The 113,142-nt window shown below is 67.4% G+C and carries 112 protein-coding genes and 2 pseudogenes (1 of these 114 only partly in view); 63 read left to right on the top strand and 51 right to left on the bottom strand.

Annotation, left to right across the window (positions count from 1 at the left end; translation table 11 throughout):
- The 3 genes from GOPIP_RS24340 to GOPIP_RS24330 all read left to right on the top strand — a co-directional run.
- On the top strand, positions 1-1,748 hold the 3' portion of the coding sequence (locus GOPIP_RS24340) for a hypothetical protein (RefSeq protein ID WP_006372511.1). It extends 190 nt beyond the left edge of the window; 1,748 of the gene's 1,938 nt are visible here — the last part of the coding sequence; its start codon lies beyond the left edge, outside the window; the stop codon is at positions 1,746-1,748.
- 72 nt (positions 1,749-1,820) lie between these two features.
- Complete coding sequence (locus GOPIP_RS24335; RefSeq protein WP_006372510.1) at positions 1,821-2,549, top strand: TerD family protein; 729 nt, start codon at positions 1,821-1,823, stop codon at positions 2,547-2,549.
- A 216-nt stretch (positions 2,550-2,765) separates the two neighbouring features.
- A complete protein-coding gene (locus tag GOPIP_RS24330) occupies positions 2,766-4,085 on the top strand; it encodes a lipase family protein (protein WP_006372509.1) in 1,320 nt (439 codons plus the stop codon).
- On the opposite strand, the gene GOPIP_RS24325 is transcribed toward GOPIP_RS24330, so the two are convergent.
- The 7 genes from GOPIP_RS24325 to GOPIP_RS24295 form a co-directional block, all read right to left on the bottom strand.
- Positions 4,068-4,763 carry a rhomboid-like protein gene (locus tag GOPIP_RS24325; protein ID WP_006372508.1) on the bottom strand — a complete coding sequence of 232 codons (696 nt, stop codon included), beginning with the start codon at positions 4,761-4,763 and terminating at the stop codon, positions 4,068-4,070. The genes GOPIP_RS24330 and GOPIP_RS24325 overlap by 18 nt on opposite strands.
- Before the next feature lie 74 nt (positions 4,764-4,837).
- Complete coding sequence (locus tag GOPIP_RS24320) at positions 4,838-5,644, bottom strand: hypothetical protein (protein WP_244421212.1); 807 nt, start codon at positions 5,642-5,644, stop codon at positions 4,838-4,840.
- Between the two features lie 28 nt (positions 5,645-5,672).
- On the bottom strand, positions 5,673-6,620 hold the full coding sequence (ppk2, locus tag GOPIP_RS24315; protein ID WP_006372506.1) for a polyphosphate kinase 2: 948 nt from the start codon (positions 6,618-6,620) through the stop codon (positions 5,673-5,675).
- Positions 6,621-6,727: 107 nt separating this feature from the next.
- Positions 6,728-7,240, bottom strand: coding sequence for a DUF6764 family protein (locus GOPIP_RS24310; RefSeq protein WP_006372505.1), 513 nt, complete (start codon positions 7,238-7,240; stop codon positions 6,728-6,730).
- Between the two features lie 232 nt (positions 7,241-7,472).
- On the bottom strand, positions 7,473-7,913 hold the full coding sequence (locus GOPIP_RS24305) for an SRPBCC family protein (protein ID WP_014358903.1): 441 nt from the start codon (positions 7,911-7,913) through the stop codon (positions 7,473-7,475).
- A gap of 77 nt (positions 7,914-7,990) precedes the next feature.
- A complete protein-coding gene (locus tag GOPIP_RS24300) occupies positions 7,991-8,668 on the bottom strand; it encodes a DUF4166 domain-containing protein (protein WP_006372503.1) in 678 nt (225 codons plus the stop codon).
- Between the two features lie 129 nt (positions 8,669-8,797).
- Positions 8,798-9,403, bottom strand: coding sequence for a TetR/AcrR family transcriptional regulator (locus tag GOPIP_RS24295; protein WP_006372502.1), 606 nt, complete (start codon positions 9,401-9,403; stop codon positions 8,798-8,800).
- 42 nt (positions 9,404-9,445) lie between these two features.
- On the opposite strand from GOPIP_RS24295, the gene GOPIP_RS24290 reads away from it, so the two are divergent.
- Positions 9,446-9,931 carry a PaaI family thioesterase gene (locus tag GOPIP_RS24290; RefSeq protein ID WP_014358902.1) on the top strand — a complete coding sequence of 162 codons (486 nt, stop codon included), beginning with the start codon at positions 9,446-9,448 and terminating at the stop codon, positions 9,929-9,931.
- A 28-nt stretch (positions 9,932-9,959) separates the two neighbouring features.
- Here GOPIP_RS24290 and GOPIP_RS24285 read toward each other — a convergent pair whose 3' ends face one another.
- Entirely contained in the window at positions 9,960-11,555 is a 1,596-nt protein-coding gene (locus tag GOPIP_RS24285; protein WP_081482560.1) for a serine/threonine-protein kinase, read from the bottom strand.
- 58 nt (positions 11,556-11,613) lie between these two features.
- Positions 11,614-12,420: a tyrosine-protein phosphatase gene (locus tag GOPIP_RS24280; protein WP_006372499.1), complete on the bottom strand. Its 807-nt coding sequence runs from the start codon at positions 12,418-12,420 to the stop codon at positions 11,614-11,616.
- An 82-nt stretch (positions 12,421-12,502) separates the two neighbouring features.
- Between GOPIP_RS24280 and GOPIP_RS24275 the strand changes: the two genes are divergently transcribed.
- From GOPIP_RS24275 to GOPIP_RS24245, 7 genes are all read left to right on the top strand, one after another.
- The gene (locus GOPIP_RS24275) at positions 12,503-13,372 is read left to right on the top strand and encodes a TetR-type transcription factor C-terminal domain-containing protein (RefSeq protein ID WP_006372498.1); all 870 of its coding nucleotides are present in this window, start codon (positions 12,503-12,505) and stop codon (positions 13,370-13,372) included.
- A gap of 164 nt (positions 13,373-13,536) precedes the next feature.
- The gene (locus GOPIP_RS24270) at positions 13,537-14,418 is read left to right on the top strand and encodes an SDR family oxidoreductase (RefSeq protein WP_020172367.1); all 882 of its coding nucleotides are present in this window, start codon (positions 13,537-13,539) and stop codon (positions 14,416-14,418) included.
- A gap of 91 nt (positions 14,419-14,509) precedes the next feature.
- A complete protein-coding gene (locus GOPIP_RS24265) occupies positions 14,510-15,256 on the top strand; it encodes a helix-turn-helix transcriptional regulator (RefSeq protein WP_006372496.1) in 747 nt (248 codons plus the stop codon).
- 218 nt (positions 15,257-15,474) lie between these two features.
- The gene (locus GOPIP_RS24260) at positions 15,475-16,632 is read left to right on the top strand and encodes an LLM class flavin-dependent oxidoreductase (RefSeq protein ID WP_006372495.1); all 1,158 of its coding nucleotides are present in this window, start codon (positions 15,475-15,477) and stop codon (positions 16,630-16,632) included.
- 67 nt (positions 16,633-16,699) lie between these two features.
- Complete coding sequence (locus tag GOPIP_RS24255) at positions 16,700-18,229, top strand: fatty acyl-CoA synthetase (RefSeq protein WP_006372494.1); 1,530 nt, start codon at positions 16,700-16,702, stop codon at positions 18,227-18,229.
- Entirely contained in the window at positions 18,226-18,699 is a 474-nt protein-coding gene (locus GOPIP_RS24250) for a flavin reductase family protein (protein WP_006372493.1), read from the top strand. Before GOPIP_RS24255 ends, GOPIP_RS24250 begins: the two co-directional genes overlap by 4 nt.
- Positions 18,700-18,747: 48 nt before the next feature.
- Positions 18,748-19,788 (top strand): 2,3-butanediol dehydrogenase, encoded by a 1,041-nt coding sequence (locus GOPIP_RS24245; protein WP_006372492.1) that lies wholly within the window; start codon positions 18,748-18,750, stop codon positions 19,786-19,788.
- Positions 19,789-19,791: 3 nt separating this feature from the next.
- On the opposite strand, the gene GOPIP_RS24240 is transcribed toward GOPIP_RS24245, so the two are convergent.
- The 8 genes from GOPIP_RS24240 to GOPIP_RS24205 all read right to left on the bottom strand — a co-directional run bounded on the left by GOPIP_RS24240 (position 19,792) and on the right by GOPIP_RS24205 (position 27,239).
- Positions 19,792-19,974 carry a hypothetical protein gene (locus GOPIP_RS24240; protein ID WP_035728802.1) on the bottom strand — a complete coding sequence of 61 codons (183 nt, stop codon included), beginning with the start codon at positions 19,972-19,974 and terminating at the stop codon, positions 19,792-19,794.
- Positions 19,967-20,623, bottom strand: coding sequence for a DsbA family oxidoreductase (locus tag GOPIP_RS24235; protein WP_425558242.1), 657 nt, complete (start codon positions 20,621-20,623; stop codon positions 19,967-19,969). The genes GOPIP_RS24240 and GOPIP_RS24235 overlap by 8 nt, the downstream gene beginning before the upstream one ends.
- A gap of 122 nt (positions 20,624-20,745) precedes the next feature.
- Entirely contained in the window at positions 20,746-22,371 is a 1,626-nt protein-coding gene (groL, locus tag GOPIP_RS24230) for a chaperonin GroEL (RefSeq protein WP_006372490.1), read from the bottom strand.
- Positions 22,372-22,555: 184 nt separating this feature from the next.
- Positions 22,556-23,761, bottom strand: coding sequence for an alkaline phosphatase family protein (locus GOPIP_RS24225; protein WP_006372489.1), 1,206 nt, complete (start codon positions 23,759-23,761; stop codon positions 22,556-22,558).
- A gap of 31 nt (positions 23,762-23,792) precedes the next feature.
- Positions 23,793-24,443 carry a GntR family transcriptional regulator gene (locus GOPIP_RS24220; protein ID WP_006372488.1) on the bottom strand — a complete coding sequence of 217 codons (651 nt, stop codon included), beginning with the start codon at positions 24,441-24,443 and terminating at the stop codon, positions 23,793-23,795.
- Positions 24,444-24,465: 22 nt separating this feature from the next.
- Complete coding sequence (locus GOPIP_RS24215; RefSeq protein ID WP_006372487.1) at positions 24,466-25,506, bottom strand: isopenicillin N synthase family dioxygenase; 1,041 nt, start codon at positions 25,504-25,506, stop codon at positions 24,466-24,468.
- A 39-nt stretch (positions 25,507-25,545) separates the two neighbouring features.
- Positions 25,546-26,466, bottom strand: a complete 921-nt coding sequence (locus GOPIP_RS24210) for an ABC transporter permease (protein WP_035728799.1) — start codon at positions 26,464-26,466, stop codon at positions 25,546-25,548.
- A complete protein-coding gene (locus GOPIP_RS24205; protein WP_006372485.1) occupies positions 26,463-27,239 on the bottom strand; it encodes an ABC transporter ATP-binding protein in 777 nt (258 codons plus the stop codon). The genes GOPIP_RS24210 and GOPIP_RS24205 overlap by 4 nt, the downstream gene beginning before the upstream one ends.
- 340 nt (positions 27,240-27,579) lie before the next feature.
- Here GOPIP_RS24205 and GOPIP_RS24200 point away from each other — a divergent pair, with 340 nt between their 5' ends.
- From GOPIP_RS24200 to GOPIP_RS24190, 3 genes are all read left to right on the top strand, one after another.
- Entirely contained in the window at positions 27,580-28,749 is a 1,170-nt protein-coding gene (locus tag GOPIP_RS24200) for a hypothetical protein (protein ID WP_006372484.1), read from the top strand.
- Between the two features lie 109 nt (positions 28,750-28,858).
- Positions 28,859-29,341 (top strand): Hsp20/alpha crystallin family protein, encoded by a 483-nt coding sequence (locus tag GOPIP_RS24195; RefSeq protein ID WP_006372483.1) that lies wholly within the window; start codon positions 28,859-28,861, stop codon positions 29,339-29,341.
- 213 nt (positions 29,342-29,554) lie between these two features.
- On the top strand, positions 29,555-31,267 hold the full coding sequence (locus tag GOPIP_RS24190; RefSeq protein WP_244421211.1) for a protein kinase domain-containing protein: 1,713 nt from the start codon (positions 29,555-29,557) through the stop codon (positions 31,265-31,267).
- 21 nt (positions 31,268-31,288) lie between these two features.
- Here GOPIP_RS24190 and GOPIP_RS24185 read toward each other — a convergent pair whose 3' ends face one another.
- The 6 genes from GOPIP_RS24185 to GOPIP_RS24160 are packed head-to-tail and all read right to left on the bottom strand — an operon-like array spanning position 31,289 to position 38,977.
- The gene (locus tag GOPIP_RS24185) at positions 31,289-32,797 is read right to left on the bottom strand and encodes an NCS1 family nucleobase:cation symporter-1 (RefSeq protein WP_006372481.1); all 1,509 of its coding nucleotides are present in this window, start codon (positions 32,795-32,797) and stop codon (positions 31,289-31,291) included.
- A gap of 24 nt (positions 32,798-32,821) precedes the next feature.
- The gene (locus GOPIP_RS24180; RefSeq protein WP_006372480.1) at positions 32,822-34,318 is read right to left on the bottom strand and encodes a CoA-acylating methylmalonate-semialdehyde dehydrogenase; all 1,497 of its coding nucleotides are present in this window, start codon (positions 34,316-34,318) and stop codon (positions 32,822-32,824) included.
- A complete protein-coding gene (locus GOPIP_RS24175; protein ID WP_006372478.1) occupies positions 34,315-35,646 on the bottom strand; it encodes an aspartate aminotransferase family protein in 1,332 nt (443 codons plus the stop codon). Before GOPIP_RS24175 ends, GOPIP_RS24180 begins: the two co-directional genes overlap by 4 nt.
- A gap of 1 nt (position 35,647) precedes the next feature.
- On the bottom strand, positions 35,648-36,673 hold the full coding sequence (locus GOPIP_RS24170; RefSeq protein ID WP_006372475.1) for a TIGR03842 family LLM class F420-dependent oxidoreductase: 1,026 nt from the start codon (positions 36,671-36,673) through the stop codon (positions 35,648-35,650).
- 7 nt (positions 36,674-36,680) lie between these two features.
- Positions 36,681-38,102, bottom strand: a complete 1,422-nt coding sequence (hydA, locus tag GOPIP_RS24165) for a dihydropyrimidinase (RefSeq protein ID WP_006372473.1) — start codon at positions 38,100-38,102, stop codon at positions 36,681-36,683.
- Between the two features lie 26 nt (positions 38,103-38,128).
- Positions 38,129-38,977: a nitrilase-related carbon-nitrogen hydrolase gene (locus GOPIP_RS24160; protein WP_006372472.1), complete on the bottom strand. Its 849-nt coding sequence runs from the start codon at positions 38,975-38,977 to the stop codon at positions 38,129-38,131.
- Between the two features lie 194 nt (positions 38,978-39,171).
- On the opposite strand from GOPIP_RS24160, the gene GOPIP_RS24155 reads away from it, so the two are divergent.
- Positions 39,172-40,554 carry an aminotransferase-like domain-containing protein gene (locus GOPIP_RS24155; protein WP_006372470.1) on the top strand — a complete coding sequence of 461 codons (1,383 nt, stop codon included), beginning with the start codon at positions 39,172-39,174 and terminating at the stop codon, positions 40,552-40,554.
- 33 nt (positions 40,555-40,587) lie between these two features.
- On the opposite strand, the gene GOPIP_RS24150 is transcribed toward GOPIP_RS24155, so the two are convergent.
- On the bottom strand, positions 40,588-42,342 hold the full coding sequence (locus GOPIP_RS24150) for an AMP-binding protein (protein ID WP_006372467.1): 1,755 nt from the start codon (positions 42,340-42,342) through the stop codon (positions 40,588-40,590).
- A 91-nt stretch (positions 42,343-42,433) separates the two neighbouring features.
- On the opposite strand from GOPIP_RS24150, the gene GOPIP_RS24145 reads away from it, so the two are divergent.
- The 3 genes from GOPIP_RS24145 (at position 42,434) to GOPIP_RS24135 (ending at position 46,049) form a co-directional block, all read left to right on the top strand.
- Complete coding sequence (locus tag GOPIP_RS24145) at positions 42,434-43,270, top strand: TetR-type transcription factor C-terminal domain-containing protein (protein WP_079931252.1); 837 nt, start codon at positions 42,434-42,436, stop codon at positions 43,268-43,270.
- A gap of 149 nt (positions 43,271-43,419) precedes the next feature.
- Entirely contained in the window at positions 43,420-44,385 is a 966-nt protein-coding gene (locus GOPIP_RS24140; protein WP_006372461.1) for a cyclase family protein, read from the top strand.
- Positions 44,382-46,049: a class I adenylate-forming enzyme family protein gene (locus GOPIP_RS24135; protein ID WP_006372459.1), complete on the top strand. Its 1,668-nt coding sequence runs from the start codon at positions 44,382-44,384 to the stop codon at positions 46,047-46,049. The genes GOPIP_RS24140 and GOPIP_RS24135 overlap by 4 nt, the downstream gene beginning before the upstream one ends.
- 145 nt (positions 46,050-46,194) lie before the next feature.
- Here the strand turns inward: GOPIP_RS24135 and lppU are convergent, their stop codons facing one another.
- The gene (gene lppU / locus GOPIP_RS24130) at positions 46,195-46,755 is read right to left on the bottom strand and encodes an LppU family putative lipoprotein (protein WP_006372457.1); all 561 of its coding nucleotides are present in this window, start codon (positions 46,753-46,755) and stop codon (positions 46,195-46,197) included.
- A gap of 116 nt (positions 46,756-46,871) precedes the next feature.
- Between lppU and GOPIP_RS24125 the strand changes: the two genes are divergently transcribed.
- The 4 genes from GOPIP_RS24125 to GOPIP_RS24110 are packed head-to-tail and all read left to right on the top strand — an operon-like array spanning position 46,872 to position 51,104.
- Positions 46,872-48,152, top strand: a complete 1,281-nt coding sequence (locus GOPIP_RS24125) for a sensor histidine kinase (RefSeq protein ID WP_006372456.1) — start codon at positions 46,872-46,874, stop codon at positions 48,150-48,152.
- Positions 48,149-48,934 (top strand): LytR/AlgR family response regulator transcription factor, encoded by a 786-nt coding sequence (locus GOPIP_RS24120; RefSeq protein ID WP_035728798.1) that lies wholly within the window; start codon positions 48,149-48,151, stop codon positions 48,932-48,934. The genes GOPIP_RS24125 and GOPIP_RS24120 overlap by 4 nt, the downstream gene beginning before the upstream one ends.
- Positions 48,931-49,356: a hypothetical protein gene (locus GOPIP_RS24115; RefSeq protein ID WP_006372454.1), complete on the top strand. Its 426-nt coding sequence runs from the start codon at positions 48,931-48,933 to the stop codon at positions 49,354-49,356. The genes GOPIP_RS24120 and GOPIP_RS24115 overlap by 4 nt, the downstream gene beginning before the upstream one ends.
- Positions 49,356-51,104 carry a sodium/solute symporter gene (locus GOPIP_RS24110; protein WP_006372453.1) on the top strand — a complete coding sequence of 583 codons (1,749 nt, stop codon included), beginning with the start codon at positions 49,356-49,358 and terminating at the stop codon, positions 51,102-51,104. Before GOPIP_RS24115 ends, GOPIP_RS24110 begins: the two co-directional genes overlap by 1 nt.
- 12 nt (positions 51,105-51,116) lie before the next feature.
- Here GOPIP_RS24110 and GOPIP_RS24105 read toward each other — a convergent pair whose 3' ends face one another.
- A complete protein-coding gene (locus tag GOPIP_RS24105) occupies positions 51,117-52,058 on the bottom strand; it encodes a dipeptidase (RefSeq protein WP_006372452.1) in 942 nt (313 codons plus the stop codon).
- Positions 52,059-52,261: 203 nt separating this feature from the next.
- Here GOPIP_RS24105 and GOPIP_RS24100 point away from each other — a divergent pair, with 203 nt between their 5' ends.
- From GOPIP_RS24100 to GOPIP_RS24090, 3 genes are all read left to right on the top strand, one after another.
- Entirely contained in the window at positions 52,262-52,630 is a 369-nt protein-coding gene (locus tag GOPIP_RS24100; protein WP_006372451.1) for a DUF485 domain-containing protein, read from the top strand.
- Positions 52,627-54,258 (top strand): monocarboxylic acid transporter, encoded by a 1,632-nt coding sequence (locus GOPIP_RS24095; protein ID WP_006372450.1) that lies wholly within the window; start codon positions 52,627-52,629, stop codon positions 54,256-54,258. Before GOPIP_RS24100 ends, GOPIP_RS24095 begins: the two co-directional genes overlap by 4 nt.
- Positions 54,259-54,328: 70 nt before the next feature.
- On the top strand, positions 54,329-54,754 hold the full coding sequence (locus GOPIP_RS24090) for an HIT family protein (protein ID WP_006372449.1): 426 nt from the start codon (positions 54,329-54,331) through the stop codon (positions 54,752-54,754).
- Positions 54,755-54,923: 169 nt separating this feature from the next.
- On the opposite strand, the gene GOPIP_RS24085 is transcribed toward GOPIP_RS24090, so the two are convergent.
- Positions 54,924-56,339, bottom strand: a complete 1,416-nt coding sequence (locus GOPIP_RS24085) for an amidase (RefSeq protein WP_020172405.1) — start codon at positions 56,337-56,339, stop codon at positions 54,924-54,926.
- Positions 56,340-56,413: 74 nt separating this feature from the next.
- Here GOPIP_RS24085 and GOPIP_RS24080 point away from each other — a divergent pair, with 74 nt between their 5' ends.
- Positions 56,414-57,403: an alpha/beta hydrolase gene (locus tag GOPIP_RS24080; RefSeq protein ID WP_006372447.1), complete on the top strand. Its 990-nt coding sequence runs from the start codon at positions 56,414-56,416 to the stop codon at positions 57,401-57,403.
- Here GOPIP_RS24080 and GOPIP_RS24075 read toward each other — a convergent pair whose 3' ends face one another.
- Positions 57,404-57,997: a TetR/AcrR family transcriptional regulator gene (locus GOPIP_RS24075; protein ID WP_006372446.1), complete on the bottom strand. Its 594-nt coding sequence runs from the start codon at positions 57,995-57,997 to the stop codon at positions 57,404-57,406.
- A 104-nt stretch (positions 57,998-58,101) separates the two neighbouring features.
- On the opposite strand from GOPIP_RS24075, the gene GOPIP_RS24070 reads away from it, so the two are divergent.
- The 5 genes from GOPIP_RS24070 to GOPIP_RS24050 all read left to right on the top strand — a co-directional run bounded on the left by GOPIP_RS24070 (position 58,102) and on the right by GOPIP_RS24050 (position 62,982).
- Entirely contained in the window at positions 58,102-59,367 is a 1,266-nt protein-coding gene (locus GOPIP_RS24070; protein WP_006372445.1) for an MFS transporter, read from the top strand.
- Positions 59,342-60,541, top strand: coding sequence for an acyl-CoA dehydrogenase family protein (locus GOPIP_RS24065; protein WP_006372444.1), 1,200 nt, complete (start codon positions 59,342-59,344; stop codon positions 60,539-60,541). The genes GOPIP_RS24070 and GOPIP_RS24065 overlap by 26 nt, the downstream gene beginning before the upstream one ends.
- Before the next feature lie 49 nt (positions 60,542-60,590).
- Positions 60,591-61,703, top strand: a complete 1,113-nt coding sequence (locus GOPIP_RS24060; RefSeq protein ID WP_006372443.1) for an acyl-CoA dehydrogenase family protein — start codon at positions 60,591-60,593, stop codon at positions 61,701-61,703.
- Between the two features lie 272 nt (positions 61,704-61,975).
- Entirely contained in the window at positions 61,976-62,407 is a 432-nt protein-coding gene (locus GOPIP_RS24055; protein ID WP_006372442.1) for a DUF350 domain-containing protein, read from the top strand.
- Positions 62,408-62,526: 119 nt separating this feature from the next.
- On the top strand, positions 62,527-62,982 hold the full coding sequence (locus GOPIP_RS24050; RefSeq protein WP_006372441.1) for an SRPBCC family protein: 456 nt from the start codon (positions 62,527-62,529) through the stop codon (positions 62,980-62,982).
- A 9-nt stretch (positions 62,983-62,991) separates the two neighbouring features.
- Here the strand turns inward: GOPIP_RS24050 and GOPIP_RS24045 are convergent, their stop codons facing one another.
- Positions 62,992-63,789: an HAD-IIA family hydrolase gene (locus GOPIP_RS24045; RefSeq protein ID WP_006372440.1), complete on the bottom strand. Its 798-nt coding sequence runs from the start codon at positions 63,787-63,789 to the stop codon at positions 62,992-62,994.
- Positions 63,790-63,869: 80 nt separating this feature from the next.
- On the opposite strand from GOPIP_RS24045, the gene moeA reads away from it, so the two are divergent.
- Positions 63,870-65,111: a molybdopterin molybdotransferase MoeA gene (gene moeA / locus GOPIP_RS24040; protein ID WP_006372439.1), complete on the top strand. Its 1,242-nt coding sequence runs from the start codon at positions 63,870-63,872 to the stop codon at positions 65,109-65,111.
- Here moeA and GOPIP_RS24035 read toward each other — a convergent pair.
- Positions 65,067-66,440 (bottom strand): HNH endonuclease, encoded by a 1,374-nt coding sequence (locus GOPIP_RS24035; RefSeq protein WP_035728796.1) that lies wholly within the window; start codon positions 66,438-66,440, stop codon positions 65,067-65,069. The two genes, moeA and GOPIP_RS24035, sit on opposite strands and share 45 nt — an antisense overlap.
- 206 nt (positions 66,441-66,646) lie before the next feature.
- On the opposite strand from GOPIP_RS24035, the gene GOPIP_RS24030 reads away from it, so the two are divergent.
- The 5 genes from GOPIP_RS24030 (at position 66,647) to GOPIP_RS29615 (ending at position 72,762) form a co-directional block, all read left to right on the top strand.
- Entirely contained in the window at positions 66,647-67,384 is a 738-nt protein-coding gene (locus GOPIP_RS24030) for a phosphatidylserine decarboxylase (protein ID WP_006372437.1), read from the top strand.
- Complete coding sequence (locus GOPIP_RS24025; RefSeq protein ID WP_006372436.1) at positions 67,381-68,430, top strand: CDP-alcohol phosphatidyltransferase family protein; 1,050 nt, start codon at positions 67,381-67,383, stop codon at positions 68,428-68,430. Before GOPIP_RS24030 ends, GOPIP_RS24025 begins: the two co-directional genes overlap by 4 nt.
- Entirely contained in the window at positions 68,427-70,661 is a 2,235-nt protein-coding gene (locus GOPIP_RS24020) for an AAA family ATPase (RefSeq protein ID WP_006372435.1), read from the top strand. Before GOPIP_RS24025 ends, GOPIP_RS24020 begins: the two co-directional genes overlap by 4 nt.
- A 230-nt stretch (positions 70,662-70,891) precedes the next feature.
- Positions 70,892-72,190 (top strand): aldehyde dehydrogenase (NADP(+)), encoded by a 1,299-nt coding sequence (locus GOPIP_RS24015; RefSeq protein ID WP_306304200.1) that lies wholly within the window; start codon positions 70,892-70,894, stop codon positions 72,188-72,190.
- Positions 72,187-72,762 carry an FAD-dependent oxidoreductase gene (locus GOPIP_RS29615; RefSeq protein WP_006372433.1) on the top strand — a complete coding sequence of 192 codons (576 nt, stop codon included), beginning with the start codon at positions 72,187-72,189 and terminating at the stop codon, positions 72,760-72,762. Before GOPIP_RS24015 ends, GOPIP_RS29615 begins: the two co-directional genes overlap by 4 nt.
- A 31-nt stretch (positions 72,763-72,793) precedes the next feature.
- Here GOPIP_RS29615 and GOPIP_RS24005 read toward each other — a convergent pair whose 3' ends face one another.
- Together GOPIP_RS24005 and GOPIP_RS24000 are read right to left on the bottom strand one after the other, a co-directional pair.
- Positions 72,794-73,342, bottom strand: a complete 549-nt coding sequence (locus tag GOPIP_RS24005) for a hypothetical protein (RefSeq protein WP_006372432.1) — start codon at positions 73,340-73,342, stop codon at positions 72,794-72,796.
- A gap of 146 nt (positions 73,343-73,488) precedes the next feature.
- Positions 73,489-73,905: a hypothetical protein gene (locus tag GOPIP_RS24000; protein ID WP_014358837.1), complete on the bottom strand. Its 417-nt coding sequence runs from the start codon at positions 73,903-73,905 to the stop codon at positions 73,489-73,491.
- Between the two features lie 147 nt (positions 73,906-74,052).
- Here GOPIP_RS24000 and GOPIP_RS23995 point away from each other — a divergent pair, with 147 nt between their 5' ends.
- The 6 genes from GOPIP_RS23995 to mnhG are packed head-to-tail and all read left to right on the top strand — an operon-like array spanning position 74,053 to position 80,620.
- Complete coding sequence (locus tag GOPIP_RS23995) at positions 74,053-76,971, top strand: Na+/H+ antiporter subunit A (protein ID WP_006372430.1); 2,919 nt, start codon at positions 74,053-74,055, stop codon at positions 76,969-76,971.
- Positions 76,968-77,624 carry a Na(+)/H(+) antiporter subunit C gene (locus GOPIP_RS23990; protein WP_006372429.1) on the top strand — a complete coding sequence of 219 codons (657 nt, stop codon included), beginning with the start codon at positions 76,968-76,970 and terminating at the stop codon, positions 77,622-77,624. Before GOPIP_RS23995 ends, GOPIP_RS23990 begins: the two co-directional genes overlap by 4 nt.
- Positions 77,621-79,228 carry a Na+/H+ antiporter subunit D gene (locus tag GOPIP_RS23985; protein ID WP_006372428.1) on the top strand — a complete coding sequence of 536 codons (1,608 nt, stop codon included), beginning with the start codon at positions 77,621-77,623 and terminating at the stop codon, positions 79,226-79,228. The genes GOPIP_RS23990 and GOPIP_RS23985 overlap by 4 nt, the downstream gene beginning before the upstream one ends.
- Entirely contained in the window at positions 79,225-80,028 is an 804-nt protein-coding gene (locus GOPIP_RS23980) for a Na+/H+ antiporter subunit E (protein ID WP_006372427.1), read from the top strand. Before GOPIP_RS23985 ends, GOPIP_RS23980 begins: the two co-directional genes overlap by 4 nt.
- A complete protein-coding gene (locus GOPIP_RS23975) occupies positions 80,025-80,288 on the top strand; it encodes a monovalent cation/H+ antiporter complex subunit F (protein ID WP_006372426.1) in 264 nt (87 codons plus the stop codon). The genes GOPIP_RS23980 and GOPIP_RS23975 overlap by 4 nt, the downstream gene beginning before the upstream one ends.
- Entirely contained in the window at positions 80,285-80,620 is a 336-nt protein-coding gene (gene mnhG, locus GOPIP_RS23970; protein ID WP_006372425.1) for a monovalent cation/H(+) antiporter subunit G, read from the top strand. Before GOPIP_RS23975 ends, mnhG begins: the two co-directional genes overlap by 4 nt.
- 244 nt (positions 80,621-80,864) lie before the next feature.
- On the opposite strand, the gene GOPIP_RS23965 is transcribed toward mnhG, so the two are convergent.
- A complete protein-coding gene (locus tag GOPIP_RS23965; RefSeq protein ID WP_006372424.1) occupies positions 80,865-81,476 on the bottom strand; it encodes a TetR/AcrR family transcriptional regulator in 612 nt (203 codons plus the stop codon).
- 96 nt (positions 81,477-81,572) lie between these two features.
- Here GOPIP_RS23965 and GOPIP_RS23960 point away from each other — a divergent pair, with 96 nt between their 5' ends.
- Both GOPIP_RS23960 and GOPIP_RS23955 read left to right on the top strand, forming a co-directional pair.
- Positions 81,573-82,763, top strand: a complete 1,191-nt coding sequence (locus GOPIP_RS23960; RefSeq protein ID WP_006372423.1) for an epoxide hydrolase family protein — start codon at positions 81,573-81,575, stop codon at positions 82,761-82,763.
- Between the two features lie 29 nt (positions 82,764-82,792).
- Complete coding sequence (locus tag GOPIP_RS23955; RefSeq protein ID WP_244421210.1) at positions 82,793-83,212, top strand: hypothetical protein; 420 nt, start codon at positions 82,793-82,795, stop codon at positions 83,210-83,212.
- A 4-nt stretch (positions 83,213-83,216) separates the two neighbouring features.
- Here the strand turns inward: GOPIP_RS23955 and GOPIP_RS23950 are convergent, their stop codons facing one another.
- From GOPIP_RS23950 to napA, 4 genes are all read right to left on the bottom strand, one after another.
- Positions 83,217-84,347 carry a glutamate--cysteine ligase gene (locus GOPIP_RS23950; protein ID WP_006372421.1) on the bottom strand — a complete coding sequence of 377 codons (1,131 nt, stop codon included), beginning with the start codon at positions 84,345-84,347 and terminating at the stop codon, positions 83,217-83,219.
- Between the two features lie 36 nt (positions 84,348-84,383).
- Entirely contained in the window at positions 84,384-85,067 is a 684-nt protein-coding gene (locus tag GOPIP_RS23945; RefSeq protein WP_006372420.1) for a superoxide dismutase family protein, read from the bottom strand.
- Between the two features lie 166 nt (positions 85,068-85,233).
- Positions 85,234-85,728: a LytR C-terminal domain-containing protein gene (locus GOPIP_RS23940; protein ID WP_006372419.1), complete on the bottom strand. Its 495-nt coding sequence runs from the start codon at positions 85,726-85,728 to the stop codon at positions 85,234-85,236.
- Positions 85,729-85,782: 54 nt separating this feature from the next.
- Positions 85,783-86,145: a nucleoid-associated protein NapA gene (napA, locus tag GOPIP_RS23935; protein WP_006372418.1), complete on the bottom strand. Its 363-nt coding sequence runs from the start codon at positions 86,143-86,145 to the stop codon at positions 85,783-85,785.
- Positions 86,146-86,374: 229 nt separating this feature from the next.
- On the opposite strand from napA, the gene GOPIP_RS23930 reads away from it, so the two are divergent.
- The 4 genes from GOPIP_RS23930 to GOPIP_RS23915 are packed head-to-tail and all read left to right on the top strand — an operon-like array spanning position 86,375 to position 89,025.
- Positions 86,375-86,983 carry a peptide deformylase gene (locus GOPIP_RS23930; protein WP_006372417.1) on the top strand — a complete coding sequence of 203 codons (609 nt, stop codon included), beginning with the start codon at positions 86,375-86,377 and terminating at the stop codon, positions 86,981-86,983.
- A gap of 8 nt (positions 86,984-86,991) precedes the next feature.
- Positions 86,992-88,005, top strand: a complete 1,014-nt coding sequence (locus tag GOPIP_RS23925; protein ID WP_006372416.1) for an N-acetylglutamate synthase, CG3035 family — start codon at positions 86,992-86,994, stop codon at positions 88,003-88,005.
- Complete coding sequence (locus tag GOPIP_RS23920; RefSeq protein ID WP_006372415.1) at positions 88,002-88,499, top strand: guanyl-specific ribonuclease; 498 nt, start codon at positions 88,002-88,004, stop codon at positions 88,497-88,499. Before GOPIP_RS23925 ends, GOPIP_RS23920 begins: the two co-directional genes overlap by 4 nt.
- Positions 88,500-88,512: 13 nt before the next feature.
- Positions 88,513-89,025, top strand: coding sequence for a barstar family protein (locus tag GOPIP_RS23915; RefSeq protein WP_006372414.1), 513 nt, complete (start codon positions 88,513-88,515; stop codon positions 89,023-89,025).
- Positions 89,026-89,054: 29 nt separating this feature from the next.
- Here the strand turns inward: GOPIP_RS23915 and GOPIP_RS23910 are convergent, their stop codons facing one another.
- The 4 genes from GOPIP_RS23910 to GOPIP_RS23895 form a co-directional block, all read right to left on the bottom strand.
- Positions 89,055-90,017, bottom strand: a complete 963-nt coding sequence (locus GOPIP_RS23910; RefSeq protein ID WP_006372413.1) for an ABC transporter substrate-binding protein — start codon at positions 90,015-90,017, stop codon at positions 89,055-89,057.
- Positions 90,018-90,034: 17 nt separating this feature from the next.
- Positions 90,035-90,964, bottom strand: a complete 930-nt coding sequence (locus tag GOPIP_RS23905; protein WP_006372412.1) for an MTB12 C-terminal domain-containing protein — start codon at positions 90,962-90,964, stop codon at positions 90,035-90,037.
- A 163-nt stretch (positions 90,965-91,127) separates the two neighbouring features.
- Positions 91,128-91,889: a siderophore-interacting protein gene (locus GOPIP_RS23900; RefSeq protein ID WP_006372411.1), complete on the bottom strand. Its 762-nt coding sequence runs from the start codon at positions 91,887-91,889 to the stop codon at positions 91,128-91,130.
- Between the two features lie 123 nt (positions 91,890-92,012).
- Complete coding sequence (locus GOPIP_RS23895) at positions 92,013-92,366, bottom strand: MarR family winged helix-turn-helix transcriptional regulator (RefSeq protein ID WP_006372410.1); 354 nt, start codon at positions 92,364-92,366, stop codon at positions 92,013-92,015.
- Between the two features lie 129 nt (positions 92,367-92,495).
- Between GOPIP_RS23895 and GOPIP_RS23890 the strand changes: the two genes are divergently transcribed.
- Both GOPIP_RS23890 and GOPIP_RS23885 read left to right on the top strand, forming a co-directional pair.
- Positions 92,496-92,909 carry a hypothetical protein gene (locus tag GOPIP_RS23890; protein ID WP_006372409.1) on the top strand — a complete coding sequence of 138 codons (414 nt, stop codon included), beginning with the start codon at positions 92,496-92,498 and terminating at the stop codon, positions 92,907-92,909.
- 90 nt (positions 92,910-92,999) lie between these two features.
- Positions 93,000-93,797 (top strand): annotated as a pseudogene (locus GOPIP_RS23885) (integrase core domain-containing protein).
- Between the two features lie 100 nt (positions 93,798-93,897).
- On the opposite strand, the gene GOPIP_RS23880 reads toward GOPIP_RS23885, so the two are convergent.
- Positions 93,898-94,245 carry a GNAT family N-acetyltransferase gene (locus tag GOPIP_RS23880; protein WP_026920356.1) on the bottom strand — a complete coding sequence of 116 codons (348 nt, stop codon included), beginning with the start codon at positions 94,243-94,245 and terminating at the stop codon, positions 93,898-93,900.
- Positions 94,246-94,599: 354 nt separating this feature from the next.
- On the opposite strand from GOPIP_RS23880, the pseudogene thiC reads away from it, so the two are divergent.
- Positions 94,600-96,275 (top strand): annotated as a pseudogene (gene thiC, locus GOPIP_RS23875) (phosphomethylpyrimidine synthase ThiC).
- Positions 96,272-97,144 carry a bifunctional hydroxymethylpyrimidine kinase/phosphomethylpyrimidine kinase gene (gene thiD / locus GOPIP_RS23870; RefSeq protein ID WP_006372404.1) on the top strand — a complete coding sequence of 291 codons (873 nt, stop codon included), beginning with the start codon at positions 96,272-96,274 and terminating at the stop codon, positions 97,142-97,144. The pseudogene thiC and the gene thiD overlap by 4 nt, the downstream one beginning before the upstream one ends.
- A gap of 66 nt (positions 97,145-97,210) precedes the next feature.
- Here thiD and GOPIP_RS23865 read toward each other — a convergent pair whose 3' ends face one another.
- The gene (locus GOPIP_RS23865) at positions 97,211-97,570 is read right to left on the bottom strand and encodes a VOC family protein (protein WP_006372403.1); all 360 of its coding nucleotides are present in this window, start codon (positions 97,568-97,570) and stop codon (positions 97,211-97,213) included.
- Positions 97,571-97,643: 73 nt separating this feature from the next.
- Between GOPIP_RS23865 and GOPIP_RS23860 the strand changes: the two genes are divergently transcribed.
- Positions 97,644-98,441: an HAD-IIA family hydrolase gene (locus tag GOPIP_RS23860; RefSeq protein ID WP_014358821.1), complete on the top strand. Its 798-nt coding sequence runs from the start codon at positions 97,644-97,646 to the stop codon at positions 98,439-98,441.
- Between the two features lie 88 nt (positions 98,442-98,529).
- Here GOPIP_RS23860 and GOPIP_RS23855 read toward each other — a convergent pair whose 3' ends face one another.
- Positions 98,530-98,913 carry an SHOCT domain-containing protein gene (locus tag GOPIP_RS23855; RefSeq protein WP_006372401.1) on the bottom strand — a complete coding sequence of 128 codons (384 nt, stop codon included), beginning with the start codon at positions 98,911-98,913 and terminating at the stop codon, positions 98,530-98,532.
- Between the two features lie 69 nt (positions 98,914-98,982).
- On the opposite strand from GOPIP_RS23855, the gene GOPIP_RS23850 reads away from it, so the two are divergent.
- Complete coding sequence (locus GOPIP_RS23850) at positions 98,983-100,113, top strand: LLM class flavin-dependent oxidoreductase (RefSeq protein ID WP_006372400.1); 1,131 nt, start codon at positions 98,983-98,985, stop codon at positions 100,111-100,113.
- Here GOPIP_RS23850 and egtD read toward each other — a convergent pair.
- Together egtD and egtB are read right to left on the bottom strand one after the other, a co-directional pair.
- Positions 100,094-101,062, bottom strand: coding sequence for an L-histidine N(alpha)-methyltransferase (gene egtD / locus GOPIP_RS23845; RefSeq protein ID WP_006372399.1), 969 nt, complete (start codon positions 101,060-101,062; stop codon positions 100,094-100,096). The genes GOPIP_RS23850 and egtD overlap by 20 nt on opposite strands.
- Entirely contained in the window at positions 101,059-102,330 is a 1,272-nt protein-coding gene (gene egtB, locus GOPIP_RS23840) for an ergothioneine biosynthesis protein EgtB (RefSeq protein WP_006372398.1), read from the bottom strand. Before egtB ends, egtD begins: the two co-directional genes overlap by 4 nt.
- Before the next feature lie 175 nt (positions 102,331-102,505).
- On the opposite strand from egtB, the gene GOPIP_RS23835 reads away from it, so the two are divergent.
- Positions 102,506-103,234 carry a Clp protease N-terminal domain-containing protein gene (locus tag GOPIP_RS23835; RefSeq protein ID WP_006372397.1) on the top strand — a complete coding sequence of 243 codons (729 nt, stop codon included), beginning with the start codon at positions 102,506-102,508 and terminating at the stop codon, positions 103,232-103,234.
- Between the two features lie 11 nt (positions 103,235-103,245).
- Here GOPIP_RS23835 and GOPIP_RS23830 read toward each other — a convergent pair whose 3' ends face one another.
- On the bottom strand, positions 103,246-103,779 hold the full coding sequence (locus GOPIP_RS23830; protein WP_006372396.1) for a DUF5709 domain-containing protein: 534 nt from the start codon (positions 103,777-103,779) through the stop codon (positions 103,246-103,248).
- Between the two features lie 117 nt (positions 103,780-103,896).
- Between GOPIP_RS23830 and GOPIP_RS23825 the strand changes: the two genes are divergently transcribed.
- The gene (locus tag GOPIP_RS23825) at positions 103,897-104,451 is read left to right on the top strand and encodes a hypothetical protein (RefSeq protein WP_006372395.1); all 555 of its coding nucleotides are present in this window, start codon (positions 103,897-103,899) and stop codon (positions 104,449-104,451) included.
- A gap of 77 nt (positions 104,452-104,528) precedes the next feature.
- Here GOPIP_RS23825 and GOPIP_RS23820 read toward each other — a convergent pair whose 3' ends face one another.
- On the bottom strand, positions 104,529-104,957 hold the full coding sequence (locus GOPIP_RS23820) for a DoxX family protein (protein WP_006372394.1): 429 nt from the start codon (positions 104,955-104,957) through the stop codon (positions 104,529-104,531).
- Between the two features lie 295 nt (positions 104,958-105,252).
- Here GOPIP_RS23820 and GOPIP_RS23815 point away from each other — a divergent pair, with 295 nt between their 5' ends.
- Positions 105,253-106,605, top strand: coding sequence for a M1 family metallopeptidase (locus GOPIP_RS23815; RefSeq protein ID WP_006372393.1), 1,353 nt, complete (start codon positions 105,253-105,255; stop codon positions 106,603-106,605).
- 16 nt (positions 106,606-106,621) lie between these two features.
- Here GOPIP_RS23815 and GOPIP_RS23810 read toward each other — a convergent pair whose 3' ends face one another.
- A complete protein-coding gene (locus GOPIP_RS23810) occupies positions 106,622-107,242 on the bottom strand; it encodes a dTDP-4-dehydrorhamnose 3,5-epimerase family protein (protein WP_006372392.1) in 621 nt (206 codons plus the stop codon).
- On the bottom strand, positions 107,239-108,117 hold the full coding sequence (gene rfbA, locus GOPIP_RS23805) for a glucose-1-phosphate thymidylyltransferase RfbA (RefSeq protein ID WP_006372391.1): 879 nt from the start codon (positions 108,115-108,117) through the stop codon (positions 107,239-107,241). The genes GOPIP_RS23810 and rfbA overlap by 4 nt, the downstream gene beginning before the upstream one ends.
- Before the next feature lie 104 nt (positions 108,118-108,221).
- Between rfbA and rfbB the strand changes: the two genes are divergently transcribed.
- Positions 108,222-109,226 carry a dTDP-glucose 4,6-dehydratase gene (gene rfbB, locus GOPIP_RS23800; protein ID WP_006372390.1) on the top strand — a complete coding sequence of 335 codons (1,005 nt, stop codon included), beginning with the start codon at positions 108,222-108,224 and terminating at the stop codon, positions 109,224-109,226.
- Between the two features lie 92 nt (positions 109,227-109,318).
- A complete protein-coding gene (locus GOPIP_RS23795; protein WP_006372389.1) occupies positions 109,319-109,843 on the top strand; it encodes a hypothetical protein in 525 nt (174 codons plus the stop codon).
- Positions 109,844-109,915: 72 nt separating this feature from the next.
- Here the strand turns inward: GOPIP_RS23795 and GOPIP_RS23790 are convergent, their stop codons facing one another.
- A complete protein-coding gene (locus GOPIP_RS23790; RefSeq protein WP_006372388.1) occupies positions 109,916-110,479 on the bottom strand; it encodes a CGNR zinc finger domain-containing protein in 564 nt (187 codons plus the stop codon).
- A gap of 128 nt (positions 110,480-110,607) precedes the next feature.
- Here GOPIP_RS23790 and GOPIP_RS23785 point away from each other — a divergent pair, with 128 nt between their 5' ends.
- From GOPIP_RS23785 to galE, 3 genes are all read left to right on the top strand, one after another.
- Positions 110,608-111,084, top strand: coding sequence for a VOC family protein (locus GOPIP_RS23785; protein WP_006372387.1), 477 nt, complete (start codon positions 110,608-110,610; stop codon positions 111,082-111,084).
- Complete coding sequence (locus tag GOPIP_RS23780) at positions 111,084-111,980, top strand: pyridoxamine 5'-phosphate oxidase family protein (RefSeq protein ID WP_006372386.1); 897 nt, start codon at positions 111,084-111,086, stop codon at positions 111,978-111,980. The genes GOPIP_RS23785 and GOPIP_RS23780 overlap by 1 nt, the downstream gene beginning before the upstream one ends.
- Before the next feature lie 75 nt (positions 111,981-112,055).
- The gene (gene galE / locus GOPIP_RS23775; protein WP_006372385.1) at positions 112,056-113,075 is read left to right on the top strand and encodes a UDP-glucose 4-epimerase GalE; all 1,020 of its coding nucleotides are present in this window, start codon (positions 112,056-112,058) and stop codon (positions 113,073-113,075) included.
- The last annotated feature ends 67 nt before the right edge of the window (positions 113,076-113,142 follow it).

The following is a 113,142-nucleotide window of genomic DNA, read 5'->3' as shown; positions in this document are numbered from 1 at the left end:
ACCCCAAGTACCGGATGCTCGTGGAGCATTTGGTCGCCGAACACGGCGACCGCAGTGCACCGCTACGTGAGTCGGTTCGCCGCGTGACGCTGGCCCGGTCCGTGCAGGCGCGCCGCACCGAGCTCGATGAGCAGCGATATCAGTTGTTGGACAGCGCGATCGAACGCCTCGTCGCCCGTTATGGCGGCATCCCGGAGGGAAAGCGCGCCGGTCTCGACGAGATCGGGGCGATGGGTGGACTCAGTACCGACGAGGTCGCGACCCGACTGCGCAGACACCGCGTAGTGTCCGATACCCCCTCCGGGGCAACGGCTTCCACTCCTGCCGCGCCGCAAACGCTGTCGGCCCACAAACTCTCCCAGATCACCGAGCTGCTCACCGAGTTCAGCCGCCGCCGCAGCGGACCGCCTGCCCACACACTGCTCGCGGTACTCGATCTCACCACCGACAACGCCGCCGACCGCGGCGAGATCCGGCTGCGCGTCGACGGAATGCGCCACCGCGCACGGGAACTACCCGCCGGCCGCATGCGCGCCATCGTCGACGAGCTCCTCATCGACATCGCGGAGATCCTGCTCGGACCCGTCGAGGTCACCGTCGCGTACCTCGCCTCGGTCACCGACCGGGTCACCGAACATCTGCGGCCCCGTATCCGGGCGGCGATCCTCGTCGAGGATCGCCTGCACCCCGACGATCACCAGTTCATGCTCGACGAGGCGCGTGGACTCGGTCTCGGCACCCGCGACGCGCGCCGGCTGATCGCCACGATCGCGGCCGAGTACGGCGGCGCCGTCGAGGAGCCGGCCCCCGCCCCGGCCCCCGCACCGGCCGCACCGGCTCCGACGCCGCACACCCCGGCAGCAGTCGACTGGCAGCGCGAATTGCGCTCGGCCCGACAGGCTTTACGCAAGGGCCGCCCAGAGGAGGCCCGGCGGCGATGTGCACAGGCGCGCGCAGCCGCCGGCGACGACCCCACCGCACTCCGTCAGATCGATGCGGTCGCCGACGAGGCCCAGCGAACCCTGGACGCCACCGACCCGCCACCCGAACCGGCCCCGGCACCAGGGCCGCCTCCGGCAGCGTCAGCGGAGCCGCCCCCCGCAGCGCCGTCGCAGGTTCGGGCCGAGGCGGTCGACGGCACCGTGCGGGTGAGCTGGGAACCCTCACCCACCGCGGGGGTGAGCTATCGGGTCACCCGCGTCGAGCCGAACGGCCGCAGGCAGGTGGTCGGCCGCACCTCGGAGACCGCACTCGACGACGGTGGCGTCGGCACCGCAACCCCATTGCCCACCTACGAGGTCACCGCAACCCGCGCGGGCGTGCACTCCGACGTCGCGATCTCCGGTAACCCGCCGCCCCCGCCCCGACCCCCGGCTCCTGCACCCACAACACCCACGGCTCCCACCACGCCACCGACCGATGATCTGCCCGCCGTCACCGACGTCCGCGTCGACGGGGACCGGGTGATCTTCGCGTGGCCCGACGGCGTCACCGAGGCCCTCGTCGTCATTCGGGCGGATGCACCTCCGCAGTCGCCGACCGACCCGGCGGCGTGGGCGAAGAAGATCACCAACACCCGCTACGCCATCGACGGCGGGTTCGCGATCCCCGGTTCCATCGCACGTCCCGGGCACATCGCGGTGGCGGCGTGCCGGCGCGACGGCAGCGGCGCGCTGACCGTCGCCGCCGCCTTCGGCCCCCGGGCGCGCGCGGCCCTGCCGGCGACGAACACCAACCCACGCCCGTGATTCGCTAGGCTGAATTCGCCGAATCGGACATCACCGACCTCGACCACCAGATTCAGAGGGGAATCACCTGCCATGGGAATCGACTACACCAAGCGACCGAAGACGCCGCCGGCCCCACAGCCACAGCCGACTCCACAGGCACAGCCGTATCAGCAACCGCCGCAGGGTTACCCGAACCAGGCTCCAGCTCAGCCGCCGGTGTCGTTGTCGAAGGTGACGCTCACCAAGTCCGCGCCGAGCGTGTCGCTGACCAAGCAGGGTTCGGCGACCGGTCAGGTCCGGGTGAACCTCAACTGGACCGCCGGCTCCAAGGGCGGACTGTTCAAGCGCGCCACCGGCGTCGACCTCGACCTCGCCTGCCTCTGGGAGTTCACCGACGGCAGCAAGGGCATCGTGCAGGCCCTCGGCAACTCGTTCCAGGCGCCGTACCAGGGACGGCCGATCATCTGGCTCGACGGCGACGACCGCTCCGGATCGAACACCGGCGGCGAGAACATGTACATCGACCTGTCGGCGTCCAATCAGATCCGTCGCGTGCTGATCTTCGCCTACATCTACGAGGGCACCCCCAACTGGGCGAGCGCCAACGGCGTGGTGACCCTGTTCCCGGCGAGCGGACCGCAGATCGAGGTACGCCTCGACGAAGCCGATCAGGGCGCCATCTCGTGCGCGATCGCACTACTGGAGAACCGCGGCGGCGAACTCGTCGTCAATCGCGAGGTGCGCTACATCCGCGGCTCCCAGTCCAAGGTCGACGAGGCCTACGGCTGGGGACTGAACTGGAAGGCCGGCCGCAAGTAGCGCTTGCCCTTCCCCCGCACCACCTGACGCACACCGCTCGCCGCACGCGCACATCGACCGTGCCCGGGCGGTGTGCGTTCGCTCACCACCACCGACCACGAGCCCGCCGCGTGCCGTAAGGTCTGCGCGGTCATGCCGACACCGCCCCTGCTGGTGGCGTCGGCCCGTCGGGGGCGACCGTGCCGGACGTCCCCGGGCACTCAATCGGGGGATGGTGTGCTGAAGTTCTCGACCTGGCGCGTTGCGGCGCGATGCCGCCTGCGTGCAATACTCGTCGCCGTCACGATGACCACCGTCGCGATGACCACCGTCACGATGACCACCGTCGCGCTGAACGCCGGATATGCGGCGGCACGGCCGGATTCACCGCTCGATCTGAACGCGATCGCCGATGCCGCGATGAGGTCGGTCGTCGCCGATCCCGATCCGTTCTACGCTCACACACCGCCGGGCGCCGACGCCCGTCTCGGCGAGATCCTGCGGATCGAACCGATGGCTGCGCCGGCGGTGGAACGCACAGTGCCCGGTGTGCGCGGGTTCCGGATGCTGTACGTGACGACCGGGCCACTCGGCGACCGGACCGCGGCGAGCGCGTCACTGTTCGTCCCGACGGCAACTCCACCGCACGGCATGCGCGCATTGATCGGCATGGGTGTGGCCGACGAAAGCATGGGCTCCTATTGCCGGCCCACCTCGTCGATGTCACGCAACTCGGTGATCGATCAGGTTCGCGGTATGGGCCCGGTCGACTCGGCATCGACAGCGCTGCGTGCCGGCCACACCGTCGTCGTCGCCGATCTCGCCGACGACGGTGGTCCGTCGCCCACCCCGACGCTGCTGCCCCGCTTCGACGGGCACGCGTTGCTCGACGCGAGCCGCGCGGCCCGCTCGGTGCCCGCGGCCGGGTTGACCGCGTCGTCGCCGATCGGTATCTACGGTCCGTCCGGCGGCGGGAGCGGCGCGGCCGCGGTGGCCGCCGAGCAGGCCGGAACCTATGCGCCCGAACTGCACATCCCGGCGATCATGATCGGTCAGATGGTGCCCGATCACCGTAACTTCATCCGCCGGAACAGCGGCACGGTGGGAGCCGGATTCGCGGTCGCCGATCTGCTGGGTCTGGAGACCGGGCACCCGGAGATGCGGATCGACGACAAACTCACCGCAGTCGGCAAGAGGATCGCCGACGCCTTCCGGCACGCGTGCGCGGTCCCGACCTATCTCACCCTGTCGTACGTACCGCTGCCGGCATTGTTCCGGCCGGGTCATTCCCCGTGGGCCGACCCCGACTTCCGGCGCGCCTTCGACGCGGCCGCGCTGGCCACCCCCACCTCGCCCACCCCGACCGCGCGGTTGCGGCTGACGCGGTGCGACTCGAACCTCTCGCCGGTGTCGGTGACGCCCGTCGATGACCTCGCACGCGCCGCGGCGACCTATCGTGCGAAGGGTGCCCGCGTCACGACCCGCGTCGTGAGCTGCCTCGGCGGACCCGGTGACGTCTACGCCCCGGACCTTCAGTGGCTACTCGCTGCACTGTGACCGGCGCCGGGAACCGAGATGCCGCCGAATCGCCCGGACGACGACCATCGGATCCCACTGCTGCCCGGCGAGGCCGCGTGTGAGCGGGTACCAGGCGAATCCGATCAGGGCCGAACACGCATGCCCGATGTTGGTGACGGTGATGTGCGAGAGAAGCGGGACGACGTAGATCACCACGCAACCGGCGATGTACACCCACCGCCACGGGCGGGCGATGTGATAAGCCAGCACCGCCGCGACCGCCGCCAGAAAGTAACTGACGCCGACGTCGTGGATGCGTACCAGGTCCGCACTCGCATCACCAGATGCAATGGCACGCCGCAGCAATCCCTCACTGGCATAGGTGGCGACGACATGTGCGCTGAGACCGACCACGACGAAACGTGCGGTGCCGAGCCATCGTTCGGCCGGGATCAGGAAGATGCAGAAGAGGATCAGATACGGAAACCAGTACGAACCGTCGAGCCAGAACAGGCTCGCGAGGAGAACCTGGAACGGATCCTTCTGCAGATTGACGATGTTGGTCGACTGATGACCGAGCACGTGGTTGAGATGCCTCGGCGACATCGAGTGCTGCAGGATGGTCGTCATCAGCAGGATCACGAGCCACACACAGGTCACGGGAGCGGAACGGATTCGATCCCAGATCCACGCGCCGGCGCTCGTCAGTCGGTCCACCTCGTCTCCCACTCGTCAGCCCCGGTGATCAGTGTGCCGGTCGAGCGACGCCCGCGCCGGGGACCGGGACACACTCAGCGCGCGATGAGCCGCACGACGATGCCGAGCACGATCCCGATCGCCCCGGCGATCGCACCCACCGTCGCCCACCAGGTGAGGTCGTTGGCCAGGGCGTCGGTGGCCGCTCGGGTCAGGGCGTTGCCGGTGGAGTGATTGACGAACTGGCGGTTGACCAGCGTCGTCGCATTCAGAGCCGCCAGCCAGCTCAGCAAGGCCGCCAGCAACCCACCCAGACCGAGCGCGATCAGCACCGTCCCGCGTCGTCGGGCGACGAGCAGGGCGAGCAGGCCGGCGATCACCGCGACCGCGGTCGCGACGTATCCGATCGTCGTGATCTGTTGTCCGACTTTGTGATACCGGCCGGCATCGAGCCCGCTGCCCTCGGCCATCGGCACCTCGATCTTGCCCGGCACCGAGGTCACGAACGGCAGGTTGGCGCTCTTGAGCGCCCGGTTTACCATCGCGGTGATGTCGAGTTGCATCTCCTGGGAGCCGCCCGCGGGCGCGGGATCGAAGAGCCAGGAATGCTGCTGTCGGACGAGATCGGCGAAGTCGGCGGGGAAGTCCTGTCCCTGCGTGTAGCGCTTCGCGAACGGTTCGATCAGCGTCGACGCTCCGGGCACATTGACCCGGGAGGACACCTGCTCGGTGATCTCGTCGGCGATGAACGCCTGCACCTGCGGGTCGTGCGCGAGCGGTGCGGCGACGTCGGCGAAACCGTCGGCATCGACCACCCGCTCGGCAGCCCACATCGACGGCAGGGCGACGACGATGGCCACCATCGCGATAAGGGTCAGCAGCGCACTGAGAAACGTTCGCACCGGCACGAGGGTACCTGCCGAGACTCGCTCACTCGTCGGCGATGACCCGGGCCCGGCCGACGATCAGCGGATCGGGGGTGCCGACGAGCTCGTCGTTCTTGCCCTTGTAGTCGAACAGGCTGAGCACGTGGCGCATCGCGTTGATCCGCGCGCGCTTCTTGTCGTTGCTCTTCACCACCGTCCAGGGCGCGATGTCGGTGTCGGTCTTGGCGAACATCGCCTCCTTGGCCGCACCGTAGGCATCCCACTTGTCGAGCGACGCGAGGTCCATCGGGGACAGCTTCCATTGGCGGACCGGGTCGATCTGCCGGATCGCGAAGCGGGTGCGCTGTTCGAGCGGGCTCACCGAGAACCAGAACTTCACCAGGTTGATGCCGTCGTCGACGAGCATCTTCTCGAACGCCGGGACCTGATCCATGAACTGGTCGTACTGCTCGGGGGTGCAGAAACCCATCACACGCTCGACGCCGGCACGGTTGTACCAGGAGCGGTCGAAGAAGACCATCTCGCCGCCCGCGGGCAGATGCTGCACGTACCGCTGGAAGTACCACTCGGTGGACTCGCGTTCCGAGGGCTTCTCCAGCGCGACGACCCGGGCGCCGCGGGGATTGAGATGCTCGTTGAACCGCTTGATCGTCCCGCCCTTGCCCGCGGCGTCGCGGCCCTCGAACACCAGCAGGTGACGCTGGCCGGTCTGCTTGGACCATTTCTGTAGTTTCAGCAGTTCGATCTGCAGCCTGCGCTTGGTCACCTCGTACTCGCGGCGACTCATCCGCTCCTCGTACGGGTAATCCTCACGCCAGGTGTCGACGACGTTGCGCTCGGGCAGCGTCAGCAGCACCGGATCGTCGTCATCGTCGTCATTCACCTCGAACTGGGTGGTGTCGTGTAGATCGACGAGGCTCTGCAGCGCTTCGCGCCCGTTGAGCTTGCTGAAGTCGGGGCCCAGGGTTTCCAGGTCGTGTAACTCGGTCACGGATCAACGATATGCCGCGGTCACGAACGTCGTGTGTCGAAGGGGTGAACGAGGAGACCCTCAGATCTGTGAAGTCAGACAGACCTGAGGAGTCGGACCCGTGAAAATCAGTTGTGCAGGTCGATCGAGCCGTACTTCAGGCACGCCTTGCCGCTGGTGGTGTCGGCGGCCGCGGCGAAACCGCCCGAGCAGCCGACGCCGGGCTGACCCGAGTAGGCCTGGCCCCCCCAGCCGCCGATGGCGACCGAGTACCCGCCGGCGCGGGCCTGGGCGACCGAGAGCGCCTTGGGTCCGGTGGTGATGGAGTAGGAGGTGCCGTTGGTGGTGGCCCCCGCCAGCGCCGACGAACCGGGCGCCTGGTTGATCGCATTGGCGTTGCCGCCGCGGTCGGACACGGCCACCGCCGTACCCCCACCGGTCTCCTGCGCGCTGGCACTGCTGCCCACACCGGCGCGCGCGCCGCACCCGCTGGTGCCCTGAATCTGTTGCACCTCATGGCCATTCGTCGCGTTGCAGGTGACCGCCTGGGCACCACCGCCACCGAGGCCGAGACCCCAGATCGCTCCTGCGCCGCCGACGGCGACAATCAGGGCCCGTGCCGCAAACCTGTGAGTACGCAACGTGAATCGGCCTCCTCGCCGTATTGGGACAGCCATCTGGCGATGGCGGAAGTGATGACCAGATGGTCAGACTGAGCACAGCGTACTCCCGTCACCGACACCCGCCCGACCGACTCGGTCACGGAACGGCATCTATTGCCCGCGGACGGGTCGCCCCGCACCGGACCACCCGGACGCCAATGGGGCCTGCCGATCGAAATCGGCAGGCCCCATTGGGTTTTGACGTCTGAAATCAGGCTTTTGCGCGGCGCTCCGACTCCGCGGTGAGACCTTTCTTGGCTGTCTCCACAGCCGTCTTCTGGCCACGTTTGACGAGCATGCCGGGCAGCTTCACCTTGAGGTCGATCTCGAGCTCGAACTCGACGTGCGACCCGTCGCCCGACGGCGTCACCGTGTACTTGCCCTGTTGCTCGGCCAGCATCTTGGACTCGATGAGACTCCAGGAGCAGGTGTTGTCGGTCCACGCATAGGAGACGGTCTGATCATCGTTGACGCCCGCGGCCGAGACGGTCATGGTGACCTGATCGGGCGTGCCGTCGTCGTGTTCGGAGACGATGGCGGCCGCCTTGTGCGGACCGGACCATTCGGGCAGGGATTCCACATCCATCAGCACCTCCATCACGACCGACGGGGGTGCGGCGACATCGAACTCGGTTCTCGCAGAGACAGCCATGCGCAGAATGTACCGCGCGGTGAAGTGCCGCGGCAGGAGAACCTCGTCGGAGCGGGCCGGATCCGGCTGCGGCTCCGTCAGACCTCGCGGTCGACGAGGTTCAGCGGCCACGCCTCGTCGGGGATGTCGCGCACGCTGCAGGCGATGTCGGTGGCGGTGAACCAGCCGCGGAAATGCAAGATCTCCCCGATCACCGGGTTGCGGACGGTGGCGTCGCACCGGAACCGCTGACGTTCCTCGTCCCATCCCTCGATGTACTTCATCTGGGCGCCGAACAGGCCCTTCATCCCGACCTTGGGGCCGCGGCCCAGCCAGCGCATCGGCCCGCTCTCCAGCAGCAGTTCACCGGCGGCGGTCACCGACGGCTCGATCGGGTAGAGCAGTTCGGGTCCGTCGCCGAAATAGTCGACGAGGCCGGTGCGTCCGGCCACGAGCAGCGAATTCAGTTTGCGGGTCCCCGAGGTGTAGTCGAAGCTGCGCAGCACGGCCAGATTCTCTCGACCCAATTCGTCGGTGTAGCAATAATGTCCCTGGCTGAACGGCACCATCCGGCTCGTCTTCGAGGGCAGCGCGTTGCGTTTGCCGTAGTACCAGAAGAACGGTGGCGGCAGCGCCGGGGTGATGTAGACCGACTCGAGGATGCCGGTCCCGATCTGGGCGACATTCGAGGTGGAGTCGATGCTGTAGCGCCACGCGATGTTGGGGTGCAGACGGTCGAAGTCGGAGCCGAGGACATCTCGGTACACCGGTGTCATCGCCCCACCACCTCCCGCAGATGTGTGTCCCACGACATGTTTGAACGAAAAACCTACTATGTCGTCGTTCACATCGGGAGCCCGAGGTGGTCGGGGCCCGCGCGACCCCGAGGGCCCGACGGGCGGGGATCAGTGTGCGGCGGCGTCGTCGCAGAGGCGTGCGAGCTCGCCGATGACCTGATCGAGTGGCGCCACGCTGCGCTGCGTCTGGCACAGCCCGACGGCCCCCTCGATGGCGGCGACGACCAGGTTGGCCAAGGAATCCGCACGCTCTGGGGCGACCCCCTCGGAGACCAGTCGGGCCGCGATCAGCCGAAGCCAGTTTCCGAAGATCTCGTCGGCCTCGTCGGCGACGGACGGCTCCGACCGACGGGCGAGACCCCCGGCGAGCACCGGGCAGCCGAACTGGAAGTCGGTGGCGACCAGCATCCGCCGCCACACGTCGCCGATGCCGATGATGGCCTCGGCGGGCGAACCCGGATGCTGACCTCCGATGCGGGTGGCGATGAAGTCACCTGCATAGCGCACCGCCTCGGTCATCAGCTGCGTCTTGCCACCCGGGAAGTGGTGATAGATCGAGCCGCGTGGGGCCGAACTGGCCGCGATGACGTCGCCGATCGAGGTGGCCGCCACACCGTCGCGACCGATCAGATCGGCGGCGTGCACCACCATGCGCTCACGCGGTCCGCGTGAGCGGGTCTTGGTCGTCACGATGTCGGTGGCCTCGTCACCCATCGGGCATCACTCCTATGTAGGCCTTCATAATTCGGTGCTTCTATGCAACCATACATAATCATGACGACCTCAACGAACACATCCGCCGCCACCGACCCGAGCGCGATGTCGGGGCTCGAACTCCTGCGCGCCTGGCAGTCGACCCCCGACGACGACCGGCCCAGCATCGGCCGGTTGCTCGGTATGCGGCCGGTCCGCATCGAGGAGGGCGAGGTGCACTTCGCCGTCACCCCCAAGGCAGACTTCGCCAATCCGCTCGGCACCGTGCACGGCGGCATCTGCGCCACCCTGCTCGACTCGGTGATGGGCTGCGCGGTTCACACCACCCTGCCCGCCGGCGTCGGCTACACCACCCTCGAACTGAAGGTGAACTACATCCGGTCGGTGGCCCTCGACGCCGACGAGCTGACCGGCGTCGGCACCGTCATCCACGTCGGCGGGCGCACCGCGACCGCCGAGGGCAAGGTGTTCGCCGCCGACGGAAAGCTCGTCGCACACGGCACGACGACGTGCATCGTGTTCCGGTAGCGCCGATCCCTTGGGGGCGTCGGAATGCCTACTGCTGCAGCGGTATCCGCGTCCAGGGGCTGCTCGGATCGGTGAGCAGCATGCTCAGCACCGGACGCGTGCGGGCGCAGGACTCGTCGGCCGCGGCAGCAGGGTCACGGGCATCCTCGGCCGAGGCCAGCGCCCGACCCCACTCGAATCCGAGCGCAAACGCCATCCAGTCGGCGTAGCGCTGCTGCGCGCGCCGGCCCAGGTCGACGATCGCCGCCCATGCCCAGATCTCCTCGACCAGTCCCGCGCGATGACACATCCGCACCAACTCGACGGCCTGCCCGAGTTCCCACGCCGCGGTGCTGACCGGCACCTGCTGCGGCAGGTTGTGCGACAGTGCGACGGTCTGCACGACGGTCCGGGCTCGTGCGGCATCCACACCACTCGCGGCGGTGATCGCGTCGGCAGCCCCCGGGTCGAACCTCATCGCCGACCGCGGCACTCCCGGCTGCATGCGCGTCAGTCCCGCGAGGACGGCGTCGTAGTCGGCGGTGACCAGCCCGAGGGCCAGTAGTTCGGTGGTGTCGATGGCCGACGCGGTGTCGGTGATCGCCCATGCCCGACGGACGATCTTGCGGATCGAGCGGTCGCTTTCGGCCATCGTCAGGTGGTCGACGGGATCCTGCGACGTGGTGACGGCAAAGTAGGCGCCGCACGCCACGCCGCGGAGTTGCTCGACGGTTCCGGGATAGCCGCTCCATCGGATCGGGCCACCGGTGACCGGCATCGGCGGCGCAGCGGTGTAGGGCATGGGAGCAACCGGTGGCACAGCAACCATGGTCGGCGCCGCGGCAACCATGGTCGGCGCCGCGGCAACCATGGTCGGCGGAGCAGCCACCACGGTGGGCGGCGCGGGGACAACCGTGGGCGGGGCGGTCGCCGTGACGAAGGTTGGCGAGCTCGCCACACCGTCCTCTGCGCCACACAGTGCCGCTCGCAGCGCGGCGGCGAAGTCACGACACGACGGGTAACGCCGGGCGGGGTCGGCCGCGCAGGCACGGCTGGTCACCCTTTCGATCTGCGAGTCCACCGCGCTCCCGAGCATGTCGATCGCGGTGCGGGCGAGCTGCGTCTGATCGTCGGCGAGTTCGGCGGGATCGGCGAGGACGAAGCCCGTCAGGTAGGGGCGGTGGTGCGCGTCGAGCAGTATCTCGCCGGCCCGGATGTCGGTGTGCGCGAGGCCGTGCGCGTGCGCGTGATCGAGGGCGTCGGCGACCGCCGTGACGATCTTGGTCACCGTGTCCGCCGACAGCGTCGTTCCGGATTCGGCGAGGAGGGTCCCGACATCACCGCCGTCGACGTACGCCGTCGACACCCACGGCATCCCGTCCCCATCACTGCCACAGCCACTGTCGCCACGATCGTGGACCGGGACGATATGCGGATGCAGCAGCGACGAGGCGATGTCGACCGCGCGAGTGAATCGGGCGCGGGCGTCGGCATCCTCATCCGACCCGGGATGCGGCACAGTCAGGACATCGCGTCGGGGCAGCCGCGGGTGGTCGGCCAGATAGCGATCCCCGGCAGCACTCGGCCGCAGCCTCTGCACGATTCGGTAGCCGGCGATGTCGTCGCCCACGGACGGAGTCGTCATGAGCGAGGACGCTACCGCGGTGGCGCTGCAGCCGTGCCGGCACCGCCGGCCCGCGACCTCAGTCCAGGAAGTACTCCCGGAGCCGCCGTTGGTCCTCGACACCGATCTCGAGGCCGCGGCTGAAATATCCCTCGATCCCGCCGTAGGTCGAGTCCACCTCTGCGAAGGCCGCGTCGAGGTAGGCGGCATCCACCCCGAGCACCGGAATCAGTAGGTCGGGATCGCCACCGGCGGCGGCGAAGTCGTCGAAGATCGGTCGCAGGGCCGGGACGAGGCGCTCGTTGGTCAGCAGATAGTCATGGTAGACATCGTCTTTCGCCACGCCCATCAAGGCGAGAAAGGATGCCGCCGCCCAGCCGGTCCGGTCCTTGCCGGTGGTGCAGTGAAAAAGCGCGGGCGCTCGATGCTCGCCGAGCAGCCCGCGATAGAAGGACCGGTAGGACGAGCGCGCGCTGGGCAGCGACACCAGGTCCCGGTAGGTGCCCGCGATCAGGTTCCGGGCCTTGCCGTCGGACAGTTGCTGACCGGCCATCGCCACCGTCTTCGGATCCGACAGGAAGGCCCCGATGTTGGCCGGGATCGCCATGGCCGCGTCGGCGAGCACGTCGAGGTGGATGTCGATGACATCGTCGAGTTGGGGATCGGGCAACGCTTTCCGCTCGGTGGCCGAGCGCAGATCGTAGATCGTGCGCAGGCCCAGCGCTTCGAGGTGCGGCAGGTCGGCGGTTGCCATGGCGGAGAAGTCCGTCGACCGGTACAGCTGTCCCGACCCGACCGTCCGATTGTCGGCGGTCGCCCACCCGCCGAGATCACGCAGGTTGGGCAGGGTCTGGACGGGACTGGGAGCACCCGGCGACGAGGTCATCGCACGAGTATCCCAAACCGGCACCCGCCGAAGCATCGAGCGCGTCCGGGAATTCATCTCCTGTTCGGATATCCTGAACGCCGTGGTCGAGCACTCCCCCTCCGGACGTCACCCCGGCGCCCGAATCCGCAGCGCCCGCATGACGAGCGGGGTGTCGCTGCGCGAATTCTCCCGCCGGATCGGGATCAGCCCCGCGACGCTGAGCGCCACCGAGAACGAGCGGACGGGCATCAGTGTCGAACGACTCGAGACCATTGCCGCGGCACTGGGCATCCACCCCTCGACACTGCTCGAGGACGGCCCCCCGCCCGCCTTCGACGAGCCCGCGAACACCGATGATGACGCGGGCACCTCACGGGCGTGGCGCGATTTCGGGGGTGCCGAGGTCGCCGACCCCGTTCTCGATGCGGCGCTGAGTTGCATTGTGGCCAAGGGATATCACGGGTGCTCCATCCGCGACATCGCCGACGCCGCCGGGCTGTCGGTGGCATCGTTGTACCACCATCACGAGAGCAAGCAGGCCATGCTCGTCGATCTGTTCGACCAGACGATGACCGAACTGCTCGATCGCGCGGCCGGAGCGCGAGACGACGCGGGCGGCGACCCGGTGCGCGCCTTCACCCTCATGGTGGAAAGCCTTGTCCTGTATCACAGTTACCGTCGACGGTTGTCGTTTCTCGGCGCCACCGAAATGCGCAGCCTCGTCGAACCCAACCGGCGCCGGATCGCCGATCGGCGAGTCACGCTGCAGCGCATGTTCGACACGGAGGTCGATCGCGCCGCCGCGCAGGGCCGGTTCGGCGCCCCGCGCCCCCGTGACGCCTCCCGCGCGGTCGTCGGACTGTGTATCGGCGTCGCCGACTGGTACGACCCCGACGGTCCCGACACCCCCGAGCGGATCGCCGCGCTCTACACCCGGTACGCCCTCAATCTCGTCGGTGCACGCCCGTAGTCAGCAGGCTCGACCCACATTGTTCGGATAAGCCGAACAGTTCGCGGTGAAATGTGCTCCCGGCACAGCCGTGACGGTCGCCGGTTCTGGTGTCTGATCACAGTATTGACAGGCACATGACCAACAGGCACCCTTATCGTGACCGATCGATCGCTCAGTTGTCCATGGGCGTCGAGCACCCCCACCGAGAGGACCCACCCGTGACCGCATCCGAGAAGACGTTGCAAGGACGCACCGCCATCATCTCCGGCGGCAGCCGTGGAATCGGTGAGGCCATCGCGGTCCGGCTGGCCCGCGCGGGCGCCAACATCACCCTGCTGGCCAAGACCGCCGAGCCGCATCCGAAGCTTCCCGGCACCATCTACACCGCGGCGCAGGCCATCGAAGAGGCCGGCGGACAAGCACTGCCGATCGTCGGCGACATCCGTGACGATCAGCAGGTCGCCGACGCCGTCGCCGCGACCGCCGAACGCTTCGGCGGAATCGACATCGTCATCAACAACGCGAGTGCACTGAACCTCACGGCGACCGCCGAGATCGACATGAAGCATTACGATCTCATGCAGGACATCAATGCGCGCGGCGCATTCTCCTTGTCCCGCAGCGCAATCCCCCACCTCCGCAAGTCCGACCACGCGCATGTGCTTACCCTGTCACCGCCGATCTCCCTGGAGCCGCACTGGTTCGACGAGATCGGCACCGCCTACACCGTGTCGAAATTCTCGATGACGATCGTCGCCCTGGGCCTGTCACGAGAACTGGCCGCCGACGGCGTCGCGTCGAACTGCCTGTGGCCGCGCACCACCATCAGCACCGCGGCCGTGCGGAACATCCTGAGCGAGAAACTGATCGCCCGCAGCCGCAGCACCGAGATCATGTCCGACGCCGCGTACGCGATCCTGTCGAAGGACCCGTCCGCGGCCACCGGCCAGTGCTACATCGACGACGAGGTGCTCTCCGCCAACGGCGTCACCGACTTCGCCAAGTACCGCACCGTCGACAGTGACGACGAGCTGGAGCTCGATTTCTGGACGACCCGCCGATAAGGGTTGCGGTGAGATCGGCGAATCCGGTCTCAGCAGGACGCGGCCCGGGCTAGGATCGTCGCCAGCGTCGGCGGTGTCGAGGAGGTAGGGCATGCCCGGAGCACGCTCCACAGGACGTGATCACACCCATCTCGAGGTCGAGGACTACGACCGGATCTTCGGCGTCCTCGAACGCGTCCAGGACGCCGAATCACTGACCGAATTCACCGGCGAACTTCACGAAGCCCTCGGTACCCGGTTCGATCTGCGCAACACCACCTGCTTCACCGGACCGACCTACGATGCGCTCTTCGACGATCCGCAGCCCGTACTTCAGGGCCGGATGTTGCCGCTGTTCCGGATCTATCACGCCGGTCTGCGCTACGACGACGTGTTCCGGCTCCCCGAGGCTCACGCGATCCTCGCCCGCACCGCGGCCCTGTCGGCCCATGAGCTCAAGGATCTACCCACACCCACGCGGGATTATCTGGCACGCCTGCGTGATTCCGACCTCGACGGCGTGCGGACCATCTATCTGCGCCATCCCGGTGGGCACAGTCTGATCGGCCTGTTCTCGCACGAGGCCCACCCGCCCAAGGCCGACATGGCCGTGCTGCGACTGCTGGGCAAGCAACTCGCCGCCATCGCCCGCCACCTGCCCGAGCATCGGGCACCGGCCCTGACGAAACTGACCCGTCGTCAGCAGGAGGTCGCGCAGTTGGTCGCGCAGGGCCTCACCAACGCCGAGATCGCGGCCGTCCTGGTGGTTGCCGAGGACACCGTGAAGAAACACATGAGCCAGATCCTGGCCGTCACCGGTTGCCGGTCCCGGACCGAGCTCGCCCTCTGCCTGGGCTGAGCCCGGCCCGAAAGTCGCGTGTGAGCCGGCGATTTTCGGTCAGGAATGTCCCCGTGAGGGGCGTAGATCACGCCGCAGCGCACGCCACACGTGCGCACGACTCCCCGAACAGGCCCAGAACAACTCCACCTTCGTGGAATATCGCGGCGCGCCGGCCGGTGTGAGCCTGGTTACAGCCCGGCCACCGTTCGACGCCGGCCACACTCGGAGGAAGTCTCGTGTCTCGACTCAAGTTCGGAACCTTCATCGCACCGGTCCACAAGCCGGGCAAGAACCCGACGCTCGCCCTCGCACAAGATCTCGAACTGATCGAACATCTCGATCGGCTCGGCTATGACGAGGCGTGGATCGGCGAACACCATTCCGCGGGATCGGAGATCGTCGCGTCGCCGGAGATCTTCATCGCCGCCGCGGCCGAGCGCACCAAGCACATCAAGCTCGGCACCGGTGTCACCTCGATCGCCTACCACAACCCGCTGTGGGTCGCCGATCGCATGGTGCTGCTCGACCACCTCACCCGCGGCCGGGTGATGCTCGGCGTCGGTCCCGGATCCCTGCCCACCGACTCGGCGATGATCGGCCTGAATCCCATTCAGACGCGGGAGATCCTCGAGCCCAACCTCAGCATCATCCTCCGGCTCCTCGCCGGGGAGACGGTGACGGAGAAGACGATCACCCACGAGCTGATCGACGCCCGGTTGCAGCTGCGCCCGTACTCCGACATCGAGGTCGCCGTCGCCGCGGTCGCCTCGCCGACCGGCGCCCGCCTGGCCGGCACCTACGGGCTCGGACTACTGAGCATCGGCGCGACGTTGACCCCCGACGGCTTCGACGCCCTGGCCCATCACTGGAACGTCGTCAACGAGCGCGCGGCCCACTCCGGTGCACAGGTCGATCGCTCCGGCTGGCGGCTGGTCGGTCCGTTCCACATCGCCGAAACGCAGGAGCAGGCCTACCGCGACGTCGAATACGGCATCGAGCACTGGTTCGAGTACTTCCAGCACATCGCCGCCTTCCCGCAGATGGCGGTGTCGGGCAGCAACCTTCGCGAGATGATCGACTTCATCAACAATGCCGGGATCGGCGTCATCGGCACCGCCGAACAGGCGCGCGCCCAGGTCCAGCGTCTGGTCGATCAGTCCGGCGGATTCGGCTCGATGCTGCTGATGGGCCATGACTGGGCCGACGTCGCCGCCACCAAACGCTCGTACGAGATCTTCATGCGCGATGTGGTCCCGCACTTCCAGGGCCAGTACCAGCCGACCGTCGACGCCGCCGAGCACGCCCGCACCGTGCGTGAATCCCACGCACAGGCCCAGCTCAAGGCGGTCGAGCACATGACGCAGAAGTACCAGGAGGAGACGCAGGCCCGCTGACCGGCCGACCGAGCGATCCCACGGCAACCCAGGTCTGGAAATTCTATGGAAAGAGTTGTCTCCCATCATGACTGACTTGCGATCCAGTACCGTCGACGCGATTCTGCGGCGGACCGCACGGCGCTACCCGAACGTCACGGCGATCGTCTTCGACGAGCGTTCGTGGACCTACTCCGAACTCGACGACATGGTCACCCGCGCGGCGCATGCCCTGCTGTCGCGGGGGCTCGTCCACGGCGATCGGGTGGCCACCTACGGCCGTAATTCGGATGCGTATCTGGTGGCGTTCCTGGCGTGCTCACGCGCCGGCCTCGTCCACGTCCCGGTCAACTATGCGCTGACCGGTGAGGAATTGCGGTATCTGATCGACGATTCGGGCGCCGCACTGGTACTCGTCGATCCGGATCTGACGACATATGTGAGCGCGGCGTCGTCGGTGGCACACAGCCCGCTACACGGTGGTCCGGACGCACTGCTGGAGTCCTCGACGTCCGGCACCGTCCCGGTCGTCGACGCCGAGGTCGCCGACACCGATCTGGTGCAACTGCTCTACACCTCGGGGACCACCTCGCGCCCCAAGGGCGCGATGATGTCGCATCGGGCGCTGATCCACGAGTATTTCTCGTCCATCGAGGCACTCGACTACGCCCGTGACGACAACCCGTTGCATGCCATGCCGCTGTATCACTCGGCCGGCATGCACGTCCTGATGATGCCCTACATCGCCATCGGCGCGACCAATCGCCTCATCAAGGCCCCGGATGTTCCCACGGTTCTGCGTCTGATCGAGTCCGAGCGGATCGGGTCGATCTTCCTTGCGCCGACGGTCTGGGTTCCGTTGTCGCAGCACCCGGATCTGGCGACGCGCGATCTCTCGTCGTTGCGCAAGGCGATCTACGGCGCGTCGATCATGCCGCTTCCCGTGCTGGCGCGCCTGCAGGAGCGACTGCCGGATCTCGGTTTCTACAATGCCTTCGGGCAGAGTGAAATCGGTCCGCTGGCAACCGTTCTGCGGCCCGAGGGCCATGCCGCCCGGCCCGCCTCGTGCGGCCTTCCGGTGCTCAACGTGGAGTTACGGGTGGTCGACACCGACGGCAACGACGTGGCACCGGGAGACAGCGGTGAGGTCGTCTACCGCTCGCCGCAATTGTGCGACGGTTACTGGAACAATCCCACCGCAACGGCAGAAGCCTTCCGCGACGGCTGGTTTCATTCCGGTGACCTGGTCACGATCGACGAGGAAGGCTACGTCACCGTCGTCGACCGCATCAAGGACGTCGTCAACACCGGAGGAATCCTGGTGGCCTCGCGTGAGGTGGAGGATGCCCTCTACACCCATCCGGCGGTCGCCGAGGTGGCGGTCATCGGTGTCCCCGACGAGAAGTGGATCGAGGCGATCGCGGCCTTCGTGGTGCGTTCCGGCGAGGTCGAGGAGGCCGAGCTGATCGCGCACACCCGCGAACAATTGGCAGGATACAAGGTGCCCAAGCAGATCCACTTCGTCGAGAGCCTTCCGCGCAACGCCTCCGGCAAACTCCTCAAACGCGAGATCCGTCGCGACGTCCTCGACGCACCGGTCGGCGAGGTGGCCCGATGAGCCTCGAGGATTTCCGACATGTGTTGGGGCACTTCCCCACCGGGGTGACCGTCGTGACCGCGATGACGCAGGAGGGTCCCACCGGATTCTGTTGCCAGTCGTTCTCGTCCCTGTCTCTCGACCCGCCGATGGTGCTGATCCTGCCTGCCCGGACGTCGACGACCTGGCCGCGGATCGAGGCTGCCGGACGATTCTGTGTGAACGTCCTCGGCCACGATCAGGCCGACCTCGCACTCGGCTTCGCCCGTTCCGGCGGCGACAAGTTCGCCGGTGTCATATGGGCGCCCGGCCACAACGGCGCACCGCGCGTCGAGGGCGCCTGCGCCTGGATCGAGGCCGAGGTCGCATCGATCGGCGACGGCGGCGATCACGTCGTCGTCCACGGCCGGGTGTCCGAACTCACCGCCGACAGTTCGGTGGCGCCGTTGATCTTTCATCGCGGCGAGTTCGCACAGCTCAACTGTGCGTGACCCCCACACTCCCCCATCTCCCGAGAAACCGAATCGCAGGAAAACATCATGCGCGCAGCAATGTTCTACGGACAACAACACGTCGAGATCGTCGATGCCGACGAACCGACGCCCTCGACCGGCCAGGTCAAGATCAAGGTGGGATTCAACGGGATCTGCGGGTCGGATCTCCACGAATACTATGCCGGCCCCCTCAACATCCCCACCGAACCGCACCCGCTGACCGGGCAGCAGGCACCGCTGATCCTGGGCCACGAGTTCTCTGGGACCATCACCGAAATCGGTTCGGATGTCCAGGGATTCGCAGTCGGTGACCGGGTTGCTGTGGAGCCCATCTACTCCTGCGGCACGTGCGACCGATGCACGAGCGGGCATTACAACACCTGCGCCCAGATAGGCTTCCACGGGTTGATGGCCGACGGCGGGATGGCCGAGTACACCGTCGTACCCACTCACATGCTGCACAAGCTGCCCGACGATCTGCCGCTGGAACTCGGCGCACTGGTCGAGCCGATGTCGGTGGCCTACCACGCCGCCTGCCTCGGTGAGGTCGGCCCGGGCGATCACGCCCTCGTCTTCGGGGCCGGTCCCATCGGCATCGGACTGTGGTACGCCCTTCGAGGGCTGGGGCTCACCGACGTCACCGTCGTGGAGCCATCGGCGCCGCGTCGCGAGGCCATCGCCGCTCTCGGTGCGCGCGTGCTCGATCCGACCACCGACGACGTCATCGCGGTGATCGCGAAGGACACCGACGGCCGTGGTGCCGACGCGGTGTTCGACGCCGCAGGCGTCACGGCGACCGTGGCGACCGGATTGGCATGTCTGGCAGCACGTTCGCCCTTCATCTGTGTCGCCGTCTACGAGAAGCCGATCGAGACCCCGTTGCTCAGCCTGCTGTTCGGCGAGTCCCGCATGCAGGGCTCACTGGGCTATACGTCCGCCGATTTCGACGCGGTCATCGAACTGATGGCGGCCGGGCATTACGACACCACCGGTTGGGTCACCACGGTGCCGATCGACGACGTCGTCACCGAGGGCTTCGACGCACTGCACGCCGGGAAGAAAATGAAGGTTCTCATCGAGCCGTAGGGCTCAGCGGTCGGTTCCCAGGACTGCGCGTCGGGCGCCCGACTCGTCGCCTGCTGCCGTCGGGATCTCACAGACGCCGTCCCTGCACACGGCCCCGTGCCCACCGAGCATGGCGAACCCGTGTGCAGGGGCGGCGGATTCGTTGTGCGTCTCGCCTTCTTCGTCGACGCGTGACTCCTCAGGCATCGGCGCGCTCCCGCGCCACCGTGCGCAGTGCGTCGGCGAAGGTCTCCGGCGACTGCGCGCCCGAGAGACCGTAACGTCCGTCGATCACGAAGAACGGGACGCCACTGATGCCGTACGCACGGGCCTGCGCGATGTCGGCGGCCACGGCGTCGGTGTAGGTGCCGTCGGTCAGGGCGCGAAGCGCGGCGTCGCGGTCGAGTCCGATGTCGGCCGCGAGATCGGCGAGGTCGGCGGCCCGTCCCACATGCCGGCCCTCGGTGAAGTACGCGCGGAAGAGTCGTTCGGCCATGTCGAGCTGGCGCCCTTGGGCTTTCGCGAAATGCAGCAGTTCGTGCGCCTTGAGCGTGTTGGTGTGCTGTAGCGCGTCGAAGTCGTAGGTCAGGCCCGCCTCGGCGGCGATCGCGGTGACCTGCGCCAGCATCTGCCCGACCTGATCGCGCGGCATGCCCTTGTGGCCGACGAGGAAGTCGACCTCGGTGCCGTCGAAGTCGACCGGGGTGTCGGGGGCCAGCTCGAAGCTGTGATAGGTGACGGTGACGCGATCGACGAGACCGGATTCGGCGAGACCGGCCTCGAACTTCCGCTTCCCGATGTAGCACCACGGGCAGGCGATGTCGGACCACACGTCGACGGGGATCGTTGAACTCACGAGCGGTTCAACCGTCGTCATCGGGCCGGCATTCCGGCCACGCGCGGCAGACAACGCCGAAGGCCGGCCACCCCGTGGGGTGACCGGCCTTCGTACTGTCGTGCGTCAGAGGGAGACCGGGCTCAGAAGCCCATGCCGCCCATCTCGTCGCCACCCGGCATGGCCGGGGCCGGGTTCTTCTCCGGCTTGTCGGCGACGACGGCCTCGGTGGTGAGGAACAGCGCCGCGATCGAGGCTGCGTTCTGCAGCGCCGAGCGGGTGACCTTCACCGGGTCGTTGATGCCTGCGGCGAGCAGGTCCTCGTAGGTGCCGGTGCCGGCGTTGAGGCCGGTGCCCTTCGGCGAGTTGAGGATCTTGTCGGCGACGACGCCCGGCTCGAGCCCAGCGTTGAAAGCGATCTGCTTGGCCGGAGCCGACAGCGCAACCTTGACGATGTTGGCGCCGGTGGCCTCGTCACCCTCGAGCGAGAGTGCGTCGATGGCCGGCTCGGACTGCAGCAGGGCCACGCCACCGCCGGCGACGATACCCTCTTCGACGGCAGCCTTCGCGTTGCGGACGGCGTCCTCGATGCGGTGCTTGCGCTCCTTGAGCTCGACCTCGGTGGCCGCGCCCGCCTTGATGACCGCAACACCGCCGGCCAGCTTGGCCAGGCGCTCCTGCAGCTTCTCACGGTCGTAGTCGGAGTCGCTGTTCTCGATCTCGGTGCGGATCTGCGCCACGCGACCGGCGATCGCGTCGGCATCACCGGCGCCGTCGACGATGGTGGTCTCGTCCTTGGTCACGACGACCTTGCGGGCGGTACCGAGCAGCTCGACGCCTGCACCCTCGAGCGAGAGGCCGACCTCTTCGCTGATGACCTCGCCACCGGTGAGGATGGCGATGTCGGCCAGCATGGCCTTGCGACGGTCACCGAAGCCCGGGGCCTTGACGGCGACGGACTTGAAGGTGCCACGGATCTTGTTGACGACCAGGGTCGAAAGGGCTTCGCCCTCGACGTCCTCGGCGATGATCAGCAGCGGCTTGCCGGCCTGGATGACCTTCTCCAGCAGCGGCAGCAGGTCCTTGACGGTCGAGACCTTGCCCGACACGAGCAGGATGTAGGGGTCCTCGAGGACGGCTTCCTGACGATCGGCGTCGGTCACGAAGTAGCCCGAGATGTAGCCCTTGTCGAAGCGCATGCCCTCGGTGAGCTCCAGCTGCAGCCCGAAGGTGTTGGACTCCTCGACGGTGATGACGCCCTCTTTGCCGACCTTGTCCATCGCCTCGGCGATGAGCTCACCGATCGATGCGTCGCCCGCGGAGATGCCGGCCGTCTGAGCGATCTGCTCCTTGGTCTCGACCTCCTTGGCGCTCTTGAGCAGCGACTCGGTGACGGCCTCGACGGCCTTCTCGATGCCGCGCTTGAGGCCGAGCGGGTTGGCGCCGGCGGCGACGTTGCGCAGACCCTCGCGCACGAGCGCCTGGGCGAGCACGGTGGCGGTGGTGGTGCCGTCACCCGCGACGTCGTCGGTCTTCTTGGCAACTTCCTTGACGAGCTCCGCGCCGATCTTCTCGTACGGGTCCTCGAGCTCGATTTCCTTGGCGATGGAGACACCATCGTTGGTGATGGTGGGGGCGCCCCACTTCTTCTCCAGAACGACGTTGCGACCCTTGGGGCCCAACGTCACCTTGACAGCGTCGGCGAGGCTGTTGAGGCCCCGCTCGAGGCCGCGGCGGGCCTCTTCGTCGAACGCGATTTGCTTGGCCATGGGTAAGTGATCCTCCGATAGGGGGTGACACCAGGTATCTATGGCCGGACTCGGTGCCCGCGACGGACGACCGGTGTGTCATTCGGAACCGATCTCACCGTCCCGACCTGGCACTCACGGTCCGTGAGTGCCAACGTCCGTTTTAGCACTCGACCATGGCGAGTGCAAGGTCTGGTCGGACCCGTCAACCGTGAGCCACGAGCAGCGGCACGAGTTGTTCGTCGGCGGTCCACGCGCCGTGGTGCCCGATCATCCTCGCCTCGAGCGGTTCGACGTCGCCGCGGACCAGCACGGTGCGGTCGCGGGCGACGGCCACGACGTCGCCGATCCGCTGCGCGATGTCCGGGTCGACCGCGATGCCGAACCACGCTTCGTCGACGGCCTGCTCGCGCGTGACGACGCGGGCTTCGGCGCCGAGTTCGGCCGTCCAGGTGGCGAGGACGTCGTCGCGGGCGCCGTCGGCGACATAGAGGTGGCGCACCCGCGGTTCCCCGGCGATCATCTCCACCCCGGCCGTCCAGAGCGGGTCCGCGTCGAGGTCGACGCGCCGGCCCGCGGCGAGCATGCCGTGATCACCGGTGACCGCGAGCACGGCGTCGGCCGGCAGATCGGCGACCAGGTCGGCGACGAGCGCGTCGACCGTGCACAGGGTGCGCACCCATTCCTCCGAGCCGGGGCCGTATCGGTGTCCGGCGGCGTCGAGGTCGGAGAGGTAGGCGTAGACGAAGCCCCGTCGACCCGACCGCTGCGCCAGCGCGGTGCCCACACCCTCACGAACGAGGTCGGGTGTATTGGCGGCCAGATGGCGTCCGGTGGCGCGGAAGGCCACCTGGGTCAAGCCGGTTCCGCGGAACTCCCCGGGCATCACGTAGCTGATCGACACCCCGTGCTCGGCGAGTCCGGCGAGCGCACCGGCGAGTGGGGCGACGAGATCGGGTGGATAGGTGGCCATGGCCGATGGTCCGTCGGCGGCGTCCATGGTCCAGCGCAACGCGTTGAGCATCCGGCGCGGACCCGTGGTGCGGCAATGGTCGTCGGGCCGGAACGCGTAACCGATGATGCCGTGCAGGCCGCATGCGGTACCGGTGGTCAGGCTGGTGATCGAGGTGGCGGTGGTGGCCGGGAACCCGGCCCGCAGAGTGGTGGCGTGCAGCGCCGACAGCGTCGGCGCGACATCGGCATGCCGGTGCAGCAGCCGATCACCGAGACCGTCGACGAGCAGCAGTACGACGTCGGCGGCCGCGACTTGCGGCATCGACGCAACCGGTTGCGGACCGACACCCAACACACCTGCGGCCCAACCCATTACACCGGCAAGGGTGTTGGGGTGGCCGGCCCACTGCGTCGGTGGGAGTTCGTCGAGCGACTCGCCGGGGATGTCGGTGGTCATGACCCGCCATTGTGCACGAACCGGCGCGCGGTCAGGACCGCAACAGCCGTACCAGTACGCCCGCCGCGTGCGCGCATGCGGCGCGCTGCGCGCCGTCGGCGTCACCGGCCTCCAGCGCGGCGACGATCCGGCGGTGTTCGGTGACCGCGAGCCGGCGGTTGACCTCGAGTGCCCACATGTCCGAGCGGTACAGGTGCGACTGGGTGTCGAGTTTGAGCAGGGCGTCGCACAGCGGTTTGTTGCCCGAGAGCGTACGGACCGCGGTGTGGAAGTCGAGGTCGAGTTCGGCGTCGCGCCGATGGTCGGCGGGACTGTCGAGCATCTCCTCCTGACGGCGCACGTGCTCCCACAGGATCTCGAGGTCGGCGAAGGTGACGCGGGCGGTGGCCTGCCGGGCGGCGAGGCCGTCGAGCACCTCGCGAACCTCGAACACCTGGCGCAGCATGTCCTCGTCGAGTACCGCGACCTTGGCCCCGACGCGCGGAGTGTATTCGGCGAGACCCTCGACGACGAGTTGCTGCACCGCCTCGCGCACCGGGCTGCGCGACACCTCGAGCCGGGTGGCGAGCCCGGGCACGCTCAGTGGCGTCCCCGGGGCCATCGTCCCGTCGAAGATCTCGTCGCGCAGCCGACGCAGGACGGCCTGGGTCAGCAGTGCCCCATCGCTGTTGTCGACGCTCATCGTCTAGCAGCGTAATCGGCGCTCACGCCGGGCGTGCCGCGCCGACGCGCGCCGCCTCCCGCTCGGCACCCTGCGGTGCGATCCCCGACTTCATGCCGGCCAGCTTGGCATTGATGTTGTCGGCGATGGTGATCGGCGGGTATCCGGGCTGATCGGTGCGAGCACATCCGGGCAGGGTCTCGATGACGGCGTCGTGGTTGCCGTCGAAGAAGAACGCCGCCGAACGCCGGCGCAGGATACGACCGTCGACAACCGGCGGATCGACGCGATGGATCGTCGAACGCCACCGGTCGTTGGTCCAGCGTGCCATCGCGTCGCCGAGATTCACGATGAGCGCACCGTCGGCGGGCTCGACGTCGTGCCAGACGCCATCGTGGTCGAGGACCTGCAGCCCGGGCACCTGATCGGCCCACAACACGGTGAGGATGCCGAAGTCGGTGTGCGCACCCATCCCGGTGAGCTCACCGATCAGCTCGATCTCCCCCTCTGGCAGGGTGTAGTTGTTCATCTTCAGCGCGTCGATGGAGTGGTCGACCATCGACGCGAAGTACCCGTCGGGAAGACCGAGCGCATCGGTGAACGCGCGCAACAGGATCCGGTATACGGTGCGCGCCTCGTCGAACCACCGCTCGACGGCCGGCCGGAACCCCGGTGCCGCGTCGGGCCAGGTGTTGTCGGGATAGCTCGCCACCGGCAGCCCGGACACCCCCGGATACCAGTCACGTTCGGAGCCGACGGTGAACGCCTCGTAGAAGTCGTTCATCTGATTCGCCGCGGCCACACCGAGACTCATGCTCAGCGACTCGCTCTTGGGCGGGCTGTAACCGCGATTCTCCCCCGCCCGGGTGTAGCGCTTCTTGACCTCCAGCGGCAGGGCGTAGAACTCGTCGAGTGCGTCGGCCAGGCCGGTCATCACCTCCGGTGCGACGCCGTGGCCGACGATCTGGATGAAACCGACTCCGGCGCAGGCCTCGTCGAGGGCGCGGGCGATCTCGGCACGCGCCGACGGGTCGGCGTGCGGGTCCCGGTACGCGGAGATGTCGATGACGGGGACGTGAAACATGGTGAGCCTCTTTCGGAAGTGGGATGTGAGCGGGTCTGATCAGCGGCGCCGGTGCACGAGCGCATTGAGCACGCTGAACACGGCGAACACCGCGATCCCGAACAGCGACGCGAGGATGATCGCGGCGATGAGATCCTCCGATTGCAGTCGCGAGCGGTAGATGTCGAGCAGGGTGCCGATGCCGGGCTGGCCCTTGGCGAAGAACATGTCGCCGATGATCGCGCCGACGACGACGAGACCCGACGCGGTACGGAAACCGGTCATGATCGCCGGAAGTGCCGAGGGCAGTTCGAGTTTCCACAGCCGGGCGGGCATCGATGCGCGCGACAGGGTGAACAGTTCGTGGGCTCCGCGGTCCACCGACATCAGCCCGAAGTGGGTGTTGGCGATGATCGGGAAGATCGCGATGACGACGCACACGATGGTTCGGGCGGTCATGCCGTAGCCGAACCACAATCCGATGAGCGGCACGATGGCCAGCACCGGGATCACCTGGGCCACCACCGCCCACGGGTAGATGGCGCGTTCGAGGAATGCCCCGCGACTCATCACGACGCCGATGCCCACGCCGAGCACCGCAGCCACCACGAATCCCACCAGGCTGACCCGCGCGGTGACGAGCAGCGCGTCGAGCATGGGGGCGACGTGGGCCTTGTCGAGCAGCGAGGTGGTCAGCACCTGATGCGGTGGGGGCAGCAGGAATCGTCGCTCAGGGCTCAGGATCTGGTAGCTGACGAGGTACCACAGGGCAATCCCGACACCGAACGACAGCGCCGGGGGTGCCACCATCGCCAGGACCTTGCGGGCGCGGGCCGCAGTTCCCGGCGACGCCGCGCGCGGCACCGCGGCGGAATCCGTCGCCGGGGCCGGGTTCTCCTTCGGGGCCGAGTTCTTCTTCGGGGCCGAGTTCTTCTTCGGGGGCGAGTTCTTCTTCGGGACAGCGCTTGTCAGGGTCATCATGCACCTCGCAAGGTTGTGGAGACCTCGGCCACGTGAGCGGTGAAGGCCGGGTCGAATCGCAGTTCGGGGTCGCGCGGATAGGGGAAGTCGATGCGCAGATCGGCGACGATGCGGCCGGGCCGCGCGGACATGACGATGACCCGGTTGGCCAGGAACACCGCCTCCGACATCGAGTGGGTGATGAACATCGCGGTGAATCGGTGTGCGGTGTAGAGCCGCAGCAACTCCGATTGCATGTCGAGGCGGGTCATCTCGTCGAGCGCGCCGAACGGCTCGTCGAGCAACATCACCTCGGGGTCCTTGGCGAGCATGCGCGCCAACGACACCCGCATCTTCATACCGCCGGAGAGCATGCGCGGCAGCTGTTTCTCGAACCCGGTGAGCCCAACCGCCTCGATGGCGTCGGCGGCGCGGGATCTGCGTTGCACCTTGGGCATTCCGGCGAGTTCGGCACACAGCTCGACGTTGGCCTGCACCGAACGCCACCCGAGCAGGGTGGGTTCCTGGAAGATCACGCCGACCGAGTCGGTGGCGAGGGCAACGCTGCCAGAGGTCGGCGACTCGAGACCGGCGGCCATCCGCAGCAGCGTCGACTTACCGCAGCCCGACGGACCGACCACGGCGACGAAATCGCCTGTGGCGATGTCGAGATCGACCTCGGCAAGCGCTTCGGTCCCGGACTCGAATCGTTTACTCGCCCCGGCCACCGAGATGACCACTCCCTTGCGCAGGTGCCGGGCGTCCGGCTCGTTGACGGTGTCGATGAGACTCATGGGCGCTCCTGGTGCTGGGCCGGCGAGTTGGCGGGTGGACGAGGTCGAGATGCGGTCGCGTTACATGTAGCGACCACATCGGCTGCGTGGTGATGATTCTTGATTACATGTATTGCAATCGCGTGACCCTCTGTGAATTCTGTGTGTCGCACAGCCCCATACTGGTGGGCTCCACCAGTTCGAATCCAGACTATTACCAGCTCAGTGGACGTTCTGACGGATCAGGGACGGTCAGCGGCGACTACATGTAGCCAAGTGGCCCCACACGGCGTCGTGCCCTACGTTTACATGCAATCCGTTCCACCCAGTTCATTCGGTCCAACCAGTCCAGGAGCACCCCTTGCGAATCCCGACCGTTTCCCTCCGCGCCGCCGTGGCCACCGCCGCGGTGGCCACGTGCCTCGCGGCCATCACCGGCTGCACCGACTCGTCGAGCACCTCCGGCGCCGCGTCGAGCCTTCCGCCCGCACCTCCGCAGTACAACCTCGCCGCATCGTGCCCGAAAGATGTTGTGGTGCAACTCCAGTGGCAGCCACAATCCGACATGGCCGGCGTCATCGGCCTGCTCGGCCCGGGCTACAGCGTCAACACCGATCAGAAGTCGGCCACCGGCCCGCTCGTCTTCGACGGCAAGGACACCGGCGTCGACATCACCCTGCGCGCCGGCGGGCCGGCGATCGGATTCCAATCGGTGCCCTCGGTGATGTACTCCGACGATTCGATCGATCTCGGCTTGGTGCACGGCGATCAGATGGTCTCGGCGGCGACCGCCCAGCGCGTCGTCGGCGTGACACCGCTGCTGCAGTACAACCCGTCGATCCTCATGTGGGACCCGAAGGCACATCCGACGTGGAAGACCATCGCCGACATCGGCCGCTCCGACGCAACCGTCGTGGTGTCCAAGGACCAGGTCTTCCCGCAGTGGCTGGTGGCCAAGGGCCTGCTCAAACAGAGTCAGCTCGACACCGGATACGACGGCGCCCCGGCCCGCTTCGTCGGCGACCCGACCATCTCACAGCAGGGCTTCGCCAACTCCGAGCCGTACACCTACGAGCACGAGACGCCGTCCTGGGACAAGCCCGTCGCGTACGCGATGGTCAAGGACGCGGGCTACGACGTGTACGCCTCGAACGTCACCGTGCGCGCCGACAAACTCGACTCACTGCGCGCCTGCCTGACCAAGCTGGTCCCGATGATCCAGCAGACCGGCAAAGACTATGTCTCCGCACCCGAGGCCATCAACACCACGATCACCGATTGGGTCAGCCAGGACGTCGCGTTCACCCCCTACAGCAAGGGCGAGGCCGCCTACTCGGCGCAACTGCTCAAGGACAAGGGCGTGATCGGTCCGGATTCCGCGGGCGTCTGGGGTGGCTACGACCTCACCAAGGCCCAGACCTCGATCGACGAGCTGATCCCGGTGTTGAACAAGACGGGTGCGAACCTGCCGGCCACCCTGCCCGCCTCGCAGCTGTACACCACCGAGTTCATCGACCAGAACGTCCGTTGACCAGGGGCGATGTCAGTTGGTGCCGACGGGAATAAAACTTGATAGTGGTGCGCTCAACTTGACATAAGATTGCTCCACACGGAGCACCCCCGAGTCAAAGGAGATCATCATGGCAACCAACGGCCGTCTCGTTCCCGCCCGTCGCGCCGCGACCCCGTTCTTGAGCCCGTTCCGGATGTTCGAGGACAACCGCGGACTGCTCGACTTCTTCGACACCGCCTTCGCCGGACTCGAACCCACGCGGTTCGCCGACGCGTGGACCCCGGCGGTGACCGTCGAGGAGACCGAGAGCGCCTACATCGTCGAGGCAGAGCTGCCGGGCATCAAGCGTGAGGACATCAGCGTCGAACTCGACGACAACGTCCTGCACGTGCACGGTGAGACCACCGAGGTCGAACGCACCGGCGAGGTACGCCATCAGACCCGACGCACCGGCAAGTTCGACTACCGCCTCGGGGTACCGGGCGAGGTCGACGCCGACAAGGTCGAGGCCACCCTCACCGACGGCGTCCTGCGTCTCGAGCTCACCAAGGCCGCACCCGCGGTCGCCCGGCGCATCGAGATCACCGACGGCTCGTCCGACGCGAGCTGACGTCCCTGCCCCATCAACCCTTCCCCAGCGGCGCCGCCCGGAACTCTTCCGGGCGGCGCCGCTGCATGATCGGCACAGTCGCTCACTGGAATGGTGTGCTCATTCGATCGGTGTCATCTCCCCCGCTCGAGCACGCATTCTCCGCAATACCGGTGCTAACGTCACGCACGGCGGTGCGGCGGGAAAAAGCGGCGCGCGCCGACAACAAGTGCGGTGCTCGATGCAGTGGAGGCGCGGGGAATGCAACGATCCGGTGAGCGACAGATCGCCGGATACCGCGTGGCCGACATCCTCGGACAAGGCGGCATGGGTACCGTCTACGCCGCCCATCACCCGCGGCTACCGCGCATGGTCGCGCTCAAGGTGCTCAACGCCTCGGTATCGGCCGACCCCGGATTCCGCCAACGGTTCCGACGCGAAGCGCACCTCGCCGCGACCCTCGAACATCCGCACATCGTGTCGATCTATGACTGCGGTGACGACAACGGACTGCTGTGGATGAGCATGCGTCTCGTGCGCGGCACGTCGGTCGCCCAACTCGTCGCCGACGCACCGCAGGGCATGCCGGTGCCGACCGTGCTCGCCGTGCTGCGCGACACCGCCCGCGCCCTGGACTTCGGGCATCGCCGCGGCATCGTGCACCGCGACGTCAAACCCGGCAACATCCTCATCGACACCGAGATCGACCAGACCCTGCTCGGCGACTTCGGCATCGCGCGTCAGATCGGTGCCGACGACGGGCTCACCGCGGCCGGTACGTTCATCGGCACCTTCGACTACTGCTCGCCCGAACAACTTTCGGCCCACGAGCTCGACGGCCGATCCGATCAGTACAGCCTGGCGTGTATGGCCGCCCAACTGCTGACCGGATGCAAACCGTTCCAGGGGCCCACCGTCGCGACGATCATGAAGGCACACCTCGTCGATCCGCCGCCGTCGATCTCGGCGATGCGTCCCGACCTGTCGCCGGCCATCGACCCCGTCTTCCTGCGCGCCCTCGCGAAGACCCCCGGCGAGCGGTACCCATCGTGCGCGGAGTTCGTTCACGCACTGTCGGTGGCCCTGTCGACTCCGACGCCGGCGAAACCTGCACCGGTGTCGGTCACTGCGACGCCACCTGCGCCTTCGCCCGCCGACGCCTATGCCCAGACCCAGGTCTCGTCGGGTTCGATACCGACGCTGGTGCCCTCGCACATCGAATTCGTCGGTGCGGCACAGGAATTCACCTACACACTCTCGGGCACCTCGCACACCGTGGCGCTCCGCCGGATTCGCGCGACCCGCGATCTCCCCCAACACCGGGTGAGCGCAGGTGATCTCGGCGGATGGGTCGCCTCGGCGGACAACGTCGTCGATCAGGCGTGGGTCGGCGACCAGGCGTGGGTGGTCGGCGAGGCCCGGGTCGCCGACAATGCCGCCGTCCGCGACAACGCCTTCGTCGGCGATCGTGCCGAGATCCGCGGTACCGCACGGGTTGACGGCAATGCATCGGTGTTCGCCGACGCCGTCGTCTCGGGCGGCGCCCGGATCTCAGGTGATGCCGAGATCATCGGGCACGCACGGGTATCGGGCACCGCGTGGGTGTACGAGGAGGCGGTCATCGACGGCGACGCCGGCGCCATCGGCAACGCCCGTGTCTGCGGCCACAGCCGGGTCGCCGAGAACGCACTGGTCGACGAGTACGCCATCCTGTCCGAGAACTGCCGGGTCGGCGGTCATGCGCGGGTGCGTGGGCACGTCCGGATCTCCGGAGCGGCCACCATCGGCGGCAGCACCGTGATCGACGGGCGCGCACGGGTTCACGGGAATGCCCAGGTGAGTGGGGAGGCCCACGTCGGTGGCGATGCGGTGGTGTTCGGCGACGCCGTGATCACCGGCAAGGCCCGCGTCGCCGACGACGAGGTGTCGACGGGGACGCGGGCCTGAGAACGATGGTGCCGCAGCGGCTCACGCCTGTGAGCCGGTGACCTCGCTTCCGACTTCGGACTCCACCGGGACGTCGGCGGTCGAGCGACCCGCGACCCGACCCGCACCGGTGAACCGGCTCAGGACCAGCATCAGGATCGCGCCGAGCGCCGCGCCGACCGGCCAGCTCAACGCCGTGATGTTCTGCGACTCGGGCACCAGCGCCACCAGCGCGGCCACCACACCCGAGATCACCAGTGCCGCCACCGCGGCCGGGTTGAATCCCCGGGTGAAGTGGTAGGCACCGTCGGGGTCGACCGAATACAGATCGGCGACCTTCGTCTTCTCCCTGCGCAGCAGGTAGTAGTCAACGATGAGGATGCCGAACACCGGGCCCATCAACGAACCGACACCGCCGAGAAAGTACACGATCGCGGTCTCGCTACCCCAGACCTTCCACGGCAACACCACGATCGAGAGCACCGCGGTGATGATGCCGCCGGTCCGGAACGAGATGTACTTGGGCGCGACGTTGCTGATGTCATAGGACGGCGAGACGAAGTTCAGCACGATGTTGATGCCCACGGTGGCGATCGCGAACAACACCGCGGCGATCACCACGACGACGTTCGAGTCGATCTTGGACACCAGCGCCACCGGGTCGAGCGTGCCGTCGCCGAACACCTTGAGCGAGCACAAGGAGATGATGATCGAGAGCACCACGAATGCCGTCTCGTTGAGTGGGATGCCCAGGGCGTTGCCGCGTTTGATCGCCTTCTTCGACGGCGCGAACCGTGCGAAGTCGGCGTAGTTGACCAGCGGGCCGGCCATGTAGGCGATCATCAGGAAGGCGACGGCGACGAAGGCGGCGATGGTACTCGGCAGCGACAACACGTCGCCGACGCGCGCATGCCAGTTGATGCTCCAGTCGGCCTGTTCGAGCATCCAGATGGCCAGCGCGATCATGCCGATCCACACCACCGGTCCCGCGAAATCCGAAGCCTTGCGGACGATTTCCATACCGTAGCTGAGCACCAGCAACTGCACCGCCCAGAGCACCATGAAGGTGATCCAGCCCAGCGGGCTCTGCCCGAGGAAACCACCGGTGGTCCACGATTCCATGCCCGGCCAAATGCGCACGATCAGCACGATCACCGCCAGCGATGCCAGGTAGGTCTGGATGCCGTACCAGAATACCGCGACCAGTCCGCGCAGCAGGGCGGGGATGTTGGCGCCGAAGATGCCGAAGGTGGCGCGGGCGAACACCGGGAACGGTACGCCCACCTTCTGCCCGGCGACACCGATCAGGTTGGAGCCCAACCAGAGTCCGAGCACGCCGACGAACAGCGCGAGCATCGTCTGCCACCCGGACAGGCCCAGGGCGAGCATGCCGATGGCGAAGGTGTAGCTACCCAGGCTGTGTGCCGAGGTCATCCACAGACAGAACAGATCCCACGAGCGCCAGGTGGCCTTGCCCTCCGCGGTGGGCGCGAGATCTGCATTGAGCAGCGCCGAACGCTCCGGCGTCTGCTGAATTGTTGTGTCGGTCATCAGTTCTCCGAAAAGTGAAGTGGGTCAATCATGCTGGGGGAAACCCAGGTTGATGCCGCCGTGTGACGGATCCAGCCACCGCGATGTGACCGCCTTCTCCCGTGTGAAGAAGGCGTAACCGGCACTGCCGTACGCCTTCGCGTCGCCGAACAGCGACGCCTTCCAACCCCCGAAACTGTGGTAGGCCACCGGAACCGGGATCGGCACGTTGATCCCGATCATCCCGACGGTGACCTCCCGCTGGAATCGTCGGGAGGCCCCACCGTCGTTGGTGAAGATCGCCGTGCCGTTTCCGTAGGGAGAAGCATTGATGATCTCGACGCCTTCGGCGAAGCCGGGCACCCGGACCACCGAGAGCACCGGTCCGAAGATCTCGTCGGTGTAGGCCGCCGAGTCGAGCGGCACCCCGTCGAGCAGCGTCGGGCCCAGCCAGAATCCGTCGGCGCCGCCGTCGAACTCACCGTCGCGACCGTCGACGACGACGCGGGCGCCGTCGGCCTTGGCGATGTCGATGTAGCCCGACACCTTGTCGCGGTGGGCCGCGGTGATCAGCGGACCCATGTCGCAGCCCTTGCGGCCGTCGCCGGTGCGCAGGCCGGCCATCCGGGAGGCGATGCGCTCGATCAGCTCGTCGGCGATCGAGTCGACCGCCAGCAGTACCGACACCGCCATGCATCGCTCACCGGCACTGCCGAATCCGGCGTTGACCGCGGCGTCGGCGGCCAGGCCGAGGTCGGCGTCGGGCAGCACCAGCATGTGGTTCTTCGCACCGCCGAGTGCCTGCACCCGCTTGTCGTGTGCGGTGCCGGTGGCGTAGACGTACCGCGCGATCGGTGTGGACCCGACGAAGGAGATCGCCGGGACGTCCGGGTGGGTCAGCAGGGCGTCGACGGCCTCCTTGTCGCCGTGTACGACGTTGAGCACTCCGGGCGGCAGACCGGCCTCGGTCATCAGCTCAGCGAGCCAGTTCGCCGCGGACGGGTCCTTCTCACTGGGCTTGAGGATCACGGTGTTGCCGGCCGCGATGGCCAGCGGGAAGAACCACAGCGGCACCATCGCCGGGAAGTTGAACGGGCTGATGATCCCGACCACGCCCACCGGCTCGCGCACCGAGTACACGTCGACACCGGTCGAGACATTCTGGGAGAACTCACCTTTGGACAGCTGCGGCATGCTCAGGGCAAGCTCGACGACCTCGAGTCCGCGCGCGATCTCGCCGGCCGCGTCGGAGAGCACCTTGCCGTGCTCGGCGGTCAGGATCTCGGCGAGCTCGTCGCGCCGCGCGGCGAGCAGTTCGCGGAAGCGGAGCATGACTGCCTGACGCGCCGCGATGGAGGCGTTGGCCCACCCGTCGAAGGCGCCGACGGCGGTGGCGACGGCCTGCGAGACGTCGGCGGCACTGGCCAACCGCACCTGCTTGCTGACCTCACCGAGCGCCGGGTCGTAGACCGGAGAGGTGCGCTCGGAATCCCCCGCCCATGCCTTGCCCCCGACGTAATGGTCGAGCACCGTGGTGGTCACTTCGTCACTCCTTCGATCGTCGTGCTGGACAGTACTTCTCGATAGATGGCCATGGCCTCGCGGACCTCGCCGTCGGAGACGATGCACGGCGGGACCACGTGGATGCGGTTCTCGGCGGTGAACGCGAGCAGCCCGCGCGCGGCGAGTTCGGACTTCAGTCCGGCCACCTGCGCCGCGGGCAGCGGTTCCCGGGTGGCGCGGTCGGTGACGAGTTCGATCGCCCAGAACACGCCGACGCCGCGGACCTCGCCGATGATCGGCAATTGCGCTGCCAGCGCCTCGAGTTCGGGTCCGATGACCTCGGCGCCGACGCGTGCGGCATTCTCGACGATGCCCTCCTCGGACATGGCGTCGAGGGCGGCGACGACCGACGCCGCCGCCAGCGGGTGCCCGCTGTAGGTCAGTCCGCCCGGGAAGACCCGGTGGGCGAAGGTCTCGGCGATGGCGTCGGAGATGATGACCCCGCCGATCGGCACGTATCCGGAGTTGACGCCCTTGGCGAAGGCGATGAGGTCGGGCACCACGTCGTGCGGTTCGAAGGCGAACCACGTTCCGGTGCGGCCGAATCCGGCCATGACCTCGTCGGCGATGTAGACGATGCCGTACTTGTCGGCGAGCGCGCGCACGCCGGCGAGGTAGCCGGGCGGCGGCACCATGATCCCCGCGGTCCCGGGTACCGATTCGAGCAGGATCGCCGCGATGCTCGCGGGCCCCTCCGCGACGATGGTTCGCTCCAGATGTGCCAGTGCCCGTTCGCATTCCTGCTCCGGGGTGCTCGCCCAGAACTCCGAACGGTAGAGGTAGGGACCGTGGAAATGGACGTGGCCGCGCGCGAATTCGTTGGGCACGCGTCGCCAGTCGCCGGTCGCGACGACGGCGGCACCGGTGTTGCCGTGATAGGAGCGGTAGGTGCTGAGCACCTTGTCACGGCCGGTGTGCAGGCGGGCCATGCGGATCGCGTTCTCCACCGCGTCGGCGCCGCCGTTGGTGAAGAAGACCTTGTTCAACCCGTCGGGGGCACGGTCGACGATCCGTTTGGCGGCCTCGCCGCGGGCGAGGTTGGCCGTCGCCGGGGCGATGGTGCACAACGTCTGTGCCTGCTCGGCGATCGCCGCCACCACACGCGGATGCTGATGCCCGATGTTGGTGTTGACCATCTGGCTGGAGAAGTCCAGGTAGCTGCGCCCGGCATCGTCCCACACCCGGCAACCGCTGCCGCCGGTGATGACCATCGGGTTCAGATCGGCCTGCGCCGACCACGAATGGAAGACATACTGGCGGTCGAGCTGATAGGCGCGCTCGTGCACCGAGCTCTCGAGAGTGCTCATCTCACTGCTCCTTTCGCACGGCGACGCCGCCGCGGGTGAGGGTCGGGATGATGTGCTCGCCGTACATGCGCATCGTCTCCTCCTTGTTGTCGTGTTGGAGGTAGCCGGCGAACTGGTCGACACCGAGTTTGCCGAGCGCCTCGAGTTTGGTGAGGTGGTCCTCGACGGTCCCCAGCACGCAGAAGCGGTCGACGATCTCGTCGGAGACGAAGTCGGCGTGGGTGTTCCCGACCTGGCCGTGCTGGTTGTAGTCGTACCCCTCACGGGTCTTGATGTAGTCGGTGAGGGCGGCCGGGATCGAGCCGTCGGTGCCGTAGCGTTCGACGATGTCGGCGACGTGATTGCCGACCATGCCGCCGAACCACCGGGACTGATCACGCTGGTGATCGAGGTCGTCGCCGACGTACATCGGTGCTGCCACACAGAATTTCACGTCGTAGGGGTCGCGGCCGGCATCCGAGGCCGCGGAGCGGACGGTGTCGATCATCCACGACGCGATGTCGAGATCGGCGAGTTGCAGAATGAATCCGTCGGCGATCTCACCGGTCAGTGCCAGCGCTTTCGGGCCGTAGGCGGCCACCCAGACCGGCAGTGACGAACCGGAGCTCCACGGGAATCGGACCGTGGAGCCGTTGATCTCGACCTCACGGGAATTGCCGAGTTCGCGGATGACGTTCACCGACTCGCGCAGATCACGCAGGGTGGTCGGCTTGCCGCCGGTGACACGAACCGCCGAATCACCGCGCCCGATACCGCAGATGGTGCGATTGCCGTACATCTCGTTGAGCGTGGCGTACAGCGATGCGGTGACCGTCCAATCGCGCGTCGCGGGATTGGTGACCATCGGCCCCACCGTGACGCGCCGGGTCTCGGCGAGCATCTGGGCGAACAGCACGTAGGGCTCCTGCCACAGCACGTGCGAGTCGAACGTCCAGACATGGCTGAAGCCATGCGATTCCGCGAGGCGGGTGAGCGCGATGGTGCGCGCCGACGGCGGATGGCACTGCAGGACAACTCCGAAATCCATGATGCTCCTAGATGAGGTACTGGCTGAGTTCACGGCGGACGAACTTCCCGTGGCCCTTGGTGCCGACGTAGTCACGGTCTGCGACGACCACCGAACCGCGGGACAGGACGGTGTCGACGGCGCCGTCGATCTCGTATCCCTCCCACGCGGAGTAGTCCATGTTCATGTGGTGGGTTTTGCCCATGCCGATCGACGTGTGCCCGGCGGGGTCGTAGATCACGATGTCGGCGTCGGCGCCCGGTGCGATGACACCCTTGCGTCCGTAGAGGCCGAACATCCGGGCCGGGGTGGTCGCGGTGATCTCCACCCAGCGTTCGAGGCTGATCTTGCCGTCGACCACCCCTTGGTAGAGCAGGTCCATCCGGTGTTCGACCGAGCCGATGCCGTTGGGGATCTTGGTGAAATCCCCGATGCCCATGTCCTTTTGGCCCTTCATGCAGAACGGGCAGTGGTCGGTGGACACCAGTTGCAGATCGTTGGTGCGCAGGGCTTGCCACACCTCGTCCTGGTGGTGATCGTGCTTGGATCGCAGCGGCGTCGAGCACACCCACTTGGCGCCCTCGAACCCCGGTGCGCCGAGCTGATCCTCGAGCGAGAGATACAGGTATTGCGGGCAGGTCTCACCGTAGACGTTCTGTCCGGCGTCGCGGGCGGCGGCGAGTTGGCCGACGGCCTGCTTGGCCGAGACGTGCACGATGTAGAGCGGTGCGCCGGTGAGGTTTCCGAGCATGATCGCCCGATGGGTGGCCTCCTCCTCCAACTGCCAGGCGCGGGCGATGCCGTGATAGTACGGATCGGTCTTGCCCGCGGCGACGAGTTGCTCGGCGAGGACGTCGATCGCCGGACCGTTCTCGGCGTGCATCATGGTCAGCAAGCCGGTCTCGGCCGAGACCTGCATGGCCCGCACGATCTGCGCGTCGTCGCTGTAGAAGACGCCCGGATAGGCCATGAACAGTTTGAAACTGGTGATGCCCTCGTCCTGCAGGCCGGCCATGGCGGCCAGCGAGTCGGCGTTGACGTCGCCCACGATCTGGTGGAACGAGTAGTCGATTGCGCATTCGCCGTCGGCCATCGAGTGCCAGGTGGCCAGCGAATCCTGCAGTCGCTCACCGAACTTCTGCACGGCGAAGTCGATGATGGTGGTGGTACCACCCCACGCCGCGGCCCGCGTGCCGGTCTCGAAGGTGTCGCTGGCCTGCGTGCCGCCGAACGGCATCGACATGTGGGTGTGTGCGTCGATACCGCCCGGGATGACGTACTTGCCGGTGGCGTCGATGACGGTGTCGGCGGTGGTGGCCAGATCGGCGCCGAGCACCGTCGAACCGGGTTCGAGCAGGGCGACGATGCGCTCGCCGTCGACCAGGACGTCGGCGGTGCCCTTGCCGGTGGCCGAGACGACGGTGCCGCCGTGGATGAATGTGGTTGCCATGGAGATCCTCTCGCGAGAAGGCGCGGTCAGCGGGCGGGGATGGCGTCGTAGCTGTCGGGGCGGCGATCGCGGTAGAACTGCCAGTCGTTGCGGACCGTGCGCACCAGGTCGAGATCGAGGTCGCGGATCACGATCTCCTCGGTGTCGGTGGAGGCGACCTCGCCGACGTAGTTGCCGCGCGGGTCGGCGAAGTAGGAGCTGCCGTAGAAGGTGACCGCCTTGTCGCCGAATTCACCGCTCTCGGTGCCGATCCGGTTGTTGGCGGCGACGAAGTACTGGTTGGCGGCCGCGGCGGCGGGCTGCTCGAGTTCCCACAGGCGGTTCGAGAGCCCGGGTTTGGTGGCCGAGGGGTTGAAGACGATCTCGGCGCCGTTCAGGCCCAGTTCCCGCCAGCCCTCGGGGAAGTGCCGGTCGTAGCAGATGTAGACGCCGACCTTGCCGACCGCGGTGTCGAAGACCGGGTAGCCGAGGTTGCCGGGCCGGAAGTAGAACTTTTCCCAGAAGCGGTCGACGTCGGGGATGTGGTTCTTGCGGTACTTGCCCAGGTAGCTGCCGTCGGCGTCGATGACCGCGGCGGTGTTGTAGTAGAGGCCCGCCATCTGCTCCTCGTACACCGGCAGCACGATGACGATGCCGAGTTCCTTCGCGATCGCGGCGAAGCGTTCGGTCAGCGGGCCCGGGACGGACTGCGCGTACTCGTAGTACTTGGCGTCTTCGACGATCCCGAAGTACGGACCGTGGAAGAGCTCCTGGAAGCAGACGATGGTCGCGCCCTGAGCCGCGGCCTCACGGGCCAGGCCTTCGTGCTTGACGACCATGGACTCCTCGTCCCCGGTCCATTCCGCCTGGGTGATCGCCGCTCTGATCACGGTCATCGCTTGTTTCCTCCGTCGTCGGTGGGACTCGTCAACTTGTGATTGAATAAATGACACTCTGGCGAGTAAACATTTCCGGAATATTTCTCACTATGGAGTATGTGTTACGACCGCGGGGCCGAAACGACAGAATCTCCTCACAAGACACTTCTCGACCCCGACCGACCGCCCCGACCGACCCACCGAGGTATCCGATGACCGTGCACGACCCCGCCACCGAGGTGACGCCGCAGCGCATCGTGATCGACGACCCCACGCCTGCGGGGATCGCCGGCGCCATCGGACGGATGATCCGCAATGGTGAACTCGTCCCGGGTGATCGCCTGCCCACGGTGCGCGACCTGTCCGCCCAGCTCGGGGTCTCCCCCGCGACCGTCAGTTACGGATGGAAGGCGTTGTCCCGCTCGGGCCTGGTGGTCTCGCGCGGACGCAGCGGCACGTTCGTCGCCGACGGCGCCATCGCGCCGGACGTGCCCCGGGTGTCGCGCACCGCGACGATGGCCCGCACCCACGGCAGCATCGGGCTCGATCTGTCGAAGGGGTCACCGGACCCCGAGCTGCTCCCCGAACTGAAAGCCGCACTGTCGAATGTGGCCGAGCGGGCCGCGACGACCAGCTATCACGATCATCCCGTGGTTCCCGAGCTCGGCGACCTGCTGCGCACCCGTTGGCCGTCCAAGGCGCAGGCACTGACCGTCGTCGACGGCGCCCTCGACGCGGTGACCCGCTCGCTGCAGGCGGTCACCCGCTTCGGTGACCGCGTCATCGTCGAGGACCCGACGTTTCCGCAGTTCCTCGATCTCCTCGACACCCTTGGCCTGCAACACATCCCGGTGCCGATCGACCGCCACGGGCCCGATCCGGATGCGTTCGCCCGCGCGATGGCCCAGGCCCCCACGGTGGCGCTCCTGCAGCCGCGTGCCCACAACCCGACCGGTGTCAGTATGACCGCGTCCCGCGCCCGCGATCTCGCGCGTGCCGTCCGGGGGACGCGGTGCGTCGTCATCGAGGACGACCACAGCGGTGCCGCCGTGGCCGCCCCCGACATCAGCCTGGGCCGGTGGCTGCCCGATCAGGTGGTCCATGTGCGCAGCTTCTCCAAGTCACACGGCCCGGACCTGCGGATCGCCGCGATGACCGGTCCGCGCGAGGTGATCGACCGGGTCACCGCCACCCGTATGCTCGGACCCGGCTGGACCCCGCGCCTGCTGCAACGGGTGCTCTATGAACTGCTCACCGACGAGACGTCCGTCGCCGCCGTCGACAACGCCCGCGCGGCGTATCGGGCCCGCCGCGCAGCACTGGTCGAGGCGTTGGCGGACAAGGGAATCGACGTGGGCGGCACCGACGGCCTCAATGTGTGGGTGCCCGTCTCCGACGAACGCAACGCATTGATCCATCTGGCCGCCAACGGCATTCAGGTCGCACCGGGTGATCCATTCATCGTCGAGCCGCAGCGCGGCGGCGACCACGTGCGCGTCACGATCGCCACGCTGCGCGACGACGTCGAGCGGGTCGCGGCGACCCTCGCGGCAGCGGCGTCGGGAAACCAGGCGGATTTCTACCCGTTGCGGTGATCGGGGCCGGTGGTGGGGTCGGGCAGGGTCACCTCACCGCAGCTTGCGCCGCAACAACTTCCCGGTGGCGGTGCGGGGCAATTCGCCGACCAGCTCGATCTCGCGCGGATATTTGAAGGCCGCCAGATGATCTCGGCAGTAGTCGATCAGTTCCTGCTCGGTCGGCGCGACCGTCTCCGCCGAATCCTCTTCGGCGACATCCTTTTCGGAGGCTTCCATTTCGGCAACAACAACGAAGGCCTTGACCGACTCGCCACGGTAGTCGTCGGGGATGCCGACCACCGCCGCGTCGATGACCGCGGGATGAGTACGTAGGACCCGCTCGACCTCGTTGGGCCAGACCTTGAATCCGGAGGCATTGATGATCTCGCTCTTGCGGTCGATGACGTAGAACCAGCCATCGGTATCCATGAAACCGATGTCCCCGGTGCGCAATTCGCCACCGACGAAGGCCTCGGCATCGGCACGAGGGTTACGCCAGTAGCCGCCGATCACCTGCGGGCCGGAGACCACCAGCTCGCCGATCTGGCCGGGCGGTAGATCTGTTCCGTCATCACCGACGATGCGGACGACGGTGTCGAAGACCGGCACCCCGACCGAGAGCACCCCGGTCTCGGAGTCGAAGGGCGCCTGCGCGCCGATGGGCACCATATGCGACGGCGACGACGTCTCGGTCAGTCCGTAGACGTTGTGGATGTAGCCTCCGAGACGATCCTGTAGGCGCGAGGCAATCGCCGGATCGATCGGCGCCCCACCGGACAACCGCAGTTCCAGGGAGTCGAGATCCTCTGGCAGCAACGATGGTTCGTCGGCGAGTGCGATGTAGGCGGTGATCACCGCGACCATGAACCGGGGCCGGGTGCGGCGGATTGCGTCGAGGACGACGTCGGCCCGGAACCGGTGGGTGAGTACCAGCGGGGACCCGGTCAGCATCGACAGTGCCGCGGCGCCGATCAGACCGGTGACATGGAACAGCGGGGAGGCGGCGAGGATCGGCTCGGCCCCGAGTGCGCACCATCGTCGGTAGACGTGCGCGCTGAACACGACGTTGGCGTGGGTCAGGCACGCCCCCTTCGGCGGCCCGGTGGTTCCGGAGGTGGCCATCACCACCGCGATGTCCCGCGGGCCGATCGGTCGAGGCGCAAAGCCCTGCCGCGCATGCCCATTCGCGATCAGTGTGCGCAGGTCGACGGCATCGGCGACGGTGCGGCGGGTGACCTCGGCGAAGAGCCTCGGCTCGTCGACCGGACCGCTCGGTCCGTCCACCGGTGACGTGGTGATCACGACGCGCACACTGCTGGTTCCGTCGGCGAGCAGTGGTGAGACGACGTCGAGGTAGAGGTCGTCGAGGGCGACCAGGGCCGTCGGCGTGTGGTCGTGGAGTCGTTGCCGGAGTTCGTCGGCGGTGACCATCGGGCTGATGAGCGCGGCGATCCCGCCGGCCCGCCACGCCGCGACGAGACAGATCACGAACGCCGGGTCGTTCTGCAGGAGCAGGGCGAGTCGATCGCCGGGTGCGAAGCCACGCGCGACCAGCAGACCGGCCACCGCGTCGGCAGCCTCGTCGACCTCCCGCCACGTCATCGTCTGTCCGAGGTAGTCCAGGGCGATCTCGTCGGGCCGGTCGGCGACGGTCGCCTCGAACATCTGCACCGCATTGGCCACGCCCGGTGTCAGGTGTGCACCCAGATCCGGCGCATAGTGGACCAGCCACGGGCGCCGGTCGTAGTCGCCGGGGGCCGGGCCGCTCGTCGATCGTCGGGGATCAGGGTCGTCTGGTGTGCGCATCGCGTGCGTGAGTGTACGGCCGCAACCCGTGCAGCAGTGGTGAACGCACGAATCGCGACGCGCGCCCGACTCGACCCGTACATTGTTCAGCGTGACTGAACCTGCGGTGGGTGCCGCGGTGCGACGAGCGCGGGAGAACGCGGGGATGACCCTGCGTGATCTCGCGGGGCGCCTCGAGGTCAGTGTCGGCACGATGAGCGCGATCGAGAACAACAAGGTCGCCGTCACCGTCGAGCGACTCAACGCCGTCGCCGCGGTGCTCGGGGTAACCGCCGGCGCATTGCTGGCCGGCGATACCTTCGTCCGTCCGACCCCGGCACGCGGGGACGACGACTGGCGACACTTCGCCGACCTCGACCTCGATCCCGTCCTGGCCGCCGCGGTGGAGGTGTTCACCGAGACCGGCTATCACGGTGCCACCATGCGCGTGGTCGCCGGCGCGGCGGGGATCAGCGTCGCCGGGATCTATCACCACTACCGGAGCAAGCAGCAGCTACTCGTCGCGCTCTTCGACGTCATGATGACCGAGGTGCACTGGCGGATGTCGGCAGCTGCGGATGAAAACCCGCATCCGGTGCCATCTTTCGCGCTCATGGTGGAGGCGCTCGCCCTGTGCCACACGCACCGGCGCGACCTCGCCTTCATCGCCGCCACCGAGATGCGCAGCCTCGAGGAGCCCGACCGAACCCGCGTCGCCGACTCCCGACGCCGTGTCCAACAGCACCTCGACGTCGTTGCCGCGGACGCCGTGGCGGCCGGCGAGTTCACCACCCCCAACCCGCACAACACCGGACGGGCCATTGCCACGATGTGCATGGCATTGCCCTACTGGTACTCGCCCGGCGGCCCGCAATCACCGGCCGAGGTCGCCGCCGAATACGCCGAACTCGCCCTGGCGATGATGGGCCATCGAGTTCAGCAGAACTGAACTCGCCCGGCGCACTTCGTCACCCGAACACCGCTGTGCCGAGGGGGTTGACGCACCCCGGGGGCATCTGTGATGCTCATCTCACTGAACCCGGCCTGAACGATCGCTCGGACAGTTCAGAACATTCGCTCATCACTGGAGGATCAACGATGACCACCGCTCCCGAAGCTCCTGCACTCACCGAACTCCTCGACAACGCGCCGACCAACTGGGGCAAGTGGGGACCCGACGACGAGGTCGGCAGCCTCAACTACCTGACCGCCGAACAGGTGATCGCCGGCGCGTCGCTCATCAAGAAGGGCGCGCTGTTCACCCTGCAACGCCTGATCGGCGACCCGAAGGGTGATCCGGTCTGGCCGGGCCGCAGCCCCGCCACCCGCGAGATGATCCTCGACGAGTCGCACTGGGACGACGGTGGCGACGGCCCCGCGTTCCCCGGCGGCCTGCACTACGCCGACGACAAGATCAACGCCTTCCTGCAGGGCTCCACGCAGTACGACGCCCTGGGCCACGTCTGGTACGGCGGCAAGATCTGGAACGGGTATGACGCCCGGACCACCATCGGCGGCCTCGACAAGGCCAGCGTCGAGCCGATCGCCGAGCGTGGCGTCGCCGGCCGGGCCGTGCTGCTCGACATGGCGCGCCACCGCGGCGTCGACCACCTCGGCCCGCGCGAGACCTACGATCACACCGATCTCGAAAAGTGTGCGCAGGCACAGGGAATCGAGATCAAGCCGCGCGACATCCTGATCATCCGGACCAACCATCTCGAATTGTTCTTCCAGCAGGGCGACAAGTTCTACGACGACTTCTGCGAGCCGGGCCTGGTCTACTCGCCCGAACTCGTGGAATGGTTCCAGGCCAAGGAGATCCCCAACCTGGTGACCGACACCATCGCCAACGAGATCACCACCGACCCCAACAACGGTGTCGCCCTGGTGCTGCACAACGCGTTGATGCGCAACCTCGGCATCGCCTTCACCGAGATCTGTGATCTCGAGAAGCTCGCCGCCGACTGCGCCGACGACGGAGTGTACGAGTTCTTCTATGTCGCAGCACCGTTGAAGATCCACAACGCCACCGGCTCGCCGGTCAACCCGGTGGTGATCAAGTGAGCGAGGGTCTCTACGCCGCGCGGCCGTGGTTGTCGCTGTACCCACCGGGCACCGCCGGTGACATCACGACGGAGTACGCGTCGGGCCTGGCGTTGTTCGACGCCGCCGTCGCCGAGAATCCCGACGACGTCTTCCTGATCTACTTCGATCAGTCGTTGACCTTCGCCGAGGTCGATCGCGCCTCGCGTGCCGTCGCGGTCACGTTGCGCGAGCATGGCTTCGGCGATGGCGACCGCCTCGGTCTGTACGTCCAGAACAATCCGGCGTTCGTGATCGGACTCCTCGCCGCGTGGCGGGCCGGCGGCGCCGCCGTGGCGATCAACCCGATGAACAAGGCCCGCGAGCTCACCTATCTGCTCACCGATTCCGGTGCCGTGGCGTTGCTCACCCTCGACGACCTCTACACCGGTGTCGCCAAGGGGGTCATCGAGTCGGGGGCGACGTCGGTGCACACGGTGATCACGTGCTCCGCGTTGGACTTCCAGACGCGCTGCGATCCCCGGTTGTTCGCCGAGCTCGAGCGCACCCGGCCCGAGGGGACTCTCGATCTGGTGACCATCATCGACGACTTCGTCGGTGGTGATCTCCCCGAAGTCTCCCCCGGCCCCGATGATCTGGCCGTCCTCGCCTACACCTCGGGAACCACCGGTAATCCCAAGGGCGCCATGAACACCCATGGCAATCTGGCGTTCAACGCGCAAACCTATCGGGACTGGACCGGACTGAAACCCGGCGAAGGAATCCTCGGTATCGCGCCGCTGTTCCACATCACCGGACTGGTCGGTCACGTCATGTTCGCGATGATCGCCCGCTCACCACTGATCCTGGCACATCGCTTCGAGCCGTCGGTCATGCTCGACGCCATCCGCGAACACCGCCCGGTGTTCACCGTCGCCGCGATCACCGCATTCAACGCTCTCGCGTCGGCGCCGGGTGCCGGCGCCGACGACTTCGAGAGTCTGCGCATCCTGTACTCCGGTGGCGCGCCCATCGCCCCGGCGATGGGTGATCGGCTCGAGCAGGTCTTCGGGGCCTACATCCACAACATCTACGGACTCACCGAGACCAATTCTCCGTCTCACGGTGTGCCGCTGGGTGTTCGGGCGCCGGTCGATCCCGCGTCGGGAGCGTTGTCGGTGGGTGTGCCGGTGTTCAACACGGTGGTGCGCGTCGTCGACGAGGCGGGCAACGACGTCGCCGTCGGCGAGGTCGGCGAGTTCGTGACGTCGGGCCCACAGGTGGTGCCCGGATACTGGAACAAGCCGGAGGCCACCGAGAAGTCGATCCCCGGCGGCGCCCTGCACACCGGTGACGTTGGCTTCATGGATGCCGACGGCTGGTTCTATCTCGTCGACCGCAAGAAGGACATGATCAACGCCTCGGGCTACAAGGTGTGGCCACGTGAGGTCGAAGACGTGCTCTACACCCATCCGGCGGTGCGTGAGGCAGCAGTGGTCGGCGTACCCGAGGACTATCGTGGCGAAACCGTGAAAGCCTATGTGTCCCTTCGGGAGGGACAGTCCGTCGATCCCGACGAACTGATCGCCTTCTGCAAGGAGCAGATGGCCGCCTACAAGTACCCGCGCTCGGTGGAGGTGGTCGGGGATCTCCCCAAGACCGTCACCGGCAAGATCCTTCGGCGGGAATTGCGCGACCAGGGCTGACGCCCACAGCGCCCTCCCCAGCGCCGACAGCGCTCTCCTCACCGCCGACAGCGCCCAGTTCAACGCCGACAGCGCTCACCAGCGCCGTGACAGCGCTTTGCTGGGCGCTGTCGGCGCATGGACGGGCGCTGTCGGCGCCGAACTCTCAGCTCAGCTTCTCCACGCAGACGACCTTGTGCCGCTGATCGTAGGTGTAGTAGTTGGTTGTCGCGTCCGGGCAACCACTCTCGTCGGTCGCTCCGGGGAGTACAGCAAGGATGCGACGGGCGTCGGAATCGGTGGAGCTGCACGGGACGTGCGCCGGGTCGCCGAAGCTCGGAACTGTCATGCATTGTCCGACAACCCAATCCGTGTCGAGGCACAGCGCGCCCTGTTGGGTGCCGCCCTGGGTGACGTAGTAGGTCTGGTCGACGTCGGACGGGCAGGCCTCCTTGGTCGGCGATTTGGCCACCACCACATAGTTGGCGGGCGCCTGTCCGCAGGTCGCGTGGTCGATCTTGGCGTCCATCATCGTGCCGGACAGGTAGACGCACTGCCCGATCGCGGCGTCGAAGTCGACGTCGTCACCGGCGTCCTGGCTCTCGGTGACCGAAGAGACCGGCGTGGACTTGCTGAACGGCAGCGCCGAACAGCCGGTCAGCGCAAGCGCAATCAGCCCCGCCACCCCGAGCGCACCCACGAGTCTCGCCGACAGATATCGCACCATTCTGGATTCCCCCTTCACGCTGGCCCCCTGCCATCGCCGGAGAAACTGTACGACACATCCGGCAATGTTCCGATCCCGGGCTCGCCGATCGCGCGACAATGAGTCGGTGAATTCCGATGTCGAGTGATCTCGCGGCGATCGTGGTGGTGTTGGCCGCGCTGATCGTCGTCGGCCTCGTGGTCCTCATCCGGACCCGGCGGGTGGTCGCGACGCCGACCGAGCGCGCCGTACACACCGCCTTGCACACGGCGTCGCTGGCTGCGCGATCACTACGGGGCGGGCTCGGTGCCGAATCCGCGCGCGACGCCCTGCCACCTCTGCGTTCGCTGACCGCTGCGCAGGGGGTGGCCCTGTACGACGCGGACGCCGAAGCACTCGCCCACGACGACGACCCGGTGTGGACCACGCGTGTGCTGAGCGCGGCCGACGCGGCGGCGGCCTCGGCGCTGGCGCAGCAGCGGCGGGTACTCGTCAACGATCCGTCCGGTCCGGACTCCCCGGTGCGCGCGCTGGTCGCCGAGCCGCTGATCGCCGGGGACGCCGGCGCGGGAGCGCTCGTCGTCGCGACGGTGAGTCGCCCGGGCCCGGGCATGCTCGGCGCCATCGCGGAGGTCGCCCGGTACGTCTCCGATCAGGTGGAGCTGGCCGAGCTCGACGCCTCGCGGGCGCGGCTCGACCGCGCCGAGGTCCTCGCCCTGCGCGCACAGATCAGTCCGCACTTCATCTACAACGCGCTCAACACGATCGCGTCATTCGTGCGCACCGACCCCGACCGGGCACGCGAACTGATCATCGAGTTCGCCGACTTCACCCGCTACTCGTTCCGCGCGGCGGGCGAGTACACCCTGCTCTCCGACGAACTGCGCAACATCGATCGCTACCTGACCCTCGAACGCGCGCGCTTCGGTCCGGCGCTCGACGTGAAACTGCATGTGGCGCCAGAGGTTCTGGGTGTTGTGCTGCCGTTCCTGGCCCTGCAGCCGCTGGTCGAGAACGCGGTGCGGCACGGGCTCGCCGCCAAGGGCGGCGGATCGATCACGATCACCGCGCGCGACGAGGGCACCGACTGCGTCATCACCGTCGAGGACGACGGCGTCGGCATGGACCCCGAGCTCCTGCGGTCCGGAGACATCGACGCGCTCGATCCGCCCGCCGACGCCACGCCCTCGCGCGACGAATCGGCGACATCAGACCCGGGCGCACGCGACGGGTCGGCAACATCGGACCCGGGCGCACGCGACGGGTCGGCGGGAGCCCGGGTCGGCCTGACCAATGTGGATCATCGGCTGCGCGCGGCATTCGGCAACGACTACGGCCTGGTGGTCGACACCGGCATCGGCGCGGGCACCAAGGTGGGGATGCGGGTCCCCAAATTCCGTGCCGGGGTGCGAGTATGACACCCATGGCACTGTCGGTCCTGGCTGTCGACGACGAACGCCCTGCCCTCGACGAACTGGTGTTCCTGCTGCGCCGCGCGCCCGGGATCGGCGAGGTCTTCGCCGCCGGCGACGCCACCGGAGCGCTGCGTGAACTCGGCGACCACCGGATCGACGCGGTCTTCCTCGACATCAACATGCCCGGCCTCTCGGGCATCGAATTGGCCACCGTGCTGCGCAAGCTCAGCAGTCCCCCACAGATCGTGTTCGTCACCGCCCACGACGACCGCGCGGTCGACGCATTCGACGTCGGCGCGCTGGACTATCTGCTGAAACCGTTGCGCGAGGACCGGTTACGTGAGGCGGTGGATCGGGTCGCCGCCGCGGCCGCGCCACCCACGACCACCCCCGAGTCGACCGCGCGTGACGACGACGTCATCCCCGTCGAACTGGGCGGGGTGACCTCGCTGATCCGACGGGATTCGATCTCGTGGGTCGAGGCCGTCGGCGATTACGCCCGGCTGCATTCGGCGGACGGTGCACACCTCGTGCGAATTCCGCTGTCCACCCTCGAATCCCGGTGGCAGGACAAGGGCTTCGCGCGTATCCACCGGTCGTATCTGGTGGCGCTGGGTATGGTGACCGGGCTGCGGGCCTCCGGGTCGACGACGATGGTGGCGGTGCGCGCCAACGGCCACTCGGAGGCGGTGGAACTCCCGGTGAGCCGCCGGCAGGTCCGAGAACTCAAGGATCGCCTCATCCGGGACCCGATGCGCGCCTACCGAACCGGAGACGACCAGTGACCTCGGGCCGGGGCGAGACGCCTTCGGGCCCGGAGCGACCACCGCAGCGGGAGCGGGTGGTGCTGGCCCGCCGACGCGGCGCACGCGTGGTGCGCACGCGGGTGGAGGTGCACGAGCAGACCGAGGTCGGCGACGCCCTGGTCCGCGGCCTGATGCGCGCACAGCTGGGTTTGGCGTTGCGGCTGGGCCTGAGCGTGACGGCGATCATCGCACTGGTTCCGTTGCTGGGCATCGTCTTTCCAGCGCTCGGCGAGTACGCGGTGTTCGGTATCCGGGTGTCCTGGTTGGTCCTCGGGGTGCTCGTCTATCCGCTGCTGTATCTGTTCGGCAGACTCTACGTGCATCTGGCCGAGCAGGCCGAGCGCGACTTCATGGGCGTCGTCGACGACGATGCGGGCGCCGGCCCCTCGGAGCACGACTGATGTCGGGGACGATCCTGACCGCGTTCGCTCTCGTCGCGGCGGCACTGGCGACCATCGTCATCGGTGCCTACGGTGGGCGCTTCGCGCGTACCACGTCTGACTTCCTGGTGGCCTCACGCAGCGTCGGCTCCCGATGGAACGCCGCCGCGGTGTCCGGTGAATACCTCTCGGCGGCATCATTTCTCGGTGTCGCCGGACTCGTCGCCAAATACGGTGCGGATGCCCTGTGGTATCCGGTCGGTTTCACCGCGGGATATCTCGGGCTGTTGCTGTTCGTCGCCGCCCCGCTGCGACGCTCGGGCGCCTACACCGTGCCCGACTTCGCCGAGTTCCGGCTCTCGTCGAGACCCGCACGCCAGACGGCGATGCTGGTGGTGGTCGTCGTGTGCGTGTTGTATCTGATTCCCCAGTTCCAGGGCGCCGGACTGACTCTCAACATCTTGCTGGGCGTACCGGTCTGGGTGGGCGCAGTGGCCGTCGGGGTGATCGTGATCGTCAACGTCGTCGGCGGTGGCATGCGCTCGATCACGTTCGTCCAGGCATTCCAGTACTGGTTGAAGCTCACCGCGATCGGGGTACCCGCGCTGGCCCTGGTGATCGTGTTCCTCGCACACCGTGAGCCGGTCGGCGAGCCCGCCCCACCGCGCGTCGACGTCGCCACCACCGTCGACATCACCACCGACACCGTGCTGTCGGTCCCGGAGACCGCCGGGGTGCACGTCACCGGGACCATCGACGGCTCACACGTCGACGACGCCGCCTTTCGCGCGCCCGGTGAGTACACATTGAGCTCGGGCAGCACCATCCGGCTCGACGCCGGCGCAGCCACCCCGGTGGTGGCCGGCGCCCCGACGACCGGTGCGTCCTGGGTGGCGCCGGGCGGTGGGCTCGGCGGCAATCATCCCCTGTACCAGGTGTATTCGATCATCATCGCGACCTTCCTCGGCACCATGGGACTGCCGCATGTGCTGGTGCGGTTCTACACCAACCCGGACGGACGCTCCGCACGCCGGACCGCCCTTACGGTGATCGCCCTGCTCGGCCTGTTCTACCTGTTCCCGATGGTGCTCGGGGTCTTCGCGAGACTCTATGTGCCGCAACTGTTGATCACGGGCACCTCCGATGCCGCGGTGCTGCTGTTGCCGTCGGCGGCGATCGGCGGGGTGGCCGGCCAACTCCTCGCCGCACTCGTGGCCGCGGGCGCGATCGCCGCGTTCCTCGCGACCTCGTCGGGACTGCTCGTCAGTGTGGCCGGGGCGATCTCCACCGACGTCCTGCGTGGGCGCATCCGCGATTTCCGGGTCGCCGCCGTGATCGGCGGGGTGATCCCCATCGTGTTCAGTGTGGCCGCAACGTCTCTGGAGTTGTCGCGCACGGTCGGTCTGGTGTTCGCGGTCGCGGCCTCGACCCTGTGCCCGTTGCTGATCCTCGGCATCTGGTGGCGCCGACTGACCCCAGCGGGCGCCATCACCGGCATGCTGGTCGGTGGTCTGTCGTCGGGCACCGCAACATCATTGGCGATCGCCGGCGGTATCGGGGACACCTCACTGGGCGGATGGCCCGCGGTCATCGTCGGCTTCCCCGCGGCGGTGACCGTACCGCTCGCCTTCGCGACGATGATGCTCGTCAGCCTCGCCACCCGCACCCGCGTGCCCGGCGACCTCTCGCGCACCTTCGCGCGGATGCACGTCCCCGAACGGGTCGGGATGGGCGTCGAACGCCTCCCCCGCGACGGGGCGGCGCAGTGAGGTCACGCACCGTCACCAGGAGCACTCAGCAACCCGCCGAAAGTTGCCGCCGAGTACCGCGGTGATGTCGTCGGCGGCCCAACCACGTTGGGCCAGATGGCTTCCCAGGGTGACGAAAGCCTCCGGCGCCATCCAGCGGATCGGACCCCACCGCGTGTAGGACTCGTCGAACGCCTCGGGATGGTCGCGGATCTCGGCGAGGAAGTCCTCGGCGTCGAAGGAGTGATCGGTGCTGACGCCGACGTGCTCGATGCCGACGAGTTCGACCGCGTACTCGAGGTGGCGGGTCATCGCCTCGAGCGTCGGGGTGTTGGGGCCGAGGAAGATCCCGACACCGGTGATCCCGACGACCCCGCCGGTCGCGGCGCACTCGCGGGCCTGATCGTCGGTGATGTTGCGAGGGTGATCCCACACACCGCGCATGCACGAATGGCTGTAGATGACGGGCTTGCTCGACACCTCGCACAGATCGAGGCCGGTGCGCACCGAGCAGTGCGAACCGTCAGGCACCATCCCGGCCGAATTCATCTCGGCGACGAGGTCGCGACCCCACGCGGTCAGTCCGGTGTCGTCGGTATCGAGGCATCCACACCCGGCGCGGTTGGCGTGGTTGTACGTCGGGAGCATCGTGCGAACGCCGAGGTCGACGAACCGGGCGACGTTGTCGAGGTCACCGTCGAGGGGATTGGAGTCCTCGAGATCGAAGGCCACCGCGATCCGCCCGACCGCGGCCTCGATGTCGGACGGCGTCGTCGCGAGCGCCAGGCCCGGGTGGTCGGTGATCGCGGCCCGGAAACGCCTCAGCAGCAACGACGAATCGTCGAAGCTCTGCGGTGAGTAGCCGACGTTGACCGACACATATGTCGGTCCGTTGCGGTCGAATCGCCGCAGGTATCCGACGTCGGCGTCGGGTTGCAGCGGCAGACATGCATGCTGATCCCACAGAAGCGTCATACGGCCATCCTCTCCCACCGTCGTGTGGTTGCGGGCCGATCGACTCCGACCGTTCGTCTGGGCCGACCGACCGCCCACCGCACGGATGACCGGTTTCGTCGTGTGACCCGCGCCACCCCATTGTGTGTGACATGGCCCTCATCGACTCTGTGAGTCATCGACCATCACAGTTTGGGCGAACCATCACAGTTTGGGAGGATCTCGTGTCCACTGTCGACCAACCCACGCCGGCGTCGCCGCCGGCGCCCGCGCATCCGACGGGCGAACAATACGTCGCGATGCAGGCCAGTCCGCAATTCCAGGATCTCAAGCGCACCCTGCGCCGCTTCGTGTTCCCGATGACCGCCTTCTTTCTGCTGTGGTACGCGGTGTACGTGCTGCTCGGGGCGTTCGCGCACGACTTCATGGCAACCCGGGTGTGGGGCGACATCAACCTCGGGCTCATTCTCGGCCTGCTGCAGTTCGTGACGACGTTCGTCATCACCGGGCTCTACGTCCGCTTCGCCAATCGTGACCTCGACCCCAAGGCCGAGGCGATCCGCACCGAGATGATGAACGAGGCCGCCAAATGACCACTCTCGCAGCATCTGCCGCCGTGGGTAACCCCATCGCGAACATCGCCATCTTCGTCGCCTTCGTCGCCATCACGTTGTTCGTGGTGATCCGCGCGAGCAAGAAGAACGCGTCGGCCACCGACTACTTCACCGGTGGCCGCACGTTCTCCGGACCCCAGAACGGCATCGCCATCGCCGGTGACTATCTCTCCGCCGCCAGCTTCCTCGGCATCGCCGGCGCCATCGCCGTGTACGGCTATGACGGCTTCCTCTACTCCATCGGATTCCTCGTGGCATGGCTGGTGGCATTGCTGCTCGTCGCCGAATTGCTGCGCAACACCGGCAAATTCACCATGGCCGACGTCTTGAGCTTCCGCCTCAAGCAGCGCCCGGTACGACTGGCGGCGGCGATCTCGACGCTGGCGGTCTCGCTGTTCTATCTGCTGGCGCAGATGGCCGGCGCCGGCGGTCTGGTCGCCCTGCTGCTCGACGTGACATCGCGGACCGGGCAGTCGATCGTGATCGCCGTGGTCGGCGCCCTGATGATCGTCTATGTGCTCGTCGGCGGAATGAAGGGCACCACCTGGGTGCAGATCATCAAGGCTGTGCTGCTGATCGCGGGTGCCGCGTTCATGACGGTCCTGGTGCTGGCCAAGTTCGGGCTCAACGTGTCCCACATCCTGGGTGGCGCGCAGGATGCGATCAGCGGATCGTCTAGCGAAAAGGTCGCCGCCCGTGACGTTCTCGCGCCCGGCGCCAAGTACGGCGGGTCGATGGAATCGCAGATCAACTTCATCTCACTGGCCATCGCCCTGGTTCTCGGCACCGCCGGCCTACCGCATGTGCTGATGCGTTTCTACACCGTCCCGACCGCGAAAGAGGCTCGGCGCTCGGTGGTCTGGGCGATCGCGCTCATCGGTGCGTTCTACCTGTTCACCCTCATCCTCGGTTACGGTGCCGCCGCGATCGTCGGACCCGACCGCATCCTCGCGGCCGCCGGCAAGGAGAACGCCGCAGCGCCACTACTCGCCTTCGAACTCGGTGGCACGATCCTGCTCGGCATCATCGCAGCCGTCGCGTTCGCGACGATCCTCGCCGTCGTCGCCGGACTGACGATCACCGCCTCGGCGTCCTTCGCCCACGACATCTACGCCAGCGTCATCAAGCGCGGCAAGGTCAGCGAGGACGAGCAGGTCCGCGTATCACGCTACGCCGCAATCACTCTCGGCGTCCTCGGAATCGTGCTCGGCATTCTCGCCAACGGCCAGAACGTGGCCTTCCTGGTGGCCCTGGCGTTCGCCATCGCCGCTGCGGCCAATCTGCCGACAATTGTGTATTCGCTGTACTGGAAGCGCTTCAACACCCGCGGTGCGCTGTGGAGCATCTATGGTGGCCTCGGTTCGACGCTGCTGCTCATCGTGTTCTCGCCCGCGGTCTCCGGTAAGGCCACCTCGATGATTCCCGGCGCCGACTTCGCCTGGTTCCCGTTGGAGAATCCCGGCATCGTCTCGATCCCGTTGGCCTTCGTGCTCGGTATCGTCGGCACGCTGACCTCGCCGTCGGATCGCGGTACCCCGGAACGCAACGCCGAGATGGAGGTTCGCTCCCTGACCGGCGTGGGCGCCGAAGAGGCGGTGGCGCACTAAGACGCCATCCGACGACCCGAAGGCGTGTCTCCCGAGGTGATCTCGGGAGACACGCCTTTACCATTCGGGCATGACCAACTGCATCTTCTGCGCGATCGTCGCGGGTACGGCGCCGAGTGTCCGGGTGTCGGAAACCGAGGCCACCTACGCGTTCATGGACATCGCGCCGGGCAACGACGGCCATCTGCTGGTGATCCCCAAGCGCCACAGCACCGATCTACTCGACATCGACGCGCAGGATCTGACCGCGGTCACCCTCGAAGCGCAGCGGATCGCCCGCGCCGTGGTCGGCGACCTCGACGCCGACGGCGTGAATCTCCTCAACTGCTGCGGCGCCGACGCCTGGCAGACCGTCTTCCACTTTCACCTGCACGTCATACCGCGTTACGCCGATCGGGATCGGGACCGCCTGCGACTGCCCTGGCAGCCGGGTGTCCCGGGAGATCGACAGGTGATGACGGACTTCGCGGATCGGCTGTCGGTCGCGCTGGGCTGAGGGGCGCTGGACTGGGAGTACATCGGTCAAAGAGGCACGGCCTAGGCGAGTATCCGTCGAGCAACGCCGTTGTCGGTCAGAGCACCGACGCTGATCACGTCGACATCGATGCCCAGTAATTCCGTCAGCTCGTCGATCAACACCCGACATCTCCCCCAGAGTTCCGGCGTCAGCCGGCGTCGTTGATTCGTGCGAACGGTTGTGCCGCCTCGAGTTCGTAGGCGAGTTCGAGCAGCGTGCGCTCGTCACCGAGGTCGGTGGTGAAGTGCATGCCGAGGGGCAGGCCCTGCGAGGTCTGCGCGAGCGGCAGGCTGATACCCGGCGCGCCGGAGGTGTTGTTGGCCGGGGTGAACGCGACGTAGCGGGTCAGCCGGTCGAAGATCTCGTCGAAATCGCCTGCGGGATCGAGGTATCCGATCTTCGGGGTGGTGTGTGCCAGCGTCGGCGAGAGGACCGCGTCGAAGCGGGCGAAGGTTTCCCGGAAGCGCACGGTCGACTGTTTGAGTCCGCGGATCACCGACGGCGTACGCCACATGCGGCGCAGGTACATGCGCGAGAGTCCGCGGGTGAACGAATCGAGCTTGCTGCGGTCGAAACCCTTGTCGATCATCCGTTTTCCGAATCGGTCCAGCGAGAACGCCAGCATCGCCCAGTAGTCGGTGAACTGGGTGACGTAGGCACGGTCGACGGGAACCGGGATGAATTCGGTGCGATGGCCCAGGCTTTCGAGGAGTTCGGCGGTGGCGGTCAGGCCGGCCTGGGTGTCGTCGTCGAGCAACTGTCCGGTCAGCGGCTCGGTGAGCATGGCGATGCGCAGGCGCCGCTCCGATGGCCCCTCGACGAGGCCCACGGGTGGGAGACCCGGTGCCGGACAAAACTTCTCGGCATCGGCGAGGAAGTGGGCGGTGTCGCGCACACTGCGACTGATGACCCCGTTGGAAATGAGGTCGATGGGCATCGCCGTACCCTCGGGCGAGGCCACCACCCGGTCGCGGCTGGGTTTGAGTCCCACGAGTCCGCACGCGGCGGCCGGAATCCGGATCGATCCGCCGCCGTCGTTGCCGTGCGCGATCGGCAACGCCCCCGATGCGACGAGTGCGGCCGATCCGCCGGAGGACGCGCCCGAGGAGTAGTCGGTGTCCCAGGGATTGCGGGTGGGGTCACGGTCGACGAATTCGGTCGTCGCGGTCAGGCCGAACGCCGGCAGCGTCGACGCCCCGACGATGTTCAGTCCGGTGGCGAGCAGCTGATCGGTGAACGGCTCGTTGGCAGTGGCCACCCGCTCGGGGACCGCCGCGGACCCGTGGGTCGTCGGGATACCCGCCATCAGGGTGTTGTTCTTGATGACCGAGGGCACACCGGCGAACACCCCGCCACCGAAATCGTCGTCGGCGGCGCGCTTGCGGGCACGTTCCCTGTCGTCGACGGCGATCGCGTTGATCTGCGGGTTGACCCGGTCGATCCGCTCGAGCGCGGCGTCGACGGCCTCGGTCGCCGAGATCTCCCCCGCGGCGATGGCCGCCGCCACGCCGAGTGCGTCGGACTGCCCGAGTGCGTCGTCACCGAATGCATGCACATGCCTCATGCGCGCCCACCCTAGCGGGCGTCGACCCTGATAGCGTCCACTCCATCCACAAGCACACGAAACGGGGCCCGGGGATGACGCGACGAGCACGACGCGGACTGTTGATCGCGGCGCTGGCCATCGCAGCGCTACTCGTCCCGGTCGGTGTGGCTCCCGACGCCCATGCGGCCGGGCACATGGTCTCGGCGGGCTCGCCGTCGGAGAAGCTCACCACCATCGTCGTGCACTCCGATGCGATGGACCGCGACATCCCGCTGACGGTGATCAAGCCGCGCGATCCGTCGCAGCCGCGAGGCGTGCTGTACCTGCTCAACGGCGCCGGCGGCGGTGAGGACAGCGCCTCCTGGCTCGCGCGGACCGACATCGAGTCGTTCTTCGCCGACAAGAACGTCTACGTCGTCATCCCCGAGCAGGGAGCATTCAGTTACTACACCGACTGGATTCGTCGTGATCCGACGCTCGGCGTCAACAAGTGGTCGACGTTCCTCGGCTCGGAGTTGCCCGCGGTCATCGACTCGGCCTACCGCACGAGCGGACGTAACGCGATCGGCGGCATCTCATCGTCGGGGACCTCGGTGCTCAATCTGGCGATCGCGCACCGCGGGCTCTATCGGGCGGCGGCGTCCTACAGCGGTTGCGCCTCGACGTCGGACCCGTTGGGACAGCAGTACATCAAGCTCGTCGTCGACGGTCGCGGCGGTGGCAACACCGTGAACATGTGGGGCCCCGACAACGGGCCGCTATGGCGTGCCAACGATCCCGTCCTCAATGCGGGCAAGCTGCGCGGCACCGCGCTCTACATCTCCAACTCCAGTGGTCTGCCCGGTCCGCACGACACCCCGCAGGCGGTGCGCGACCCGATCACGCTGACCGATCAGGTGGTGCTCGGCGGCGGGATCGAGGCGGCCACCAGCATCTGCACCCAGCAACTCCTCGGACGCCTCAACGGACTGCACATCCCCTACACCGCCGACATCGGCCGGCCGGGCACCCACTCATGGGGCTACTGGCAGGATCAGCTCCACCGGTCGTGGCCGTTCTTCCGACGCGCGATCGGCGGCTGATCAGACGATCATCGCCATCACATCGCCGGCCAGTTGCGCGGCGAACGAGTCGTCGATGGCCTTGCCGAACACGGCGTGGTGATAGAGCGGCGCGATGATGTGGTCGAGGATCTGCTCGACGGTCGGTGTGGGCTCGCCGCGTTCGGCGGCGCGGGCCACCATCTGCTGCGCCTGGTCGCGCCGGATCTCCCAGCACGGGCATTCGTCGACGAGTTCATCGCGCGCGACGATCATCGCCCGTAGGTAAGACCGACGTTTGGGCCGTCCGATGTCGGCGGCGATGATCTGTGCCCACTCGGTGAGATCGCCACGCAGGGTGCCGGTCTCGGGGAGGTCCTCGCCCTGGGTGAGGACGGCGACCGCCACCTCCTCGACGAGTGCGGTGATCGATCCCCAACGCCGGTAAATCGACGTCGGATTGACCCCGGCGAGCTCGGCGACCTGCGGGATGGTCATGGTCTCGCGCTCGCCGGCACCGACGAGTTGTCCCACGGCGCGGTAGACCGCCTGCTGCACGCGAGCACTGCGTCCACCGGGCCGTCGTGGGTGCTGCCCCTCGTCCACCTGCACATTCGTCGCCGTTGTCGCACTCATGGAATCGATTATTGCAAACCGCGTTGCTTTAGGAGTCCATCCCGGCTAGTTTGACTAACGCAAACGCCTTTGCTTTAGCCGGCTCGTCAACTTCGGAGGTTCCCGTGTCGCGTCTACATCCGCACCGCGCGTTCTGGGTGGTCACCGCCACGGTGGTGATGGTGCTGTTCGCGTCGGCGGCGCCCTCACCGCTCTATCCCGTCTACCAACAGCTGTGGGGTTTCTCGTCGTTCACCCTGACCGGCGTCTTCGCGATCTACGTCGTCACGATGCTGATCAGCCTGCTGTCGGTGGGATCGCTCTCCGATCACATCGGCCGACGGCCCGTCCTCGCGGTTGCCCTGGTGCTGCTGATCGCGAGCATGGCGCTGTTCCTCGTCGCCGACGGCGTCGGCACCCTGATGGCAGCCCGTGCGCTGCAGGGATTGGCGACCGGTGCTGCGATCGGCACCCTGACGGCGACCGTCGTCGACATGGCACCGAGCCCCCGCCTGTCGTCGGCGATCACCGGGGCGGGGCCGACCATCGGTCTCGCCGGCGGGGTCGCGGTGGCCGGCGTTCTCGTTCAGTACGCTCCCCACCCTCGCTTCCTGGTCTACGAGATCGTCCTCGCCCTCTACGCCGTCCTCCTGATCGCACTGCTGATCGTGCCGGAAACGTCTGAGCGCGTGGGCTTCTCGTCACGACGTCACCTGCTCGGCACCCTGGCTCCGCAGGCGTCGGTGCCCGCCGCGGTGCGCCCGCTGTTCTGGGCGGCCATCCCCGCGTTCGTGGCCACATGGTCGCTCGGTGGCCTCTACCTCTCGCTCGGCTCATCGGTGGTGGCGCGCGTGTTCGGCGTCGCCAATCACGCCGAAGCGGGCCTACTGCTGTTCGCCTTCTTCGCCGCCGGCGCGCTGACCTCGTTGCTGGTCACGTCGTGGGCGCCGCAGGCCAAACTGGCCTTCGGCTATCCGGCGCTCGCCGGTGGTGCGGTCATCTCGCTGGCCGGCGTGCTCACCGAGTCACTGCCGGTGTACATCGTCGGCTCGCTGATCGCCGGATCCGGATTCGCCGGGACCTTCCTCGGTGCATTGGACTCGATCAGCGCGCAGACACCCGCTCCTGCGCGGGGCCAGGTCTTCTCGGCGGTCTTCATCGTCAGCTACGTGGCCTTCAGCGTGCCCGCGGTGATCGCCGGACTCGTTGTCGGCCACCTCGGTCTGCGCGCCACCGTCGCGATCTACGTCGGGTACGTGCTCGCACTCGCCGTCCTCGGCGGACTGGCGTCGGCGCGCACCCGCCGGCGGGCGAATCTCCGGGCCCGGGTTTGCGCCCGCGACCTCGGAGAGTATGAAGGTAGGCATGCACCTGAAATTCAGTTCAAGTGAAGAAGCCTTCCGCGACGAACTTCGGACATTTTTCACCACCGCGATCCCCAAGGACCTGCGCGAACGCTCGGCCGCCGGGAAGCTGAACTACCCCGAGGACATCGTCACCACCACCCGCATCATGAACGAGGCGGGCTACGCCGTACCGCACTGGCCGACCGAATGGGGCGGCCAGGACTGGACCCCGATCCAGCACCACATCTACCGCGAGGAGATGAGCCTCGCGTCGGTGCCCGACATGCTGCCGTTCAACGCGGGCATGATCGGGCCCGTCATCGCCCAGTTCGGGTCGCAGGAGATGAAGGAACGCTTTCTGCCCAAGACCGCCAATCTCGACATCTGGTGGTGCCAGGGCTTTTCCGAGCCAGAGGCGGGCTCGGACCTCGCGTCGCTGAAGACCCGCGCGGTGCGCGACGGCGACCACTACGTCGTCAACGGCCAGAAGACCTGGACCACCCTCGGCCAGTTCGCCGACTGGATCTTCTGCCTGTGCCGCACCGACCCCGACGTCAAGAAGCAGGCCGGCATCTCGATGCTGCTGTTCCCGATGGACACCCCCGGCGTCGAACTGCGTCCGATCCAGTTGATCGACGGCGGTTACGAGGTCAATGAGGTCTTCTTCAACGACGTGCGGGTTCCGGTGGAGAACCTCGTCGGCGAGGAGAACCAGGGGTGGACGCAGGCGAAGTTCCTGCTGGGCAACGAGCGCAGCGGCATCGCGCGCGTCGGCTACACCAAGACCAAGCTGGCCCGCGCCAAGGAACTCGCCCGTGAGATCACCGCGGCCGACGGCAAGCCACTGATCGAGGACCCGTTCCTCGCCGCGCGCCTCGCCGAACTCGAGAACGAGATCCTCGCCCTGGAGCTGACCCAGCTGCGTGTGGTCGCATCGTCGGCCGACGGCAAGCCCAACCCCGCATCGTCGCTGCTCAAGCTTCGCGGGAGCCAGCTGCAGCAGGAAGCGATGGAGTTGCTCGCCGACATCGCGGGCCCGGATTCGCTTCCGGTCGCCGGACTCGACCCGGCCGCGCCCAACGGATCGGCCGACATCGAGGCCCCGGAGTGGGCGCAGTTGTCGGTGCCGACCTATCTGAACTACCGCAAGGTGACCATTTACGGCGGTTCGTCGGAGGTCCAGCGCCAGATCATCGACAAGGCCGTGCTCGGCCTGTAATCGCGCCGCACACACGACCATTCGACCTCCCGACACACGAGGAACACACATGGATTTCGAACTGTCCGAAGAACAGACGATGTTGCGCGACACCGTCCGCGACGTGCTGAGCAAGACCTACGACGTCGAGACGCTACGCAAGGTCACCGACACCGAGCTGGGCTGGAGCCGCGACGTCTGGAAGTCGTTGGCCGACATCGGCATCCTCGGCCTGACCATTCCCGAGGAAGACGGCGGCGCCGGAGCGGGCCCCGTCGAGTTCGCCTCGGTCATGGGTGAGATCGGCCGAGCGCTGGCACCCGAGCCGTACCTGGACGCGGCGTTGGTCCCGGGCTCGCTGATCGTCGCGACCGCCGAAGGCGACCTGCGCGAGGAACTCCTCGGCGGCCTGGCCGGCGGCGAGTTGCTCCTGGCCTTCGCCCATCAGGAGGCCGGCGACCGCTGGCCTGCGGCCGCGGTGGCCACCACCGCCGCCGACGGGAAGCTCACCGGAACCAAATCGCTGGTGCCGCACGGTGATTGCGCGGACAAGCTGATCGTGTCGGCGCGCGAGAACGGCGAGGTCGGGCTGTACCTCGTCGACGCCGACGCCGAGGGCGTCACCCGAACCGCCTACCGGACCCACGATCGGCGTCGAGGCGCTCAGATCGTCTTCGACGGCGCCCCGGCCACCCGCCTCGGTTCCGGCGACGCCTCGGCACTGCTCGCCGACGTCGAGGTCGGCATCCAGACCGCGCTGTGCGCGGAGGCAGTCGGGGCGATGGAACGCGCACTCGACCTGACCGTCGATTACCTCAAGACGCGCAAGCAGTTCGGGGTGACACTGGCGACCTTCCAAGCGCTGACGCACCGGGCGGCCGACATGTACGTGCAGCTCGAGCTGGCGCGGTCGATGAGCCTGTATGCCACGACCGCGCTCGCCGACGGCATCTCCGACCCGGTGATCGCCTCACGCGCCAAGCTGCAGATCTGCCGCTCAGGCCGTCACATCGGCCAGGAGGCGATCCAGATGCACGGCGGTATCGGGATGACCGCCGAGTACCCGGTCGGCCATTACACGAGCCGATTGACCGCGATCAGCCACACCCTCGGCGACGCGACCGAGCACGTGCAGAGCCTGGCACGCAACGTCAACTCCTACGATCTGGTCGCCCTGTCCTGATCTCGACCCGGACGGGGTCGGTGCCGAGATCGGTGGCGCCGACCCCCTCCGGGCACAAACTCTCCACACCCCTCAGCAGATGCCGGTGCTCGGACTCGAGCAGGCGCAACAACCAGGTCATGGTGTGGCAGTACACAACCGACCCGCTACCCGCGTAAGGGTTTGGCCCATCCAGGGTTTGATCTTCTTGCCCGATCGGGCGCCGGTGATGGCCTAGGGTTCTCCGCAGGGATGCGGTTCGCCGCTGACGTGCCGAGAACGGGAGGGTTTCAGTGGAGATCTTGCGGGACAACCTGGCACATGGTGCGTCGTTCTCCCTGGTGGGGATCGCGCTGCTGATCGTCGGCTTCGTCGCCCTCGATCTGGTGACGCCGGGCCGGCTGCGGCAGCTGGTCTGGGTCGACCACAACCGCAACGCCACGATCCTGACCGTCTCGATGGTGATCGGACTGGCAGCGGTGATGGTCTGTTCGGTGATCGACACCGCCTATCTCGAACTGTGGCGCGGGCTGGTCTACACCATCGTCTACGTCGCGCTGACCATCGCGGTGATGATGTGGTCGTTCGTCCTGATCGACTGGCTCACCCCCGGCAAGCTCGGCACCCTGCTGCTCGACGACGACGGCGAGCATCCGGCGATCTGGGTGACCGCGACGGTGTTCCTCGGTATCGGCGCGGTGATCGCGGCGGTCCTGCTGGCCTGACGCCCCGGGCTTGTGACTCATGAGCTTATTGACGCTTGCTCAATAAGTGCCCTAGTGTCCCCAGAGAGGACGGCGCGCGCCGTCCGGCCGGACCGACACCACGCAGGGGGAATCACCGCATGGCCGCACCACTCATCGAGGAGTCCATCGACATCGACGCCACACCCGAGCAGGTGTGGGAGGTCATCTCCGACCTCAAGCGCATGGGCGAATGGAGTCCGCAGTGCGTGAAGATGATCGTGCGCGGCCCGGTGGGCCTGGGCACCAAGACGATCAACGTCAACCGCCGCGGACCGCTGGTGTGGCCGACGACGTCGAAGATCGTCCGCTTCTCCCCCAACCAGGAACTCGGTTTCCGCGTCGCCGAGAACCGCACCGTGTGGAGCTACACGATCACACCGAAGGCGAGCGGGGTCACCGTGACCGAGCGTCGCGAGGTGCCGGGCGGGACGACGTCGACGGTGTCGTCGGTGCTCGTCGACAAGTTGATGGGCGGCACCGAGAACTTCGAGGCCGAGCTGAAACTCGGTATGGCCGAGACGCTCGGCAAGATCAAGCGCGCCGTCGAGGGCTGAGTAGCGCCCTCAGCCGTCGAGTTTCTCGATGAGGGCGGGCAGGTCGGCGATCGAGTCGATGACGTGGTCGGGGACCGGCCCGAACTCGTCGCGTTGCAGGGCGACGAGTGCCTCCTCGCGGAACTTGCCGGTCCGCACGAGCACCCCGATCAGCGCCGACGCCTGCGCGCCGAGGACGTCGTTGTGCATGTCGTCGCCGACCATCACCACCTGGGTCGGCTCAAGATTCATCATCTCGACTGCAGCACGGAAGCCGAGTGGTGACGGTTTGCCGATGGCGCGGATCTTGCGACCCGACGCCTTCTCCAGGCCCTCGAGGTAGACGCCGGTGTCGATGGCCAGTCCCTGGGCGGTCGACCAGATCATCGATCGGTGCATCGCCACCACCGGCACTCCGGCCAACATCAACTCGAGCACGATCGACAACGCTCGATGGGTGAACACCGGTCCGGCGCCGCCGAGCACCACGACCTGCGCCTGGGCCGGGTCGTCGGTGAGGGCGATGCCGGTCATGTCGTCGGCGATCGGGCCCTCGTTGAGTACCCACGCCTTCTTGCCCGGATAGGTCTGAGCGAGGTATTCGGCGGTGAGTTTGGCGGCGGTGAGGATTTCCTCGGCCGACACCTCGAACCCGCAGCTGTTGAGGGCGTCGGCGATCTGACCGCGCGAACGGGACGTCGTGTTGGTCAAGAACATCCGCGGCAGGCCGCGATCGGCGAGGATGCGGACCGCCTCGACCGCGCCGGGCAGCGCCTTCCACGACGTGACCATCACACCGTCGATGTCCATCAGCAACCCGAGCGTCATCCTACAAATCTAGGGTGTGTGGGGAGAACCTGCGCGTCGGCGGTGCGTGCGCGCCGTGGGGGCGATGGCATGCTGGGGCCATGCGTACGGTCACCGAACACCAGCAGGTCGTCGCCAGTCTGTTCGGCCCGCCCGAGCCGGTCATCATGCCCGTCACTGCCGCACTGGGTCGGGTGCTCGCCGCCGACGTCGTCGCCCCGATCTCGTTACCCGGCTTCGACAACTCCGCGATGGACGGCTTCGCGGTCCGCGCGGCTGACGTCGCCGCGGCCACGCCGGCGCAGCCGGTGCACCTTCGCGTCGACGCCGACATCCCGGCCGGCCGCGTCGACCCACCGCCGCTGGCACCGGGAACTGCGCACCGCATCATGACCGGCGCACCGATGCCGGCCGGTGCCGACGCGGTGGTGCCGGTGGAACTGACCACCGCCGTGTTCAGCGGCGCCGAACCCGTCGAGGGCACGCAGGTGGGCATTACCACCGCGGTGCCGACCGGTAAGCACATTCGCCCGGCGGGCTCCGACATCGTCGCCGGGCAGCCCGCGCTGCCGGCCGGTACCCGTATCGGTGCCGCGCAAATCGGGCTGCTGTGTGGGCTCGGGTTCTCGACGGTGAGCGTGTTCCGGCCGATGCGGGTGGCGGTGTTGTCCACCGGCTCCGAGCTGGTGGCGCCGGGAATTCCGTTGCGGCACGGACAGATCTACGAATCCAACGGCGCCATGCTGACCGCGGCGGCCATCGAGGCCGGCGCCGAGGCCAGGCACGTGCATTTCGTCCCCGACGACACGACCCAGTTCTTGCATCGCCTCGACGAGATCGCCGCCGACGCCGACCTCATCCTCACCTCCGGCGGGGTCAGTGCCGGCGCCTTCGAGGTCGTCAAGGAAGCGCTGGGCATGACCGGCGGGGTGGAATTCGTGAAGGTCGCGATGCAGCCGGGGATGCCCCAGGGCTGCGGGCATTATCGCGGTCCGGCCGGACGGTCCGTGCCGATCGTGACCTTACCCGGCAATCCGGTGAGTTCGCTGGTGTCCTTCGAGGTGTTCATCCGCGACCCACTGCGCGCCGCGATGGGCCAGCATCTGCGCCGACAACGGCTGCGCGCACAACTGACCACCGCCCTGACCTCACCGGCGGGCAAACGTCAGTTCCAGCGTGCGGTCTTCGTCCGCCACCCCGACGGACCGGCCGTCACGACCGTCGGGCCACCGGCATCACACCATCTGAGCAACCTCGCCCACGCCGACGCGCTGGTCGACATCCCCGCCGAGACCGTGTCACTGGCGGCCGGCGACCTGGTGGACGTGGTTCGGCTGACGTGACCGGCGTGGTCGGCGGGCGGGGCGTAACCGATTGGGATGTTTGGGTTTTCGCCATGTCGAGGTCATCGACGCACGCGGCTGCCGGCCGACCAGATGCGGCGCCCGGCTCCGATGCCAGGCGCCGGTCGGCGTCGTGACGTCGAGGATGTGCCCGTATTCGGTGTCGATGGGCGTGTAGGTCCAACCATCGGCCTCCTTGGCGCGGTTGTGCGCCACGCAGGTGCCGTCGGCGTTGGCGAGCGAGGTCTCCCCACCGTGCCGGTGCGGTCGGGCGTGATCGATCTCGGCGATCGGCGCATCGCAGAACGGAACCCGACACCGCCGGTCGCGCATGCGGACGAAGTGCGCGAGGCTCGAGGGGAAGCACCGCGACCGCGCGTCGGCGGCCACCAGCGTGCCTTCCGCGGGCCGTACGTACAGTCGCCGGATCGTCGAGGCGGTCTCGCCGTCGGGGTCGACGCCGTCGGCTATGAGCTGCCGCGCCATCTCGGCGGGGATCGGCCCGAATCCGGGGATCTCCGCAGACGCATCCCCGCCGAGCATCGTCTCGGCCGAGATCACCAGGTTCACCGCGACCGGCACCGCGGTGGCGCACGCCTGACCGGTGACCCGCTCGACGAGGGTGTCGGCCATGATCTGATCCCGCGTGCGTCCGTCGGACCCGGCAATTGCATCGGCGTGGCGTGTGAGCGCGGCGAACACCGCCACCCCCTGTGCCATCGGCACCAGCGCCGACACCTGCGCCATCAGATCCGGGGCGGGCCGCACCGCCACCCGACGATCGCGCTCGGCTTTCGCCTTGCGGTCGACGACGGTGCGGGGTTCGAGCTCGTAGGCCAACTCCTTGGCCCGCGCGGTCAACGCCCTGTCCCCCATGCTCAGCAGAGCCTGCCGGTCCCCGGCGACGACACGATCGATCTCCTCGCGGGATTCTCGTGTCAGATAGGCGGTTTCGCGGACCAGGATGGTCGCGCGCCACTCGGTCAGATCGCCGTCCTCGAGCGCACCCAAGGTGTGCGGCATCTCGGTGGCCAGGGCCCGCGCGAACCCGAGGAATTGGCCACCTCGCTGCGCCGACGCCTTGCGCGCCAGACCGACCTCGGCCGACAACCCCTTACCCCTCTTACCTTGGGGCACATTGCGTTCGGTTTCATCGGCGGCGCGCAGTTCGTCGAGTCGGGCGGTCTCGCGCACCTGGGCGGCCGCGGCGGCGGACTTCAGTTCTTCCAGGAAGGTGATCCGCTCCACCGCATCGGCCTGTGTGGCCGCCGCCGTCATCTCGACGAGCGCACAGGCGAACTCGCGAAGATCGTCGGTCGTCTCGAGCATTGCCACCCCCCGGTGTCCGTAGCGCGTACGTCGAACTCTTGATCTATTGTACATGCGTTCGGTGATATGTGCCACCGACCTCACCGGCTGTGCACAACCGCCGTCGATGCACACCGCCTCCCAGCACGTGGAGCCACCGGCACCCGGGGCTCTAAGCTGAACGGGCGCGACGATCGGTCGCGTGGACGACGTCGGAGAGGATGACTGTGGCGAGGCGCCCGCGTGAGGACGCACCAGACGGACTGTCCCCGGCACATCTGGTCACCCTGGCCCGCGAAACCGTACCCCCGGTCCATCCGGCGGGCCTCCCCTTTGTCGCCGCGGCGTCGGCCGTCGCGGTGCTCGGTCGGCGTCACCGGTGGATCCGGACACCGGCCGTCCTGACCGCCGGGGCCTGCGCGGCCTTCTTCCGGCATCCCGCCCGCGTCGCGCCCACCGATCCGTTCGCGGTGGCCGCCCCGGCCGACGGGACCGTGAGTCTTCTCGACGAGGCCGTGCCGCCCGCCGAGTCCGGGCTCGGCGACGCGCCGCGACCCCGGGTGTCGGTGTTCCTCTCGCTGTTCGACGTGCACGTGCAGCGCGTGCCGATCGCCGGCACGGTGACCTCGGTGACCCACACGCCCGGCCGGTTCGTGTCGGCCGATCTCCCCGACGCGAGCGAGGTCAACGAGCGCACCACCATGACGATCCGCACCGCGACGGGCGCCGACATCGCGGTCGTGCAGATCGCCGGGCTGCTCGCCCGTCGAATCGTGTGCAATCCCACGGTCGGCGACGCACTGTCGGTCGGCGACACCTACGGGCTCATCCGGTTCGGCTCGCGGGTGGACGTCTACCTGCCGCCCGGCACCACGCCGCAGGTCCGGCTCGGGCAGCGCACGATCGGGGCCGAGACGACGATCGCCGTCCTCGGCCCGGGCGCCGATCCAGCGGCAGGCCGATGAGTCCGCGCGCCGACCGGCCGGGAACCCCGCACCGCACGCCCGCGCGCGTGGCCGGACGCGCACACACCCCGGCCGAGCAGTCGCGGCTGCGCCGTCAGGCGTCGGCCGGCCGGATGTTCGTGCCGTCGGCGCTGACGATCCTCGCGATCTGCGCGGGCATGACCGCGATCCGATTCGCCTCCAACGACAACATCAATGCGGCACTGGCCCTGCTCGTCGCGGCCGCACTACTCGACGGCATCGACGGGCGGGTGGCGCGCCTGATGGGTGCCACCACCAAGATCGGCGCGGAGATCGACTCACTCGCCGACGCCATCAATTTCGGTGTGGTGCCGGCCTTCCTGGTGTATCTGACCCTGATGGAGCACGCCGACATCGGCTGGCTGATCGGCCTGGTCTACACCTGCGCGATCGTGCTGCGCCTGGCCCGCTTCAACACCCTCCTCGATGACGACGACGCACCCGCATACACCCGCGACTTCTTCGTCGGCGTGCCCGCACCGGCCGCCGCGATCATCGCGCTGCTGCCCGTCGGGCTGTTGCAGCAGTTCGGGTCAGGCTGGTGGACGTCGCTGCCGGTGGTGTGCACGTGGCTGCTCATCGTCGCGTTCCTCGCGGCCAGCCGGGTACCGACGGCGTCGTTGAAGGCAGCGAAGGTGTCGCCGCGCGCTCTGCCGGTCCTGCTGATCCTGGTCGCCATCGGTGCAGCGCTGTTGGTGACCTTCCCGTATGTGCTGATGATCATCGGCATCGCGGGCTATGCCGTGCACATCCCGTTCGCCTGGCGCTCCCGCCGCTGGGTGGCCTCGCGCCCCGAGCACTGGGACGCGCCGCCGCGCGAACGTCGCGCGGAGCGACGGGCCATGGCGCGCGAGACGCCCGGACGGCGCGTCATTCCGCGGCGTCGGCAGACGATGAAGAAGTCGCAGGCACGCCTCGGGCTACACCGGCCCGCGGGCACCGGCGCGGTCGGCACCGGTACTGGCACCCCCCGTGCGGACGGCACGTCCCCCCATCCCGACGACGCCGACAGCCCCACCGCGTGAGCGCCCAACTCACGCTGACCGCGCGCCTGAACCCGTCGGCCGGCGACGCCCGCCGCGGCATCGTGCGCGTGCACCCCGAGGCACTCACCGCACTCGGACTCCGCGAATGGGATGCGGTACGCATCACCGGTGCGCGCGTGAGCGCCGCCGTCGTCGCCGCTGCCCCCGCGGACTCATCGACCGGCACGATCCTGCTCGACGACATCTCCTTCTCCAACACCGGCGTCCGCGAGAACGCCCAGGTGGTCGTCGAGCCGGTGCAGGTGCAGGCCGCCACCCGGGTGACGGTCACCGGGTCGGCGCTGGCCAGCCAGGGCGTCGACGCGCCGACCCTGCGACGCGCGCTACTCGGCAAGGTGCTGTCGGTGGGCGACACCGTCTCCCTGCTCCCCCGCGACCTCGGACCCGAACTGACCGCCAGCGAGGCAGTGCGCACCCTTGCCCGATCCGTCGGGATCACCTGGACCACACAGCTTCTCACGGTGACCGCCACCGAGCCCGGCGCACCGGTAAGCGTGCAGCCCAACACCGCAGTGATGTGGACCGACACCACCGCGCCGAGCGCTGCCGGCGCGGTGACGGGCGCTGTCGGTGCTGGGACGGGCGCTGTCGGCGGGGTGGCGAGCGCTGTCGGCGGGGGCGCAGGCGCGGTGCGGCCGGTGGCCGAACTCGTCGGCGTCGACGATCAGGTGGCGAAACTGACCGAGTGGCTGCGGATCACGCTCGATCAGCCCGAGGTGTTGCGCACCCTGGGTGCGGTCCCGCGCCTGGGAGTGTTGCTGACCGGCCCGGCCGGGGTGGGCAAGGCGACGCTGGTACGCGCGGTGGCGGACGGGCGGCCGCTGGCCGTGATCGACGGCCCCACCGTCGGTGCGACCGAGGCGAATTCGCGACTACGCACCGTCACCGACGCCGTATCCTCACTGCGTCCCGGCGGCGGGGTCCTGCTGATCACCGACGTCGACGCCCTGCTACCCGCCGAGGCCGAACCGGTCTCCACACTCCTCCTCGACACCCTGCGAGAAGCGTTGGCAGGCAAGGATGATCAGCCTGGCACGATCGCGCTGATCGCCACCACGACACAACCGGCAGCGGTCGACACCCGATTGCGCGATCCCCAACTGTGCGATCGGGAGCTCTCGATCGGGCTGCCCGACGCGGCGCTGCGCGGCCGATTGCTCGCGGCCATTCTCACCGGCGTGCCCACCGAGGGCGACCTGCAGCTCTCCGAGATCGCCTCACGGACACCTGGTTTCGTCGCCGGTGATCTCGCGGCCCTGACCCGGGAGGCGGCCCTGCGGGCTGCGGCCCGGGTGACCGCGGCCGGATCGACGGCCTCACCGGCACTGACCGCCGAGGACCTGCGGGGCGCCGTCGGGGTGATCCGACCGGTGTCGCGTGCGACGTCGCCGGAGGTCTCGTTGGGATCGATCACGCTCGACGACGTCGGCGACATGGTCGAGACCCGGCAGGCGCTCACCGAGGCCGTACTGTGGCCGCTCGAACATCCCGACACGTTCACCCGTCTCGGTGTCGATCCGCCGCGCGGGGTGCTGCTCTACGGACCGCCCGGCTGCGGCAAGACCTTCGTGGTACGGGCGTTGGCCGCGTCGGGTCGGCTCTCGGTACACACGGTCAAGGGCGCCGAACTGATGGACAAGTGGGTCGGCGCCTCCGAGCGTGCGGTCCGCGACTTGTTCGACCGCGCACGGGAATCCGCGCCCTCCCTGATCTTCCTCGACGAGGTGGACGCATTGGCGCCCCGGCGCGGTCAGTCGTCGGATTCCGGGGTCTCCGATCGCGTGGTCGCCGCGCTGCTCACCGAACTCGACGGCGTCGAACCGCTGGCCGACGTCGTCGTCCTCGGTGCCACCAATCGTCCGGATCTGATCGATCCGGCGTTGCTGCGGCCGGGCCGGCTCGAGCGACTGGTATTCGTCCCACCACCGGATGCACAGGCACGCGCCGACATCCTGCGCACCTCGGGACGCAACGTCCCGCTCGCCGATGACGTCGACATCGAGTCGCTGGCAACAGATCTCGACGGCTACTCGGCCGCCGACTGCTCGGCTCTGCTGCGGGAGGCCGCACTCTCGGCGATGCGCCGCAACATCGAGGCCGCCACGGTCACCGCCGACGACGTCGCCGACGCCCGCACCCGGGTCCGCCCGTCGCTGGACGCCGCGCAGGTGGAGAATCTCCGCGCCTACGCCCAGCGACGGTCGGAATAGGTTTCCCTCCGGCTGCGTCAGCTGATCATCAAGGACACTGAAGCTGTACTCGGCAGGCGCTACCGCTGATCCCGGCCGCACCCGACCCGACCTGACCCGGAAGGACTCCAGATGAACCCCGTACTGACCCCGACAAGCACCGACATCACCGATTCCACCCCGGATCAGGTCGAGGCGGCGGTGGCGGCCTGACGCAGGTTGCCGACGTCCTCGACGCACACGGCGAGGAACTGATCGACCTGGCCGCCGAGGAGTCCCATCTACCCCTCGGACGCCTGCGCGGCGAACTCGTCCGCACCACCTTCCAACTGCGCTATCTCGGCGAGTACGTCGCCGCCGGCCGGCACCTCGATCCGATCGTCGATCACGCCGACCCCGACTGGCCGATGGGCGCCCCGCGGCCCGATCTGCGCCGCACGCACCTACCGCTGGGTGTTGTCCTCAACTTCGCGGCGGGCAACTTCCCGTTCGCATTCAGCGTCCCGGGCGGAGACACGGCCTCGGCGCTGGCTGCGGGGTGCCCGGTGGTGGTCAAGATCCATCCCGGCCATCCGCGGCTCTCGGTACGCATCGGCGACCTCATGACGTCCGCCCTGCAGGACGCCGGCGCCCCCGACGGCGTCTTCGGCACGATCTCCGGGGTCGACGCCGGAATCACCGCGCTGACCGATCCGCGGGTACGGGCGGCAACCTTCACCGGCTCCACCCGCGGTGGGCGCGCCCTGTTCGACATCGCGTCGTCGCGTCCGGACCCGATCCCGTTCTTCGGCGAGCTGGGCAGTGTGAACCCGGTGTTCGTCACCGCCGCCGCCGACCGCGCACGCGGCGCCGAGATCGCCGAGCAGTACGTGGCGTCGTTCACCCTCGGCATGGGTCAGTTCTGCACCAGCCCAGGGCTTCTCATCGTCCCCGACGGCTCGGCGACGCATGCCGCCCTCGAGCGGGCCACTCTGCCCGCCCCGGCACCGATGCTCACCGCATCGATGCGCGCGGGCTTCGATCGCGCGGTGGGCGAGGCCACCGCACTCGACGGTGTGAGCACCCTGGCCACCGTCGACGGCGACGACGACCTCACCGCTGCCGTGCAACTGCACCGCACCACCGCGGCACACGTCCTCGACGACCCGGAGACGTTGCTGCAGGAGTGTTTCGGGCCGTCGTCGGTCATCGTGACCTACGCCGATGCCGCCGAACTCACGGCGCTTGCCGACGCACTGCCCGGTCAGCTCACCGCGACGGTACAGGGCGAGGACTCCGACGTCGGCGACGACATGCAGTCACTGATAGGCATTCTCGCTCGCACGGCCGGCCGACTGCTGTGGAATCAGTGGCCGACGGGCGTGTCCGTCACCGACGCACAGCATCACGGCGGCCCGTACCCGGCGAGCACGGCCATCCACACGACCTCGGTGGGCGCCAAGGCAATTGCGCGATTCCTGCGGCCGATCACCTACCAGAACTTCCCCGCCGGACTGCTCCCCCAGGAGCTGCGTCCCGGTGCGGGAGCCGACCCGGAGTCCTTCACATGAAGGCTGTCATCGTCGGTGCGGGCATCATCGGATGCGCTCTGACCCGGGAGCTGGCCCGGCGCGGCCTCGGTGTGGAGGTCATCGATCGCGGCGCGCCCGGCGCCGGAACGACCGCGCACGGCGTGGGTAACGTTCTCGTGTCCGACAAGGGCACTGGCACTGGCACAACTGTCCCAGACGCTATGACCATCCACCATCGACGAGATATGTCGCGCGCACGCCTAACAGCACAACATTTCTCGACACGGCTTACCACCGCGCACTCGATCCCTGACGGCTGGCAGACGTGGCTGGAGGACACCACCGTCGTCTGCCGGTGCGAGGCCACCACCCTGGGGCAGCTGCGTGGTACACACAGCGCCGAGGCGTCGGCACGCGCGACACGCCTGAACACTCGGGCCGGCCTCGGGCCATGCCAGGCACGATTCTGCGGCGCCAACGTCGACGCGATCTGCGGCGAGCGGGCCGCCGACCGCGCGGGTGCCTCCGGCCCACCCGCGGCCACACCGCAGAATCGGGCCATCGCCCAACCGATCCGACTCGGCGAGCTCGCCGGTCACGACGGGAGATAGCCACCGCACGGACCGGGAGCCGCCCGCCGGATCAGCTGGTCTGCGACTGCGTCTGGGTGGGCGCAGCCGTCTGACCGCCCGGCGTCTGACCATTCTGCTGGCCCGGCGTCTGACCGTTCTGGGTTCCACCCGGCATCTGGCCACTGCCGCCACCGGGGAATTGACCGTTGCCGCCGCCCGGCATCTGACCGTTCATGCCACCGCCGTTCATGCCACCGCCGTTCATACCCCCGCCGTTCATGCCACCACCATTTGTGCCGCCGCCCGGGAACTGGCCGTTGCCACCACCGGGGAATTGCTGCTGGGTGGTCGACGACCCGGAGTCGCCGACGACGTAGCCGGCGCCGAAGCCGAGGAGCCCGAATCCCACCGCGAGTCCGATGCCGCCGGCGATGATCGCGTTCTTGGTCTTCGACGGGATCGCCGGGCCGCCCGCTGCCGCGGGCTGGGCTGCTGCCGCGGGCTGGGCCGCCGCCGCGGGTTCGGTTGCCGGAGCGGGCTGGGTCACCGGAGTAGTCGGGGCTTGCCCCTCGTTCGGGTCGGGCACGTGGGCCTCGGTCGTGGTGTCGGGAGCCGACATGAGTCACTCTCGCTTTCGCGGGTCTGCCCGGGGCGCGTCTGACACGCGCAGTCGGGGCCTGATGGAAGTGACTCCACGGTGCCCACGTCCGCTTGGTCGGGACTGCCCGATCCCTGTGAGTCGACTGTGAAAGCGTCGCGGTGGGGCTACGTCGAGATGTGATAGAAGACCGACGTCCCCCCGGCGGCGGCCTGCGAGGTGATGCCGACGGTCACCCAATAGGTCTTGCCGTCCTTGGACGCCGAGAGCCGCACCACGGTTTGTCCGCCCACGCTGTCGCGGCCATCCTCCTGGTAGCCGGCGTCGGTGAGCGCCCGGACGGCCTTGTCGATCGGGTTACCCGCATTCGCCGGCGCCTGCACCACGACATTCCACTCATCGGTGGTGCCGTCACCGGAGATGACGTGCCCGTCGATCAGCGGGACCTGCGACGACGGGAAATCCTTCGGCAGTCCCTCGCGCTGGGCGGGCGCATCGTCGGAGCACCCTGCCGCGAACAGCATCAGCACAGTGGCGACGACCACAGCGAGGACCGTCACCACCACTCTGTCGAACCGGGGCATGCCCGCAACGGTAAGATAGACAACGCCGGTCTCGTCCGGTGACACACCGGGACAGGCGCGTGATCGCGTCTGATCGGCCGTCACCGCGACCGCGATCCGCACCCCCGTGACCACCCCGCCCACCGACCAGAGACGGAGTGCGCCCCCTTGCTCACTGTGCTGATCGCCCTGGCACTGAGCGCGCTCGTGGCACCCGGGATCATCCGCTGGATCGGCACCAAGGGCTTCTACGTCGTCGCGCTGGCCCCGTTCGGTGGGCTGCTCTGGGTGCTGACGCATTGGCCGGATTCCGACCGCGCACCCGAGGTCCAGACGCTGCAGTGGGTGCCGTCGCTGCACATGAACATCGTGATGCGGATGGACTCGCTCGCCGCGATCCTGTCGGTGCTGATCCTCGGCGTCGGCACCCTGGTCCTCTGCTACTGCGCCCACTACTTCGACGACGCGCGACCCCGCGTCGCGGTGTTCGGCGGTGAGATGGTCGCCTTCGCCGCGGCCATGTTCGGTCTCGTCACCAGCGACAACATGCTGGTCCTCTACATCTTCTGGGAGCTGACGACCGTCCTGTCGTTCATGCTCGTCGGCTACTACCGCATCCGTGCGACCTCGCGGCGCTCGGCGACGCAGGCACTGCTGGTGACCACGCTGGGCGGGTTGGCGATGCTCGTCGGCATCATCATGCTCGGCGAACGGACCGGCAGCTACCTGCTCAGCGATCTGCTCGCCCACCCGCCGGCCGCGGGTGTCTACGTCGAGGTCGCGGTGGTGCTGCTGCTCGTCGGTGCCCTGAGCAAGTCGGCGATCGTGCCGTTCCACTTCTGGCTGCCCGGCGCGATGGCCGCCCCCACCCCGGTCAGCGCGTATCTGCACGCCGCGGCGATGGTCAAGGCCGGTATCTATCTCATCGGTCGTCTCGCACCGGCGTTCGCGTCGCTGCCGAGCTGGCAGGTCATGGTCATCGGCCTCGGCTCGTTCACCATGCTCCTCGGCGGCTGGCGCTCGATGCGCGAACTCGACCTCAAGCTCGTGCTGGCCTTCGGCACCGTCTCCCAGCTCGGGTTCATGGCGGTGCTGATGGGTATGGGCGACGCGAACGTGGCGATGGCCGGCTTGGCGATGCTGGTCGCACACGCCCTGTTCAAGGCGTCGTTGTTCATGGTGGTCGGCATCATCGACCACGCCACCGGAACCCGTGACATCCGCAAGCTGGCCCGCCTCGGCCATCGACTGCCGGTACTGGCGGCGATCGCCGCGGTGGCCGGGGCGAGCATGGCGGGGTTGCCGTTCACGCTCGGCTTCGTCGGCAAGGAGACGGCGTTCGGCACCGTCTGGGAGACCGGGTCGCTGCAACCGTGGCAGGCCGAGACCGTCGACATCGTGCTGCTCGTCGGCTCGGTGATCACCTTCGCCTACACGTGCCGCTTCCTCTGGGGCGCGTTCGGACGCAAGGTCCGTAGGCTGCCGACCCGGGCCGTCGCCAAGATGCACCCACCGTCGCCGATGTTCCTGCTCTCGCCGCTGCTGCTGGCCGCGCTGGGCGTCATCGCCGGATTCTGGAGCGGATGGCTCGGCCACTGGTTCGAGCCGTACGCCGAGTCGCTGCCCGCCTACGGTCACGAGCTCGAGCACCTCGCGATGTGGCACGGTTTCGGGTTGCCGGTGGTGTTCTCGGTCATCGTCGTTCTCGGCGGTGCGGTGCTGTTCCTGGTGTTGCGGCGCCTGCGCGATGTGGTGTTCGGGTCGCGCCCGCTGATCAACGCCGACCGCATCTACGACGCCACCCTGCGTGGCGCCGACACGCTGTCGCTGTTGCTGACCCGCAACACCCAGCGCGGCTCGCTGCCGGTGACCCAGGGCGTCATCTTGTCGACGATGATCATCCTGCCCACCGTGATGCTGTTCCTCGGCAACCGGAACACTTTGGAGCCCAACGGTTTCGACTCGATGACGCAAGCCGTGATCGCGGTGATCATGGCAGCGGCGGCGCTGGCGACGGTGATCCTGCGCAATCGGCTCGCCGCGACCCTGGTCGTCGGGGTGACCGGTTACGGATGCGGCATGCTGTTCGCGCTGTACGGTGCCCCCGACCTCGCGCTCACCCAATTCCTGGTGGAGACGCTGACCCTGGTGATCTTCGTGCTGGTGCTGCGCAAGCTGCCTGCCGAACCCGAGCCGCGGCATGCGACCGGGTTCAAACCGCTGCGGGCGGCGATCGGTCTGGCGCTAGGTGTCTCGATCGTGGCGATCGGCATGTTCGCCGCCGCCGCGCGCTCGGCCCAGCCGGTCAGCATCTCGATTCCCGAGGTCGCCTACAAGTTCGGGCACGGCGCCAACGCCGTCAACGTGCTCCTCGTCGACACCCGCGCGTGGGACACCCTCGGCGAGGTGTCGGTGCTGATCGTCGCCGCCACCGGCGTCGCGTCGATGGTGTTCCGTAACCGCCGCTTCGGTGCTGCGCCGCGGGTGGCCGACGCCGCCCGGCACTTCGGAATCACCGATGACGACGACGATCCGATCCCGCCCGACCGCACGACGTGGTTGTTGGGCAGCGAGTTCCGCGACCCGCGCCACCGGTCGATGGTGCTCGAGGCGACCACCCGTCTCATCTTCCCGACGATGGTGGTGCTCTCGGTCTACTTCTTCTACGCCGGCCACAACTCGCCCGGCGGCGGCTTCGCCGGCGGCCTGACGATGGGCTTGGCGCTGGTGCTGCGGTATCTCGCGGGCGGGCGCTACGAGCTCGGTGAGGCGCTACCGGTGGAACCGGGTACCTTCCTCGGCGCCGGACTGCTCATCTCGGCGTCCACCGCGGTCACCTCGATGTTCCTCGGCGCCCCGGCGTTGTCGTCGGCGGTCTTCCAGATCACCGTGCCCGTGCTCGGCGACATCAAGTTCGTCACCGCGCTGCTCTTCGATCTCGGCATCTATCTGATCGTGATCGGCCTGGTGCTCGACGTCCTGCGCAGTCTCGGCGCGCGCCTCGACGTCGAGACCGGTGCCGGCTTCCCGAGCGGACCGCTGCGCCGCCAGGACGCCGGTGAGCGTCCGGGAGGTGCGGGCCGATGAGCGTCAATCTCGGCCTGCTCGTGGTCATCGCGATCATGATCGCCTGCGGTGCCTACCTGCTGATGGAACGCAGCCTGGTGCGGATGTTGCTGGGCCTGCTGGTCGCGGGCAACGGCGTCAACCTGCTGATCCTGGTACTGGCCGGCGGGATGGGCAATCCGCCGATCATGGGCCGCTCCTCCGAGGCCCGCCCGCACGACGCCGATCCGCTCGCCCAGGCGATGGTGCTCACCGCGATCGTCATCACGATGGGTGTGGCCGCGTTCATCCTCGCCATGGTGTACAGGCTGTTCGTGCTCAACCGCGACGAGGACGTCGACGACGACACCGAGGACGTCAAGGTCGCCACCAGCTCCCTGCAGTCGGCCCCGGACCGCGACCGCAGCGACGACCCGGTGACCGGCGCCGACACCAGTGCGGGTGACTTCTTCGACGACGAGGGCAACCCACTCACCGAGGAGGAGTACATCGCGCTGCACCGCGAACGGATCGAAACCGACCTGATGCCCGAGGACGCCGACGTCGTCGACGAACTCGCCACCGATGTCGTCGACGTCATCGAGACCGGCGAGGCCTATGCGGAGCCGGGCGGAAGCGGTACCGGCAATTCCGACGGCACGAGCAGCGATGACTCGGACGGGGGACGTTCATGATCCCCCAGGTCTCGTGGTTCCCGGTGCTCATCACCCTGCCGACACTGACGCCGATGCTCGCGGCAGCTCTCACGTTGCTGCGCGGGCGCAACCCGCTGTTCCAGCGGATCGTGACCGTCTCGGCGCTGATCGTGACACTCGTCGCGTCGTGCATGATGCTCTACCTCACCAATGCGCACGGCACCTACTCGCTGGCGATCGGTGGCTGGGACGACAAGGGGCATCCGAACGGACCGTTCGGGATCACGCTCGTCGTCGATCAGCTCGCGGCGTTGATGCTGGTGGTGGCGACGCTGGTGCTGCTGTGCGTCGTCGTCTACGCGATCGGCCAGGGTATCCGTGACGGTGCGTCCGAACAGCCGGTGTCGGTGTTCCTGCCGACCTATCTGATCCTGTGTGCCGGCGTGTGCAATTCGTTCCTCGCCGGTGACCTGTTCAATCTGTTCGTCTCCTTCGAGGTGCTGCTCGCCGCGAGCTTCGTGTTGCTCACCCTCGGCGCCACCGGCGATCGCGTGCGGGCCGGCGCGTCGTACGTGATGGTGTCGATGGTGTCGTCGCTGATCTTCCTGGTGGGGATCGCCTTCGCCTATGCGACCACCGGCACGCTCAATCTCGCCGAGATGGCGGTACGCCTCGATCACGTCCCCGACGGCACCCGCAACGCGCTGTATGCGGTGCTGCTCGTGGCCTTCGGGATCAAGGCCGCGGTGTTCCCGCTCTCGACATGGCTGCCCGACTCCTATCCCACCGCCCCGGCGCCGGTCACCGCGGTGTTCGCCGGCCTGCTCACCAAGGTCGGTGTGTACGCGATCATGCGTACCCACACCCTGCTGTTCCCCGGCGGATCGATGGATCCGATCCTGCTCGTCGCCGGTCTGCTGACGATGATCGTCGGCATCCTCGGTGCGATCGCGCAGTCCGACATCAAGCGATTGCTGTCGTTCACGCTCGTCAGTCACATCGGCTACATGGTGTTCGGTATCGCCCTGTCCTCCGAGCTCGGGATGAGTGCGGCGATCTACTACGTCGCCCACCACATCCTGGTGCAGACGACGCTGTTCCTCGTCGTCGGACTCATCGAACGGCAAGCGGGGTCGGCGTCGCTGCGCCGGCTCGGCGGGCTGATCGCCAGCCCGGTGCTGGCGGCCCTCTTCTTGATCCCCGCGCTCAATCTCGGTGGTATTCCACCGTTCTCGGGTTTCCTGGGCAAGGTCGCTCTCATCCAGGCGGGTACCGAGAACGGGTCGGTACTCGCGTGGGTACTCGTGGCCGGTTCGGTGGTGACCAGCTTGCTCACCCTCTATGTGGTGGCCCGTATCTGGACCAAGGGATTCTGGCGTCCGCGCGCCGATGCCCCCGAGGGCGAGCTCTCCGACAGCGCACCGTCGGCACTGATCGACGAGAGCGCCGACATCGCCTTCGACGACCGCGAGGACGTCGGCCGCATGCCGATCACGATGGTTGTCCCCACCGCGCTGATGGTCGCCGCCGGGATCGCCCTGACCATCTGGGCGGGCCCGATCTTCGGGTTCACCGACCGCGCGGCGACCGACATCATGAACCGCGACGTCTACATCGGATCGGTGCTCGGGAGTGGCCGATGAGTGAGAAACATGAGAAGCAGCCGCGTGAGACCAGGCCCGACCGCATCGCCCCCGTCAAACCCGTAGGCAAGGGGCCGGTCAAGCGACTGCTGATCAACACCGCCCGCTACTCGGTGCTGTTCTTCGCCTGGACGACGGTCAGCGCGTGGGTGTGGCTGCACAACCGGCTGCGCATCCCGCGGTGGCTGGGCAACGACAGTCGCGAGGCCGCGGTACGCCTGTGGTCGATCGCGTGGCTCACGTTCGTGTGGGTGTTGTTGTGGGGCACCGTCTCCTGGGCGAACATCATCGGCGGCATCGTGTTGGCCGTGGCGATCGGGGTGCTGCTGCCGTTGCCGCGGGTGCCCGTCGAGGGTCGGATCCACCCGTTGACGGTGCTCGCGCTGATCGGTCGGCTCATCGTCGATTTCTTCGTCTCCAGCGCGCAGGTGGCGTGGGTGGCCGTCCGACCGGGCAAGCCTCCGCTCGGCGCGGTGATGCGGGTGCGCGTCGCCATCAAATCCGACATGGTGCTGACGTTGGCCGTGGACTACCTGAACCTGGTCCCCGGGACGATGGTGCTCGAGATCGATCACCGCCGTCGCATGCTCTACGTCCACGTCTTCGATGTGCGCTCGGACAAGAAGGTCCGGCAGTTCTACAAGCAGGTGTCCTTCGTGGAGCGGATGTTCATCAAGGCCTTCGAGCGCGACAGTGAATGGCATCCGAGCCCCTATCACGGCATCGACGACGACTACCACCACGTACGACCCGCCGACCGCGCGAGCGCCCAGGGTCTCGGCGACGGGAGCAGCCGATGACCGTCATGTGGTTCTTCATCGCGATCGCGCTACTCATCTCCGCGGTGCTGGTGATGGCCCGAATCCTGTTGGGGCCCACCACCCTCGATCGGCTGGTCGCGCTCGACGCACTGATCGCCCTGTGCATGTGCGGGCTGGCGGCGTGGACGGCCTACAGCGGCGACACGACGGTGGTGCCGGGCATCGTGGCACTGTCGCTGGTGAGCTTCGTCGGGTCGGTGGCCATCGCCCGTTTCCGAGTTCGGGATGATCAAGCATGATCGCCGACATCGTCAGTGCCGTCTTCCTGACCATCGGAGCGCTCATGGCGGTCACCGCCGCGATCGGCATCCTGCGCTTCCCCGACACACTCTCGCGCATGCATTCGGCGACCAAACCCCAGACGCTGGGGCTGTTGATGATGCTGATCGGTGCGATGGTCAGCATCGGCGGCACGCACGTCGACATGGGCATGCTGGTCCTGGCCGGACTGTTCGCGCTCATCACCGCACCGGTGGTCGCCCACCGTATCGGCCGTCTGGTCTATCAGGAGCAACGCGCCCAGGACGGGCTGATGTCGCGGGACCAGATGGAGCGCGGGGACCGGGACTAGCAGTGAGGCAACGTCACCGCGGGTGGGTGACGATGATCTGCGCCGTCCGCCCGCTCCGCCACTCCACCCTGCGATCGGTGTAAAGCGTCGGCACCCACTCGGCGAGGTGAGCGTTGGCGATCGGCGCGGCACAGTGGGGTCGGGATCAACGGACCAGCGGGACACAACTGTACGAAGGGCATCGAACTTACTGTCTCGCTGACTGCCGAGGCCCGGAGCCAGAGCGGATTGGCAGCTCGGGGGATCACGTCACCGCGCCGATCCCGTCGACGAGTGCGATCGCACGGGCCTCGGGAACACCCAACATCAGCAGACTCGTGATCGCGGCGGCTGCGGCGCCATCCCCGGCTGTGTCACCCCTGGCCGTGTCACCGTCGGCGATGGCGAAGACGGCTCCGTAGGCGACCTGACTCAGCAGGTTCGCAGGCAGGTACCGGGCAAACACACCGGCGTCCTGACCACGCTGGACGAGGTCGGCGAGCCGCTCGTCGATAGGCCCGAGCAGGGCGTGGATCGCTTCGCCGTATTCGCCGCGACGCAACGCCACCAGCACTCGGTACCGATTCACCACCGGCCAGAGCCGGGACACGAATTCCGCCCATGCCGCATCCGCATCAGCGGCGTCGACGTCGGCGAGCACGGCGGTCATCTCGGTCACGGCGCGTCCGGTGAGCGTCCGGATGAGTTCGACCCGGGAGGGGAAGTGGCCGTAGACCGTTCGTCGGACAACGCCTGCCGCCGTGGCGATCTCACCCATGCCGGCATCGGGGTTGGCGCCCAGCACTTCGAGTGCGACGTCGAGGATGCGATCGCGCGTCTCGGCTGTCGAGCGCGCGCGAGAGGAGTCAGGGGCCATCGCACCATGTTTGCACACTGGTGTGCAGTGGAGTACGTTGCACACCAGTGTGCAACGAGACATCTCACTGCACCTCGACGCCCAAGGAGAATGGCCATGGCCGCACTGACACCCACCACACCGCCTACCACTGCGGCCGCCGTACGCCCGGTCACGGTCTCCTTCTCCGATGCCGAGATCGATGATGTGAAGCACCGACTCGCCCGGACCCGATGGCCGGATCCGGAGACGGTTGGCGATTGGTCACAGGGGGTTCGGCTGGAGAATGCCCGGTCCCTGGTCGACCATTGGGAGCACCGCTACGACTGGCAACGCCTCGAAGCCGAGCTCAATCGGTTCCCCCACTTCCTGACCGAGATCGACGGGCTCGACATCCACTTCATCCACGTCCGATCGACCGTTGCGAATGCGATGCCGCTGATCCTGACGCACGGATGGCCGGGCTCGATCATGGACTTCCTGGCGATGATCGGCCCATTGACCGATCCCGAGTCTTTCGGCGGGAACGCCGCCGATGCCTTCGACGTCGTCATCCCTTCCCTTCCCGGGTTCGGGTTCTCCGGCAAACCGAGCACGACCGGGTGGAACGTCTCACACATCGCGAACGCGTGGGCGGAACTGATGAAGCGCTTGGACTACACGGAATGGACTGCGCAGGGCGGTGATTGGGGTGCGGTCGTGACCACCGAACCCGGGGCCATGGCACCAACAGGGCTCCTCGGAATTCACCTGAACACCCAGTATGCCTTCCCCACAACGATTCCCGAGATCCTGTCACCCGACGAGCGTCGCGCCGTGGAGAGCCTCGCTCTCTACGCCGACAACCTCGGCGGGTCAAACCACCTTCAGCGCACCAAGCCCGAGACCGTCGGGTTCGCACTGGCGGACTCCCCCGCCGGACAGGCGGCCTGGATCTACGAGAAGTTCCAATCCAAGACCGACAATCAGGGACTCGCGGAGGATGCCCTCGACGTCGATGACATGCTCGATGTGATTTCGCTCTACTGGCTCACCAACAGTGCGGCATCGTCCGGACGAATCTACTGGGAGAACGGCTCGGCCGGCTTCGCGGGCCCGACGCTGACGCTCCCGGTCGCGGTGACCGTTTTTCCCGCGGACATCCCACGCCTGCCTCGGACGTGGATCGAGGACACCTATCGCAGCCTCGTTCACTATGGCGAAGCCGAACACGGAGGGCACTTTGCCGCGCTCGAACAACCCGAGATCCTGGTCCGCGAGATCCGCGCCGGGCTGCGCAGCCTGCGTTCCTGCCCCCGGCTCAGGTGACGTATCGCACCGAGGTCGCACCAATCCCGTTGAGGAACGCATCGGAGGCATGCGACGCTCGTGTCGCAGCAATCCTGCCGGGGATCACCGGTCCTCTGCCCTCACCGACACTGGCCGAGCACATCGCGCACGACGTCTTCGCCGCCCTCGACCCTCGCTATGCGCGACACCTGAGTCCGATGCGCGTCGACACCCAGACCCGCACCTGGCGGACAGTCGACGGGACCGACGTCGAGATCGTGGTGCAGTGGGCCAAACACATGCACCCCAACGGAACCTACAACTGGGTCACCGTCGGTCCCGGGGGCGCAATCGTCGAGGTGGAACGCGAATCACACTGGGACTACCCAGCCGGACGGCGCGCCACCGAACAGTGGGATCACGACGGGTGGATCGCCGCACGAGAGGGCACCGGACCCCAGTTGGCTGCGCCGAACGCGCTCACGTGAGCCCTCACTCCAGCTCCGACACCACCGAGGCCACCACGTCACGCATGTCGTGGGTCTGTGAGTACACGGCCCGCTGCCGCTGATAACTGGTGCCGCGCTCCGCGATTGCGGCGACCTGCGAGAGTTCGTCGAGGCATCGCAGGTCGGCGGCGACCGGCTCGAGCCGGACCAACAGGTCGGCGAGATCGTCGGTGACCAGCCGCTCGTTGCAACGTGAGTCCAGGATGACGATCGCATCGAGGCCGTAACGTGCTGCGCGCCACTTGTTTTCCTGAACCAACCACGGCGCCATCTGCGGGAGTTCCTCGCCCGCCGACAGCCGGCGGTCGAGATCGACGACGAGACAATGGATCAGCGCGACCACCGCCGAGAGTTCGGTGAGGTTGGTCATCCCGTCGCACACCCGTACCTCGATGGTGCCCAGGTGCGGTGACGGCCGGATGTCCCAGCGGATCTCGTTGATGTGGTCGATGATCCCGGTCGTCTTCTGGTCGGCGACAAACGCCTCGAACTGGCTCCACTTCTCGAACTGGAACGGCAGCCCGGCGGTCGGCAACTGCTGGAACATCATCGCGCGGTTGCTGGCATAGCCGGTGTCCTGGCCCGCCCACATCGGCGACGACGCCGACAACGCCAGCAGATGCGGATAGTAGTTGAGCAACGACGACAAGATCGGTAACACCTTGTCGCGGTGGTCGATACCGACGTGTACGTGCACACCCCAGATGAGCATCTGCCGACCCCACCACTGGGTGCGTTCGATCAGTTCGGCGTATCGATGCCCCTCGGTGAGCAATTGCGTAGACCATTCGGCGAACGGATGAGTCCCTGCGCCGTACAGATCGACACCGAGCTCGTCGACCACGCCGCGCACCGCGTCCAGGGTGTGCGAAAGGTCGGCGACCGCCTCGGCGGTGGTGTTGCAGATGCCGGTGACGAGCTCGACGGTGTTGCGCAGCAGTTCCTTGTGCACCTTGCCGTCCAACCCCGGGAACCGTGCGCCGACCTCGGTGAACAGATCCGCCGCCGTGTTGGACAGATCGCCGGTGACCTTGTCGGTCAACGCGAACTCCCACTCCACCCCGAGCGTCGGGGTCGGCGAACCGCGGAATCCGATGAGGGTGTTGACCGGCATCAGTTCAGTCCAGGGGCGCCGGTTGTGGCGGCAGACTTACTGCGCCGCCGAGATCTGACCGCACGCCAGACGCGCCCCGCCGTCACCGGTGCTCATCGTCTCCTCGTCCGGGCCGGGCTGGCCGTTGGAGGTGTACCGATTGGGGATGTTGGCGAAGTTGTCGGCGTTCTCGTGGATGATGATCGTCTTGTTGGCGATCTGCGACAGGTCGACCGCCGACGTCGAGGTCGTCGTGGAACCCGATCCGTCGGACAGGATGTTGATCGACACAAGGTCACCGCTCGACGGGTGACCGGTGTGACCGTCGACCTGCAGGTGGCCGCCCGCCGAGACGAACTTGTCGGCCGTGGTGCAGGTGCTGCCGGAGTGGATGTGCATCGCATGGAATCCGGCGGGGATACCACTGCCGGCCTTGACGGTGACGGTGACACCGAGCGCGGAGCCGTTGGGCCGGAAGACGGCCTCACCGATGCTCTTCCCGTCGGTGTTGATCAGCGAGGCGGTTTCGGTCTGGCCACCGCTGGCCGGGATGTTGTCGGCGTCCACGAGACCACCCTGGGGTGCCTGGTCGCCGGTCTGCACAGCCGGGGTGGTGCCCTTCTCGCTGGTCGTCGGCTCGTTGGGAGTACATGCCGCCAAGGCCAACCCGACGGCACCCGCCGACGCGAGCACCGCGAGGGCACGCATGGTCGCAGAGCCTGCTTTCGAATTGACGGTCATCTCGCTCCTCGAGTGATGTGTGATGGGACACCGGCACCCATGCCGGCACAGATGTCGGCACTCGTGCCGGGGTCAATGCCGTGGGCCTCGGCACTGAAGTATGCGGGATCGGCGGTGCGAGTGCCTGATCGGGGGTGCCCGGGATTCCCGGGTGAGGTGTGCCGGGTCATCGCTGCACCGCGACGACGGCGATACCGCCGACGCACCTGCTGAAGGAACTCCCCAGGTTCGCGCGGGAGTCGACGGTGTAATCGTTGTCGAGGGCCTGGGCGATCTTGTCGGCCTGGTCCTTCTGCGCCGGCGACGAGTACACGACGGTGTTCTGCGAGAAGCCGCCGTCGTAGTTGCTCTGGGCATTGATGCCGATCGTGGTGAAGCCCTTGCCCTTGAGTTCTTCGTCGACCTCGGTCGCCAGCCCGGTGACGGTGCCCGCGTTGATCACGCAGATCCGGGCGTTGCCGGCCGCCGAGGACGAGGTGCTCGCCGGGGCACTCGTGGTGCTCGGCACGCTGGACTGGGCGGCCTGCAACTGGGCTTCGGGATTGTCGCCGGACGTCGCCGCGTGATGCCATCCCAGGGCCACGAACACGATGGCGACCGCAAAGAGCACCATGGCCCCGGCCCGCAGTGGCAGGCGGTTCGACTCGCGATCAGCATTCATCACCGATGACCTTAACGCACATCGGCCGGTGCGCCCGCGACGCTGCCGCCGCCGCTAGGTGATCTCGAACCCGAGCCGACGCGCCGCGCGCGCCTTCTGCCGGGATGCCCGCAGCCGGCGCAGCCGCTTGACCAACATCGGGTCGGCGGCCAGCGCCTCGGGACGATCCACCAGGGCGTTGAGGATCTGGTAATAGCGGGTCGCCGAGAGTCCGAAGAGTTCCTTGATCGCTTCTTCCTTGGCCCCCGCGTACTTCCACCACTGCCGCTCGAAGGCGAGGATGTCGTGTTCGCGGCGCGACAGACCGTCGGGTCCGACCGCATTGGGGTCGACCGCCTGCGCACCATCGTCGGGAGTGGTCACCGAATCCGGCCGATCACTCTGCTGCTTCTGGTCACGCGCTGCTGCGCCGTCCATCTCGCTCCCTCGAAGATCTCGCTGCAACACCTCACACCGCGCACTTTCCGACGAGCCGGCCATCGAGAATCACAGCGGTGTGGTTCGTGAATATCTAACCACGCACGGCACCGGCCGAGGTGGTGTGACTCGCGGGGGAAGCCGACCCCGCTCACCCCGTCCCCGAGCCGCGCCGTGGCCCGCCGTCACCGACGGTCGACGAATATTCGCGCACAGTAATCTGTCCCGCATGGCAATCCTCCCGATCTGCATTGTCGGCGAACCGGTCCTGCATCGCGCGACCGAGCCGGTCGAACTCGACGCGCAGGGACGACCCTCGGCGGAGATCGTGACCCTGCTCGACGACATGTACGAGACGATGGACGCCGCCAACGGTGTCGGCCTGGCCGCCAACCAGGTCGGGGTCGGCAAGCGGATGTTCGTCTACGACTGCCCCGACGGCGAGTCCCGGCTGTCGACGACTCGGCGTCGCGGCGAGGTCGTGAACCCCGTGCTGGAGACCTCGGAGATCCCCGAGACCATGCCCGACCCCGACGACAACGACGAAGGCTGCCTGTCGGTGCCCGGCGAGCAGTTCCCCACCGGGCGGGCCGACTGGGCGCGGGTCACCGGAGTCGACCGCACGGGCGCCGAGGTCGTCCTCGAGGGCCGCGGGTTCTTCGCGCGGATGCTGCAGCACGAGGTCGGTCATCTCGACGGCTTCCTCTACGTCGACGTCTTGGTCGGCCGCAACGCCCGCGCCGCCAAGAAGGCCATCAAACGCAATGGCTGGGGCGTGCCCGGACTCACCTGGGTGCCCGGCGAGCAGGCCGACCCCTTCGGCCACGACGACGACTGATTCCGGCGATGGCGGTGGGCGATGACGGACCCGACCTCGGCGCATACCGAGGCGACCGCGTCGTGGTGCGCTATCTGTTGGGCGAGGCAACTCCCGCCGATTGGCGCGACTGGCCCAACCCGGCTCCGGCACGCTCCGGTGGTCCCACCCAATCGGACGTGACCGGGTTTCTCGTCGAAGACGGGGACCCCGTTCGACTCGACCGAAACGGCACCGTCGAAGAGATTCCGCGCGCGGCGATCACCTCGCTGCGGGTGTTGTCGGCGGTTCCTGTGCGCAACAGCGAGATTCGCGCCCTCGAGCACGCCGCGGCCGCAGCCTGGCCCGGCACCGAGCAGGCGTGGATCGAGGGCTGGTTGGTGCGGGCCGGTGCAGGCATCTCCCGGCGCGCCAATTCGGCCATCGCCCTGGACCGTTCGGCGCGCCTCGACCCGGCCACCCGATCGGCCATCGAATCCTGGTATGCCGCCCGCGATCTGCCGACGCTGATCGCGACACCTGAACGACCGGTACCACCGGGGGTCGACGGTGTGCCCGCATCGCCGGTCATCCACGTGTTGACCGCCGGGCCCACCACCAATCACCCATTCCCCGAACACCCGGACGTCATCCTGCGATCGACCCCGACCCCTGACTGGCTCCGGGCCTACCTCGGTCCCGACACCGACATCGATTTGGCCACAGCGGTATTGGGCGCGACCCTCGACGACGCGCCGGTGACCTTCGCCGCCATCGAGGATGCGGGCCGACCGATCGCGATCGGGCGCGGCGCGGTCACCGAATCACCCGACGGCACACGCATGCTCGGCCTGACGGCGCTGTGGACCGATCCGGCGCGACGCCGCGAACATCTGGGCGACGCCATGCTCACACGATTGCGGCAATGGGGTGCCGAGAACGGGGCCGCGCGCGCGTACCTGCAGGTCGAGTCCGGCAACCGGATCGCCGGCACCTGGTATCGTGCACGCGGTTTCGCATTGCACCACCGCTACCGCTACATCGAACCACGGACGTCGTCGTGACCGGCGGGCCGAGAGGTCGCGGCGCGGCCGGCCCGAGTCCCGCTCGGCGTCGGCGGCAGGCGGTGATCTCCGCGGCGGCACTGGTGGTGATCGCCGTCGTCGTGATCGTGACATGGGTGATCGACAACTCCCACGACGGCTCCTCGTCATCGGGGGCCTCGTCGTCGGGGGTCTCGTCCACATCTGCCCCGTCGAACACCCGGGTTCCCGCCCGGGTGCGCCAGACCCTGGCGCTCATCGATGCGGGCACATGGCCTGCGGCGGCCAACGCACCGGGTACCCGCGGCGGAATCGTGTTCCGCAACAACGAAGGTCGGCTACCGTCGACCACGTCATCCGGAAAGGCGATCACCTACCGCGAATGGGACGTCAACCCGAAGGAGCCGGGCCGATCCCGCGATGCGGAGCGCATCGTCACCGGCAGCGACGGATCGGCCTGGTACACCGACGACCACTATCAGACCTTCGTACTCATCAGGGGCCCGACTTCATGAAGACGCGGAACACATGACAACACAACAGGTGTCGCTGCGCGAGTTCCTGATCGGCGCCGCCGGGCGTGGACCGGCGGTGGGGTTGATCGTGGGCCCTGATGACGTAGCCACCACCGACGACGTGCCCCGACCGGACGGTTTCCGAGTGCGGGTGATCACCGGCACCCGACTGACCACTCGCCCCGATGTGTTCGACGAGTTCGCTCGAAGTTGGCGATTCCCCGACCATTTCGGGCGCAACGCCGACGCCTTCGACGACTGCATGCGCGACCTCGATCAGCCCGCGGGAATCACCGGATTCCTCACCGTGCTCACCGACGCCCAGCACGTGCTGCCGCACGCCGACGACACATTCGCCTGGTTCGCGCGATCACTGGTGTTTTACCGGGATCACTACCGCGACTTCGCCGATCCCCCGTCCACATTCGCCGTGTTGCTCTCGACGCCGGTGGCGGCACGCGGGGCCACCCTGGCGCGGTGGCGGGCCACCGGCATCGCCGTCGCGTCGGTGATCCCGGACAGCTGAGGGATTCCCGACCGCTGGTCTCGGAGGCTCTACTGCCCCGCCGCGCGGGCCAACGCCGGACGCAACCGGTCGAGGACGTAGACGGTGGCGTTCGGTGACGGCTCGTTGAGTCCGGTGATCTGTACCTGATCCATCATCGACACCGCGCCGGTCTTCACCGAGGTGAGGTTGCGGTATCCGGGCAGCCCGACGAGGCGGGTGCGCAGGGCGTCGGACTGGGTGGCCATCACCAGGACGTCGGAGTTGAGCCACGGCAGGTTCTCGGCGCTGATCTGGAATCTTGGTTGTCCGGTCGTCGTGCTCTGTTGCACCAGCCGGGGTGCCATCGTCAGTCCCAGTGAGGTGAAGAGTTTGCCGGCCCCGTCCTGCGGGTCACCGAGGACCGAGATCTGGTCGGACCCATACATGTAGGCGAACGAGTATGTCTTACCCTTCAGCCCCGGGTACTCCGCGGCGACGGCGTTGATCTTGGCGTCGACGCCGGAGATGATCTGGGTGGCCTTGTCCGGCTGGTGCAGGATGGTGCCCATCAGGGTGACCATGTCCTGCCACGGATCGACCTGCGCCCCACTGATCTTGTCGATGGTCGGCGCGATCTTTGTCAGTTTGTCGAAAACCCCACTCATGGAGGCGAATCCGGGCGCGACGATGAGATCGGGTTTGAGGTTGGCCACATCGGCGACGATGTCGCCGTTGGGGTTGAGCGGCGTGGAGTCGGCGAGTTTGGTGCCGTACCACGGCGGGAGTTGCTTGGCGGTGGCCTGGATCGCGTCGTAGTAGCCGACCGGTTTCTGCCCGAACGACAGCAGCACATCGGTCCACTGCCCGCCGAGGGTGACGATCCGCGTGGGGGTCTGCGGGATCGTCACCGACCGGCCGTCGGGCAGGTTGATCTGCACGGAGCCACCGGAATCCGACTCGTCGGGCGACGAGCAGGCGGCGAGTCCGATGATCACCGCGGCGGCGATCAATACTCCGAGCAATGCCCGCATCCTGGCCATTCCGGCGCTCACACCGAGCACGGGATCATGGCGTACGAGGCGATGCCGCAGACACTCTCGTTGGACAGCTTCCACTTGCCGTCCAGCCAGAGCCATCTCATCGGTTTGTAGCGAGACCCGTTGCCCACCAAGGACATCTGAAGCTGCGCATTCATCGTGGTACCGCTGACGGTCACCGGGCCGATGATCTGATAGCTGAACCCGGAATTGGGATATGCGGCCAACAACCTCGACACGGCGTCGACCGAGGTCAGTGCCTGCTGACCGCCTTGGAGTTCGGCGGCGCGGGTGGCGCGGGGTGCGCCGGTGTTCATCACGAGCTTGATCTTGGTGGTCAACTGCGCCGGCGTCAGTGCCGCCGGGGTGACCGCCGCGGGCGCGGTGGCCTGCGGTGCGCCGGCTTGCGGTGCAGCCGGCTGCGCGGGAGCCACCGCGGTCGGGGTCACGGCACCGGCCGCCGGCGGGACGGCCTCGGTCGGAGCCGCGGCGGGCACCTGACCTGCCGGCGCCTGTGCCGAGGGCGCCGCTGCACCCGGTGCCGCCGGTGCCTGCGCGGTTTGCGCGCCCCCGAGGTTCACCACCGTCGGCTGCGCGGCCGTGTTCTGCAGTCCGTTGCGGTTGTCGACCAGGAGCAACCCGACCACCCCGATCGTGACGATGAGTGCCGAGATCACCGCGGCGACACCCGCCGACGCCAGCACCGTGGGCCAGTTGAGGGACGAGCCGCCCGACACGTCCTCGTCTGGGCCTTCCAAATCTTGGCCCTCCGGATCTTGGCCCTCCGGCTCTACCGGGGCGATCTCTGCGGCCGCGGCTGCGTGCTGCTCGGTCGGCTGGTCGTCCCCGTACGGCGCATCGAAACCGCGGCTCTCGTATGCCTGACCCGGATAGCCGGATGTGGCCCCGTGCCCCTGTGTCCCGTACCCCTGCGTCACCATCGTGCTCCTGTCCTGGCAGCAGGACCTTCACTCCCCCGAAGCCCCTGTTCAGGAAAGGCTAACCTGCCTACGGCGTCAAACCCAAGCCCGGTTTGTGGGGATGGGCGGGATTCATCCGTATGAAGTCATCCGTCCGGCCTCGCCTGTCCCGGCCGGCGAATGATCAGGACGGGGCCGCGTCGACCTGCCAGTACGCCAACGCCTTGACACGCTTCTTGCCGAGCCCGAATCCGGTGCGGAACACCTCGGCGACGACCCGGGTGTTCACCGAATCGAGTGCCACCCAACCGAAATGGTCGGGTTTCGCGGTAGCCGCGGCACGCACCGCCTCGACGAGGGCGCTCCCGTCGGCGCCCCGCTCGATCCAGTGGATGGTGTCCTGCGGACGCAACCGAACCGGTAGGTCACGGTCGTCGTCGTGGGAGTACTCGAACCAGATCGTCGCGCCGACCTGCGGTCCCGACGCGGCACTGAGCGCGTCGAGGAGTGAGTTGATCGCAGGAAGCGACGCCGGGTCGCCGGCGACGAGCCAACCGGCGGGCGCGGGCTCGGGGATCGCGAACTTGGAGCCCATGAAGGTGGCGCTGATGGTGTCACCAGGCTTGGCGGCCAGCGCCCATCGCAGTGCCGCACCGTCGTGGACGGCGAACTCGATGAAGAAACTGTCGGTCGCCGGATCCGGGTCGGCGAGGGTGTAGCCACGCTGATGGGCCTTGCCGTTCGATTCGAACCACAGCCGCACCCACATCGTGGGATGGACGGGCCGATCGGTGAGCACACCACCGCCGGTGAATCCGAGCCGGATGTAGTGCTCGGTGATCTTCTCGGTGCTGGTGACCGTGAACTCGTAATCGTCGGCACGCAGCAGTTTGAGAACCGCCCCCTGCCACCCGCGCGACGGCGCCTTGTGTGTGGTCTCGGCCATGGGAAACGGCCCCTTTCCTCGAACGTCGGTGTCGAGGTCAGGGTAGCCTAACCAATAAGAGAGGCGCCCGGGCGTTACGGCTAACTGTTGCCGGCCAGGAGGTTGTTGACGTCCTGGAGTTGCTCAGGGCCGAGCGACGCGCTCGAGAAGGGCAAGGAGCGTGGCGCATTCCTTCCGGGTCAGGTTGCCGAACACGGCATCTTGGACCTCGACGATGGTGTCAGCCAAGCGTTTGGCCGTCCGCTGGCCATCGCTGGTAAGCGACACCAGTTGACGGCGCCCATGGCTGGGATCTTTGGCACGGGAGACCAGGCCGCGGTCTTCGAGTGCTCGGACGGTGTGAGTGACGTCTCGGGGGTCCAGGGCCGCGGCTGCGCCGAGGTCCGTCTGGCTCAGCTGGTCAGCAGCGGCAAGCGCCGACAGACACCGATACTCGTACCCGTTGACGCCCTCTTTTGCAAGCAGTGCCAGAAGCACTTGGTGCGACCTGGTCGCAGCCGAGCTCAAAATCCAAGTGGGCAGGGAGGTGAGATCTGGCGGCACGGCGTTGCCTCCTGTTGGTGATACCAATACAGTATTGGTTACACCAACATCTTAGGAGAACTGATGTCATCTGCGCGCCCCTTGCCCACCGTGATCGGACCTACCGAGAACGCCTTGCGTGCGCTTCTGGCCCGGGCCTTGTCGTCAACCCTGATCCCCGGCTATTCGGCTTGGGTTGTCCTCAATGCCGTGAGTGCTGCGAGGCCGGGCAACAACTGGCGGGAGCGGACGGCAGAAGGACTCAAGGCAAACCCGGACGACCTCGAGGTCGTGCTCGACGAGCTTCGCTCCGCAGGACTGGTCGACGGCGGCGAGGTGCTGACCGCGAGGGGAGCCGACGAGCTCGCCGCCACGCGAGCGGCGGTAACCGAAGTGACCCGCGGCCTTGTCGAGGGAATCGACGAGGCCCAGCAAGAGACGACTCGCCAGGTACTCGACGCGATCCGACGAAAGGCGGAAGAGCTGCTGAGCGCGTGAAGCGGATGAACGACCTGACGCGGGCGTCCCGTGGCCACCAGGAGGGTACGGGAGCGGGGCTCGTTCTGTTCGGTGCCGTTGAGGTGTCCGATTGACCGTCACGTATCGCATCGCAACGCCCCGCTGACACTTGAAGGTCGTCGACGACTGATTGAACGGACTCGCACCAGGCCGATCGCGCACGTCGCTGCCGAGATGGGGATCTCCCGTGCGACGGCCTCGAAGTGGGTCAACCGGTACCGGCGCTTTGGAGAGCTCGGCCCGGTCGACCGCGCGTCCACAAATGGTCGGCATCTGGAATCACCTTCGAGCTCCAGATGGACGGGTTGACGATCAGTCGCCGTACAGTGACCCGCCACCTCGCGGTGCTCGGCCTCAACCATCGCCGGTTCATCGACCCCGATGGCGAGAACAGCCGCAAGCCACAGAAGTTCGTCGCCAAACGGCCCGGGCACATGGTCCGCATCGAACGTGAAGAAGGTCGGACGCATCCCCGACGGCGGAGGCTGGCGCACCCACGGCAAGAACAGCGACCGCGCCCGACAGGTTGCGCGCCGCAAAGGCAAGTCGGAGCGCGGCGGCTACGTCTACCTGCACTCCGCCATCGACGGGTACTCCCGGCCTCGCCTACACCGAGGCCCTGGAAGGCATCAGCGGATCACGCCCTACACGCCACGCCACAACGGGAAAGTAGAGCGCCACAACCGGATCATCTCCGAGGAGTTCCTCTACGCCCGTACCTGGATCTCCGAGGACCAACGCCGAGAAGCCCTTGGCGTGTGGAACGTCCACTACAACTACCACCGGCCACACAGCGCCGCCGACGGAGAACCACCAGCGTCACTGCTGCCGACCGGCGTAAGTAACGTGCTTGCCTCTTACAGCTAACAGTTCAGACCGGTGCCATCGGCACAGTTCAGACCGGTGCCATCGGCACAGTTCAGACCGGTGCCATCGGCACAGTTCAGACCGGTGCCATCGGCACAGTTCAGACCGGTGCCATCGGCACGATGCCGGGATGGCCGTCGAGGAACTGTTTGGTGAATGTGCACACCGGGCGTACGCGGGCGTTCTGATCCCGGATGAATGCCAGGGCCCCGCGGGTGAGCCGCGTGCCGAGACCGTGGCCGGTGTACTCGTCGTAGAGGACGGTGTGCAGCACGGTCACCGTGCGCTGACCGTCCTTCTCCTCGATCGAGTAACCCAGGACGCCGACGAGATCGCCCGCAACCCAGAGCTCGAATCGCTCCCGATCCGGATTGTGCACGACCTGGGAGATCTGCTGCAGAATCGATTGCGCCGACTGCGGCGGGCGATGCCGGTGTTTGCGATTCATGGTGTTCATAACCCCTCATCACGTCGCGGTGACACGACAACGAAATTCGAGTCGTCGGCGCCCCTCCGACGACGGACCCACCTCTGTGATCCGGGTCACACCATACCCTACGGTTACGTAGGCGCAAGGCGTCGCGATGAAACAACCTCAGGTCAACCCGGTTACGAAGGTGACAACACGGCGGGGGTTCCGGCGCGGGCGAATCCGGGTATGGTGTCGGGTGCGCGCTTCGTCGCGCACAGCTCACACAACTTCACCACGCGGGGGCTCCCACGATCCGGGGGCTGAGAGGGCGACTGGCGGTCGCCGACCGCCCGAACCTGTCCGGGTAATGCCGGCGTAGGGAGAACGCTCATGGGCACACGTGTATCCACCACCGAGGCCGTCGACAACGACACCCTCACCACCGGCCCGATTCAGGGCAGCACCAAGCACTACCTCGAGGTCGACGAACTGCGGATTCCGCAGCGACGCATCCACCTCACCAACGGCGAGTATCTCGACGTGTACGACACGTCGGGGCCCTACACCGATCCACGGGAGAGCATCGACGTCGCCAACGGCCTCGCCCCGACTCGTGACCAGTGGCAGCGCCCGCCCCCATCGACGGCGCTGCCACCCAATTGGCCTGGGCCCGAGCGGGTCTGGCGACACCGGAGATGCGGTTCATCGCTGCGCGCGAGAACGTGGAGGTCGAGGTGGTGCGCCGCGAGGTCGCCGCCGGACGGGCGGTGATCCCCGCCAATCATCGTCATCCGGAATCCGAACCGATGATCATCGGCAAGGCATTCGCGGTGAAAGTCAATGCCAACATCGGCAATTCGGCAGTCACCAGCTCCATCGCCGAGGAGGTCGAGAAGATGGTGTGGGCCACCCGCTGGGGCGCCGACACCATCATGGATCTCTCCACCGGCTCCGACATCCACATGACCCGCGAATGGATACTGCGGAATTCGCCCGTACCGGTCGGCACGGTACCCATCTACCAGGCACTCGAGAAGGTCAAGGGTGACCCGATCAAGCTGACCTGGGAGATCTACCGCGACACCGTGATCGAGCAGGCCGAGCAGGGCGTCGACTACATGACCGTGCACGCCGGGGTCCTGCTGCGCTATGTCCCGCTGACCGCACGCCGGGTCACCGGCATCGTCTCGCGCGGCGGGTCGATCATGGCCGCCTGGTGCCTGGCGCACCACGAGGAATCGTTTCTCTACACACATTTCGACGAGCTGTGCGAGATCTTCGCCCGCTACGACATCACCTTCTCCCTCGGCGACGGTCTACGGCCCGGGTCGATCGCCGACGCCAACGACGAGGCGCAGTTCGCTGAGTTGCGCACCCTCGGCGAACTCACCACCAAGGCGAAATCCCATGGTGTGCAAGTGATGATCGAGGGTCCGGGCCATGTACCGATGCACAAGATCGCCGAGAACGTGCGCCTTGAGGAAGAACTCTGTTCCGAGGCACCGTTCTACACGCTGGGCCCGCTGGCCACCGATATCGCACCCGCGTACGACCACATCACCTCGGCGATCGGCGCGGCGATGATCGCACAGGCCGGCACCGCGATGCTCTGTTATGTGACACCCAAGGAGCATCTGGGGCTGCCCGATCGTGACGACGTCAAGGTCGGCGTGATCACCTACAAGATCGCCGCGCACTCCGCCGACCTCGCCAAGGGGCATCCCCGCGCACAGGAACGCGACGACGCATTGTCCAAGGCGCGCTTCGAGTTCCGGTGGACCGACCAGTTCAACCTCGCCCTCGACCCGGACACCGCTCGCGAGTACCACGACGAGACGCTGCCCGCCGAGCCGGCCAAGACCGCCCACTTCTGCTCGATGTGCGGTCCCAAGTTCTGCTCGATGCGCATCTCCGCCGACGTCCGCGCCTATGCCGAGGAGAACAATCTGGTGACCGCCGAGGACATCGACCGCAAGATCGCCGAGGAGATGGCCGCCAAGTCGGCCGAGTTCACCGATGCGGGTGGCCGGATCTACCTGCCGATCGACGCCGGGAGTTCTACGTGACCGACGTACCCCTGTTGCCCACCGCCGCACCGGGATCGACACCCGTGCGGGTGCTGACGATCGCCGGGTCGGATTCCGGTGGCGGTGCGGGCATCCAGGCCGATCTGCGCACCTTTGCCCTGTTGGGGCTGCACGGATGCGTCGCCGTGACCGCGGTGACCGTGCAGAACTCACTGGGCGTCAGCGGTTTTCAGGAGATCACTCCGGATGTGGTGGCCGCGCAGATCGATTCGGTGGTCTCCGACATCGGCGTCGGCGCGGCCAAGTCCGGGATGCTCGCCTCGGCACCGATCATCGCCGCCGTCGCGCAGGCGTGCGCCGATGCCGGCATCGGCCGCGACGCCGGCATCCCGTTCGTTCTCGACCCGGTGTGTGCGTCGATGCACGGCGATCCGCTGCTGGCCACCGAAGCCCTGGACACGTTGCGCACCACGCTCTTTCCGCTGGCCACCGTCGTCACCCCGAATCTCGACGAGGTGCGGCTGATCACCGGCATCGAGGTGGTCGACGAGTCGACCCAGCGCGATGCCGCGCGGGCACTGCACGATCTGGGGCCGCAGTGGGCCCTGGTGAAGGGGGGCCATCTCCGGTCGAGCGATCAGAGCCCCGATCTGCTGTTCGACGGCGCGGAGTTCCACGAGTTCACGCACGCGCGCGTCGACACCGGCCACGACCACGGAGCCGGTGACACATTGGCCGCGGCCACCGCATCGGCGCTCGCCCACGGCTGTTCGGTGCCCGAGGCGGTGGCCTTCGCCAAGCGCTGGGTGACGCGCGGACTCGAGGCCGCCTACCCCCTCGGCGCCGGCCACGGTCCGGTGAACCCGCTCTGGCGGGTGGAGATCACCCCGGAAGCGCCAGCGCGGTGACCATGGCGCACCAGCGCGGTGATCATGGCGCGCCAGCGCGGTGATCATGGCGCGCCAGCGCGGTGATCAAGCGTGTGACAGCACGTTGACGACGTTGCCACCGGCGTCGGCGAAGAAGAAACGGCGCACGCCCCACTCCTCGTCGGTCAGCGGATGCACGATCTCGACACCTTCGGCGACTGCGTCCGCGTAAGCCCGGTCGACGTCGGAAACCTCCAGTGAGGCAACCGGATTCACCGGCGCGGTGGCATCACGGGTCATCACGCTGAACTGGGCGGTGCCGCCACCGGCGGTCCCGGCAGTGCCCAGCGTGGCGATCCACCCGAGGTTCATCAGCACGTCGAGCCCGAGAACGGTGCGGTAGGTCCGCACCGCGGCATCGAGATCGTCGACCGTCAGGATGGGTACCGCGCGCGAGAGCTCCATGCTGCTCATCATAGGTGGACCACTCGAGGGAACGGGTCGCCACGGCAGGTCGCCACCCCGTAGCGTTGGCACCATGAGTTGGAACTACCTCATGGACATGGACGGCGTGCTCATCCGCGAGGAGCACCTGATCCCCGGCGCCGACGCATTGATTGCGGAGTTACGCGACAACGGGATTCCGTTCACCGTGCTCACCAACAACTCGATCCGGACGCCACGCGACCTGCGTGCGCGCCTGCTGCGGACCGGCCTCGACATCCCCGAGGATGCCATCTGGACCTCGGCACTGGCGACGGCCCGCTTCCTCGACACCCAACGGCCGAACGGCTCGGCGTATGTGGTCGGTGAGTCCGGGCTGACCACCGCCCTGCACGAAATCGGCTATGTCATCACCGATGTCGACCCCGACTATGTGGTCCTCGGCGAGACGCGGACCTATTCGTTCGAGGCGATCACCACCGCGATCCGGCTCGTCGAGCGCGGCGCCCGGTTCATCGCGACCAACCCGGACGCGACCGGACCGTCCACCCAGGGCTCGTTGCCGGCGACCGGTGCGGTCGCCGCACTCATCACCCGGGCCACCAACCGCGACCCGTATTACGTGGGCAAGCCGAATCCGCTGATGATGCGCTCGGCGTTGCGGAGGATGGGGGCCCACTCGGAGAACACCCTGATGATCGGTGACCGGATGGACACCGACGTCATCTCCGGTCTCGAGGCGGGTCTGCAGACGATCCTGGTGCTCTCGGGCATCTCGACGCCGGAGTCGGTGGAGCTCTACCCGTACCGTCCCACACGCGTCATCGCCTCGGTCGCCGACCTCGTCGGGCACACCGACCATCCGTTCGTCTCCGAACCGGAGAGCCTGTAGCGCACACCGATCCACCGTCGACCCTGATCACGAGAACGACCGCCCGTGTCGATGATTCGAAGCGGGCGGTCGTCTGTGGTGATCGGGCTCAGTGCGCGAGAGCCTTCGCCTTCAGGTGCTCGAATTCTTCATTGTTGATCGCACCGGAATCGAGAAGCGATTTCGCATCGGCGATCTGTTGTGCCGGAGAAGTTCCCGCGACGGTCTTGATGTAATCGTCGGATTCCTTCTTGTATTCGACTGCGGCTTTCTGGGCACGCTCGGCCATTCCCTGCCCCTTGACCAGCAGGTAGGCGAGCGCCGTCAGATACGGCAGGATGATCAGGAAGATCACCCAGATCGCCTTGGACCAGCCGGAGGCCTTATGGTCGCGGAACAGGTCGGCAATGATGTACCACAAAACGATCAGATACGCGACGAACGCGAAGATGATCACCATCGACCACAAGAAGTTCCAGAACGAATCCCACATCGGGAGTGCTCCTTAAGAGATCAGAGTGCGTGGTCAGTTTTCTGACCGGAATCAGCATCTCACAAAAACATGAAATCAGACCCGCGAGACGGACAATTGACGACCAACGTCCCCAGTGGGCGCCGGTTCGGCACAATCGGTGAGGTGAACGTAGAACTCGGGCTCGACACCTTCGGCGATGTGACGGTCGATGAGGCCGGCGCACCGAACCCCGCGGCCCAGACGATCCGCGACCTGCTCGATCAGGCGGTTCTCGCCGACGAGGTCGGCGTCGACTTCCTCGGCGTGGGCGAACACCACCGCGACGACTACGCCGTCTCGGCGCCGGAAGTGGTGCTCGGGGCTGTTGCCGCGCGCACCACGCGGATCCGGCTCGGCACTGCGGTGACCGTGCTCGGTTCCGACGATCCGATCCGCGTATTCGAGCGCTTCTCGACACTCGACGCGCTGTCGTCGGGTCGTGCGGAGGTCATCCTGGGCCGCGGATCGTTCACCGAGTCGTTCCCGTTGTTCGGCTTCGACCTCGAACAGTACGAGGAACTGTTCTCCGACAAGCTTGATCTGTTCGCCCACTTGCGAACCGGGCGCCCGATCACCTGGTCCGGGACCACCCGCGCACCGTTGACGGATCAGACCGTCCACCCCCCACTCGAGACTCCCCCACTACCGACGTGGATCGCGGTCGGCGGCAGCCCGGAGTCGGTGGTGCGCGCCGCACGGTACGGCCTACCGCTGATGCTCGCCATCATCGGCGGCGATCCCCTGCGGTTCGCGCCGTACGCCGACCTGTATCGGCGGGCACTGGCACAGTTCGACAAATCGACCGATCTCCCGGTGGGCGTGCACTCACCGGGCCACGTCGCCGACACCGACGAGCAGGCCCGCGACGAATTGTGGCCGCACTACCGCACGTATGTGGCGCGAATCGGCGCCGAACGCGGCTGGCCCGCACCGACGCGCATCGAGTTCGACCGGTCGACCGGACCCGGCGGTTCGCTCTACGTCGGCTCACCGGAGACGGTGGCGCACAAGATCGCCCACACCGTTCGGGCCTTGGGACTCGATCGCTTCGACCTCAAGTACTCCCACGGCACACTGCCGCATCGTGCCATGATGCGCAGCGTCGAACTCTATGGCACCCAGGTCATCCCGCGGGTTCGCGAGATCCTGGGCGACGCCGTCACCGACGCGCGAGAGTGAGGGAGAAGTCCCCCATCGGGTCGGTCCAGCTCGTGACGGGCGCCAGTCCGGCGTCGGCGAGTTCGCCCTGCAGCACCGACAAATCGAACTTGGTGCTGATCTCCGTCCGGATCTCGGCACCGGCCGGAAGACGCCAACGACGTTGCAGGTCACCGAAGTAGGCATCGATGTCCCGGCGCGCCCGCAACCACATCTCGATGCGGTGGCGCTCGGGATTCCACCGGGCGATGTGGTCGAAGTCGTCGGCGTACAGTCCCACGGCGTCGAGCCCGGTACGCAGGACCTCGATCATGTTGCGATTGAAATCCGCTGTCACCCCGGCCTTGTCGTTGTAGGCGGCGACAAGCCGACCGGTGTCCTTGATGAGGTCGGCACCGAGGAGGAAGTAGTCGCCGGGTGCGAGGGTGGTGGCAAGACCGGTGAAGAACGCGCGACGCCCGTCGTCGTCGAAGTTGCCGATCGTCCCGCCGAGGAACACCGCCAGCCGTGCCCCGTCGCACGACGGTAGGACAAGCCCGGTATCGGTGAAATCCCCTTCGACCGGCCGGATGTCGATGCCCGGGTAGTCGCCGGCGAGGATGCCGGCGGATTCGGCGAGCATCTCGGCGCTGACGTCGACGGGGACGTAGACGAATTGTCCGGCCGGGCGATGGCCGATCCGCTGACCCGTGCGGGTGAACGCATCGAGGAGGAGTCGGGTCTTGGTCGATGTGCCCGAACCGAATTCGACCATCATCGCCGCGTTCGTGGCATCGACGATGTCGTCGGCGTGGTCGCGCAGGATGGCGGTCTCACGCCTGGTCGGGTAGTACTCGGGTAGCCGGGTGATCTCGTCGAACAGCCTGCTGCCGCGTTCGTCGTAGAGCCATTTCGTCGGCAGCACCGGCGGGGTGGACCACAGACCGGCGAGAGCGTCGGCGGCCAGCGGCGTCAGTGTTTCGACGGTCACCGGGCGAGCCTCAGACCGGCGAACACCCAACGCGACGGTGCCGGGAAGAAATTGCGGTACGTCACGCGCTCGTGGCCGCGCGGCGTGATGGCGGCTGCGCCGCGCAGAACATGTTGATCGCTCATGAACTTTCCGTTGTATTCGCCGACCGCCCCGTTCGCCGGGACGAACCCCGGATACGGAAGATAGGCACTCGAGGTCCATTCCCACACATTGCCGATCATCGCCGCGTCATCGGATCCGGCGACCGATCGGGGGTGACAACGATTCGGGTCCAACAACTCTGCGCGCTGGGCACCGAGCGTGGATGCGGCGGTCTCCCATTCGAATTCGGTGGGCAGACGGGCTCCGGCCCACCGGGCGTAGGCATCTGCCTCGTAGAAGCTCACATGCAGCACCGGTTCACCGGGATCGAGCGGTCGCCGACCCGAAAGCGTGTACGTCGTCCACTGCCCGTCGTCGTCGCGGCGCCAGTAGCCCGGAGCCTGCCAGCCGGCCTGCCGCAGGTGCGCCCACCCGTCGGACAACCACAACTCGTGGCGCCGATAGCCGTCGTCGGCGATGAACTCCAGCCAGTCGGCGTTGGTGACCGGACGCTCGGCGATCTCGAAGTCCTCCAAGAAGACTCGATGCCGCGGACCCTCGTTGTCGTAGGAGAATCCGGCTCCCGGATCGGCGCCGACCTCGGTGACGCCACCGGCGACCGAGCGCCATGTCATCGGCCCCGGCGCGCTCGGCGCATCGAGTTCGCGGTCGACGTAGATCGGGCCGGGCGTGAGCGGAATCGTCGAGAAGAGATGCTTGACGTCCATGAGCAGCAATTCCTGGTGTTGCTGTTCGTGATTGCAGCCCAGTTCGACGAGGTCGAGTGCGGCGTCGTCGAGGGCGCCACGCGTCAGGGCACTTTCCATCGCCGCGTCCACGTAGTTGCGGTAGTGGGTGATGTCGTCGACGCCGGGTCGGGTGACCAGGCCGCGATCCGGTCGCGGATGGCGTTCGCCGACAGCCTCGTAGTAGCTGTTGAACAGATAGCGATAGGACTCGTCGTACACCACATAGCCGGGATCGCGGCGGAGGATGAACTCCTCGAAAAACCATGTGACGTGGGCCCGATGCCATTTGGCGGGGCTGGCCTCGGTCATCGATTGCGGGGTCTGGTCTTCGGGCGACAACCGGTCGGCCAGCAGGTCGGTGAGCTCCCGGACTTCTCGAAAGCGTTGCGCCGGCGACTGATCGGTGTGTACGGAGATACGTTCGGTGATGCTCACTGGAGGTCCTCCCGTGGCGTGCGGACGCGGGGTTCATCGACCCCGCCCACTCCATCGTTCCCACGACTACGCCGACTGTCAACGAGGACATCTCTCGCATCCACCGTTCGTCCACTCCGTTCGTCGCCGTCAACTCATGGTTGACGCCACTAATGCGTCAACCTAGAGTTGACGCATGGACGACAACCCCACACCGACCCAATTGACCGGAGTCCGCCTCGACGACCTGATCAGCGCTATCCACAAAGTCCATGACGATCCGCTCGAGCAACTGACCGACGCCATGACCGCCGCCGCCCACCTCGGCGACGTCGGCGACAGCCTCATCGGACACTTCGTCGACCAGGCCCGCCGCTCCGGCGCGTCGTGGACGCAGATCGGCGCCAGTATGGGTGTGACGAAACAGGCTGCGCAGAAACGGTTTGTCGGCCGCAACCCGGCGTCCGACGAACCACATCCTTTCAGCCGCTTCACCCCACGAGCGCGCAACGTCATCTCGTCGGCGCACAATCACGCGGTTGCCACCGGCGCGCACACCGTCGGCTCGACCCACCTGTCCCACGGATTGGCCACCGACCCGTCGTCGTTGGCCGCACTGGTACTCACCGCACAGGGCGTCGACCCGACGGTCTTGGCGGACACCAGCGCGCCCGTGGACACCGATCCCGCCGCAAATCCCGATGCCGACACCGTCCTGCCCTACGACGACGACGCCAAAGCGGTTCTCGAACAGACGGTTCGGACGGCGCTCGAACTCGGGCACAACTACGTCGGCACCGAGCACCTGCTGCTGGCGCTGTTCACCGATCAGGCCGTGGGCGCACGCCTGCGCGCCGCAGGCGCCGATGCCGAGGCAACGAAGTCGGCTGTCGAAGAACAACTCTCGCAGCTGAAGAAGACGTAGCGAACGAGATGTCAGTCCTCGTCGCCGACGACATGCACCGCAGCCTCTTCGGCGCTGGCGCCCGCCCCGTCGATCCCGCAGTCGGTGGCGACGGCCTCGGCCTCGTCGTCGCGGTAGTCGCCGGCGTCGGGCGCCAGCAATCGACCGGCGCGACGCCCACCCACCTGGTCGGCGTCCTCGACGAACTCGTCGTCGGCGTCGGATTCGTGCGACCGCCAATCGCGTCGCTCGTCGGCGGCGATGTCATCGAGCGGATCACTCGCCCCGACGTCGGGCTCCTCCTCGGAGAGCTTCTCGTCCAGCGTCTCGCCCTCGCGCATCTCCTGCGCGGTCAGCCCGTGCACGGCACCCTTGGGCGCGTAATCCGGCGGGGAGTAGCCCTCGTCGAGGACGTCGTCGACGCCACGATCGTCGAGCGTGTCCTCGGGTTGCAGCTGATCGTCGGGGTCGAGGCTGTACTCGCCGTCCGAGCCTTCGGGGGTGCTGTCGTTCTCGTAACCGCTCACACTTTCACGATGCCAGGCCACGCGACCGCGGGCCAGCATGCCGGGCCGAACGAGGTCCTTCGGCCCCGCACCGAAGGCCCGAGCATGGTTACGTCTTTGTGAAACAGATCACGTTCGGGTCCGAATTCGGCGACAATATCGACTGTGATCGAGGAAATGCAGGAGGAAGCCCGCTCCTTGCTCTCCGCGGGTGAATACGGACATGCGCTGGCCGAGTTCTCGGTGCTGCGCGAGATCCGGTCGCGACGTGAGGGACCGTACTCGCCGATGTATCTGTCCAACCTCCACGACTCGGTGCGCTGCATGTCGCACCTGGGATTGTGGGCCGACGCCACGCCGCTGTGCCGCGAGTTGCACGGCAAGTACGTGCGCACGCACGGGCGCGGCGAATCCGACACCGTCGACGTCGCCAAGCACTGGGCGTGGGCACTGGTGCACCTCGCCGACTACCCGCCCGCGGTCCGCCTGTACCTGCTGACCGCCGACGCCCTCTGGGACGTCGACCGCGACCAGGCCCATCGGCTCCTCGGCGCAGCGTTGGCCCACCGCCACGACCTCGACCCCGAAGCACTGGTCACGCCGGGAACCATCGACGGGGTGGGTTTGCGCCACCCCGACGACGTCCTCGCCGACCTCGGCGATCTGCGGTCACGACTGCCCGCCGACGACCCGCCGTTCACCTGCACGACGATCGACGGGTTGGTGGCCTGAGGTCGTTCATCACGGTCGTGCCGAGCGACGCATTCGCCGGTGTCCTGCACGGACATCCCGTCACCCGATCGTGCCGATCAGACCTCGACCGCGCGCCCACCCCGACGACGCCGGAAGACGTAGCTGTCCGCCGCGAAGTGTCCGGCGTTGGCGAATCCCACGGCCAGCAGCGCCGCGATGAGCGCGAGCGGGAACTCGTAGCCGCCGTCGTTGCTCCAGAATCCGTGATCCCAGTGAACCGTGGCAATCGCGCCGATCATGTCGATGACCAACAGGATCGACACCAGCGGTAGCAGCAGCCCGAGAATGAGCAGGATTCCGCCGACCAGCTCGACCCACGCCGCGTAGTACGCCGAGAACTCCGGCCAGGGGACGTTCACCGACTTGAAGAACGCCGTGGTGGCGTCGATTCCGTTGGTATGAAGCTTCTGCCAGCCGTGCATGATGAAGATGAAGCCCAGGATCACCCGGGCTGCCAGGAGTGCGATGCCGCGAAGACCGTTCATGTGCCACTTCCGTTTCTCGATCCGCCACGTCGTGGCGGGGCGTTGCTCTGACCGAACCCAAGATATACGGACCATGGTCCGCTTACAATCGCAGCGCACCGACATGCGATGCCCACTGATCCCTCGACGGGTACTCTGAGTCTCCGCACGGTCGGTGCTCGAACAGGTGGCCCGACACGCGATCGTCACCCGGTCGAGTCCTTCGCAATCAGCCCGTGACCGACCTGCGACGCCCGCGTGCCCGGAGAACCGAACCGACCATGCGACACGCCACCGAGGACGAGGGAGATGTTGAGTGCGGGGAAAGTCGGTCAAGGCATCGCGACAGCCCCTCCTCGGATCACCCGCCGACGAACTGGACCCCTATCTTCCCGACAACGGGAACCTCGGCTACCGCATCTCCCGATACGACCTGGAACTCGAGTACAAGGTCGCCAGCAACCGACTCGAGGGCACCGCGACACTCACCGCGACGTCCTACGTTGCCCTCCAGCGCTTCACCCTCGATCTCGCCCAGACGCTGAGTGTCTCGCGCGTCACCGTCGACAACAGGCGGGTGCGCTACTCGCACCGCAACAAGAAACTCGCGATCACACCGGTCGCGCCGATTCCGCCGGGCGGCGCGATGACGATCGTGGTGCGTTATCACGGTTCACCGCGGCCGATCCGCGGCGCCTGGGGTGAGGTCGGCTGGGAAGAATTGACCGAGGGCGCGTTGTGCGCCAACCAACCCAACGGCGCGGCGTCGTGGTTCCCCTGCGACGACCATCCGCTCGCCAAGGCCACGTACCGGATCGCGATCACCACCGACAGCCCGTATTACGCCCTCGCCAATGGGGTCCTGGAATCCAAGCGCGTACGCGCGGCACAGACCACCTGGGTCTATCAGCAGGTCGAGCCGATGTCGACGTATCTGGCGTCCATCCAGGTCGGGCCCTACAAGAAGGTGTCGTTGGCCACCAAGCCGATTCCGGTCGACGCGGTGCTCCCGCCGCGACTGACCCGCAACCTCGACATCGACTTCGGCCGCCAGGTGGAGATGGTCGAGGCATTCGTCGAGATGTTCGGCCCGTACCCGTTCCCGCGCTACACCGTGGTCATCGCCGACGATCCCCTCGAGATCCCCATTGAGGCACAGAGCTTTTCGACATTCGGTGCCAACCATTGCGACGGCACCTCGCGCTCGGAGCGACTCGTCGCCCACGAACTCGCGCACCAATGGTTCGGCAACTCGGTGACGCTGGCGCGATGGCGCGACATCTGGCTGCACGAAGGCTTCGCCTGCTACGCCGAGTGGTTGTGGAGCCAGCGCTCCGGAGGCCGCAGCGCCGACGAGTGGGCCCGGCACTACTACGCCAAGCTGGCCGCGAGTCCGGTGCGCGTCACACTCGCCGATCCCGGACCGCGAAAGATGTTCGACGACTGGGTCTACAAGCGTGGAGCGATCACCCTGCACGCATTGCGACTGACCATCGGCGACGGGAACTTCTTTGCCCTGCTGCACCGCTGGACCGACAAGTACCGGTACGGATCGGTGACCACCGAGGACTTCATCGCCCTCGCCGCCAACTTCTCCCCGGCGCCGTTGCAGGATCTGTGGCAACGGTGGTTGTTCACCCCGGAGCTACCGGCCTACCCCACACCCTGAACGCCGTTGCGTGAGATCACTTCTCGCGCAGCACGCGCAAGTAGTCCTCGACGTCGTCGAACTGCGGCAGCAGACCGGATGCACGTGCGGCACCCAAACCCGGGGCCGCGGTGTCCTTCGCGGACAGTTCGTAGACCAGTGGACTGCCGTCGCGGGCGAACCTCGGCCAGTCGATCCCGAGTTCGGGGTCCATCGGGTTGATCCCGTGTTCGGCACCGGGGTTGTAGCCCGTCGAGCACAGGTAGGTGACCGTGGAGTCGTCGGCGAGCGCGCAGAAGGCATGGCCCAGCCCCTCCGACAGATACACCGCGCGGCGGTCGACGTCGTCGAGCAGGACGGTGTCGTGGGTACCGAATGTCGGTGAGCCGACCCGGATGTCGACGATCACGTCGAGGATCGCTCCGGTGGCACAGGTGACGTATTTGGCCTGTCCGGGCGGGACGTCGGCGAAGTGCACGCCGCGCAACACCCCGGCGGCCGACACCGACAGGTTCACCTGCGCGAGGTCGAAGCGGTGCCCGATGACCTCGGCGAGGACGTCGGCCTTGAACGCCTCGGTGAACACCCCGCGCGCATCGCCGTGCAGTACCGGGGTCAGCTCCCAGGCACCGGCGATCGAGAGCTCTCGGATCTTCATGCGAATCCCTTTCCGCGGGCGAGGATGTCCAACAGATAGTCGCCGTAGCCGGACTTGCGCAGTTGCTCGGCCCGGGCCGCGAGCTGATCGTCGTCGAGATATCCACGACGCCAGGCGATCTCCTCGGGCACCGCGATCTTGAGTCCCTGCCGTTGTTCGACGGTCCGCACGAAATTACCCGCATCGAGCAGCGAATCGAAGGTGCCGGTGTCGAGCCAGGCGGTACCCCGCGGCAACACCGTGACCTTGAGTTTGCCGCGCTGCAGATAGTGGTCGTTGATGTCGGTGATCTCGTATTCTCCACGGGCGCTGGGCCGTAACCCCCGTGCGATCTCGACGACGTCGTTGTCGTAGAAGTACAGCCCCGGAACCGCGTAATTGGATTTCGGTGCGGCGGGCTTCTCCTCCAACGAGATCGCCGTCCCCGACTCGTCGAACTCGACGACTCCGTAGGCACCCGGCTCGGCGACCCAGTAGGCGAAGATCGCCCCACCGTCGACGTCGCCGAATCCCTGCAACTGCGAACCGAGTCCGGGACCGTAGAAGATGTTGTCGCCGAGGACGAGGGCGACCGAATCGCCGCCGATGTGCTCGGCGCCGAGGGTGAACGCCTGCGCGAGTCCGTCGGGCGACTGCTGCGTCACGTAGCTCAGCTCGACGCCGAATTGACTGCCGTCGCCGAGCAGCCCACGGAAGGCGTCGGCGTCGGTGGGGGTGGTGATGACGAGGATCTCCCGGATGCCGGCGAGCATCAGCGTCGACAGCGGGTAGTAGATCATCGGCTTGTCGTACACGGGGACCAGCTGTTTGCTCACCCCCTGCGTGATGGGGTGGAGCCGGCTGCCGGTGCCCCCGGCCAGGATGATCCCGCGCATGGGTGCCAGGGTAGCGGGCCGAAGTCGGACTCTCTCGGTATCCTCTACAGCGTCATCATCGTCTGCATCGTCATCTGTCTCCGACACCGAAGGGCTCGACTCACATGCGCGTGCTGGTCACCGGGGGCGCCGGATTCATCGGCGCGAACTTCGTGCTGCGCACCGTCGAGAATCGCCCCGACGCCCGAATCCGGGTGCTGGACAAGCTGACCTACGCGGCCAATCCCGCGACTCTCGAGCCGGTCGCCGACTCCGTCGAGCTCGTCGAAGGCGACATCACCGACGCCCCGCTGGTCGAACGGCTGGTCGCCGACTCCGACCTCGTCGTGCACTTCGCCGCCGAATCACACAACGACAACTCCCTGGCCGATCCGTCGGCCTTCGTGCAGACCAACCTCGTGGGCACCTACACCCTTCTCGAGGCGGTCCGCCGACACCGGGTGCGCTACCACCACATCAGCACCGACGAGGTCTACGGCGACCTCGAACTCGACGACCCGGCACGCTTCACCGAGCAGACCCCCTACAACCCGTCGAGCCCCTACAGCTCCACCAAGGCCGGCAGCGACCTGCTCGTTCGTGCCTGGGTGCGCTCGTTCGGCGTGGCCGCGACGCTGTCGAACTGCTCCAACAACTACGGGCCGTATCAGCACGTGGAGAAGTTCATCCCGCGTCAGATCACCAACGTCCTGTCCGGGGTGCGGCCCCGCCTCTACGGCGACGGACGCAACGTGCGCGACTGGATTCACGTCGACGACCACAACGACGCCGTGTGGACCATCATCGACGCCGGCCGCATCGGCGAGACCTACCTCATCGGCGCCGACGGTGAGGTCGACAACCGCACCGTCGTCGAGACCATCCTGGAGTTGCTCGGGCAACCGCGCGACGCGTTCGACTTCGTCACCGATCGGCCCGGCCACGACCGCCGCTACGCGATCGACTCCACGCGGTTGCGCACCGAATTGGGTTGGTGGCCAAAGTATGTGGACTTCCGCTCCGGACTGGCGGCAACGATCGACTGGTATCGCGAGCATCCCGACTGGTGGAACACGGCCAAAGCCGAGGCCGAGCAGAAGTACTCGGTCACCGAGAAGATCCTGGGATAACAGACAGGTCACAACTCGTTCGGGTCGCTAACGCTTTGCCCGATTCGGTCGACACTCACCGCAAGGGAACACACACCTACCCTGGAGGTCCCGTGCGTAGCATCACCACCACTGCCCGCCGTCGAGTTGCCGCCGCCCTGGTCGCGATGACCGTTGCGGGCGGGACGACCGTCGCGCTCGCCCCCGCCGCCTCGGCGGCGCCGCCCACCGCCTCGGGCATCCATCGCGTCGACGAGCTCGGCGACCTGTCGTATCAGGCCCTGTTCGCCGTCGGCGTGCAGGTCTACGAATACGCGGGGGTCATCCGGGAGAACAACCCGTACAACCCGCCGCTCTTCTACACCGTGTTGCGCAGGCTCCACACCCCGACGCAGGGAACGCCCGGGAGCCGACGGTACGGCTTCCTCGGCGCCGCACTGCCCGAGACGTTCGCGATGTACCCGAGTGCGGGCGGGCCGGCTGTCCTCGCCCAACCGGGCGGGATCTTCGGCGTGAATCCGCGGACCCTGACGCTCACCCCGAATTCCCATCTCTCGCAATGCCTCAACTACCCCGTCGGTTCGATCGGACCACTCACCGGCGGAGGCGCGCTGGTCACCGCGGCGTGCTTCGCCTGAGTTGACCGTGCCGGCACCCGAGGAGTGCGCCACCTGGATCACCACGACCAGAGCCGCGGCACCGGAACCGACTCATGCGGGGCGATCACCGGCACGACCCTGCTGATGCCGCCGCGCCTTGGTGCGGTTGCCGCAGATCGCCATCGAACACCACCGCCGCGTCCCCGAACGGCTGGTGTCGAGGTACCAGAGCACACATTGTGGATGCTGACACTGCCGAATCCGGTCGGGTACCCGTGCCAGGAGGTCGAGATAGCCTTCGGCGGCGAGCCACGGCACCGTCCATACCGGATCGTCGACGACGAGTTCGTCATGCACCCCGTCGGCTCCGAGTGACAGCTCGCGATGCCCGTGGGCCAGAACGGCATTGAGCGCAAATCGGGATTCTTCCTCGGCGGGCCTCCGGGCCACCGCGTCGATCGCCTCCCGCGTCGTGCACAGCGCCGCACGCAGTGCCGCGTCGGCCCGCTCCGGCCGGTACCGCTCGTCGAGGATCGCCGAACGCAGCCAGATCTCGACGCCGCCAACGGTTTCCAGCAGATCCTGCAGGCGGCCACCCTCGATCCAATGGGTGTCGAGAAGATCCAGCGGGAGCGGCTCGCCGAGGAGCGGGCGCGGATCGGCCTGCGAGGTCATGATCCCAGGGTAAAGGCGGGACGACACTGGTGCGCACACCCCCTTGCGCCGCGACCACTAACCCCCTAACGTCATTTAGACAGTTACACCGGCAGCATCCCGCCGACGGTGACCAGCCAGGAGGCATCATGTCCGCACCCACATCCGAGACCTCACCACTGCAGGTGGCCGCGACCGGACACGTCGCGCTCAACGTCACCGACCTGGCGAGATCGGTCGATTTCTACTCGGGCGTCTTCGGTTTCGACGTGCTGGGACGCAGCGACGAGCCCGGACGGGAATTCGCGTTCCTCGGGCGCGGCGCCGAGTTGATCCTGACGCTGTGGCAGCAGAGCGCCGACGAATTCCCGACGGCCATGGCCGGTCTGCACCATCTCGCCTTCAACGTGCCCTCGATCTCCGATGTCGAAGCCGCACAGGCATTCCTGCGTTCGCGGGACGTGCCGTTGGTCTATGACGAGATCCTCGCGCACATGCCCGGGATGACCTCCGGCGGGATCTTCTTCACCGACCCCGACGGCATCCGGATCGAGATCTGCACCGCCGAAGGCGCGCAGATCCATCCCACCCGCGACGACGGCACCCCCAGCTGCGGTTTCTTCTGATGGCCACCGGCTTCCACGCCGGTGAACTGGCCGCCCAACGCAGCGCCGGCCTGGCCGCGGCCGGCGCCCGCATGGCACGCACCATCCGATCGAGCATGCCGACACCGCTGATCGGCTTCCTTGCCGATCAGTCATGGATTCACCTGAGCGGTGCGGATGCGGCACAACACATCTGGGCGTCGACACTCCTCGGCGACGCCGGTCTGATCGAGGTCGTCGACGACACCACACTGCACCTGCCGTATCCGGCGGCCGACGATCCCCTGCGCGACCTCGACGCGGGGTCCGAGGTCGGGCTGCTGGCCATCGACCTCACCCGGCGCCGACGGGCGCGCATCAACGGCACCGTCCACCCCGACACCGACGGCATACGCGTTCACGTCGACCAGTGCTATGCCAACTGCCCCAAGTACATTCAGAGTCGACCACACCGACCGGCGGTCGGCACCGACCCCGTCGTGCCGACCACACGCACCGACACCGCGCACCTGACGGAGGCCGACATCGAGCTACTGGATCGCGCCGACACCGCCGTCCTCGCGACCATCGCACCCGGCTTCGGGGCGGACTGCTCGCATCGCGGCGGGATGCCCGGCTTCCTGCAGTGCAGCCCCGACGGGACCGTCATCCGTTTCGCCGATCATCCCGGCAACGCCATGTTCAACAGCCTGGGCAACCTGGAACTCGACGACCGCGCCGGACTGACCGTCCCCGACTTCGATACGGGTGCGTTGCTGCAGATCACCGGCCGCGCCACGGTGCGGTATGCGACGCCGGACGAACGGACCGTCGAGATCACCGTCGGCCACGTCGTGCACCGCACCGGGGTGCTGCCGTGGCGATACGGTCCGGTCGAATACTCCCCGGCGTCGATCGCGGTCACGAGCGACCACTGACCGAGCCGGTGCAACACATCCAGCACACACCGGCCGTACGAGCACTTCCCAGCCCGACCTTCTACCGTGGTGCTCATGCGCGTACTCGTCAGCGGCGGTGCCGGCTACATCGGCTCCCACACGGTGATCAAACTCGTCGAGGCCGGCCACGATGTGGTGATCGTCGACGACTTCTCCAATGCCAAACCGACGGTGATCGGTCGGCTCGAGGCGCTCACCGGGGTCCACCTGCCGGTTCATGCGTTCAACCTGACCGACTACGACAAGACCGAACATCTCTTCGCCGGTGAGCAGATCGACGCGGTCATTCATTTCGCGGGGTTCAAGGCGGTCGGCGAGTCGGTCGCCAAACCGCTCGACTACTACCAGAACAACCTCGACTCGACGTTCTCGCTGCTACGCGCCATGCGCCGCCACGATGTACACACACTGGTGTTCTCGTCGTCGGCGACGGTGTACGGCGCCGAGCCCGTGTTGCCGATGACCGAGGACTCCCCGACCTCGGCGACCAACCCGTACGGGTGGACCAAGGTGATGATCGAGCAGGTCCTGCGCGATGTCGCCGCGTCCGACGAGTCGTGGCGGATCGCGGCATTGCGCTACTTCAACCCCGTCGGCGCGCATCCGAGCGGGCAGATCGGCGAGGACCCCTCCGGCATCCCCAACAACCTCATGCCCTTCGTCGCGCAGGTCGCCGTCGGGCGTCGCGAGAAACTGTCGGTGTTCGGTGACGACTACCCCACCCCCGACGGCACGGGTGTGCGCGACTACATCCACGTCGACGATCTCGCGGCCGGTCACGTGGCGGCACTCGAACGCGTCGGCAGGCATGACGAGCCGATGTCGGTGTGGAATCTCGGTACGGGCCAAGGGGTTTCGGTTCTCGAGGTGATCAAGGCCTTCGAGCGGGCCAGCGGCCGGGAGATCCCGTACGAGATCGCCCCGCGACGCCCCGGTGACATCGCCGCCTCCTACGCCGACCCGTCGCGCGCCAACGCCGATCTGCGCTGGTATGCGACGAAGACGATCGACGACATGTGCGCCGACACCTGGCGGTGGCAGTCGAACAATCCGAACGGCTACCCCGACGCCTGAACACGAGCTCCCCGGCGCCGGCCCAAAGGGCCGATGTCCGAAATGAGACGCTCGCCTCGAGATACTT

The organism is Gordonia polyisoprenivorans NBRC 16320 = JCM 10675 (assembly GCF_000241325.1).
GTDB lineage: Bacteria > Actinomycetota > Actinomycetes > Mycobacteriales > Mycobacteriaceae > Gordonia > Gordonia polyisoprenivorans.
This window is presented reverse-complemented; position numbering and strand designations above follow the sequence as displayed.

What these genes read in the sequence shown, in the direction of transcription:
- GOPIP_RS24335 (WP_006372510.1), top strand. Translation starts at nt 1,821, where the DNA reads ATGGGAATCGACTACACCAAGCGACCGAAGACGCCGCCGGCCCCACAG.
- GOPIP_RS24305 (WP_014358903.1), bottom strand. Translation starts at nt 7,913, where the DNA reads ATGGCTGTCTCTGCGAGAACCGAGTTCGATGTCGCCGCACCCCCGTCG.
- GOPIP_RS24300 (WP_006372503.1), bottom strand. Translation starts at nt 8,668, where the DNA reads ATGACACCGGTGTACCGAGATGTCCTCGGCTCCGACTTCGACCGTCTG.
- GOPIP_RS24295 (WP_006372502.1), bottom strand. Translation starts at nt 9,403, where the DNA reads ATGGGTGACGAGGCCACCGACATCGTGACGACCAAGACCCGCTCACGC.
- GOPIP_RS24290 (WP_014358902.1), top strand. Translation starts at nt 9,446, where the DNA reads ATGCAACCATACATAATCATGACGACCTCAACGAACACATCCGCCGCC.
- GOPIP_RS24285 (WP_081482560.1), bottom strand. Translation starts at nt 11,555, where the DNA reads ATGACGACTCCGTCCGTGGGCGACGACATCGCCGGCTACCGAATCGTG.
- GOPIP_RS24280 (WP_006372499.1), bottom strand. Translation starts at nt 12,420, where the DNA reads ATGACCTCGTCGCCGGGTGCTCCCAGTCCCGTCCAGACCCTGCCCAAC.
- GOPIP_RS24270 (WP_020172367.1), top strand. Translation starts at nt 13,537, where the DNA reads ATGGGCGTCGAGCACCCCCACCGAGAGGACCCACCCGTGACCGCATCC.
- GOPIP_RS24265 (WP_006372496.1), top strand. Translation starts at nt 14,510, where the DNA reads ATGCCCGGAGCACGCTCCACAGGACGTGATCACACCCATCTCGAGGTC.
- GOPIP_RS24255 (WP_006372494.1), top strand. Translation starts at nt 16,700, where the DNA reads ATGACTGACTTGCGATCCAGTACCGTCGACGCGATTCTGCGGCGGACC.
- GOPIP_RS24250 (WP_006372493.1), top strand. Translation starts at nt 18,226, where the DNA reads ATGAGCCTCGAGGATTTCCGACATGTGTTGGGGCACTTCCCCACCGGG.
- GOPIP_RS24245 (WP_006372492.1), top strand. Translation starts at nt 18,748, where the DNA reads ATGCGCGCAGCAATGTTCTACGGACAACAACACGTCGAGATCGTCGAT.
- GOPIP_RS24240 (WP_035728802.1), bottom strand. Translation starts at nt 19,974, where the DNA reads ATGCCTGAGGAGTCACGCGTCGACGAAGAAGGCGAGACGCACAACGAA.
- groL (WP_006372490.1), bottom strand. Translation starts at nt 22,371, where the DNA reads ATGGCCAAGCAAATCGCGTTCGACGAAGAGGCCCGCCGCGGCCTCGAG.
- GOPIP_RS24225 (WP_006372489.1), bottom strand. Translation starts at nt 23,761, where the DNA reads ATGACCACCGACATCCCCGGCGAGTCGCTCGACGAACTCCCACCGACG.
- GOPIP_RS24220 (WP_006372488.1), bottom strand. Translation starts at nt 24,443, where the DNA reads ATGAGCGTCGACAACAGCGATGGGGCACTGCTGACCCAGGCCGTCCTG.
- GOPIP_RS24215 (WP_006372487.1), bottom strand. Translation starts at nt 25,506, where the DNA reads ATGTTTCACGTCCCCGTCATCGACATCTCCGCGTACCGGGACCCGCAC.
- GOPIP_RS24210 (WP_035728799.1), bottom strand. Translation starts at nt 26,466, where the DNA reads ATGATGACCCTGACAAGCGCTGTCCCGAAGAAGAACTCGCCCCCGAAG.
- GOPIP_RS24205 (WP_006372485.1), bottom strand. Translation starts at nt 27,239, where the DNA reads ATGAGTCTCATCGACACCGTCAACGAGCCGGACGCCCGGCACCTGCGC.
- GOPIP_RS24195 (WP_006372483.1), top strand. Translation starts at nt 28,859, where the DNA reads ATGGCAACCAACGGCCGTCTCGTTCCCGCCCGTCGCGCCGCGACCCCG.
- GOPIP_RS24185 (WP_006372481.1), bottom strand. Translation starts at nt 32,797, where the DNA reads ATGACCGACACAACAATTCAGCAGACGCCGGAGCGTTCGGCGCTGCTC.
- GOPIP_RS24175 (WP_006372478.1), bottom strand. Translation starts at nt 35,646, where the DNA reads ATGAGCACTCTCGAGAGCTCGGTGCACGAGCGCGCCTATCAGCTCGAC.
- GOPIP_RS24170 (WP_006372475.1), bottom strand. Translation starts at nt 36,673, where the DNA reads ATGGATTTCGGAGTTGTCCTGCAGTGCCATCCGCCGTCGGCGCGCACC.
- hydA (WP_006372473.1), bottom strand. Translation starts at nt 38,102, where the DNA reads ATGGCAACCACATTCATCCACGGCGGCACCGTCGTCTCGGCCACCGGC.
- GOPIP_RS24160 (WP_006372472.1), bottom strand. Translation starts at nt 38,977, where the DNA reads ATGACCGTGATCAGAGCGGCGATCACCCAGGCGGAATGGACCGGGGAC.
- GOPIP_RS24155 (WP_006372470.1), top strand. Translation starts at nt 39,172, where the DNA reads ATGACCGTGCACGACCCCGCCACCGAGGTGACGCCGCAGCGCATCGTG.
- GOPIP_RS24150 (WP_006372467.1), bottom strand. Translation starts at nt 42,342, where the DNA reads ATGCGCACACCAGACGACCCTGATCCCCGACGATCGACGAGCGGCCCG.
- GOPIP_RS24140 (WP_006372461.1), top strand. Translation starts at nt 43,420, where the DNA reads ATGACCACCGCTCCCGAAGCTCCTGCACTCACCGAACTCCTCGACAAC.
- lppU (WP_006372457.1), bottom strand. Translation starts at nt 46,755, where the DNA reads ATGGTGCGATATCTGTCGGCGAGACTCGTGGGTGCGCTCGGGGTGGCG.
- GOPIP_RS24125 (WP_006372456.1), top strand. Translation starts at nt 46,872, where the DNA reads ATGTCGAGTGATCTCGCGGCGATCGTGGTGGTGTTGGCCGCGCTGATC.
- GOPIP_RS24120 (WP_035728798.1), top strand. Translation starts at nt 48,149, where the DNA reads ATGACACCCATGGCACTGTCGGTCCTGGCTGTCGACGACGAACGCCCT.
- GOPIP_RS24110 (WP_006372453.1), top strand. Translation starts at nt 49,356, where the DNA reads ATGTCGGGGACGATCCTGACCGCGTTCGCTCTCGTCGCGGCGGCACTG.
- GOPIP_RS24105 (WP_006372452.1), bottom strand. Translation starts at nt 52,058, where the DNA reads ATGACGCTTCTGTGGGATCAGCATGCATGTCTGCCGCTGCAACCCGAC.
- GOPIP_RS24095 (WP_006372450.1), top strand. Translation starts at nt 52,627, where the DNA reads ATGACCACTCTCGCAGCATCTGCCGCCGTGGGTAACCCCATCGCGAAC.
- GOPIP_RS24090 (WP_006372449.1), top strand. Translation starts at nt 54,329, where the DNA reads ATGACCAACTGCATCTTCTGCGCGATCGTCGCGGGTACGGCGCCGAGT.
- GOPIP_RS24085 (WP_020172405.1), bottom strand. Translation starts at nt 56,339, where the DNA reads ATGAGGCATGTGCATGCATTCGGTGACGACGCACTCGGGCAGTCCGAC.
- GOPIP_RS24080 (WP_006372447.1), top strand. Translation starts at nt 56,414, where the DNA reads ATGACGCGACGAGCACGACGCGGACTGTTGATCGCGGCGCTGGCCATC.
- GOPIP_RS24075 (WP_006372446.1), bottom strand. Translation starts at nt 57,997, where the DNA reads ATGAGTGCGACAACGGCGACGAATGTGCAGGTGGACGAGGGGCAGCAC.
- GOPIP_RS24065 (WP_006372444.1), top strand. Translation starts at nt 59,342, where the DNA reads ATGCACCTGAAATTCAGTTCAAGTGAAGAAGCCTTCCGCGACGAACTT.
- GOPIP_RS24060 (WP_006372443.1), top strand. Translation starts at nt 60,591, where the DNA reads ATGGATTTCGAACTGTCCGAAGAACAGACGATGTTGCGCGACACCGTC.
- GOPIP_RS24050 (WP_006372441.1), top strand. Translation starts at nt 62,527, where the DNA reads ATGGCCGCACCACTCATCGAGGAGTCCATCGACATCGACGCCACACCC.
- GOPIP_RS24045 (WP_006372440.1), bottom strand. Translation starts at nt 63,789, where the DNA reads ATGACGCTCGGGTTGCTGATGGACATCGACGGTGTGATGGTCACGTCG.
- moeA (WP_006372439.1), top strand. Translation starts at nt 63,870, where the DNA reads ATGCGTACGGTCACCGAACACCAGCAGGTCGTCGCCAGTCTGTTCGGC.
- GOPIP_RS24035 (WP_035728796.1), bottom strand. Translation starts at nt 66,440, where the DNA reads ATGCTCGAGACGACCGACGATCTTCGCGAGTTCGCCTGTGCGCTCGTC.
- GOPIP_RS24025 (WP_006372436.1), top strand. Translation starts at nt 67,381, where the DNA reads ATGAGTCCGCGCGCCGACCGGCCGGGAACCCCGCACCGCACGCCCGCG.
- GOPIP_RS29615 (WP_006372433.1), top strand. Translation starts at nt 72,187, where the DNA reads ATGAAGGCTGTCATCGTCGGTGCGGGCATCATCGGATGCGCTCTGACC.
- GOPIP_RS24005 (WP_006372432.1), bottom strand. Translation starts at nt 73,342, where the DNA reads ATGTCGGCTCCCGACACCACGACCGAGGCCCACGTGCCCGACCCGAAC.
- GOPIP_RS24000 (WP_014358837.1), bottom strand. Translation starts at nt 73,905, where the DNA reads ATGCCCCGGTTCGACAGAGTGGTGGTGACGGTCCTCGCTGTGGTCGTC.
- GOPIP_RS23990 (WP_006372429.1), top strand. Translation starts at nt 76,968, where the DNA reads ATGAGCGTCAATCTCGGCCTGCTCGTGGTCATCGCGATCATGATCGCC.
- GOPIP_RS23985 (WP_006372428.1), top strand. Translation starts at nt 77,621, where the DNA reads ATGATCCCCCAGGTCTCGTGGTTCCCGGTGCTCATCACCCTGCCGACA.
- GOPIP_RS23980 (WP_006372427.1), top strand. Translation starts at nt 79,225, where the DNA reads ATGAGTGAGAAACATGAGAAGCAGCCGCGTGAGACCAGGCCCGACCGC.
- GOPIP_RS23975 (WP_006372426.1), top strand. Translation starts at nt 80,025, where the DNA reads ATGACCGTCATGTGGTTCTTCATCGCGATCGCGCTACTCATCTCCGCG.
- mnhG (WP_006372425.1), top strand. Translation starts at nt 80,285, where the DNA reads ATGATCGCCGACATCGTCAGTGCCGTCTTCCTGACCATCGGAGCGCTC.
- GOPIP_RS23965 (WP_006372424.1), bottom strand. Translation starts at nt 81,476, where the DNA reads ATGGCCCCTGACTCCTCTCGCGCGCGCTCGACAGCCGAGACGCGCGAT.
- GOPIP_RS23960 (WP_006372423.1), top strand. Translation starts at nt 81,573, where the DNA reads ATGGCCGCACTGACACCCACCACACCGCCTACCACTGCGGCCGCCGTA.
- GOPIP_RS23950 (WP_006372421.1), bottom strand. Translation starts at nt 84,347, where the DNA reads ATGCCGGTCAACACCCTCATCGGATTCCGCGGTTCGCCGACCCCGACG.
- GOPIP_RS23945 (WP_006372420.1), bottom strand. Translation starts at nt 85,067, where the DNA reads ATGACCGTCAATTCGAAAGCAGGCTCTGCGACCATGCGTGCCCTCGCG.
- GOPIP_RS23940 (WP_006372419.1), bottom strand. Translation starts at nt 85,728, where the DNA reads ATGAATGCTGATCGCGAGTCGAACCGCCTGCCACTGCGGGCCGGGGCC.
- napA (WP_006372418.1), bottom strand. Translation starts at nt 86,145, where the DNA reads ATGGACGGCGCAGCAGCGCGTGACCAGAAGCAGCAGAGTGATCGGCCG.
- GOPIP_RS23930 (WP_006372417.1), top strand. Translation starts at nt 86,375, where the DNA reads ATGGCAATCCTCCCGATCTGCATTGTCGGCGAACCGGTCCTGCATCGC.
- GOPIP_RS23925 (WP_006372416.1), top strand. Translation starts at nt 86,992, where the DNA reads ATGGCGGTGGGCGATGACGGACCCGACCTCGGCGCATACCGAGGCGAC.
- GOPIP_RS23915 (WP_006372414.1), top strand. Translation starts at nt 88,513, where the DNA reads ATGACAACACAACAGGTGTCGCTGCGCGAGTTCCTGATCGGCGCCGCC.
- GOPIP_RS23910 (WP_006372413.1), bottom strand. Translation starts at nt 90,017, where the DNA reads ATGCGGGCATTGCTCGGAGTATTGATCGCCGCCGCGGTGATCATCGGA.
- GOPIP_RS23905 (WP_006372412.1), bottom strand. Translation starts at nt 90,964, where the DNA reads ATGGTGACGCAGGGGTACGGGACACAGGGGCACGGGGCCACATCCGGC.
- GOPIP_RS23900 (WP_006372411.1), bottom strand. Translation starts at nt 91,889, where the DNA reads ATGGCCGAGACCACACACAAGGCGCCGTCGCGCGGGTGGCAGGGGGCG.
- GOPIP_RS23890 (WP_006372409.1), top strand. Translation starts at nt 92,496, where the DNA reads ATGTCATCTGCGCGCCCCTTGCCCACCGTGATCGGACCTACCGAGAAC.
- GOPIP_RS23880 (WP_026920356.1), bottom strand. Translation starts at nt 94,245, where the DNA reads ATGAATCGCAAACACCGGCATCGCCCGCCGCAGTCGGCGCAATCGATT.
- GOPIP_RS23865 (WP_006372403.1), bottom strand. Translation starts at nt 97,570, where the DNA reads ATGGAGCTCTCGCGCGCGGTACCCATCCTGACGGTCGACGATCTCGAT.
- GOPIP_RS23860 (WP_014358821.1), top strand. Translation starts at nt 97,644, where the DNA reads ATGAGTTGGAACTACCTCATGGACATGGACGGCGTGCTCATCCGCGAG.
- GOPIP_RS23855 (WP_006372401.1), bottom strand. Translation starts at nt 98,913, where the DNA reads ATGTGGGATTCGTTCTGGAACTTCTTGTGGTCGATGGTGATCATCTTC.
- GOPIP_RS23850 (WP_006372400.1), top strand. Translation starts at nt 98,983, where the DNA reads ATGAAATCAGACCCGCGAGACGGACAATTGACGACCAACGTCCCCAGT.
- GOPIP_RS23835 (WP_006372397.1), top strand. Translation starts at nt 102,506, where the DNA reads ATGGACGACAACCCCACACCGACCCAATTGACCGGAGTCCGCCTCGAC.
- GOPIP_RS23830 (WP_006372396.1), bottom strand. Translation starts at nt 103,779, where the DNA reads ATGCTGGCCCGCGGTCGCGTGGCCTGGCATCGTGAAAGTGTGAGCGGT.
- GOPIP_RS23825 (WP_006372395.1), top strand. Translation starts at nt 103,897, where the DNA reads ATGCAGGAGGAAGCCCGCTCCTTGCTCTCCGCGGGTGAATACGGACAT.
- GOPIP_RS23820 (WP_006372394.1), bottom strand. Translation starts at nt 104,957, where the DNA reads ATGAACGGTCTTCGCGGCATCGCACTCCTGGCAGCCCGGGTGATCCTG.
- GOPIP_RS23810 (WP_006372392.1), bottom strand. Translation starts at nt 107,242, where the DNA reads ATGAAGATCCGAGAGCTCTCGATCGCCGGTGCCTGGGAGCTGACCCCG.
- rfbA (WP_006372391.1), bottom strand. Translation starts at nt 108,117, where the DNA reads ATGCGCGGGATCATCCTGGCCGGGGGCACCGGCAGCCGGCTCCACCCC.
- rfbB (WP_006372390.1), top strand. Translation starts at nt 108,222, where the DNA reads ATGCGCGTGCTGGTCACCGGGGGCGCCGGATTCATCGGCGCGAACTTC.
- GOPIP_RS23790 (WP_006372388.1), bottom strand. Translation starts at nt 110,479, where the DNA reads ATGACCTCGCAGGCCGATCCGCGCCCGCTCCTCGGCGAGCCGCTCCCG.
- GOPIP_RS23785 (WP_006372387.1), top strand. Translation starts at nt 110,608, where the DNA reads ATGTCCGCACCCACATCCGAGACCTCACCACTGCAGGTGGCCGCGACC.
- GOPIP_RS23780 (WP_006372386.1), top strand. Translation starts at nt 111,084, where the DNA reads ATGGCCACCGGCTTCCACGCCGGTGAACTGGCCGCCCAACGCAGCGCC.
- galE (WP_006372385.1), top strand. Translation starts at nt 112,056, where the DNA reads ATGCGCGTACTCGTCAGCGGCGGTGCCGGCTACATCGGCTCCCACACG.